The 85,544-nt window shown below is 48.4% G+C and carries 66 protein-coding genes and 6 pseudogenes (1 of these 72 cut by a window edge); 23 read left to right on the forward strand and 49 right to left on the reverse strand.

All coding sequences use genetic code 11. The annotated features are described in order from the left end of the window. From G5B47_RS17385 to G5B47_RS17395, 3 genes are all read right to left on the reverse strand, one after another. Nucleotides 1-994: the 5' portion of a sensor histidine kinase gene (locus G5B47_RS17385; RefSeq protein ID WP_165100562.1), read on the reverse strand. It extends 359 nt beyond the left edge of the window; only the first 994 of its 1,353 coding nucleotides appear in the window; it begins with the start codon at nt 992-994; the stop codon falls past the left edge of the window. After that, nucleotides 984-1,691: a response regulator transcription factor gene (locus G5B47_RS17390; RefSeq protein ID WP_165100564.1), complete on the reverse strand. Its 708-nt coding sequence runs from the start codon at nt 1,689-1,691 to the stop codon at nt 984-986. Before G5B47_RS17390 ends, G5B47_RS17385 begins: the two co-directional genes overlap by 11 nt. 71 nt (nt 1,692-1,762) lie before the next feature. Beyond that, on the reverse strand, nt 1,763-2,026 hold the full coding sequence (locus G5B47_RS17395) for an FAD/FMN-containing dehydrogenase (protein WP_165100567.1): 264 nt from the start codon (nt 2,024-2,026) through the stop codon (nt 1,763-1,765). A 431-nt stretch (nt 2,027-2,457) separates the two neighbouring features. Here G5B47_RS17395 and G5B47_RS17400 point away from each other — a divergent pair. Further along, nucleotides 2,458-2,706, forward strand: a pseudogene (locus G5B47_RS17400) (IS3 family transposase); the annotation flags it as partial. Nucleotides 2,707-3,247: 541 nt separating this feature from the next. After that, on the forward strand, nt 3,248-4,594 hold the full coding sequence (locus G5B47_RS17405; RefSeq protein WP_165100573.1) for an RNA-guided endonuclease TnpB family protein: 1,347 nt from the start codon (nt 3,248-3,250) through the stop codon (nt 4,592-4,594). A 200-nt stretch (nt 4,595-4,794) separates the two neighbouring features. Here the strand turns inward: G5B47_RS17405 and G5B47_RS17410 are convergent, their stop codons facing one another. The 3 genes from G5B47_RS17410 to G5B47_RS17420 all read right to left on the reverse strand — a co-directional run bounded on the left by G5B47_RS17410 (nt 4,795) and on the right by G5B47_RS17420 (nt 6,086). Next, on the reverse strand, nt 4,795-5,346 hold the full coding sequence (locus G5B47_RS17410; protein WP_165100576.1) for a hypothetical protein: 552 nt from the start codon (nt 5,344-5,346) through the stop codon (nt 4,795-4,797). Between the two features lie 200 nt (nt 5,347-5,546). Then, nucleotides 5,547-5,735 carry a hypothetical protein gene (locus G5B47_RS17415; RefSeq protein ID WP_165100579.1) on the reverse strand — a complete coding sequence of 63 codons (189 nt, stop codon included), beginning with the start codon at nt 5,733-5,735 and terminating at the stop codon, nt 5,547-5,549. A 78-nt stretch (nt 5,736-5,813) separates the two neighbouring features. Beyond that, nucleotides 5,814-6,086: a hypothetical protein gene (locus G5B47_RS17420; protein ID WP_165100582.1), complete on the reverse strand. Its 273-nt coding sequence runs from the start codon at nt 6,084-6,086 to the stop codon at nt 5,814-5,816. Between the two features lie 258 nt (nt 6,087-6,344). Between G5B47_RS17420 and G5B47_RS17425 the strand changes: the two genes are divergently transcribed. Continuing rightward, entirely contained in the window at nt 6,345-7,577 is a 1,233-nt protein-coding gene (locus G5B47_RS17425; protein ID WP_165100584.1) for an IS110 family RNA-guided transposase, read from the forward strand. Between the two features lie 125 nt (nt 7,578-7,702). Here G5B47_RS17425 and G5B47_RS17430 read toward each other — a convergent pair whose 3' ends face one another. From G5B47_RS17430 to G5B47_RS17440, 3 genes are all read right to left on the reverse strand, one after another. Then, the gene (locus G5B47_RS17430; RefSeq protein ID WP_407945228.1) at nt 7,703-7,918 is read right to left on the reverse strand and encodes a DUF302 domain-containing protein; all 216 of its coding nucleotides are present in this window, start codon (nt 7,916-7,918) and stop codon (nt 7,703-7,705) included. Nucleotides 7,919-8,086: 168 nt separating this feature from the next. Continuing rightward, a complete protein-coding gene (locus G5B47_RS17435; protein ID WP_407945230.1) occupies nt 8,087-8,557 on the reverse strand; it encodes a cupin domain-containing protein in 471 nt (156 codons plus the stop codon). Nucleotides 8,558-9,141: 584 nt separating this feature from the next. Next, a complete protein-coding gene (locus tag G5B47_RS17440; RefSeq protein WP_165100586.1) occupies nt 9,142-9,309 on the reverse strand; it encodes a hypothetical protein in 168 nt (55 codons plus the stop codon). Between the two features lie 513 nt (nt 9,310-9,822). Here G5B47_RS17440 and G5B47_RS17445 point away from each other — a divergent pair. Next, nucleotides 9,823-10,545, forward strand: a complete 723-nt coding sequence (locus G5B47_RS17445) for a YetF domain-containing protein (protein ID WP_165100589.1) — start codon at nt 9,823-9,825, stop codon at nt 10,543-10,545. A 14-nt stretch (nt 10,546-10,559) separates the two neighbouring features. Here G5B47_RS17445 and G5B47_RS26210 read toward each other — a convergent pair whose 3' ends face one another. Next, entirely contained in the window at nt 10,560-10,724 is a 165-nt protein-coding gene (locus G5B47_RS26210) for a YetF domain-containing protein (protein ID WP_407945229.1), read from the reverse strand. 118 nt (nt 10,725-10,842) lie between these two features. Between G5B47_RS26210 and G5B47_RS17450 the strand changes: the two genes are divergently transcribed. Genes G5B47_RS17450 through G5B47_RS17475 form a run of 6 tightly spaced genes read left to right on the forward strand, consistent with a single transcriptional unit; the run spans nt 10,843 to nt 12,683 of the window. Beyond that, nucleotides 10,843-11,553: a DUF421 domain-containing protein gene (locus G5B47_RS17450; RefSeq protein WP_165100592.1), complete on the forward strand. Its 711-nt coding sequence runs from the start codon at nt 10,843-10,845 to the stop codon at nt 11,551-11,553. 23 nt (nt 11,554-11,576) lie between these two features. Beyond that, complete coding sequence (locus tag G5B47_RS17455; RefSeq protein WP_165100594.1) at nt 11,577-11,783, forward strand: hypothetical protein; 207 nt, start codon at nt 11,577-11,579, stop codon at nt 11,781-11,783. A 17-nt stretch (nt 11,784-11,800) separates the two neighbouring features. Further along, complete coding sequence (locus G5B47_RS17460) at nt 11,801-12,001, forward strand: spore coat protein (protein WP_165100596.1); 201 nt, start codon at nt 11,801-11,803, stop codon at nt 11,999-12,001. Between the two features lie 53 nt (nt 12,002-12,054). Next, entirely contained in the window at nt 12,055-12,234 is a 180-nt protein-coding gene (locus G5B47_RS17465; RefSeq protein ID WP_165100599.1) for a hypothetical protein, read from the forward strand. A gap of 33 nt (nt 12,235-12,267) precedes the next feature. Continuing rightward, nucleotides 12,268-12,468 (forward strand): hypothetical protein, encoded by a 201-nt coding sequence (locus tag G5B47_RS17470; protein ID WP_165100603.1) that lies wholly within the window; start codon nt 12,268-12,270, stop codon nt 12,466-12,468. Between the two features lie 29 nt (nt 12,469-12,497). Then, a complete protein-coding gene (locus G5B47_RS17475) occupies nt 12,498-12,683 on the forward strand; it encodes a DUF1657 domain-containing protein (RefSeq protein WP_407945231.1) in 186 nt (61 codons plus the stop codon). Between the two features lie 67 nt (nt 12,684-12,750). Here the strand turns inward: G5B47_RS17475 and G5B47_RS17480 are convergent, their stop codons facing one another. After that, a complete protein-coding gene (locus tag G5B47_RS17480) occupies nt 12,751-12,900 on the reverse strand; it encodes a hypothetical protein (protein ID WP_165100609.1) in 150 nt (49 codons plus the stop codon). On the opposite strand from G5B47_RS17480, the pseudogene G5B47_RS26230 reads away from it, so the two are divergent. Continuing rightward, nucleotides 12,852-13,081, forward strand: a pseudogene (locus G5B47_RS26230) (IS1380 family transposase); the annotation flags it as partial. The gene G5B47_RS17480 and the pseudogene G5B47_RS26230 sit on opposite strands and share 49 nt — an antisense overlap. 127 nt (nt 13,082-13,208) lie before the next feature. Here G5B47_RS26230 and ppsA read toward each other — a convergent pair. From ppsA to G5B47_RS17545, 13 genes and pseudogenes are all read right to left on the reverse strand, one after another. Continuing rightward, a complete protein-coding gene (ppsA, locus tag G5B47_RS17485) occupies nt 13,209-15,803 on the reverse strand; it encodes a phosphoenolpyruvate synthase (protein WP_165100611.1) in 2,595 nt (864 codons plus the stop codon). 310 nt (nt 15,804-16,113) lie between these two features. Then, nucleotides 16,114-16,415 (reverse strand): annotated as a pseudogene (locus tag G5B47_RS17490) (excinuclease ABC subunit UvrA); the annotation flags it as partial. 242 nt (nt 16,416-16,657) lie between these two features. Next, nucleotides 16,658-17,353 (reverse strand): CTP synthase C-terminal region-related (seleno)protein, encoded by a 696-nt coding sequence (locus G5B47_RS17495; RefSeq protein WP_165100614.1) that lies wholly within the window; start codon nt 17,351-17,353, stop codon nt 16,658-16,660. Between the two features lie 145 nt (nt 17,354-17,498). After that, complete coding sequence (locus G5B47_RS17500) at nt 17,499-19,829, reverse strand: histidine kinase (RefSeq protein ID WP_165100617.1); 2,331 nt, start codon at nt 19,827-19,829, stop codon at nt 17,499-17,501. Between the two features lie 75 nt (nt 19,830-19,904). Further along, the gene (kdpC, locus tag G5B47_RS17505) at nt 19,905-20,474 is read right to left on the reverse strand and encodes a potassium-transporting ATPase subunit KdpC (protein WP_165100620.1); all 570 of its coding nucleotides are present in this window, start codon (nt 20,472-20,474) and stop codon (nt 19,905-19,907) included. Nucleotides 20,475-20,490: 16 nt separating this feature from the next. Beyond that, entirely contained in the window at nt 20,491-22,518 is a 2,028-nt protein-coding gene (kdpB, locus tag G5B47_RS17510; RefSeq protein WP_165100623.1) for a potassium-transporting ATPase subunit KdpB, read from the reverse strand. A gap of 25 nt (nt 22,519-22,543) precedes the next feature. Then, nucleotides 22,544-24,220, reverse strand: a complete 1,677-nt coding sequence (gene kdpA / locus G5B47_RS17515) for a potassium-transporting ATPase subunit KdpA (RefSeq protein ID WP_328804568.1) — start codon at nt 24,218-24,220, stop codon at nt 22,544-22,546. 24 nt (nt 24,221-24,244) lie between these two features. Beyond that, nucleotides 24,245-24,325, reverse strand: coding sequence for a K(+)-transporting ATPase subunit F (kdpF, locus tag G5B47_RS26215; protein ID WP_084266517.1), 81 nt, complete (start codon nt 24,323-24,325; stop codon nt 24,245-24,247). A gap of 136 nt (nt 24,326-24,461) precedes the next feature. Continuing rightward, nucleotides 24,462-24,794, reverse strand: a complete 333-nt coding sequence (locus G5B47_RS17525) for a hypothetical protein (protein WP_165100627.1) — start codon at nt 24,792-24,794, stop codon at nt 24,462-24,464. Between the two features lie 216 nt (nt 24,795-25,010). Then, on the reverse strand, nt 25,011-25,727 hold the full coding sequence (locus tag G5B47_RS17530; RefSeq protein WP_165100630.1) for a response regulator: 717 nt from the start codon (nt 25,725-25,727) through the stop codon (nt 25,011-25,013). After that, nucleotides 25,720-28,377: a sensor histidine kinase gene (locus G5B47_RS17535; protein ID WP_165100633.1), complete on the reverse strand. Its 2,658-nt coding sequence runs from the start codon at nt 28,375-28,377 to the stop codon at nt 25,720-25,722. The genes G5B47_RS17530 and G5B47_RS17535 overlap by 8 nt, the downstream gene beginning before the upstream one ends. Before the next feature lie 248 nt (nt 28,378-28,625). Further along, nucleotides 28,626-30,578: a pre-toxin TG domain-containing protein gene (locus tag G5B47_RS17540; protein WP_165100636.1), complete on the reverse strand. Its 1,953-nt coding sequence runs from the start codon at nt 30,576-30,578 to the stop codon at nt 28,626-28,628. After that, a complete protein-coding gene (locus G5B47_RS17545; protein WP_165100638.1) occupies nt 30,559-33,492 on the reverse strand; it encodes a hypothetical protein in 2,934 nt (977 codons plus the stop codon). The genes G5B47_RS17540 and G5B47_RS17545 overlap by 20 nt, the downstream gene beginning before the upstream one ends. A 233-nt stretch (nt 33,493-33,725) precedes the next feature. On the opposite strand from G5B47_RS17545, the gene G5B47_RS17550 reads away from it, so the two are divergent. From G5B47_RS17550 to G5B47_RS17560, 3 genes and pseudogenes are all read left to right on the forward strand, one after another. Continuing rightward, nucleotides 33,726-34,034 carry a TetR/AcrR family transcriptional regulator gene (locus G5B47_RS17550; protein WP_165100641.1) on the forward strand — a complete coding sequence of 103 codons (309 nt, stop codon included), beginning with the start codon at nt 33,726-33,728 and terminating at the stop codon, nt 34,032-34,034. Between the two features lie 54 nt (nt 34,035-34,088). Continuing rightward, complete coding sequence (locus tag G5B47_RS17555) at nt 34,089-34,235, forward strand: hypothetical protein (protein WP_165100644.1); 147 nt, start codon at nt 34,089-34,091, stop codon at nt 34,233-34,235. Between the two features lie 116 nt (nt 34,236-34,351). Next, nucleotides 34,352-35,443 (forward strand): annotated as a pseudogene (locus G5B47_RS17560) (MMPL family transporter). A 140-nt stretch (nt 35,444-35,583) separates the two neighbouring features. Here the strand turns inward: G5B47_RS17560 and G5B47_RS17565 are convergent. The 10 genes and pseudogenes from G5B47_RS17565 to G5B47_RS17610 form a co-directional block, all read right to left on the reverse strand. Then, entirely contained in the window at nt 35,584-36,501 is a 918-nt protein-coding gene (locus G5B47_RS17565) for a cation diffusion facilitator family transporter (RefSeq protein ID WP_165100647.1), read from the reverse strand. A gap of 279 nt (nt 36,502-36,780) precedes the next feature. Then, nucleotides 36,781-37,632 (reverse strand): oxidoreductase, encoded by an 852-nt coding sequence (locus G5B47_RS17570; protein ID WP_165100650.1) that lies wholly within the window; start codon nt 37,630-37,632, stop codon nt 36,781-36,783. 202 nt (nt 37,633-37,834) lie between these two features. Beyond that, entirely contained in the window at nt 37,835-38,680 is an 846-nt protein-coding gene (locus G5B47_RS17575; protein ID WP_165100652.1) for a GNAT family N-acetyltransferase, read from the reverse strand. A 139-nt stretch (nt 38,681-38,819) separates the two neighbouring features. Continuing rightward, complete coding sequence (locus tag G5B47_RS17580) at nt 38,820-39,884, reverse strand: bile acid:sodium symporter family protein (protein WP_165100655.1); 1,065 nt, start codon at nt 39,882-39,884, stop codon at nt 38,820-38,822. 143 nt (nt 39,885-40,027) lie between these two features. After that, entirely contained in the window at nt 40,028-40,531 is a 504-nt protein-coding gene (locus G5B47_RS17585) for a glutamine amidotransferase-related protein (RefSeq protein ID WP_165100658.1), read from the reverse strand. Continuing rightward, nucleotides 40,528-40,749, reverse strand: a complete 222-nt coding sequence (locus G5B47_RS17590; protein WP_328804569.1) for an epoxide hydrolase N-terminal domain-containing protein — start codon at nt 40,747-40,749, stop codon at nt 40,528-40,530. Before G5B47_RS17590 ends, G5B47_RS17585 begins: the two co-directional genes overlap by 4 nt. 15 nt (nt 40,750-40,764) lie before the next feature. Next, the gene (locus tag G5B47_RS17595) at nt 40,765-41,106 is read right to left on the reverse strand and encodes a hypothetical protein (RefSeq protein ID WP_165100660.1); all 342 of its coding nucleotides are present in this window, start codon (nt 41,104-41,106) and stop codon (nt 40,765-40,767) included. Between the two features lie 84 nt (nt 41,107-41,190). After that, complete coding sequence (locus G5B47_RS17600; protein WP_165100663.1) at nt 41,191-42,669, reverse strand: Lsa family ABC-F type ribosomal protection protein; 1,479 nt, start codon at nt 42,667-42,669, stop codon at nt 41,191-41,193. 377 nt (nt 42,670-43,046) lie between these two features. Beyond that, nucleotides 43,047-43,558 (reverse strand): annotated as a pseudogene (locus G5B47_RS17605) (N-acetyltransferase family protein). A 291-nt stretch (nt 43,559-43,849) separates the two neighbouring features. Beyond that, nucleotides 43,850-44,093, reverse strand: a pseudogene (locus G5B47_RS17610) (polyprenyl synthetase family protein); the annotation flags it as partial. Between the two features lie 377 nt (nt 44,094-44,470). Here G5B47_RS17610 and G5B47_RS17615 point away from each other — a divergent pair. Further along, nucleotides 44,471-44,911 (forward strand): hypothetical protein, encoded by a 441-nt coding sequence (locus G5B47_RS17615; RefSeq protein ID WP_165100667.1) that lies wholly within the window; start codon nt 44,471-44,473, stop codon nt 44,909-44,911. 550 nt (nt 44,912-45,461) lie between these two features. Here G5B47_RS17615 and G5B47_RS17620 read toward each other — a convergent pair. The 7 genes from G5B47_RS17620 to G5B47_RS17650 form a co-directional block, all read right to left on the reverse strand. After that, nucleotides 45,462-46,076 (reverse strand): hypothetical protein, encoded by a 615-nt coding sequence (locus tag G5B47_RS17620; RefSeq protein WP_165100670.1) that lies wholly within the window; start codon nt 46,074-46,076, stop codon nt 45,462-45,464. Between the two features lie 38 nt (nt 46,077-46,114). Next, nucleotides 46,115-46,684, reverse strand: a complete 570-nt coding sequence (locus tag G5B47_RS17625) for a hypothetical protein (protein ID WP_165100674.1) — start codon at nt 46,682-46,684, stop codon at nt 46,115-46,117. Nucleotides 46,685-47,499: 815 nt separating this feature from the next. Further along, complete coding sequence (locus G5B47_RS17630) at nt 47,500-49,899, reverse strand: polyprenyl synthetase family protein (RefSeq protein ID WP_407945232.1); 2,400 nt, start codon at nt 49,897-49,899, stop codon at nt 47,500-47,502. A gap of 220 nt (nt 49,900-50,119) precedes the next feature. Continuing rightward, nucleotides 50,120-52,189 (reverse strand): serine hydrolase domain-containing protein, encoded by a 2,070-nt coding sequence (locus tag G5B47_RS17635; RefSeq protein WP_165100677.1) that lies wholly within the window; start codon nt 52,187-52,189, stop codon nt 50,120-50,122. A gap of 169 nt (nt 52,190-52,358) precedes the next feature. Then, nucleotides 52,359-53,285, reverse strand: coding sequence for an aromatic acid exporter family protein (locus tag G5B47_RS17640; protein ID WP_165100679.1), 927 nt, complete (start codon nt 53,283-53,285; stop codon nt 52,359-52,361). 38 nt (nt 53,286-53,323) lie between these two features. Then, nucleotides 53,324-54,595 (reverse strand): Glu/Leu/Phe/Val family dehydrogenase, encoded by a 1,272-nt coding sequence (locus G5B47_RS17645; protein ID WP_165100682.1) that lies wholly within the window; start codon nt 54,593-54,595, stop codon nt 53,324-53,326. Nucleotides 54,596-54,621: 26 nt separating this feature from the next. Next, nucleotides 54,622-55,896 carry a cation:dicarboxylate symporter family transporter gene (locus G5B47_RS17650; RefSeq protein ID WP_165100685.1) on the reverse strand — a complete coding sequence of 425 codons (1,275 nt, stop codon included), beginning with the start codon at nt 55,894-55,896 and terminating at the stop codon, nt 54,622-54,624. Nucleotides 55,897-56,114: 218 nt separating this feature from the next. On the opposite strand from G5B47_RS17650, the gene G5B47_RS17655 reads away from it, so the two are divergent. Continuing rightward, nucleotides 56,115-57,395, forward strand: coding sequence for a sensor histidine kinase (locus G5B47_RS17655; RefSeq protein WP_235950024.1), 1,281 nt, complete (start codon nt 56,115-56,117; stop codon nt 57,393-57,395). A 4-nt stretch (nt 57,396-57,399) separates the two neighbouring features. After that, nucleotides 57,400-58,326 (forward strand): response regulator, encoded by a 927-nt coding sequence (locus tag G5B47_RS17660; RefSeq protein WP_165100687.1) that lies wholly within the window; start codon nt 57,400-57,402, stop codon nt 58,324-58,326. 114 nt (nt 58,327-58,440) lie between these two features. On the opposite strand, the gene G5B47_RS17665 is transcribed toward G5B47_RS17660, so the two are convergent. Both G5B47_RS17665 and G5B47_RS17670 read right to left on the reverse strand, forming a co-directional pair. After that, nucleotides 58,441-66,228 (reverse strand): SpvB/TcaC N-terminal domain-containing protein, encoded by a 7,788-nt coding sequence (locus G5B47_RS17665; protein WP_165100689.1) that lies wholly within the window; start codon nt 66,226-66,228, stop codon nt 58,441-58,443. 79 nt (nt 66,229-66,307) lie between these two features. After that, nucleotides 66,308-74,689, reverse strand: a complete 8,382-nt coding sequence (locus G5B47_RS17670; protein WP_165100692.1) for a Tc toxin subunit A-related protein — start codon at nt 74,687-74,689, stop codon at nt 66,308-66,310. A gap of 173 nt (nt 74,690-74,862) precedes the next feature. Here G5B47_RS17670 and G5B47_RS25390 point away from each other — a divergent pair, with 173 nt between their 5' ends. Then, complete coding sequence (locus G5B47_RS25390; RefSeq protein WP_206107418.1) at nt 74,863-76,911, forward strand: LuxR C-terminal-related transcriptional regulator; 2,049 nt, start codon at nt 74,863-74,865, stop codon at nt 76,909-76,911. A gap of 102 nt (nt 76,912-77,013) precedes the next feature. Here the strand turns inward: G5B47_RS25390 and G5B47_RS17680 are convergent, their stop codons facing one another. From G5B47_RS17680 to G5B47_RS17710, 6 genes are all read right to left on the reverse strand, one after another. Further along, nucleotides 77,014-77,400 carry a YmaF family protein gene (locus tag G5B47_RS17680; RefSeq protein ID WP_165100695.1) on the reverse strand — a complete coding sequence of 129 codons (387 nt, stop codon included), beginning with the start codon at nt 77,398-77,400 and terminating at the stop codon, nt 77,014-77,016. 313 nt (nt 77,401-77,713) lie between these two features. Further along, nucleotides 77,714-78,460 (reverse strand): ABC transporter permease, encoded by a 747-nt coding sequence (locus tag G5B47_RS17685; RefSeq protein WP_165100698.1) that lies wholly within the window; start codon nt 78,458-78,460, stop codon nt 77,714-77,716. A gap of 2 nt (nt 78,461-78,462) precedes the next feature. Then, nucleotides 78,463-79,206 carry an ABC transporter ATP-binding protein gene (locus G5B47_RS17690; RefSeq protein WP_206107419.1) on the reverse strand — a complete coding sequence of 248 codons (744 nt, stop codon included), beginning with the start codon at nt 79,204-79,206 and terminating at the stop codon, nt 78,463-78,465. 132 nt (nt 79,207-79,338) lie between these two features. Beyond that, on the reverse strand, nt 79,339-79,539 hold the full coding sequence (locus tag G5B47_RS17695) for a hypothetical protein (protein ID WP_165100704.1): 201 nt from the start codon (nt 79,537-79,539) through the stop codon (nt 79,339-79,341). Nucleotides 79,540-79,606: 67 nt separating this feature from the next. After that, on the reverse strand, nt 79,607-80,314 hold the full coding sequence (locus tag G5B47_RS17700; protein ID WP_165100707.1) for a response regulator transcription factor: 708 nt from the start codon (nt 80,312-80,314) through the stop codon (nt 79,607-79,609). Between the two features lie 519 nt (nt 80,315-80,833). Next, nucleotides 80,834-82,024, reverse strand: a complete 1,191-nt coding sequence (locus G5B47_RS17710) for a cell wall-binding repeat-containing protein (protein WP_165100713.1) — start codon at nt 82,022-82,024, stop codon at nt 80,834-80,836. A gap of 182 nt (nt 82,025-82,206) precedes the next feature. Here G5B47_RS17710 and G5B47_RS17715 point away from each other — a divergent pair, with 182 nt between their 5' ends. The 5 genes from G5B47_RS17715 (at nt 82,207) to G5B47_RS17735 (ending at nt 85,517) form a co-directional block, all read left to right on the forward strand. Continuing rightward, nucleotides 82,207-82,791, forward strand: a complete 585-nt coding sequence (locus G5B47_RS17715; RefSeq protein ID WP_165100716.1) for a hypothetical protein — start codon at nt 82,207-82,209, stop codon at nt 82,789-82,791. A 102-nt stretch (nt 82,792-82,893) separates the two neighbouring features. After that, on the forward strand, nt 82,894-83,175 hold the full coding sequence (locus tag G5B47_RS17720) for a hypothetical protein (RefSeq protein ID WP_165100718.1): 282 nt from the start codon (nt 82,894-82,896) through the stop codon (nt 83,173-83,175). A 27-nt stretch (nt 83,176-83,202) separates the two neighbouring features. Then, entirely contained in the window at nt 83,203-84,342 is a 1,140-nt protein-coding gene (locus tag G5B47_RS17725) for a ParM/StbA family protein (RefSeq protein WP_165100721.1), read from the forward strand. A gap of 11 nt (nt 84,343-84,353) precedes the next feature. Beyond that, nucleotides 84,354-84,878, forward strand: a complete 525-nt coding sequence (locus tag G5B47_RS17730; protein WP_165100724.1) for a hypothetical protein — start codon at nt 84,354-84,356, stop codon at nt 84,876-84,878. Nucleotides 84,879-84,893: 15 nt separating this feature from the next. After that, nucleotides 84,894-85,517 carry a class I SAM-dependent methyltransferase gene (locus G5B47_RS17735; RefSeq protein ID WP_165100727.1) on the forward strand — a complete coding sequence of 208 codons (624 nt, stop codon included), beginning with the start codon at nt 84,894-84,896 and terminating at the stop codon, nt 85,515-85,517. The last annotated feature ends 27 nt before the right edge of the window (nt 85,518-85,544 follow it).

The following is an 85,544-nucleotide window of genomic DNA, read 5'->3' on the forward strand; positions in this document are numbered from 1 at the left end:
TACTTATCAGGTCAGCAGAAAGTCCTTTCTGCCTATACTGACTGGATACTGTATTTAACGACTCATGTACAACTTCATTAAGAGATACGATCTCCGCCTTCAGCTGAACCATAGGATTCTCTACAGCAGCCAGATTTTCCAAATCACTTATGAGTTGGACCAGGCGCAGTACTTGGTCATGGCACACTTGAAGCTTATCCGGCGAAGGTTCCCAGATGCCATCCTGAAAGGCTTCCAAATGGCTTTGTATCGTCGTTAAGGGCGTGCGCAGCTCATGTGCCACATCAGCGGTCAGTGTTCTCCTTAACTGATCTTGTTTTTCCAGTCCTTCGGCCAAATGATTAAGAGCTCGCCCCACCTCATAGATCTCCGTATTTTGATTTGAACCTTCAACTCGGGAGGTGAGATCTCCCTCCTTCATTCTTAAAGCGATATCTTTGATCTCTAAAAGAGGCTGGCTAATACTTTTGGCGATATATCGGCTAAACAGATACGTCCCGACCATGACGAGAACCAATGCTGCCCATAACAGCGTATTAAACATGCGCAGAAACTGCTGATTCAAGCTTTTGGACGTTTCGTTCATGGGTTGAAATTCCAATGTTCCCACCTGCTGATTGCCTTTTACGATTGTTTTCTGGATTGTGTCTTGCAAGGGCTTGAAATACGCCTGTCCCTGCATCCCCATTTGGCTGGTGTCCCAAATCAAGCGGTGGTCATTGTCATAAACACGAACGATATAATCACTAATCATCGCCTGGTGAGAAATGAGCATCCAAACATTCGCATTCCATTGACGGGTTGATTCATTATAAGCAGCTTTAAGATCGTCAAGTAACCTTTGTATTTCCTCCTGCTGCTGGTTTTCCTGATACTGATTGAACGAAATGTTCATTACCAGATTGACAAGCAGGACAATAGACAGAAGCGCAGAAAGAGCTACACCGGCATGTGATACAAGAAGCTTCCTGCTCAATCCACCTCTATTTTGCATCCGGACTCACCAAAAATTTATACCCCACCCCAAAGACCGTACCGATAAATACAGGGTGCTTAGGGTCATCGCCAATTTTTTGCCTAATGTTCTTGATATGAACATCGATGGTTCGCTCAAATCCTTCATAGGTGTGACCCTGGCTAAGGTTAACCAGTTCAAGACGCGAGAACACTCTCTTCGGATGCTTTGCCAAAATTTCCAGCAGCTTAAACTCCATGGGTGTAAGGGAAACGGGCTCCTCTTGAATTTTCACTTCATAACGTTCCAAATCCATCGTTAAACGTCCTTGGGCGTATGACAGCAGTGACGTATTCCCCTGTTCCGGATGATTGGATCTTCTTAATAAACTAATCACCCGAGCGAGCATCTCTCTTGGACTGAAAGGTTTGGTAATATAATCGTCGGCTCCGATCATTAGGCCATTGACCATATCGTCTTCACTGCTTTTCGCAGTCAGCATGAGAATCGGGACGTTCGAGGTCTTCCGCACCATTCTGCAGACTTCCTCTCCGGTCATATCCGGAAGCATCAAATCCAGCACGATCAGATCGGGATGTAAGGTTTCAAAAAGATGAATCGCGCCTCTTCCTGTATCGGCCTCGTACACAATGTAATTGTTTTTTTCCAAATAAGCCTTGATGACCTGCAGGATATTCTCTTCATCATCCACCACTAAAATTTTCAAGAACTTCATCACCTACTCTGTGTGTTTAAAAAATGAGACAGACCTCATTTCGTATGAGGTCTTATCTTATCATGATCGGATTAGAAGTTCATCATACCTTTACTAAATTGAGAATTTTGCATCATTTCTGACATTCCAACCCCGTTTGAAGTACTGCAATTGTCGTACATTTCTTCTATTTGTTTCTCTGAAAGGTTGGGGTGCATTTGTTTGGCAAAGGGCAGCATTTTTTCGAAGAAGCCGCTGTTGTTGTTATCATTGTTTGCCGTTGCAGCGTAAGCGCCAGCTGTTCCAAGCCCCATAACCAGTACCAATGCCGATAATCCAATCCAAAGTTTCTTCATTTGTATCTCCTCCTTATAGTTACACTATAAAAGATAGTTATGAAGAACGAATTTGCAACTTATTAAGAAGTTATGAAGGGAACGAAAGATAATAAACACGAGAAAGGAGCCATTCACTCGGCATTACTCGGCGAAAGGCTCCTTTGATTAAAGGTGATATGACTAAACTTGGCGCACCTCATGCATGTTTGATATCGAGGATTCCTCAAATGCGATGTTCTTTTCGATTATAAGCTGCTGATTAAATGAAATCAGTCGCTCATCCCCGACTAGAAAGGCATGCATAAATGGAGGTTCTGGATGCATGCCTTTTGGCCGCAAATATTCAAGATATGAGGAATACTCTTGGGGTAAGGTTTCGGTTTTAAGTGGCAATAAGGGCGTATGTTTCCCTGTATGGGATAGGGGAGCCGACAGTAAGGCATGGGCTTTTAAAGACGTTTAACATTGGCCGCTCACTCAGCATGAAGGGCTGTCCATATGACAACGCCGTCGCCGAAGCCACCTATAAAATCATGAAAACAGAGTTCGTAAACCAGATGAACTTCCAGAGCCTTCGACAGTTAGAACTGGAATTATCCGACTACGTCAACTGGTTTAACAAACATCGCATTCATGGAACTTTAGGCTATATGACGCCTATTCAGTATCGCCATGCAGCCCTTAAAAAAGTTGTTTGATTTACTGTTGACAATCCAACTCTTTTGTTAAGGCGGGAACGGAATTTCGATTGACATACAAAATGGGGGTTCCCATATGAGCGGAGAATCCAAGCGAGGGAAGAAACTCTTCAGCACTATCCACCGAAACGACAAAGCATTAAATGGATAATGAATTAAAGAGGCGACAGGGATTACCGTTTGAAAAACGCTATCGGAAGCAAGAATAACCGAATTCACTCTCCATGGTTCCATCGCTGCTGGATATAAAAGATTACTCACCATAATCGAACACTCTTCCGGATTACTGCATCGGATACGTGTTGTATTGGCAGTCTGCAACGGATTCTTCCCCCTCTCCATTTCCTCATAAAAGTTATGAATGGAGAGTCTGTCTCATTCCTCTCTTTATCTTCATTAGAACTTCATTTGAACAGATTTAGTGTCGCAGTCCTCCACCTCTAAGCCAACAGCGAAGGTGGGGGTTAGACACGTCCGCTTTACCAAACATACGTTCTTGTGCTATGCTTGATCCATCAAACATGTGATGGAGGCGCGTCTCATGAAGGTGGTCAAAACACTCAAACATCCGATTACATCTCACCACCGCATGTTGGATGCAACTCTCCATGTGTATCAAGAGGCGCTGTCGTTCTTGATTACGGTCATTCAAGAGAAGTTTATGTCCTTGGCATCGTTATCCACCCAAGCGGTGGTGACGGCGGTAGAACGGCTGACTCACCGTACCAGGCACAATTCGAATCCACTCTACGCCGAATTTGATCAACGCTTTTATAAGTTTCCTTCGTACTTCCGCAGAAGTGCCATTGCCGAAGCGTTTGGCATTGTGAAAAGTCATCATTCCCGTTTTGAGCTTTGGCAAGCCGAGCGGCAACACGCCCAGCACGAAGGGAAACGCTTTTCGAAGAAACCGCCGACACTTAAGGCCCAGCATCAGGCGTTCCCTTGCTTGTACAAAGGCAATATGTTCATCCGAACCTCCGATCGGGCAGCCAACATCAAGATATTTCATCAAGGCGATTGGGTCTGGCTCCCCATTACCTTTAAGGAGCAAGACCTATTTAAACGTAACGTGTGGAGCATGAAAGAATGCAGCCCCACATTGGTTCGAACAGGAAAACGCTATGCTCTTCATATCGCCTATGAAGGGGATGTGAAGCTGACCCAGGCGGAATTTTCCAAGCAGCGGGTGTGTGCCGTTGATTTAGGATTAACGAATTCCGCAGTTTGTTCCATGATGGACGCAAGCGGCACTGTCTTGGCGAGGGCATTTATCAACCAAGCCAAAGAGAAAGATCGGATGCGCCAAATCACAGGCAAACTGAAACAAGCCCAGCGTCAATCCGGTATAGGTGCAAAACCGAATTTCTGGCGGCGGATGAACGGGTTACAGACGCATATCGTCCACGATACCGCGCATCAAATCCTCGCCTTTGCCCAAAAGCACCGCGCAGATGTCATTGTCATGGAGTATTTAGGCAAAATGCGTTTGCCTAAAGGAACGCGGGGAGCCAAGCGGCTTCGTGCCAAACTCCAGTTTTGGGCCAAACGGCGCATCCAAACGAAAGTGACCGAAATGGCGCATTTCTTGGGGATTCGGGTTTCCATGGTCAATCCTGCAAATACCAGTGCGCTTGCTTTTGACGGCAGTGGGTTTGTGCAACGCAACACAAAGCGTGATATTGCTGTATTCGCAACAGGCAAAACGTATCACGCGGACCTTAATGCCTCGTATAACATCGGCGCACGATACGTGCTACGTACTATACACAAAGCCACATCTGAAAAGATGTGGTTGTCCTTGGAGGCAAAAGACCCTTCATTGGCAAAACGAACGTATTGGACATTGGCTTCCCTCATTAGGGTGCAACAGGCACTGAGTCTTTAAGTTATGAAGCTCGCAGCGTGTGCAACCCTGTATCGATGCCAACAGAAGCCCCCACTTCATGCGTAAAGCTAAGTGGGGGAGAGTTCACCTCCATAATTCACCCCTATAGTAATGAAGGATAATAAATTTATAAGAATATGGAACTCTTGAAAAAAGAAAAAGCTTTACTCAAGTCAATCGGATCTGTCTTGTAGGTTAGATCAACCTTTGGCCGCAAAAGCAGTTGGAGCTGCCTCCGGGACCCTTGTAATTTTATAACCGCTCAAGCTTTCCGGAATATTGTTTAGTGCAGATCCCATAATAAATATATGAGTGCCTTTCCCGTTCCCTTTTGGATTTAAAAGTTTGATTTTATTTAAAGTTGAATCGGGCATCTGGCCTTTAGAGGTGAGAAGTATAGGGGCATCATCAGGATGATGAATCAGCTTTGCACTGACTACGGATGTTTGCCAATCGTATACATCAGCAAGGACAACCGCACCTGGGCAGTACTCTTTATGCGTCGCCGGCCAGATGGTTTGAGCTGTCAGGATCGCCGCTTGAATCGGATTAGAGGTTTCGATTCTTGTTGTATTTTTTGTATTCGTTTGTAATAGATTATTCTCCGCAGACGAGTTAGGCGAGGTTAAGGGCTCGCTCTCCATCTCAGTAATATGATTTCCTTCCATTGTCATAAACTCTGAATGATTCATTTCTGCTGTATCATTTGTTTCAGCTAAAACAGTTGTAGAGGTTCCCAAGGCAAGGGACACTGCGAGTAATCCTGTAACCATTTGCTTTTACACTAATGATACCTCCTCTGGGTATATTTTTTGTCACCCTCCATTAACCAAGAAATTTAATAAACAAAACAAAAGCTTGCCGTCCGGCAAGCTTTTGAAGAAGAATATATTATTTACCTTGAATAAAGGTCAATTATTTTCAACGTCATTTTTTTATTCTAAGTACATAATTACACGGTTAAGTCTTCAATCTCTTTTTTCAGACGTTCATTTTGGACCATTAATTCAAAGTAATCAGAATGAAGGTTCCAGTCGGATTCCGCGATCTTAGAATAGGAATTCGTTTTTTCGTTTCTTCGAAGCACCGTAGACCCCAAACTAAATGGAACTACCAACACACGCAGCCAAGACCAAGCCATATTTCTTCCTCCTTTTTAATATGCTTTCTTCTATTTGTCTTTATTATAGAAAGAGGTAATGTGGATAGAATGTTGAAATTATGCGCTTTTGATGAAGATAACTCTCGTTTCAACATCCAACGCCCAAAAATCAGCTGCTGCCGTATCCCGGAATACTATCGCTGAAGCGTTCGCTTCCAGTACCCGTTCCGTATCCCAATCGCGGTCCAGTTCCCGGATTCGCTCCTGGATTTCGGGTTTGCTGCGTACTTTCCAACAAGCGATATTCTGCTCCGTTTGTTGTTGTATTTCAGCATTAATAGGGCCATTGGTATGCTTCTCCACTCTTTCCGTCGTTGCAGGCAGTATCATGGGAAACCTCCTGTCCCAAACTAACATGGCCTGACGGCCACTACCATGAATGAAAATGTCTTGGCTTGTGACTCCGAAGCTTCCATAATGGAAGTGCAGGGCACAGGCCGAGACTTTTTTGGTAGGACACACTCTGAGTCCCAAACCGGCCGATTGTATCCCACGAGTACCGCCAATTGTGCTATGAGCACGAGTATAAAAATCCTTTTACTTGAGGGTACATGGCCTGCATCAAACTGAATCTCAGGAGTGATGTGGATGGAGGCGATTTTGGAAAGATGCGCAGGGCTAGACGTTCATCAAGAGAACGTGGTGGCTTGTCTCTTGTATGGTGAATTAGAACGTAAACCGAAGCAAGAAATCCGTACTTTTTCTACAACTACAAAAGGATTACTGGCACTCCATGATTGGCTCAGTGATTGGGGATGCACTCACGTTGCCATGGAAAGTACAGGGGTATACTGGAAGCCTGTTTGGAACATCTTAGAAGGGGCATTCACGCTGATTCTGGCGAATGCCAAACGCATTAAAAATGTGCCCGGACGTAAAACAGATATAGCTGATGCGACTTGGATTGCACAATTGCTTCGTTCCGGTCTCATTACCCCCAGCTTTGTCCCTCCAGCCGACATTCGAAATCTGCGGGATTTGACACGTTACCGACGCAAGCTGCTTCGGGACGCAACCGCAGAGAAGAATCGAATTCACAAGATTTTGCAGGATGCTAATTTAAAGCTAACCACATATATCAGCGATATTTTTGGGACATCGGGTCGTGCTTTAATAGAATCGGTCATTAACGGAGAAGTCCTGGTTGCTGAAGAAGTCAGGAATAAAGTAAAGACCTCCCTCAAACGCAAAGTTCCAGAGCTTCTTGAGGCATTGGACGGACGCCTGAGGAAACATCATCGCATGATGCTCGGACTGCATTTCGACCATTTAAGCTATGTGGAAAGTCAACTAGCGACGGTAGAGTCAGAAATTGATCGGTTACTAGAACCCCACTTAACATCGGTTGAGCTACTGGTAACCATTCCCGGAATCCAGAAAGATGCAGCGGCGGTCATCTTAGCGGAGATCGGGAATGATATGTCTTGTTTTGGAGGCGATCCACAAATAGCAGCTTGGGCTGGGCTAAGTCCAGGCAATAATGAGAGTGCAGGAAAAAAGAAAAGTTCGAGAATAGCGAAGGGAAATAAAAGTCTGAAGGCAGTACTTTGCCAAGCAGCCTGGGCAGCAAGTAAATCCAAGGGCACACGACTTGCTTCTTTCTTTTATCGCATACAGAAACGACGAGGACAGAAAAAGGCAACCATAGCGACAGCCCATCTGATACTTAGAATGATCTACAAAATGCTCAAAGACAAGGTACCTTACCAAGAAACAGGTTGGGACTATCTGACCTCTTCAACATCTTCCGTGGAGTATTGGATTAAAAAAATTGAGGCTCAGGGATTTAACGTGAAGTTAGAATCCACCGAAGCCTCTTAACATAAAATTTTTTGACTTTCATTTTAAATGGAGGAGAGTCTTTTTTCGCTTTTTCAGATGTTCATTTTCGTATAAAAAAGCTTTAATTTTCCAAGGAATCACAACTTAAACTCTCATCAACAAAGTTACCGGCTCTCATCCACACAAGCAATAAGCCGATTCTCAATGTCTGAGGCGATCGCCATCAATTCATCGTTATGGACCAAACCGATAAGCGCCGTAGGTTTAGGCATCTCGATCTTGGTCGTTCCATTTTCTGCGTAAACAGCGAGCTTACACGGAAGAAAATAACCGACCAGCGCTTTTTGGTTAATACCCGTTTCGCTTCCACCGGATTGCACACTTCGAGGATATGATACGTTATATCCAGCTCGACGCCTTTTTCATGAAGTGCTCTTGAAACCTTTATTGAAACGAAGAATGTTAGCTAATGAGTAAATCGCAAAGAAATAGAAAACCGGTCACCAATTAATGGTAACCGGTACTTATGCATACAATCCTGCGCTAAATTAAAAGCGTTGTCGATCATGAGATGCCATCGCGTCCGCTTTCGTAACGTGTACGGTACCGCGCGGATGCTCTGGAGGCGCATAAATGACGTAAACTTTTAATGGCTTATTTCCAGTGTTCGTTAAGTTATGCCATTTGCCCGCAGGGACCATAATTGCATAATCATCGTAGGCCGTTGTCTTAAAATCCAAGTTATCTCTCGAGTCCCCCATTTGAACGAGACCTTGACCCTCTTCAATTCGAATAAATTGGTCTGTAGTAGGATGTACTTCTAATCCTATGTCATCTCCGACCGGAATGCTCATCACCGTAACTTGGAAGTGCTCTCCCGTCCATAAAGCGGTACGATACGTGTTGTTCTGCTTCGTTACTTGATCGATGTTGACTACAAACGGTTCTTTCCCATAATCCTTAATTTCATTCTCATACCAGGAACTAAACCGCTCATTTCCATAATAAGGTGGATACATTACAGGGTTACCGGTTACGTGAAAAGGATATGTGTGAATTCGATAAGGCTGCCAAGGATAATAAGGATACACGGGGTTCATGAGACCTTGATGCTCAGGAAACATCTTTTTCACTCCCTCCAGACTAGAGTACTACATCATATGCCTAGTTTGAGGGAGCGTGCCTTGTCCTATCGAAGTTCCTCTGCGTATCTTTTTAAGAAGATTCAAACACGAAACGTGATGAGCTGTAGATCGACGTGCTGAACTCCGAAGTACCTTAACGTGTATAACAAAGCCAGTTGCATTTTATCGATTTCTAACGTAGAAACTCTCGCTATGCTCTTTTACATTGGCATTCTTCGCTTTACGCGCTGCCCGCAAGGGAGTGCTCTTCCTAAAATTATGGTAAGTGAACCGTGGAACTTTTGCTATTTGCATTACAAAGAACTTCGCCCTGCCTTTGGGTACAAGCGGATGCGTACGGCTTTGGTTGTAATTAATGAGTCTCTTTTATTAAACTTACGTTTTGCAGCAAAGTGTTCAAATTTTATATCATCTTGTAAGGAAAGACTTTTAGGAAGTCTTTCTCCAAGTTTGGGGTTCTAAATATACTGAATACTGAGATACGTCGTACTGTAGGTACTGTTGTTGTATTTCTTGCTCAATTGCCTGGCCACGAAATACACGGTATAACCGGTGATTGCAATCACGATAATGCCGATCAGCATAATCAAACACATCCCCTTCATATCCGTACGTCCATCATTCAATCCATATTCAAGCTCCCTCCTTTGCTTACGATAGTTTTTCCATAAGTTCTCCCATGTATGAATAGGGATGGCGAGATGGGTAAAAACTACAAAACGTATTTCAAAACAAGGTGGAAAAAGGAATGACTGTTGTTCACGATGAGAAAGTGAATCAAAACTGCATCAATGCTTGTAATCGTTATAATGCAAGCATGTGAAGAGTGCTTGACCGCTTGTTTAAAAAAGTCTGATGTGCAAGTTAGGGGTTCATTGCATCCAAATGCTGCATGATTGCGCCGACATTTGCGCCTTCGATTCGCAATACATGGCCAGAAACAGTATGTACGCTAAACAAATCTGCTCCATCTACGCCACGATTTGCGACACATGAGCATCCAAGTGCGACAAATTTAAGGAAGATCACTGCAAAATGTGAGCAGATGAATGCCTTTAAATGGCTTCGTAGCAAGGGGGGCTTTGTCACTTTTTTATGCATTAAAATTAATCGAAAATACTCATGAGAGTGTGAAAAAAATGGATCAATTCGTTGAATTATTCAAATCGGCAAAACATCTATCCAATACAGGATTTGCGGTTAGGTCAATCGTTTCCATGGTCCTTATTTATTTGATGAGCAAGTTTCTCATGAAACGGGCAGCAGGGCAATTCACCGCTTTCGACTTCGTTTTTTTATGGATGTTGGGCGCTTTGGCTGTCGCTCCTTTGCTTGACGGGAAAATATTGTTCACCACTACGATCATCGCAACGGCTACCTTATATTATTGGCACTTTTTCATTTCATGGTTAGCTGTAAGAAGCAGATTTTGGTCCAGATTCATGACGAGAAAACCGGTTATTTTGGTTGAAAAAGGGATCATACACGAGCAAAATATGCGCCGCTTCTTTTTCAACAATGACCTGCTCCTCTCCGAAATGAGGCTTGCGGATTCTTCTGACTTAGCAGAAGTCGAGCAGGTGATTTTGGAAACCAGTGGACATTTGAGTATCGTGAAAAAAAACGAACATTTGCCGCCCACTCCGACCGAGTTTCAAATTCCCGTTCCACCCGGTGGATTGCCCACCATTCTTATTAATCGCGGCAAAGTGCTGCGTGATAATTTATATTCCTTAAATCTTTCGGAAGAATGGTTGGAAAACCAATTATTCAAATATGGGGTTATGCATTTCAAGGATGTTTATTTGGCGACCATCAGCCCTCAAGGAGAACTGTATTATTCGGTGATGAGCAGTTCGTAATGCCGCCAAACCGCTTATAGTTTTTGATCGGTACCCAGACAGGCATAGGTTGCTTCAGAGATGTCGGATATACTTCGACTGACCAATTCGTTCATTAGCCAGTTCTGAGATAGATGTTTCTGTTTAAAATTTTGCCGAATCATTTGCCCATCCATGATTAATTCCACAGGCATGGTCATTCACGCTAATGGAACAAACGACCGGCATCCTGTCATAGTGTCATTTGGGGGGGATAGGCATTGCAATTGTCGTTTTAGGTGTGATTTTATCTCAACTACTTGAATAGAGGAATGTCAGATGAACTGGGATACTTTATGGAATGGCGGACCATCGTTAAATCCACTTATGATTTTCTTAAGAGTAACGATTCTTTACTTTAGTATTGTAGTCATGACCCGACTGATGGGCCCGCGACAGGTGGGAATTGTTTCGGCCTTCAATTTTATCACTCATGCCGGTATGGCTCATGTGGCGACATCCCGAATGGTAAATCCGGAATCTTCACTTGCCGCCGCCCTAGTTATAATAGCGGTTGCTTATTCCTTGAGTCTGCTGCTTTCATCAATCGACTACGGATTTCCCTCGTGGGTAGGCACAAACCCTGTACCCTTAGTAAAAAACGGGCAGATCCTACAAAAAAATTTAAAAAGGGCTCAAGTAACGATGGATGATTTATTAGCCCAGCTCCGCTTAAAAAAAGTACATAACTTATCCGATGTAGCTTCTGCTGTGCTGGAACCTATGGGGGAACTCAGTGTACTAAAAACACCGGAATCCTCCCCTGTAACGAGAAGTATGTTGAAACTTCCGGAAAAACCGGCTGGAATGGGGACCGTGCTAATCTACGATGGTAAAGTGGAACGGCAGCATCTGTATGCGCTGGGCTTAAAGGTAAACTGGCTGGAAATGGAGATCGCCAAAAAAGGATTCTCTATTTCTCAAGTGTTATTGGCAACACTTGAATCGACAGGCAATATCCATGTGAGCGTTCAAAACAAGTTAAATTAATCGGGAAAAGGGAGACGAAGAGGATGACCATGCTTTCAGAACAGGAAATCTTGAATAACGCATTTAAAGATATGCTATTTCATGAGCAAGTGCTGGCGGGCAAACTGGCCGAGCTGCATAAAGAAATAACCGAGCCGCAGATCCAAAAAATGTTTCAAGGCATGGAGATGGCGGCTCGCACCCGCCAAAACATGTTAACCCAGAAAATGAGCGGATTTGGCATTGTATAACCGGGAGGATCTAACACATGAATAAACTCGATAAAATGCACGATATCCTTGAGACGGAAATGGCGCATCAAATGCTGTACAACAAATACATGATGCAGATCACGAATGCGGAAACCAGACAACTCTTCACCCAGTTCCGGGACGAACATATGCAGCACGTTACCCAGATTCAGCAGCAAATTCAGCAATTGATTAAATACCCGATCAACTTACAATAAATTTTTCATACTTGGTTACATTAGACAGGGTAAAAAGAAAGGAGGTGACAATCTTGGCTACTAAACAAGAAATCCAGCAATGCATTACTGATTGCACGAACACGGCAAACATGCTGCGTACAGCCACAAACGCCGTGCCTAAAGCTGCCATAAGAGACATGACAACGCAAGGCGCCGTTCATATCGAAATGTGTATTCGTCAATGTGAACATGCTGCTGAGCATGCACAGTAACAACAATCAATTCTTTGAGAGAGGTGTATGAAAATGACAGCGAATCCTTCTACAGATATACAGCAATGTATTCAGAAGTGCCAGCAAACTGCCGGCCAGCTTCGCAGTTTGGCCAATCAAGAAACAAATCCGATGGTGAAGATGATGTTAAATGAAGGGGCGCATCATCTCGACCTTTGTCTCGTTGAATGCCAATATTCATTGCAAGAGCTGCAAGCTCCCGCGATGGCTTGAAGGTGATGTAGATGACAGTATCAACAAAAATGCAGCAGACGGTCGCAAGCGCTGAATCGGTTATGGCAAGTTTGAAGTCGTTCGCATTGGAAACACAGGATCAAAATGCAAAACAGATGTTCCAATCCATGGCACAATCGCAGAAAACGATCGTTGACTCCCTAAATGCGAGGCTTCAGTATATTCAAAGTCAGGAACCCCAGTACAAGCAATAATCAGCATAAACAGTGGCACCGGGTATCTTACGGTGTCACTTGTTTGTTTATGTACACTTGACTCCTTTTAGTCGACTTTAATATTTACGGAAGAAGAGGCGTTATAACCGTATCCCTTTCGGTTCCATCTTGCTGCAGTCGATTGAACGAATCCGTCGCCCTTGACATCTGCAGTACGATTCGCTGCTCCGGCTTTTTCTCGGTGGCCGTTGTCCACATCAATCCCTGCTGTACAAAGAATTGGCATGACTTGGCAAAAGCAATCCGAATTCCGGCTGGAGCTTAGTAACATTAATCACAACCTCATTCGGCCCTGCCTGCCCTCCGCCCTCATTCTCGACCTGGACTCCACGGAGGTGACGGTGTACGGGAATCAGGATCAGGCCTCCAAGAGCTCTAAATGAAATCACTAAAATAAGTTCTTAAAGTACAACCCCCAAATCAAAATCATTTGATGTGGGGGTTGCTTTGTTTCATAATTGCTTTCGACTATGATAAAGGCTCATACTTGACGTATTGCAGCCATTACAATATTTCGATAAACCCTTCTGTTCCATGTACGCGAATGCGTTGCCCATCACTGATTAGTTTGGTAGCATTTTCTACTCCGACAACTGCCGGCAAGCCATATTCACGCGCGATAACTGCTCCATGGGTCATCAGTCCGCCAACTTCGGTGACTAGACCTTTTATGGATACAAATAATGGTGTCCAGCCAGGGTCAGTAAAGGAGGTGACTAATATATCTCCATCTTCCAGATCGGCATTTTCCATGTTTAAAATGACACGCGCTCTTCCTTCTATCACTCCGGAAGAAACAGGTAGACCTACAATCGCATTAGCCGGCAAATTTTCTCGTTTGTACTCACCGGAGAGTGTTTCACCATCAGACGTGATGACACGCGGGGGAGTTAGTTTTTTGAAAAATTTGTAATCCTCTTTTCGTTTGCTGATGATCTGATCATCCAGTTTGTGGGTGCGTACGACTTCGTGAAGTTCTTCAAAAGTGAGATAGTACATATCTTCTTTGTCATGGATAACTCCAGCTTGAACGAGTTGTTCGGCTTCTTTCAGTAAAGCCTGCTTATAAACGAAGTAGCGACTTACTATGCCGTATTTTGGATATTCCCGGTAGCCGATGAAATTCCGGATGAGGTCGATCATTCGTTTTGTTTCTTTGGCTTTTTGTTCACCATCCGGTAATTGCTTCAATCGATCTATTAACTCTTGTTCTTTTTCCAAAGCAACGCTCCGCCCTTGCTCAAATTTTCGATTGCCGGCACCCGGCTCAAAGTTCTTGATGTTACCAAAAATCATGGGGACAAGTGTAATTGGTTTTTCACTCCAACGAGTTTTCGTAATATCGATTTCTCCGGTACATCGCATTCCGTATTTGCTGAGATAATCATAGATAGCGGCTTGGGTTTCCCTTCCTCCATCAAACTTAACCAGTTCATCCAGAAAGTTATCTTCTTTTGCATGCTGCAAATAATCAATCACTTCTGGATAAGGGCGAATCACATCTGCGACATGGAGTAGCGCCAGACCCATTTCCGAAGTAATATTGCCCGGTACAGATTGAGAAAGAGTATCTGCTGCGTTTTTTTCGCCTAACCACTCGTTCATGTTTTCATTGATCCATGATGTAGCATTTATAGCAGCCATAAACACAGCCGAACTATTTGGGTCAAATAAGATTTTCTTTAATTGCTGGATATCTTCCAGAATAAAATCAAACAAATCCGATCCCGATTTCACTTGGATGTCTTGTTTTAACTCTTCTATCGATGTTTGACTACGCTTAATCAAATCAGAAACGATTGTCGGATCGTTCTCGAATTGTGCCAGCATATCTGTATTACTTCTGCTCAGAATCGGTGCTGTTTGATCATTTGGTAACAATTTTATAAAATCTCGCTCTATTATGGTCATGAGTGCGCCTTTTATGAGCGGATCGGATCCCAGGGTATTTAATAAAGTTTCCCGGCCGACAGGTGTAGCCAGCCTAGGTGCAACATCAACAAACAACCTCCCACCGGCTTTACGCATAGGTGCAGGAGTAATTAACAGGTAAAAAGACAATCCCAATGGTTTTATGGGATCTGTCATCATTTGTTGATGACCAACAGATAGATAGACGTGATTTTCTTGATCATTCGCCTCAGGGATCGGGTATATCGTCGTGATCGGTCGACTCTGGACAATATAAAAGGTATCATCAACCAAACACCATTCGATATCTTGCGGGCAGCCAAAATAAGCTTCGATCTGTCTTCCGATGTGTGCCAGCTGTAAAATTTGTTGCTCAGTGAGTGTTTGAGACATCTGCTGTTCAGGATCGATCTGCTTTGTCTCTGTTCCGCCTTCTTTCCTTCCATAGATAGCCAATTTTTTGGTTGCGATCCTCTTCTCGACGATTTCCTCTTCCCGCACTTTATAACAATCGGCAGATACCAAGCCGGAGACCAGCGCTTCTCCAAGTCCAAAACTGGCATCGATGGATAGCAATTTTCGGTTAGAAGTAATGGGATCAGCGGTAAATAATATCCCTGAAGCCTGCGGGAAAACCATCTTTTGAACGATAACGGATAAATAAACTTGCCTGTGATCGAATCCATTCTGCATACGATAGATTACCGCGCGCTCCGTGAACAGGGAAGCCCAACATTTGCTGATATGCTGCAAGATCGCATCTTTGCCGATGATATTTAGATAGGTGTCTTGTTGACCGGCAAAAGAGGCATGCGGCAGATCTTCGGCAGTCGCACTGGAACGCACTGCATAAGCATGTTCCTCGCCAAACCGGGAGAAATAGTGAGCAACGGCTTCCATAACATCGGAAGGAATTTCAACTTCCCTAATGGTTTGTCGAATCTTCCTGCTGATTTCACCAATTTGGTCTCGATCCTCTACTTTTAGCATGGTTAGTCGATTGAGCAAAGCATGAAACGTTTCGTTTTGTTCGACGGCTTTTTGGTACCCCACTGTTGTAACACAAAATCCTTCCGGTACTTGTATCCCATGAATTTTTGACAATTTCCCTAAATTTAACCCTTTTCCGCCAACGAGCATAAGCTGCGTTTTTTCCATTTCCTGAAAATCGAGAACCAAAGAACTCATTCTGCATCTCTCCTAACCATTAAAATGAGAAAAAACATTTGACAAGAGTTTACCGGCGTGATAATATAAGAGTATAAGATGAGATGATTATGTACATGTGAGTTAAGTCGGGCGTAATCTATTATAACATCGTGACTGTTTATGTGCAATATAAAAGAACCTGGTAACTACCCAGGTTCTTTTTTGATTTTCCGATATCATTAGTTCATCAAAAAACATTCACTATATTCATCGTCACCGGGCTGGCCATCCGCCCTGAAACTTCTATTTAAAATGTGATTTGTGCTTAGTTTCAAACGCTTATTCCTTCATTATGGGAACCGCCACCCAGCCGCTTCTGATCCACAATAACAGCCATGCTCAGGTTCTCGATCGCATCCGCATCCGGCTGCGGATAGCGCGGCAGGAATTACGCACGAACATGCTGAAGTTCTCATTCAGCAAACGCGTGGATTCTGCGGCGATCGTATCGAAGACGATCGATGACTTGCCGGATCCGGATACCCCGGTGAAGATGGTGATCTTCCGCTTCGGAATGCGTAAGGATACGTTCTTGAGATTGTTTTCCCTCCCACCCGAGATTACGATATACTCCTGATTAGATTCGCTCATGCTTACCATCCTTCCGGGTAGTTTAAATTTCTACTTTTATTCACATTGTACCATTCATCGTGCATAGAAAGTCGGGCAGCCCGAACTTGCACCTGTTATTGTTCTAACCAGAGAGGTGCTCTCCATTTTGCAATCGATTAAATCAAATGGTGTCTTTCATCTGATTGTTCGTAACGCGTTTTTACGGTGACAAAAAATAAGTCCGCAATAAATGAAAAAGCCGCCAAGCGGCAGCCCTTTATTCATAAATATTGATTACTAACATGTTCGATAAAAGAATCTACCAGACAATGCGGATTCTCTTGAGTTGAACTCAATTGAGGAACAAATAACGTCCCGATAAAAAATGTATGACCAGTTAGCTCAACCATTCTTGGCCTTCCTTCAACATCTGTTCCTACAATTTTTAATCCTGCTTCATGAATCGGTGCTTCAAATTCAGGGTTTAACCCGTAACTGCATCTGAATTGTTCGACTATGGTTTGTTTTTGATAAATATCAGAAATCATTGAAGGACTCTTTATAAACACCTCACCTTTTTGACCGACTAGTGAACAAGTAAGTTTACTGATAACTAGTTTAGAAGCATCGGGGTTTAATTCTTCGTGATCAGCATCTTCAAGCATTAATTTATTTTTGGCATATTCAAGAATTATATTTTGAAATCCACCGCAAGTTCCTATTAATGGGACATTATGTTCGCGGGCATATCTAATAATTTGTAGTACTCCACCTACAGATTCAGGAATACCTGGTGCTATCCAGAACCCATTATAAGTCTTATTGATAGTATCTAGTTGTTCAGGAATTGACGCTGTTGGAATCCATTCATACTCAATCGGAACTCCGATTTTTTTAATGGAATGGTTTAATGCATCATTCGTGGCTTGCTGTGAAAGGTAAACCGGATTAAAATCACCAACAATACCGATTTTCAAATAGATCCCCCCTTTAACTAAATCACCAAATGATAATAGCTTGGGCTGGTATTTTTTTCAAAGTTAGGAATTTGAGTTCTATTAATTTGACGATTCCTTACTTCAGTAAACCTTCGGCCATACTTAACTATTAGCATCGCAAAGATTACCTTGCCGGTTCAGAAACATTCGGATCAAAATCGGCCACGATCAGCATATCCATATGACGCGCGTTCCGGAGCAAGTAGTGAATAAAGGTTTCTTTAAACAAGGTTCGCCATAAGGGTTTATGGGACTGTCCAATGATAAGCTGAGTCGTCCGCAGTTCATTCATTCTGTCTAGCAGATGCCGGTGAATGTCCGCGCTGCCTGTAGCCTCGGTCACCTCCATTTTTCCTCCAAGCCGTTCCGTTAATAAGCGAAGCGTATCGAGCCGTTTCAGCTCTTCAGGTGTCTGCTCCGCCCCGCAATGCACATAATGGACGTACCATTCCGCTTTAAGACGATGCGCGATGCGAAATCCGCGGCGAATCAGTCTTTCCGCCCTCGGTCCCGTATCCACACAAACAAAGATAACCTCCTGTCGGCTCCATGATCCCCGCAAGGCCGCATCCCGGTCCCAGGCTTCCAGCCTCTCATCCACATCATCGGCGATTTCACGAAGAGCGAGCTCCCGCAGTGCAATCAGATTGCCCATTTTAAAAAAGGATTCCAGCGCCTGGTTTACTTTTTCCGCCGCATAAATCTTCCCTTCCCGCATTCGCTCCTGCAGCATTTGCGGGGTTACATCGATAAGCTCCACTTCCTTCGCCATTTTCAGGATCGCATCCGGTACCGTCTCCCGAACCCGAACACCGGTTAATTGAGCCACCGCATCGTTCAGGCTTTCCAGATGCTGCACATTCACGGTAGTAATCACGGAAATGCCATTCGCAAGCAGTCGAATAACATCCTCATATCGCTTACGGCTTTGGCTGCCGGGCACATTGGTGTGTGCAAGCTCGTCAACGAGCACAACCTCCGGGTGGCGCGCAATAATCGCTTCGGTATCCATCTCTTCCAGGAAGGTCGATTGATATTGAATCTTAGCCCGCGGTATGGCGGTCAATTTGCCGATTTGCTCCCGGGTTTCCTTGCGTCCATGGGTTTCCAGCAAACCGATGACGACATCAATGCCTTTGCCGAGCAGAAGATTTCCCTCCTGCAGCATTTTGTAGGTCTTACCCACTCCCGGGGCAGCGCCGATGTATACCTTGAGGGTGCCATGACGGATCGTTTCAATTTTCTTCTGAATCTCTTGGCTGGTCAATCGATGGAAGGGTTCCTCCTGCCTCTTCGGTCGCTTAATGGGTAAGATCCGCTCTCCTTCCTGCTCGGCCCGATCCGCCATCAGGAACACATCGATGTTCCTCGTTTTGCGCAGTACACGGTTCGCAATGGAGCCCTGCCATTTTTCCTGCCAGCTGCTTTTCTTGGAGTGTCCCATGACGATCCGTGTCACATTGTTTTGAATGGCATAACGAACCAATTCGGAAGGAAGCTTACGCAGACGAACCAGCTGAAGCTCTCCAAACCGGGCATCCACCCGCTTCACCAGCTTGATGATGGATTGCTTAAACGTTTGCTGCTCCTTGGTCAACGGCTTATTGGACTTAACGAAAGTTACAACGATTAGATCGCCGTTAAGCCGTTTGGCGATTTGCTGGCCTCTTCTTACATAAAGGGATCCGTTCCAATGGTATTGCGCTGACACGAGAATCCGCTCCGTCGCACCGGAAGGGCCGACAAGTCCATGCTCTTCCCTGTGCTTCTCCAAAGACTCGTTAACTCCTTCCGCTACCAGCCGCAAGGATACTTCTCGAAGCACGGCAAGATTGCCGCGGCGAGACAGCGCCGGATGGGTCACGTCGCCCAGCACTCCTTCTTCAATCCGCTTCAGAATAGTTTCGGGAGAAACGTCAATCAGGCGAACTTCATCCGCCAGTTCCAATGTATCCATGGGTACCGTAGTCTCCGCACGAATACCCGTCATTTTGAAGATGGATTCACCCACTCCTTCCAGTTCGTAAACATTGACGGTCGTAATCACGCTAATGCCATTTTCCATCAGGAACCGGATATCCTCAAGCCGTGTGGCAAACTGCGCCCCTTTACGATTACGATGGGCCAGCCCATCGACCAGCAGCACCTCGGGGTTGCGTTTCAGCAGGGTTTCCAAAGGAAGGTCTTTCTGCTCTTTGCCCCCCTTCGACCAGTGGATGCTGGGTATACGATCCAGTTCCTCGAGCTGCTGAACCGTTTCGGTCCGCTGCATGGTGGACACGGCGCAGCACACCACATCTATGCCCCGTTCCTTAAGCAGCCTGCCTTCTTGCAGCATATGATACGTCTTGCCTGATCCGCTGACCGAACCGATGATAATCTTCAGCCTTCCCCGGTGCAGACGGTATATGGAGTATAGGATTTCTTCCGGTGTTTTACGTTTATATGGCGGCAATTGTGTTCCCCTCTCTCCGATCAAACCGCAAACGGCCCCATCCGTCAAAAGTCGCGGACAGGGCTATAAGCAGGGCTATTTCGCTAACAGCGCCGACAAAGCCATATTGAGCTTCAGCACATTGACATGTTCTTCGCCGAACAATCCAAGGTCGCGTCCTTGAGTATGCTCAGTCACCAATTTCTCCAGCGTATCCTGCGGTATTCCGGTCAAGCTGCTGATTCTGGGAATCTGAGCCCACGCCGAAGCGGGGGAAATATCCGGATCGAGGCCCGACCCGGAATTCGTAATGAGATCGACCGGCAGTTTATTGACCGGGACATCCGGATTATCCGCCTTCCATTCAGCAACTGAATCCTTAATGCGCTTCAGCAGATCCGGATTGGAAGGGGCATAATTCGGCGTGCCGGATGAAGCGGCATTGTATTCAATGCTGGAGACCCTGCCATGAAAATACCTGGGGGATATAAACGTCTGCCCAATCAATTCGGAGCCGATCAATTGGTTATTGCCGTCATGGACCAAGCTCCCGTTGGCTTTATGCGGCATGAAGACCTGGGCGATTCCCGTCACCGCCAATTGATAAATCATAACAATAATCATCAGAAGGATACTTGTTCTTATTGTAACCGTTATTGTCTTCACCGTTAACTCATCCTTCCTACACCATAAATTGAACAAGCAAATCGATCAGCTTAATGCCGATAAACGGTACGATGACGCCGCCGAGGCCGTAGACCAACAGGTTGCGGCTTAGCAATCTGGAAGAACTCATCGGTTTGTAGGCGACCCCCTTCATCGCCAGCGGAATCAGCAGCGGAATAATAACCGCGTTAAAAATGAGCGCTGACAGGATGGCAGACAGCGGAGAATGCAGCCCCATGATGTTGAGCACTTTCATTTCCGGAATCGCCACCATGAACATCGCGGGAATAATCGCAAAATATTTGGCGATATCATTCGCAATACTGAAGGTGGTTAGCGCTCCGCGCGTCATCAGCAACTGCTTCCCGATGGACACCACTTCAATAATTTTGGAGGGGTCCGAATCGAGATCGACCATATTGGCTGCCTCCTTGGCTGCAACCGTTCCGCTGTTCATGGCAATCCCCACATCCGCCTGCGCCAGTGCGGGAGCATCGTTCGTACCATCGCCGGTCATGGCAACCAGCTTGCCTTCCGCCTGTTCCCGCCGAATGACGGCGATTTTATCCTCCGGCTTACTTTCGGCGATAAAGGCATCCACCCCTGCTTCCGCAGCAATCGTTGCGGCTGTCAGCGGATTGTCGCCTGTGCACATAATCGTTTTGATGCCCATTTTCCGCATTTGGTCAAACCGTTCTCTCATCCCCGGTTTAACGGTATCTTTCAGATAGATGAGACCGAAGATCGTTTGATCGACGGCTACGGCCAGCGGCGTTCCGCCTGCAGAGGCAATGGCATCGCTGCTTTCCTGAAACCCTTTCGGAATGAAGCCGCCCTGTTCGGCAACCCACTGCTTCACGGCATCAACGGCTCCTTTGCGGACCTTCCGCCCATCCTGCAGATCGACGCCGCTCATTCGGGTTTCCGCTCTGAACTCGATAAACACCGCGCCCTCCGCCAATTTTTCAGGGAACGACAGCCCCTGCTTGTTCAACAGCTCGAGTACGGAGCGACCCTCCGGAGTCTCATCCTTGACCGAGCTGATCGCCGCCCACATCGCCACTTCCTGAGCGCTGTAATTCTCGGCCGGAACAAATTCGCTGGCCATCCGGTTGCCGTACGTAATCGTTCCCGTCTTATCCAGAATAATCGTGTTGATATCGCCGGACGCTTCAACGGCCTTCCCTGACATCGCCAGAACGTTGAACTGGGTGACACGGTCCATTCCAGCAATCCCGATAGCGGAGAGCAAGCCGCCGATCGTTGTGGGAATCAGGCAGACCAGCAGTGCGATCAGCACGGGGATTTCAAGCCGGATATTCAGATAATCCGCGAAGAAAGGCAGCGTGATGACAACAAGCAGAAAGATAATGGTCAGGCTGACCAGAACGGTATTCAGCGCAATTTCATTCGGCGTTTTTTGCCGTTTCGCTCCTTCAACCAGGGAAATCATCCGGTCCAGAAAGGATTCTCCGGGATCACTGGTGATGCGGACCTTAATCTGGTCGCTGATGACCCGGGTGCCTCCGGTCACCGAACTGAAGTCGCCGCCCGCCTCTTTAATAACCGGAGCGGATTCTCCGGTAATCGCCGATTCATCCACGGACGCCAATCCTTCAATGACTTCACCGTCGCCCGGAATCATCTCTCCCTGGGCAACAATGACTACGTCGCCCTTACGCAGCTCCGTGGAAGAGACGGTTTTGACGCCTTGTCCTGTCACTTTATTGGCCGAAATTTCTTTCTTGGTTTGCTTAAGCGAATCGGCCTGTGCTTTGCCGCGCCCTTCGGCCAGAGCCTCGGCGAAATTGGCGAACAGTACGGTGAACAGCAGGACCAAGGCCACGGAGGCGTTGAAGCCGGTCGATACCGTTCCGCCAAAAGCGTTCGGAACAAAGAGCAAAAACAAGGTGATCAGAAATCCGACTTCCACCACGAACATGACCGGATTTCGCATCATGATCCGCGGGTCCAGTTTGATAAAGGCCTGCTTGATGGCCTGACTGACAATTTCTCTCGATAATGTGCTTTTACGGGTGCTCATTTTTTCTCCTCCATCCGGTTCCGCTCTATGGCTTCAGCGTCAAATATTCAGCAATCGGTCCCAGCGCAACGGCCGGAAAGAACGTCAACGCTCCGACGATCAGTACGGCGCCGATAAATACGGTACCGAACAAAATATTGTCTGTCCGGAATGTTCCCGCTGTCTCGGGCACGCTCTTCTTGGCGGCAAGCGAGCCGGCTACAGCCAGCATGGTAATGACCGGGAAATAGCGTCCGAGAAACATGACAATGCCGGTGGAAATATTCCAGAACGGTGTCGCGTCGCCAAGTCCTTCAAAGCCGGAACCATTGTTGGCCGCCGAAGAAGTAAATTCATACAAGGCTTGGGACAGCCCGTGAAAGCCTGGATTGGAAATGGTATCCGGATGAGCATACAAAGCGAATGCCGTGGGCAGCAAAATCAGCAGAGGACTGATAATCAGCGTGACCGCAATCAGCTTCATCTCTTTGCCCTCAATCTTCTTCCCAAGGAACTCCGGCGTTCGGCCGACCATGAGACCGGACAGAAAGACCGCGATCATCGCATACATCAGCACGTTGATGAAACCCGCGCCAACCCCGCCAAAGACAGTGTTGAGCATCATATTGCCAAGTGCGACCAGACCGCCTATTGGAGTCAAGGTATCATGCATCGTGTTCACCGCTCCGGTTTCGGTAGCCGTAGTGACAACAGAATACAGGGTGGACTGGGCCGCGCCGAAGCGCACTTCTTTGCCCTCCATCGAACCCTGCGCATACTGGATGCCCAAAGCATTTATCACCGGGTTACCCGTATTCTCGCTTGCCAGGGAAATGCCGAGAAGAACCACAAACATCATCACCATCGAAGCAAACAATACGCGTCCCTGCTTCCTGTTGCCTACCATTTTCCCGTAAGTGAAGGGCAGCGATGCCGGAAGCAGCAGCATGAGTACGATTTGCAGAAAATTGCTGAATCCGCTCGGATTCTCAAACGGATGGGCCGAGTTCACCCCGAAGAAACCGCCGCCGTTATTGCCGAATTCCTTAATCGACAGAAACGACGCCACAGGACCGCGGGCAATTTTCTGGGTCGCTCCTTCAAGCGTATGGGCCACCGCTGCGGGTTCCAGCGTCTGCGGAACGCCCATCGCCACGAACACGAATGCCAGCATAAAGGAAACCGGAAGAAGGATGCGGGTAATGCACCGTATCATATCTACGAAAAAGTTCCCCAGCGGCTTGCCGGAAAGAGCCCGAATGAAGGCAATGGCGCCAGCCAGGGCTGAAGCGGGAGCGGTGAACATCATAAAGATAATGCCAATCATCTGCGATAGATAAGACAAGCCGCTTTCACCGCTGTAATGCTGCAGATTCGTATTGGTCATAAAGCTGATCGCCGTGTTAAACGCCAGAGTGGGTTCCATAGATGCGATCCGGGTTGGGTTCAGCGGCAGCACTCCCTGAAAGCGGAAGATGAGGTATACCAGCAGGATCATGACCGAATTGCTTAGGAGCAGAGCCAGGGCGTATTCCTTCCAGCTTTGGTTCTCCTTCCGTATTCCTCCGAGCGCGTAGACAGGCTTCTCCAGCCAGCCGAACCAGCGGTCAAGTCCGGTTCTCTCGTAGTTGAATACTTCCGCTATATACAGCCCTGCGGGGCGGGCAAGCAGCAAGGCTATCAATACCGTTACTGCGATTGCAAGTAAAGATGTTGTGGTCACGGGAATCCCTCCTGAAATCATTGGCTAAAACTTTTCCGGGTTAATAAGCGCGTAGGTCAGGTATACAAGCAGCGCAGCTATGATGACAGCGAGTCCCCAGATCATCCCCGGTCACTTCCTTCATCAATCGTCTTGGATGCCCATTTGCAAAGTCCAATCATGAGTACGACAAGCAGCAATAGGGTGACAATCATATAAAGATCCAGCACAGTAACTCTTCCTCCTCCAAAACATTAAGATATCAATGATATATCTCTTCTCCCAGCACCTGATTTACTGCTTCAATAAAAGCGCGGTAGCCTCCATCTCCATCCGTCCTGTGAGAAAGCGCCAAACGCAGTATCATCTCGATCCGCTGCTGATCAAACTCATAGCTGCCCAGCAGAATGTCCCGAATTTCGTCAAGAGACGCTCCTTGAGCAAACTTTTGGGCTGCTTGATAAACAGCGTAGTCTTCATAACCTCCGCTTTTAGTCGGCTTTACCAAATCTAGATATACCGATACTTTTTTTGCGATGTATAGTATTACCAGCGCCATGAAAATTACACCCGTTACTTTCAAAAGCCCATTCATGCTGTATCCATCCTTTCTATCTAGTTCCGACATCAGCGTAACATTCCGGCCATTAGTTTGGGATTAGAGTTTACTTGAAAGAATATAGATTGTATTAAGATTTCAACCGGCCTCAAACAGCATAAAAAAACCACGCCCCTAAAAGAGCATGGTCCTCAAATTACGATTCATTTTCACTTATTCCGGTTCATTTTTACTTAGTACGTTACATTTTCCTTACCTGTCGCTAATGTCATCGCCAACCTGAAGCATACGGTACCCGATGCCAATATGCGTTTGAATCAGCCTCAGCTGTGCGGATTTTTTTTCTATCTTTTTTCGCAGCGTCGCCATAAATACACGCAGGGCGGGCACATCATAGGGATGGCTGCCCCAGATCGAATGCAGAATATAATTATGCGTCAGCACTTTGCCGACATTCTTGGCCAGCAAACATAGAAGCTTATACTCGCTAGGCGTTAGGTGAATTTCTTCTTCATCCAGCCAAACGCAGCCCGCCTCATAATCGATTTTAAGCGGCCCATTAATGAACTGGGAAGCATCCTTCTGAAGCTTATCGCTGTCATAACGAATGCGGCGAAGACTAACCCGAAGCCGGGCCAGTAGTTCCTCCACGCTGAAGGGCTTGGTCAAGTAATCGTCCGCGCCTGCATCCAGCGCCTCGATTTTGTCCCTGTCTTCGCTCCGCGCGCTGACCACGATGATGGGAACGTTCGACCAATCCCGGACTTTTTTTATAATATCTACCCCATCCATATCAGGTAACCCCAAATCGAGAATGATCAGATCCGGTTGTCTGGAAATTGCTTCAATAATTGAGACTTCGCCTGTTTCTGCTGTGTGATATCTATACCCTTGTGTCTCCAGAGTAGTCGTAATCAATTTTCGGATCGGCTTGTCATCCTCCACGACCAGAATGAAAGGTTTATTCATACACACTCACCTCCGCAGCCTGAAGGGTAAAATAAAACACCGTCCCCCTCGGAAAATGATCTCTTACACCAATAGTGCCGCCGTGGGCATTTACGATCGATTTGCATAGAGCAAGCCCCAGGCCCAAGCCACGGCGCCCGTCCCCACGAATATTATCTCCGGTATAGAACATCTCAAATAACCTGGTCTTCGATTCATCCGAAATACCCGGGCCGTCATCGGACACTTCTATAAACACCATTTCCCCATCGCGTCTTGCTGAAAGCGTAATGCATGAACCCTCCTTAGTGTACTTGATGGCGTTATCTACAAGATTGATCAGCACCTGAACGATCAGTCTGGAATCGACCCGGGCCATTAGCAAATCGTCCTCTATGATCGTTTGGATCGTATGCTTCACACTGTTGCGGTTTACATGCTGCAGGGCCTCGGAAATGACCTCCTCGATCAATTCCGCTTGCAGGTTCAGATTGATCGAACCGTTCTCAATCCGGCTGATGGACAGCAAATTTTCCACCAGATTAATCAGCCACATGGAATCATCGTAAATATCGGTATACAAGCCTTTTTTCTGTTCCTCGCTGAGCACATCGGAGTTGCCAATCAGTATGCCCGCATTGCCGGAAATGCTGGTGAGAGGGGTACGCAAATCATGTGAAATCGCCCGAAGGAGATTAGCACGGAGCTGTTCCTGCCGGATTTGCATGAAAATTTCCTGCTGCTGCCCGTTAAGTCTCTCCTTCTCAAGAGCAAGCCCGCATTCTCCAAGCATCGCAAAGACCAGGCTTTTTTCAAAGACGTCCAGTGGTTCTTCCTGATCCATGACGATGGCCGCCACAGCAAAAACCGTATCACCGCCGCGCACGGCATGGTAGAGGCAATGAGCGCCAAAAAAAGTATCGGTCGTGGCTCCAGCGCGCTTGTTGTTCTTGTAGACCCAATCAGCAACCGCTTGTTCATTTTCATCCGTATAGACCGCCGGGATGCTCCCGGAATCTTTCTTCGGAAAAATAATCGGCGCGGACACCCCCTTCTGCTGAACGGAATAAAAAATAACCGTCCGGTTCAAAAGCTTTACCATCTGGCGGGCCGTTTCATCAATAATTGCCGGGAAATCCTGGGCTTGCTGCAGTTTGCGGCTCGTCTCGAGCAGCACTTCTGTGCGGTATGCCTTTTGCGCGGATTGGCTCGCTTGATCCCTAACCCGCATCGTTAAGGTACTTGTCAGAAAAGAGGCCGCTAGCATGACCAGAAAGGTAACCGGATAACCGGAATCATATACTCTTAGGGAAAAATACGGCTCCGTAAAAAAGAAATTGAATACAAGTACGCTTAAAACCGACGAAAAAACACTGTACAGTCTGCCTCTGGTTATCATGGCGTTCAGCAGGACGCCGAGAATATACACCGTGACGATGTTCGCTTCTTTTAATCCGAAGTATTGAAAGCATAATCCGATTATCGTGCAGCCCGCGATAATGGCCGTGGTCTTTGCAATATCAGACGCGGAAAGATGGAGCGGCTTGGCATTCAGGTGAAATTTCCTAGGGCTCGGTGGCTGTGAGTACGGAATGATGTAAGTTTCAATATTGGGAACCAGCGCGGTCAGCTTATCGACCACATTGGATTTTGCCAATCGTCTCTTTTTGTTCTCCGACCGTCCCAGCACAATTTTGAATACCCCGCTGGTTTTGACATATTCCGCGATCTGTCCCGGGATGTCTTCCCCGTACACCGTCGCAATCTGGGCACCTAATTGCTCGGCCAGCCTTAAATTGCCTCGCAATTCCTCTTTATCTTTGGAGGTCAGCGCGATAGTTTCCGGAGTTTCTACGAACAATGCGGTAAACCGGCCGTGAAAGGCTTCAGCCATTCTCGCCGCGGTGCGAATCACTTTTTTGTTGGAAGCTGCCGAGGAGAGACAGACCAGAATATGGTCTTTCGTGTTGTATTCATCTCTCTTGGCCTGCTCGCTGATCTGGATGGCGATACGGTTTAACTGGCTTGCCGTGCTGCGTAGCGCAATTTCACGAAGGGCGGTTAACTTTTCCCTGGAAAATAATTGGGCCTGAGCTTCTTCCGCTTCATCATTACGATAGATCTTCCCCTTATGGAGACGTTCGATGAGATCATCCGGTTCGATATCAACCAATTTCACCTGATCCGCACTGTCAAACACACTGTCAGGAATGCGTTCGTGAACAGAGATTCCGGTAATCGAGGCGACAATATCCGTCAGGCTTTCAATCTGCTGAATATTAATCGTCGTATAGACATGAATCCCCGACCGCAGCAATTCCTCTACATCCTGATATCTTTTTTTGTGGCGGCATCCTGCGGCATTGGAATGGCCCAAATCGTCCAATAAAAGAAGATCCGGCTTTCTTTGAAGCGCCAGGTCCAAATCGAATTCCTCTATCGCAGTTCCTGCGCCGGAAATTGTCAATGGCGGCAATAGCTCCAATCCTTCCAGAAGAGCCATCGTATCGGGTCTGTCCTGGGATTCAATGAATCCGGCGACAACGTCAATCCCGTCCTTTTGTTCCTCTTTTCCGGCACTGAGCATCGCATAGGTTTTGCCGACGCCCGGTGCGTAACCGATGAAAATATTCAGCTTTCCCCGTTTTTTGTCTGCCGGTATGCCTTCCATTCCAAGCCCACTTTCCGATAATCCTGATTCTATCTTCTTCTAGTTGTTAGTATAGCATGTGCAAAATCAGCATCGTATTACGACTTTGAGCGTAAGCATTAAGATTGCATTAAGACGAATGCATGGCAGTCTGTATGACCTTTCGCCTGTGCTTCCTTCTTTACAAATAATAAGGAGTCTGCCACGAATTAATTCGTGTGACAGACTCCCGATACTCTTGGTCGCTCAGATGGAATGAGGCTGTAAGCTCATTTGATCCCCCCGGATACCTGAAGCACTTTTTTGGTAAGTTCCTCTAAATCCTTCTGGGTGATATTTATTCCGATAACCTCGAAGTCTAGGCCTTCCCCTCCTTTAGTTAGCGGGCTTCTAAGTCGTTTTACTATTCCCTTGCTCGGCACATCTTTTGGCAGGACGCCAAATATTTTTGTTTTTGAAATGCTTCGTATACGTACAAGGTATTCATCGCCCCCTACGAAGATCCGGGGCAAGGAGCCGTCCTCCATACTATCAAGCCGTTCAATTGTAGATCTTGCCTGCCCCCCTATTTCGCCTAACTTATACTCTTTCGCAATCCCCTTCTCAATTTCTTCAAGAGTTGCCGTGAACGGTTTGCCTTCCTTAGCAGCCTTAAGCTTTCTGTTTTCAAACCGCTTCATGGCGACCTCCTTAAGCGCCGCCAGATCTTCTTCCGTAACGTTGTATTTGTATGACAATCCTTGCGAAGATGCCTTGCCGGCCTTAGCCTCATCGATAGCCCAGACCTCAAGTACGCCCTGGATTCGTTTTATCTCCTGATGCGTTCGCGCCCCATACCATACCTGCTGGATTTCACTACCGACAAGGCGTCTGGCAATAATACCGTCTGTGATCTTTCGGTTCCTACTGTCCGTAAGCATATGCCCAGGGAAGTATTCAAGCTTAAATTTGTCCGCATCAAGGCCTAGCGCCTTCGCACTGAATTGTTCGCGAAGCAGCTTTACCGTACGGCTCTCCTTTAATTCTTCCAGAAGCTGCCCCTTTGCCCTATCCATACTGATGCCTTTCTTGGTGAAGGCAGCCTCTGATACTCGTGCCAGAGCGTTCACATCGAGTTCTTTCAGAGAAGGTGTCGTATTCCCAAGTTTTTCGAGCGCCTCAAGGAGCATCTTTCGGGTTTGGTTTATCGAGAGAACAGGGGCAGCTGAAGCTCCTCCGACGCTCTTGCCCATAAGTTTGCCCAGTGACTCTTCAGCATCCTTAACCGCTTGAGGCGATAATCTTTTTCCCGCACGTACTGCGGAGCCCGCTTCTTGCACAGTGATTCTTGCTGCCGGTTGAATCGCCGCACGTTCCCCCATTTGGATCATGTACGACCATTTCGCCGCATCCCGCCCATACAATTGCGCAAGCCGGGTTGCGGAGTAGGCAGCCCGGCCAACTTTTATCAAACGTAAAAGCCCTGGCAGCAGCACGGAAAAAATCGCCAGTGCGCGCTCGGTTGGACTTAACTCCCTGCAGAAAAGATCTCGGCCCTCGTACGCCTCCAACAGCGCCATTGCATTTCCCACGATTGGCAAGCACCCTATTCCGAAAGCAAGAGCCTCTCCCAGAAAAGAGACGTCGCGATCGAACGCCGTTACTTTTCCTGCGCCCAAATCCTGTGCTGCCCGCAAAGAAAAAACGATGTCTTGCCGCTCTTGCAGCACGGCAGCTATTCCTTCGACTGCGGACATTTTATAGAAATTTGGTTCGTATTTATGAGCGTTCATCCACGTCCTTATGGCCTCGATTAATTCTTTCTTTACCTTTTCCACTTCCGGATTCTCTTCCATGAAATATTGCTTATCGCAGGCTCCAGTCGTGTGCGTTTTTACGTTAAGCAACCCTAGTTTTGTTTTTATCGCTTCAAAATACTCCGTATTTTTTCTAAGGTATTCCGCTTCACTCGGTTCGTAGGGGGTCATCATTTTTTTGGATCTTTCGATTGCGTCTCTTTGCCATAATAGTGGTCCCCGTGTTCCCGGCTCCTGCCTAGATCTGAATTCAAACTTGTTGACGATATCGGCCGGGCGCAGCCTAAGATCCTCCTCCATGAGATCTACCGCGAATCGGTAGCCTGCTATTTCGGGAGCATGGGCCGTTCCGCCCGCCAGCACGTCATGCAGCTTGCCACGCATTTCATCCAAGGCAAGACGGTAATCATCGATTGAATTCGCCATTGGAGTCTTCCAAGCTCACACAAAATGATGGCAGCGAAGAATCAGGCTGGATCCAGACTAGCGTCGTGGGTAATGAAAACTCCCATGGTGCGCCTTCCGGTTTGGCCCCTGCGATATCGTCCGTCTGGTTCCGCATCTCCTCTGTAATGGAGACATACAAATCACTGTCCAGCGTAGGCCGCTCTCCCCCGCGCCAAATTTTTTTCGACAAATCCGTTTCCTTTGATTGCAACAAGTATAGGACAGCGTCTACGTAAGCCATTGGAACCGGAACAACTACCCGTGCATGTCCAGCCGTAAGAAATTGCTGGAAGAGCGGATCGGGGTCCGAGATTTTGTTCAACGAAACCCATTTCTTTTTCCTCGTCCAAAAATAGGGATAGAAGAGGTAGGTCATCTGTTCCCACTCAAAGGCTTGTTCAAAAAACTGGACGATTGGCCCCTCATTAAGCGCTTCATAGACATTAATTTCAGGATGTTGCTCCGGCTGGTTTTCCGGATCGCTCATTGCGTCAAATTGTTGAAAATGCTGCCCGGTCATCATCGTGATGCAAAGCTTTTTAAGCTCCGTCTTTTCAGTCACCCGATTCATCGCTGGGTTTCTTCCCTGGATATCATTTTCTGTTGTCGCAGCTTCAGCTTCAGTGACTTTCTGATCATATGCAGCCTGAAGCGCTTGATATGCTGTATAAATCTTCTCGAAGGTCTGAATCCTCCACTTATCATAATGTTCTTTAGTACGCACGTAGGCTCCTTGAACGTTAATTCCAAACGACGTGACATCATAAGCTGCTACACTCACAGGTATGGAACCGGTGATAAGTTTTATTTCATTTGGATTACCTACAGTTGAATTGTATATATCTTGCCCTTTACCTGGGTCCTTATTGAGAATGGGGTAGTGATCGTGTCCAACCTGGAGGGTAAGCTTCGGGTGGTATTTCCATACGGCGGTCACTGTTCCGCTGTAAGAATGCAATTTGTATCCTTCTGGAACAATGAGTTCCTTCGATGTCATGGACATGGACTTTCCAACCTCAATGTCTTTGGCGAGTGTAACGCCTGTAAAGGTCCATTCTGGCGGCGGAGGTGTAACTCCTGCAGCGTTGTATCGGCTCATATATTTGAGATAATCCGTTTCATTGATATCAGAAACCGTGAGAAGACCGCCTGATAGATTCAAAAAAGGCTCCGGAGGTTTCGCGTTCACCTTTACTGTATGGCGGTGGCTTTGAGCAGCCCGGAAGAACGCCGCAGGTTCGGGTACAATAAATTCAAGTAATAATCGCACACCGTAATTGAAAATCTGTGCGCGATACCGCTTATCTACCCAACGGTAGATACCGATTACATGCCCTTTGCCTTGGACATTGTTTACCCCGTGCGTATTGATTTCCTCTACCTCGTTTAATGTCTTCGTCGTTCTTTCGATTCGCGTCTTAATTTGCACCCTGCTCACAGAACGGTCCACAACTTCGCGAGCAAAGTTACTGCTGTTCTTCTGCGATTCTTGCTTGGACGTTGAATATGCCAAATCGCCTGTTGCGGTCGTGATAACCGGACCGAAGCTGGAAGTGACCGTAAGTCCCGCTTTGAGGCTCAAGTCCTCCTTGATGGTCTGCTCCACCTCTCGTTTGAGCTCAAAGCGATCGGTGGACTGAGTGTCCCTCTCGTTCTCTTTTGTCTCCTCTTCGGAGGTGAACAATGTGGTTTCTGTTCGGTCAAGTTTACGGTGCTTTCTCTCCTTCGATTCCCCTTTCAGCACATTCTCGATATGGGCTACCTCGCCCGGTACATACTGAAGCAGAGTCTGCTTAACCACCTTCAAATCGCCTATCCCAAGCGGGACAATGCGCCCGCTTACGTCCACGTCGGGTACGGAATTGGAATCTGCCGTCTGCATATCGATGAGCAGATTCTGGTTACCATCGGTTGCCGGGTGCCTACGTTCCTTCACATAGCTTTGAAATTCCGGATCATTGGCTAGTTCCCGGCTTTGCTCCTTCAGCTTGGAGAGGTGATCTTCCAACAAATTCGAGGCGGCGAAAATAGGTGTCTCCTCAGTCACGTGGAGCTTATCCAATATCCCCAATTGGACGCTGGTTAACTGATCTGAAAGTACAGAACGAAGGGAGGGCACACTACTTAGCGTAAAATGGCTACGGGAGAATTCCCCCAAGTTCTCTGTTTTCGTTTCCTTTACCGCCGGTGAGGTATCAGTAGGTGCTGTCCTCACAGCATCGAGAAGTCTTTCGGTTTCATGGAGTTCCGTTGCGAGCTCACGTAAACGGTCGCCGCGCATGAATGGATCATGATTTGAGTGTTCAGTCATTTTGGTATTAGACTTTTGCGTTATGAATTCAGAGAAAGCGGTATGAAAAGCATTGGGAATTGCGGGTCTGGCATGAAGAGCTCCGAGTATCGTATTAAGCTGTGGTTCTTCGTCCTCGTCAAAAAGTTTCACAAAGTGAATGGTACGAAGTGCTGCCATAGGTGTCTCTAGTCTTAGACCCGCATCAGGCCCTGTCGATTCGGCTATCAAAAGTGCATCCCAGGCTTTTTCAAGAAGCTCCTCTTCACGGCCGTCAAGAATCTTGGTAATGCCATGCTTAAGTAAAAGCTTCTTTACATCCGGCAATTTATCGGAGGTGTCTAATTGTTCATAATGCCGCAAGATCCCGCGGTACCCTTCCTCTAACTGTTTAAGATCAGAAAGATCCAATTGGTTCCATTCGCTGAGAGCCCCTTCCTGGGAGGAAAGATGACGTGCAATCCGAGTTAAACGAATCTCATCATCCGAGTTAGATACACGAGGATCCCTAATCACGGAATAACGAGTCTCCTTCTCGGTAACGCGTTGCCCGGGACGAATCGCGATAAACTTAAATAAATCGGTCGTTGCAGATTCAGCCATGAAGATACCTCCATCAATCAAATAGTAGTGAGCACTTTCATCTGTTTAGTATTATTTGTTAACCATTGCCATCCTATTCGCCATAAACAATCAGAAAAAGAATTCAAATCACGCTTGGCTGTGTTTAAATCGGCCCTGTTATTCGGATCTGATGCACTATATGAACATCTTGACTTTTAATAAGGTTCCAAGAAATTTATTTATAAGTAAATAAATTTTGTAGAGGAGTCCATATGGTAGTCCACGACAATCGCAAGGAACAAATCATCACGAAAGCTCTCGAACTTTTTTCTGAAAGGGGGTATTACAAAACGACAAACGAAATGGTGGCCAAAGAAGTAAGAGTCACGCAGCCCTTTGTTTATCATTTTTTTAAAAGTAAAGAAGAGATGTTTATCGCGGTTCTCGATAAAGCGTTCCAGCGTCTTCTAGCGGCCTTCTCTTCGGTTGAGGTGCCGGCACACTTAATCGTCGACAAGATGGGTCTTGCTTTCAACGATATTCTAAACAACAATCGCAAAGAAATCTTAATGGTTATGTAGTCCCAATTTATCGCGGAACCCGGGATCAGGGACAAAGTCAAAGATCTCTTCCATGTGATGCACCAGACCTTAACCGGAATCTTTAAACGGGCAGGTCTTCCCGATGCGGAAATCATCGCTACGCAATTTATCGGTATGGGACTGATGATCACAACCGCCGAGGTTCTGGGCATGCCGCAGCTGCGCCATGCGCCAATATAAACGGCATACCGAGTAATTCCGTTTTAATCATGAATAGGCAGCCATTGTGCAGTCTTATTTTTTGAAATGAAATTTATTTACCTATAAATAAATTTGAAGAGAGGGATCTACTAAGAATGAGAAGAAATTATTTTGCGGAGCTCGGCCGTTTGGCAGTCAAACGCCGGGGATGGTTTGTAAGTGTAACCCTCATCTTTCTGCTTTTTGCCAGTTTTTGGGGAACAAAAGCATTCGGCTCCCTTTCCGGCGGTGCAGGGTTTGAGGACCCAACGAGCGAATCCGGCAAGGCGGACCAACTGTTATTAGGGCCGCTCGGCCGCTATGCTGCCGATGTGGTTGCCATCTATGAAAGTGACCGTCTTACCGTTGTTGACCTTGAGTTCGCCCAAGGTGTAAGGCGTTCCAAGATCAAGGCCAATGAGGTAACAAGGCTGGAATCGTATTGGTCAACCGGCTCAGCCGACTTCGTGTCGTCCGACCGCCATTCCACCTATGTGACCATTCAGCTTCCCAGCAAAGATGATACAAGCCGGGTAACCGAGTTCAAACAAATTCAAGATCGTCTGCTTGCGGACAATCTGACTGTCCGCTTGGACAGCATCAACTCCCGTATGCCATGGATGGCTCTTACCGTTGCCTTGATTTCGTCTATCGTACTGTTTTTCGCCTTCAGGTCGATTCTTCTTCCACTGAAATCGATCCTGATGAATTTATTGTCGTTGTCGGCGTCGTTCGGCGCGATCAAACTGATTTTTCAAGATGGCTATTTATCGAATTTGCTCCATTTCGTACCCGCCAACGCAATCGACATCAACATGCCGGTCTTGATCCTAGCGATTACATTCGGCTTGTCGATGGATTACGAGGTATTCCTGTTATCCAGGGTGCGGTAAGAATGGGATCGGACGCATGACCCGGTGGAGTCCATCGCTGTTGGTGTTCTGCAGACGGCAAGAATCATCACCAGCGCAGCCTTGCTGCTTGTGATCGTGGTAAGCGGCTTCCTGACTTCCGACATAACCTTTATGAAAATGATCGGCGTCGGGATGATCATTGCCATCGTCGTCGATGCTACGATTGTTCGCGGATTGCTGGTGCCTGCGACGATGAGATTGCTTGGCCGTTGGGCTTGGTGGGCCCCTGCGCCGCTTTCGAGATTTTGGGTTGCAAAAGGGTTCCCGGTCACGAAGTCGCCGAAAGTAGAATGACGAGGAGCTTATAAGATGTTACAAAAAAAGCCTTTGCATACCGCAAAGGCCTATAATTTGTTTTCAAATAATATAGGGTCTATCCAACGTTAATACACCTTTTATCTTTGTTTATCCATTTTCCAGGCTTCTATTTTCAGTTATTCTACCATCAATTGGACGTCTTCTTCCTCATACCACGGATTGATATGGATTAACACTTCTTGTACATCGTCATGCTGCTCCATGATTGTTTGTTTTATTTTGCGCGATATATCATGCCCCTCTTGTACACTTAGATGCGCGGGGATCCCGACACGTATATCGATAATTACGTAAGTTCCATGCTCTCTTGCCCGGATACGATCAATACGCCGAACTTCCGGCACCGAAAAAACAAGTTTTTCGTAGTCCAGAAGCTTTTCTGGTGCTACCATTTTGTCCATTAGGATATCCACTGCATCCTTGCCCATGTGGTACGCGAGCCTGATGACAAAGTATGCAACTAAAATACCGGCCAGCGCGTCGCCATAACTAAGTATACCAATGCCATATTTCTCGCCGAGCAGCGCGGCTCCGATACCTGTAACGGCTGCAATCGATGCATACACATCGGCTAAATGATCATAAGCAGTCGCCAGCAAGCTTTTGCTATTTTCTTTTTTTCCATAATGCATACAGTAGAGATACAGCCATTGCTTCCAAATCAATGAAATAGCAGCGGCAATTAGCGCGATATAGCTTGCTTCCGAAGCAGGGTGTAAAAAGGACTCTATAGAATGATAAGCAATGAACAAAGCTGCAAATAACATGATGATCGCTACCATTGCGGAACCGATGATCTCTGCACGGCCGTGCCCGTATGGATGATCCGAGTCTTTAGGTTTCTTGGCAACCTGCGCAGAACCCAGTGCAGCTATTGTTGCGATAACATCCCCTGCATTATGTACGCCATCGGCTATTAAAACCTGGCTGTTAAATAAAAAGCCCACAATGATTTTGATACCCGTTAAAAATAAATTACTAATTAAACTGATCCAGATTGCTACAATATTTGCTGATCGACTCAGAGTAGTCATAACGAAGCCCCCCACTGTTATTCACCAAAACATGCCTTACCCGTTTGCTTCCAGCACTAGATTGTCCATATGCACAAAAAATTCCCTGCACCATATTTGTTGCTCCAAGGAAACAAAAAGTCCTAAACCGCGTAGGGTTTAGGACTTTGGAATTTATATGAAATTGAGTTAATGGATTCATTCATTTTAAGCACCACATTTCAATCTTTTTGACCATTGAATTACTTTAACATGGCTTGATAGTCATTGCAATGCTTGAATTCACACTTTTTGTCATGATTACTGTACCACATCGTCGTGATCCGTTCCCGTAATGACGTCGTACCACGCTTCAATTTCTTCCTGAAACTTGGTGGTTTTTTCAATGTAACGGGACAGAGTGTCGTTGCCGAGCGGCAGATGAACCGGGGGCTGTTCGGCATTTGCTAAACGGATGAAAGCCTGTGCGAGCTTGGCTGGATCGCCGGGCTGTTTTTTGTTCACTTGGGTGGCGAAGCTTCTCATTGCTCCCACCGTGTCCGCATAATCGTCAATGACATTCGACGTTCTGGTTAAGGATGACGTATCCAGAAAATTCGTTCTGAAGAAGCCCGGCTCGACAACGGAGGCATGAATCCCGAGCGGCGCGAGCTCCTGAGCCATCGCTTCCGTCAGTCCTTCAACAGCAAACTTCGTGGAGCCGTAAACTCCCCAGCCATAAAAGCCGCTGAGTCCGCCTACAGACGAAATGTTGATCACATGTCCCGATTGTTGAGCGCGCATAACCGGCAGGATGGCCCGGGTAACATTCAGAGTACCGAACACGTTGGTCTCGAATACACGCTTCACTTCTTCGCCCGTTGCCTCTTCCACCGCACTGAGAAGGCCGAAGCCGGCATTGTTGACCAAGACATCAATGCGCCCGAAGCGGTTAACTGCTTGGTCAGCGGCCACCTTGGCCTGAGCTTCATTGGTAACGTCGAGCTTGGTCACAAACAGATTCGAATATTGTTCCAGCAGGTCGGCCAATTCACCCGCATTGCTGCGAACAGTCGCAACTACCTTATCGCCATCCTCAAGAACCGCTTTTACAATTTCCAGCCCGAACCCTCTGGATGCTCCTGTAATGAACCATACTTTTGTTGTTGTCATGTGATTTCTCTTCCCTTCTTAAATTGTAGTGATTAGCTATGAATCAAGGATAACAAAGCTGATGCCTGCTTACTTTCCTATTTAGCCCACTGGATTTATCCATTTGGCTCAAAAACATACTTCCTGTAAAAAAAGCTCCCAGCCCGCTAAATTTGCAGACCGGAAGCTTCTTAAGTTAGCTTAACTTCTGTTTGGTTCAGTATTATACAGGCAGACGATAATAAGGCAAAGTGACCGACGGCCGAAAACCCAGCTTTTGCGCCAGATTATAAGACCCTTTATTTTCCAGTCGACAGGCCCATACCGGCTCCAGATTACGCTCCAGACAATAGTCGATTAGCGCAGAGCATACGGAGGTGGCATAACCTTTTCCACGGTGGGTATCTGCCGTCTCGATTCCAATCTCCAGCTGACTGGCTGTCAGGAAGGCTGAGAATGAGGAAGAAGCGACTTCTCCCTCCGACAACAGGGAATAACCTACGCCCTTCTCGGCAAAATGCTCGGCATCCCGCCAGAAGAAACGAGGAACTACCGATCCGCTTTGGGCATAAAACAACTCTTTCGTCAAATTGACTACTGGCTCTTTGTGCCTCGGAAAGTTCCGCTTCGCATCCAGATAGGCGTTACGGTCAAAGCTGAAGTTGACTCTGGTGTTTCTTTGAATCTTTTTGTTCTCCAGATTCTCGGGCGACAACCCACGATTCTCAAGACTGTCGTTATGGGAAGTCAGCATGGAATCAATGACCCCGCTCCATTCTCCGGCCGGATCGGCCTGCAGCCATTCCATCTGCTGCCTTGCTGCCGATTGATTCGTTATGTAATCATATAGTCCGTGAGTAAATGAATCATCTCCCGAATCACCGAACAGCAGTGACATTCTATAGGGATGAGCTACATAAAATGCACAGGGATTCTCCCGGGAATCTACATATACATGGCCTGGAATATGTTGCCTCAGCACCACTCCGGCAAACATTGTATTAATTTTCACTTGGTCAAGCAGCGGCAGCGCTTTGTAATAATCCTCGCGTGCGAGTTCAATCATCATTTGTCCCCCTCTTAATACGGCTAAGCGAATTAAACCTCCAGCGGAAAATAAATAGAAAATGCTTCCGGGTTAAGTAAAATTATAGAATATTTTAACACTTGGAGTCTGATACGTCGACACGAATCTGTATGTCTGAAGCTTACTTTGCTTTTTTCAATGTGTATCTATCCGTTGCGATCAGCTTGATGTCCGTTAATTTACTTAGCACGCTGCTTACCATCGATGCCATCAATTGTTGAACAAGCATAGCGAGAACAACGGGCAGCGCCGCGGCAGCCGGCAGGAACGTAGTCGCAATTACCGCTCCAGCGCTTATGTTTCGCATACCAACCGTATAAGTCAGGGAAATCGTGACCCCTGCTTCCTTTCTCCATCCCCATCTGCCTGTCGAATAGCCAAATAGGTAGGCGATGAGCGTCAAAAGAATCACTGTGGCAAGAATCCCGACAAGCTTCCATTCAAAATGAATGAAGAACGGGGCAACGAATGCCCCGTTCAGTGCAACGACTCCTCCGAGCGCGATCTTGGAAAAGGGAGCGAGCCGGGGCTTCCATGTCCGCTCCGCCTCTCCCCGGGTCACATGGTTGATGAACATGCCAAGCAGCGACGGAAACACGATCATCAGCAGGAGCTTCCATACCATGCCCAGCGCATTAATATGTACCTCCGAAGCGAACAGGAGAGACAGCATCCCCGGAACGACGAACGGAGCAAGGAGCGTATCCAGCAGGATGACCGCAATAGTCAAGGTTACGTCTCCGCCTTTGAGCGCTACCCAGAACAAGGTCGTAACTCCTGTCGGAATGGCGGTTCCGAGCACCAGGCCGGTAATCGTCTCAACATCCCCGCTAAAGAGCGCCATCCCAAGCAGCCATGCAATAAGCGGCATGACAAAATGCAGAAGAATCAGAGCGCATAACATCGGCGCCGGCCGCCGGAATACACGGACGAAATCTCTGGAGCTCGTCCCCAAACTACCCGCCAGGGTCATAAAGGCAAACAACCAGGTGGATAAATAACCATAGGGCTTTAACCAAACGGTGAACAGCATACCGGCAATCAGACTTGCGGGGGTAATCCATGGCATGATTCGGTCAAACATCCGGTTCACGGTGGTCAGCATAAGTTCGTTCCTATATTCATCATTCGTTTTCTCCTTCACCTTCCGGAATGAAATAACCGAATGAATGAATCGATCAGACAATGCGGATTCTCTTCTGTGGAACTCAATTGGGGAACAAACAGCGTCCCGATAAAGAATGGATGTCCTTGTAGTTCGACAATTCTTGGCCTTCCTTCTGTATCCGTGCCTACTATGCTTAATCCCGCTTCATGAATCGTTGCTTCCTATTCCGGGTTTAGACCGTAACTGCATCTGAATTGTTCGATTACAGTTTGTTTTTGATAAATGTTAGAAACCATTGAAGGGCTCTTGATATGGACTTCCCCTTTTTGACCGACTAGAGAACAAGTAAGTTTACTGATTACCAGCCTAGAAGCATCCGGGTTTCGTTCTTCATGATCAGCATCATCAATCCTTAATTTGTTTTTTGCATACTCGAGAATTATATTTTGGAATCCGCCGCAAGTCCCTATTAATGGAATGTCATGTTCACGGGCATAATTAATAATTTGTAATACTCCACTCACAGATTCAGGAACACCCGGGGCGATCCAGAAACCTTTATATATCGTTTTGATCGACTCTAGCTGTTCAGGAATAGATGCTGTTGGAATCCAGTCATACTCCATTGGTGATTTATTTTTCTTAATGGAATGGGTTAATGCTTCATTTGTGGCCTGCTGTGAAGGATAGTCCGGATTAAAATCGCCAACAATACCAATCTTCATTTGGATACCTCACCTCCGTCCGCATTAACGCGATAGTGTTCGTATGCGTTGATCGAGTTCTCGGCTTTGCGCCAGTCAAACTCATTCATCCAGTAGTCGATGAGTCCCTCAAGATAGTTCCGGCCAACACCGTAATACCAGTCATCATTACCGGCGCCTACAGGCCATCTAGTAGACTTTAGTCGGTGCTGAAGATCCGCAAGCACCTCATCCGACACGTAGATCGGACTGGTTTAATAAACCAGCCAAATCCGGCCGCTCTCATAGATCTGAATATCCTGAGACGAATGAAGGAAGTCCGATCCGCTCGCATATCCGGTCTCTTTCATCTTCCGCCTGCCCTCTTCCCAAATGGAGCGGTCATGGACAATGGTATAACAATATACGATTTGATCGTCGTCTTCGTCTTCTTGCGATCCCAGGTATACCAAATCTTCGCCAAACAGCGATTTCAGATATTCCCTGGCCTCCGCATGCGAATGAAACCTCGGAAGAGCCTCTTCGAACTGCCGGGACAGCATCTTTCGATTGCCGGAAAGGGTATAATAGCGGTCTAACTCCTCTTTATTGATCACATCATTCGCCTCCATTACCAAGTATGGTTTTTAACAAAATATCACTTGGCGCTGCGGCGCGCAATCCATGAGCGTAGAATGACGTTACAGCTCAATCACTTTTGTGGCAATATTGTTGCAAAATTCCCGGTCATGCTCCACAAAAAGGAGCGTTGGTGAATGCTCAAGCAGCAGCTCTTCAATTTGCATGCGGGAGATCACATCGATAAAATTCAGCGGTTCGTCCCAAATATGCAAATGAGCGTGTTCACAAAGACTTTTGGCAATGAGCACCTTCTTTTTTTGGCCGCCGCTGTATGCCGATATATCCTTTTCAAACTGATTTCTCGAAAAATCAAGCTTCCTTAAAATCGATTTAAACAGGCTTTCATCAATCCCATGGGTTCTGGCGTAATCCGATAAATTGCCGTATAAATGTGAGGTGTCCTGGGAGACGTAGGATATTTTAAGCTGGCTACCTTTTCTGAACGCGCCCGTATAGCTTAGTTCCTCACCGCAAATCAGCTTGAGTATGCTGGATTTCCCGGAGCCGTTCTTACCTGAAAGCGCGATTCGCTCACCCTGCTCAATCGTAAAACTAATATCCTGGCAGACCCGCTTCACGCCGTAGTATATCGATACCTTGTCAAGCTCGGCAAGCCGGCTTTTATGATAGACAAGCTGTGACATCTTCAGGCTGTCTGAGCTTTCCACATTTTTAAGAAGCTTGGACTTCTCCTCCAGCGCCGATTGCTGTCTGTGCTCCATCGTTTTGGAGCGTTTCATCATTTTGGCAGCCTTGTGGCCGATGTACCCTTTATCCACCTTGGAACCGGAATTTCTTGTGCCGTTTTTCGTTTTTTCAACCTCGTCGGACCAGCCGCCCGTTCGTTTAGACGAATCCGATAAGCGTTTAATATCTTTTCGCAGCTTGTCGTTCTCTGCCAGCTCGAAACGATCCTGTCTTTGTTTATTTTCCCACCAGTCCGAGAAATTGCCCTTATGAATTTCAATGCTGGTCTTGTTGATGGCAAGAATGTGGTCCACGCTGTTATCCAGGAACGACCGGTCGTGAGACACCAGAATAAATCCGCTTTTGCTGCTCAGATAATCACTGACAACCCTTCTTGCATCCATGTCCAGGTGATTCGTAGGTTCATCAATTAACAGAAAGCTGTGCTCCTTCAAAAATAATGCTGCCAGCAGCACCTTGGTCTGCTCTCCATTCGACAATGAATCAAAGGGCCGGTACAGCACATCCTCCGAAACGTTCAGCAATGAAAGCTCACGCTGTAATTTCCAGTGAAGATAGTCCGGAACAATCTCCTCAATGACATCAAAGGTAAGATTCTCCTTGTTCTCAACTTGGAACGGAAAATATTCAAAACGGACATTCGCCGAAATGGTTCCGCTGTACTCATATTTACCGAGCAGCAGGTTAAGAAAAGTGGTCTTCCCTCTCCCGTTTCTTCCCGTAAAGCCCAGTTTCCAATCGGTATCGATTTGAAAGTTTACGTTCTCGAATAGGTTATCGTAGCTGCCATCATAGGCAAACGTCAGGTTCGTAACATTAATTAATGGCATGGTATCATCCCCCTGTATCCAAAAATAGAAAAAGCTGCAAGAAAGTACCTTTCTCGCAGCTCAAATAGATACAGCAAATCCGGCCCGTTACGGGGTCAGGAAAAGGGATATCGTCCGAGCTGAAAAGGTCTGGTAACTTTCTTGCATAAATAAAGAATAAAAACACGCGAAAAGAGTTCGCTTGATTGTTTTCCATTCTTAAGCAAGAAAGTTATTACATTATCCTTTTCAGCTCCATTCATTAAATTAGGTGTATATTACCATATCCATTTTTTAATTTCAACATGGTGAATTTTACGAATAGGTTGAGCGGCGTGGTCGTCGTGCCTCGTAACCCGTTTCAGCTGCTCCGCTGCCGGGTTTCCAACTGCGCCCGATTACCCTTCTATTGGCAGATCTGGCCCCTTAAAATTTAATTGATAAAAGCAAGATCCAGCCACTTACCAAACTTGTAACCAGCACTCTTTATTACTCCACAATATTGAAAACCGAACTTCTCATGAAGCTTTATACTGATCTCATTTGCTGCATCAATTCCAGCGACTAATGTTGCGTATTCTCGTTTACTAGCAATGTTTAGGATCTCTTCTAATAGCTTTGTTGCAATGCCCTCATTTCTAAAATCCTTACTAACATAAACGGAATGTTCTATTGTATATTTATAAGCCGGCCATGCTCTAAATGGACCGAAAGTTGCAAATCCAGCAACATATCCATCTTTTTCGTACACTAACAATGGATATCCACCTTGCTTCTTAATATTAAACCATTCTTTTCTTTCATCAAGTGTATGAGCTGTATAGTCATACACAGCTGTAGTGTTCAATATGGCCTCATTATAAATATCTAAAATACCTGGTAAGTCTTTCTCGGTTGCTTCTTTAATCATTATTTTCATTCCTTTCACAAGAACTTTGTTTTCTTAATATTAACAACCATCTATAAAGTCATAAAATTGAACTTATTATTCATTTGTTTGAATTAAGGAACGGTACGGATATGACTTTTCAACAATTCCTATATTTAGTGGAGGTCTCCAAGCACAATTCAATTAGTAAAGCAGTATCTGAAATGTCTGCCTTCTTATGCTCTTGAACATACTCGTCATTGCCTTCCGATACAGCATGCCCGGTTGTCTAAATGGGAGGCTTAGAATTACGTGAGTCCTCTTTTTATGATTTTAACGGTCCCGGTTCACCAAATAATCCAGCAAATGCTTCAAATACGCGGTATTGCGGGGTACCTCTCTCAAAGCCTCAACTGCCAGGCAGTAATGCTCCCACATCTCTTTTCTGGCGCCATCGGTTCCTAGGACGGATACAAAGGTCGAACTGCTGTTTTGGGTATCCTGACGTGTGGGTTTGCCAAGTAAGAGCAGCATCCCCTTCCACATCAAGCAAATCGTCCTTAATCTGAAAGGCGATTTCGGGTAGAAGAAGTTGATGGGTTTTAAATCAATGCTCGGTCCTCGGTGTTTACTCGGGATCATCGACAATGATTTTGGCATAGCTCCTCCGGTGTCCCTGCACTCTCCGGATATGTGCCAATTAAGATAATTCCACTACCTTGCGAGCAGTGCAATGGAATTATAGTCTGCTTTAGTTTTTCCAAAACTTAGTCCACGTTAATACCGTTGGTGGCATATAATTTTTGAGCTCGTTATTGCTGTTAATAGAAATGACTTAAAAATATACAATTCACCCTTTGTATTGAAACATTTCACAAGTTCAACGCGTCAGTAGGGTATATTAAATTAAGAAAGGGGATTAAGCCGATAATGTGGAAGAGAGGGATTATCTATTTGACTATCGTCTTGTTGTTAATTACTGCTTGTAGTTCTAATGCTGTTGAAAAAGCTGTTTTTTCTCAAAGTGAAAAGATACAGGACAAAGTAATTGTTTCCAAATTACAGAAGGATAAAACGATACAGCAATACGAGTCCCAAACAATAAAGGATATAGTTGCTACATTCAATAATTCCTCTGATACTGAGATCTTTATCAAAGCATTTAAGGAATCAGAAATGATACCAGGCGTAGTTAATGTAAGTTCTCCGACTTATGAAATTACACTTCAAAAAGATGGTTCTGAAAGCTCATATTATTTATGGATTACTAATAATAATACGACCAGCAATGCAATGTATATGTACAAAGGCGATACTGATACTGCCTACAAAATAACAGTCGAATCCACAAATTCAATAAATGAATTGCTCGATGAATTTAAAGGATCAAAATAAAAGTCGTGTCTTTATGATCATAGCCCCGCCAAGTTGACAGTAAGAAAGAAGGATTATAAGCCGCGATCTGTTGCCGGTACTCTACCGGTGACAGGTCGTCGAGTTTTTTCTGAAACGTCGGGCAAATAGAAATCATGGCGGTCAATACATAAGCAAAATCCAAGAGGCGCCTCGGCTGTAAAATTCCGTTTAGCAAATACCCACTCTCTCATTAGCGTGTAATGGACTGGTACCAAACTTCTGTATCGAGCTTCCCCTGTAATCTTCGAAGCTTTTACCATCTTGACATTTACGTACCTAAGTCAGGATCAGGGTCTCTCTCTTGATTCCGAATTTTCTCATGATCATAGGATAGCTCCAGTTCTCCTCTAGACTTAGTCGAATCCCCTCTATCTAAACGTCTCGCTATATCGGGTTTATGTTTGTCCTTTCTTTGGTTTAGAAATAATCCCCTCAGGTCTTCAGAGTTGAATTCCTCTTACCATGAACTCTTTTTTCACTGTCTACCATAAGGGATAATACCATTATAAATTATATAGACACGTCTCCACTATTTTAAATCATATCTTTCTAATATCGATTTCCGGAATTCAACTTTAGGGTCTTGGTTTTTTGCTAAAGTGCTCAAAGGTTGAGATAAAGTGTCAAGTGAGAACTTTCCGAGATCCATATTGATTATGCTATATTGCCCTTGTGTATTTTTCTTAAGGAAAATGATACTTTTTTGATTTTGCTTTAGTTCTGTATAATCCTCGTAAGTTATTTTTTTCTTGCCCTCTACATTCTCAATATAAGAAATAGGTTCTATGATAGTTAAAGAGTCATCCACAGCCAATGTTGCGGCTTCAGGTGCTTTAATCACCTTGTTAATTTTTATTTCAGTAAGAGTGTAAAAGTCTTGTATATTGCCATCATCAAAAGTTGTAACGATATGTTGACGATCATCAAAGTCCTTTAAGGGAGTGCCTATTACGATAAGTTCCGCATCTGAATCTAAGGCATCTACCGTTCCGTATTCTACATAAGTGGCTTCCAACGAGATTTTAGGAATAGTTAACTCTGATGATCTAAATGCATGAGTAGATGTTAAAAAAAGAGTGACAAAAGCAACTAATATCCCTGCTGCCAATACAGTAATACCTAACTTAATTTTCCCAAAAGTCATTATGTTACCCCTTCCTCACACATCAATTGTTTTGCTTCTTAATTTCCCCACTTGGAAATTAAAGATTCCTTATCCCAAGTCTGAACACCAATGGACTGAATACCTTGTTTCATAACAGAACTTTGAGACGTTACTGGGTGAGCTTGAGATAACGTATGACCGACTTCATGAGTTGCATTTGAGATTCTTTCTGGTCCACTCATATAATAATCGTTCATCTGATTATCATAAATGGCTACAGTAGCGTATGCCCATGTGTCACTCACTCCTACCACCCCGCCAGATGAGTTATAAGGAGTCGTTACACCCAAGAGACCGGTAGTAGCCGTAGTACCAACATAATATTTGTCTGGATTCCCACTAGTAGAAGTAGTTTTACCGATGTTTACCGATCCGGATGCGGCATTCCAATCAGCACGTGCAGAATCATATGCACCAGAATAGCCATAAATAGCAACGGATGAATCATAATACGCATTAAAGTTGGCTGAACTTCTTCCTCCGGCAAAGATAGTTGCAAAAGATGTTGAACTATAAGCAATCACTATGATAGAGATTATTCCAATCATAAAAAAAATTTTTTTCTTAGGAGTTAATAATTGTTTCAAGGACAGCACCACCTTAATTAGATTTTAGATGTTTTTAAATACTGAAGTAACAGTAACAGACTCAATCTTCAATTTAATATCACACTTTTCTTTAGCTTTTTTATAGCTAACATCATGAAATACCAACAGATTATTTACTCTGAGTTCTTTCAAGATGTGGACTATTTCTTTAAGCATGTAAAACTCTTTGATCTATTTATTTTTATTTTTTCAAATGACCAATAAGGTAACATATGGAATATTAGGGATAGTATCTCACAAATAAATAGGTTTTTCTACTATAAATGATATATTTTACTATTAAATTACATACAAATTACAATAGACTGATATGTCCCCCCCGTTCTACGAAAATGAAGCAGATTGGACTTCCTACCTGCTAAGTTTTAGTCTTTAATAATTTAAGGACGGAAAGTTCTCCTGAGCCAGATTGGAACAAAGGTACTCTTTCAGATTTGAGTAGCTTTGAACATAATTCAGAAATGTTTTGCCGCTTGAGATATTGTCTTGTCAAGTGCTGCAAAAATAATAACTAATGTCCTAAAACAAAAAAGCCACGACAGCGTCCCTCAAAGATTCATGTTCTTGTCTTTAAATTCTTCATTTTTGGAAATTGTCCAGTAGTACATATTTTCTTAACCATATCAAATCTATAGGTTATGAGTGAATTGAGTTTGCCCGTTTGCATTTTAGAAATTGAGCTCCATCATTTCCTTTGTAACAAAAATAAAAAAGTGCTGGCAATTAGGCCAACACTTCATTTTCAAGCATTAAAATGCTTTCCTCTTCATTGCATTTCAGGTATGGAAAACCTTTTAACGGTCCCGGTTCACCAAATAATCCAGCAAATGCTTCAAAAACGCGGTATTCCGGGGCACCTCTCTCAAAGCTTCAACCGCCAGGCAATAATGCTCCCACATCTCTTTTCTGGCGCCACCCAGTCCAAGGACGGATACAAAGGTCGAACTGTTGTTTTGGGTATCCTGACGGGTAGGTTTGCCAAGTACGAGCAGATCTCCTTCTACATCAAGCAAATCATCCTTAATCTGAAAGGCAATGCCCGCATGATAGGCGAATGTCTTCAAAGCCTCGATTTCATCATCTTCCACTTGAGCAAGTATAGCAGGCATCACCAGCGAGGCTTCAAAGGCAGCGCCGGTTTTGTAAAAGCACAGCATGTTCAACTCTGCAAGCGACAATGCTTTGCCTTTGGATTGCAGATCCATCGCCTGTCCCCTGCAGATTTCTTCCGCCTTCCCCGCCGAATAATGCATCAAAGTAAGCACAGCCTTTGCATCGAACCGGTCAAGCGACGCTTGTTCTTTGATCGCCCTCTGGATCAGAAACAGGCCGGTTAATTCCGCTGTTGCGCTGTCATACACCTCATGCAGGGTTGAACGTCCTCGGCGGGTAGACGCATTATCCTGGGACGGCAGATCGTCGAAGATCAGGGATGCGGTATGCATGTATTCGAGTGATCTCAGCAGTGGTGCGATGGCCGAAGCATTCAGTCCATATTCGTTAACGCCCATAACCCAGGTCAAAATCGGCCGCAGCCGCTTCCCGTCCCCTTCGAGACTGTAATTCGCGGCATCGGCGAGCGTATCTTTCACCGGCTGAGTCTCGTTATTCTGCCCTATGGGCAGCAGACTGTTGATTTGATCGCGGACTGTCCTAACCGCAGCCTGAAAATCTTCCTTTTCCTGCTGATCTTTTTTCAAAAAGGCATTCATCTGGTCCCGCAGCAGCTTATCGAAGAAATCCACGTCCTCTGCCTTTCGGACCATCTTACCCACGAGATGATGAAATTCGGGATCGCCGGAAGCAAAAATGTCCATGATTTCGTTATACTTGTCATCGCCCAAGCGTTCTTTGCAGCGTTTCAGGCCATTGATGGCACGATCCAGAATCACCTCACGAGTCTTGGCGTCGGAGCGGTAGACGTTTTGGATCAGATGGCAGATGACCGTCCAGTATAATTCGTAAGGGTTGATCAAATCCGGGCGCTGGTTACGGTACTTTAAATAATACGTATAGGGCGTTACCGCGCCGCCCTCCATATCGTCGAACATATCCGCAAAGTCGTCGGCCAGCTGGTTGTAGATGCCATAGTAAAACGTGCGATGATCAAAGCCTTCATCCACTTCAGCATGGATTACGGAACGGACGATCAGCCGGGAGGATGCGGATTTTAAGATGACGGGGATATACAGCTCTTCATTGGTGTAATTGGCGCAGGACAGATCCTTATCGCGGTCGATATCCTGAGATTGAAAGAACACATACGACTGCTCAAAAAAGGTGCTCACCGTCTCCGGTCGCTGAAGGCCCTTAATAAATTCAAAAGCATCACGGAGCTCGGAATGGACGTATCGAATGAATTCCACATTTTCTCCAGTCCACCCGCCAAGCTCCGGCACGATCCCGGTGAGAAGCGCGGTTCGGATCATACGGGAATACCGTTCTTTCTCCCCAGCGGTCAAGAGCTGGGAATCGAGCAGATCGTCAATAAAAGGATAGGTCAGTCCGTAGGAATACCCTAGCCGGATGGCTTCATCCAGTCTCCTTGAACGTTCCCCAGGCGGCGTCTCCTCCCCCATCTCTTCAATCACATGCAGAACAACCCCTACAATGATCTTGATCAGTTTGCGCTGGGCTTGCTCGGCATTCAGCTCTTTCGGAATATGGACGGAGACGCTCTTAAGTTTGTCGATTACCCAAATGGCGGCGGTTTCGACGCCTTCCTTCTGGGCCCACCTATAAAAACCGGCCAAGCTCATAAACTCAGGCTGGTCTCCCTGGTTCGTTCTGCCCGAATGAAGCAAATGGGTTTTGATGCCGGTAACCATCTGCCGAATCCGATCCTTCGTGCCTGGAGAATCCAAGGCTTTGCCGAGATCTCTCATGTAAATATACGAAACGCTGCGATCCAGATAATCGTCCAGTTTGCCCGTATAATTTAGCCATCCTAGATATCGGTGATAATCCCGGGTGTCCGGTTTTTGCTTTCCCCGCGAAAAGTAAGACCACCAGGAACGATGACGAACATGGTTTCGTTTCCATACTTCAATATCTTTGGTCAGGACGGGGACATACGTCTTCTCCTTCACCTGCCGGTGTAGAGATGAAAAATAATGAGCGGCCTTCTGCTCAGCGAGCCGATACCTTGTATCAGAATAATTTGTAAATTCCTCATCTATACGATTCATTGCCATACGATTCATTACCTCTGCTTCTTTTTTAGTTAATCATGTTGTTACTTTATACGGGAAAGAAGCTTTTTGGTTACCAAACGTTTAGAAGGGATATAGCCTGACCAATCACAGCAACAGAAAAACCGCCGTTACCCGAAACCAATCGCTGCATTTCGGGGACGGCGGCTTTCTAAGCCAAATTCATTCTATTTTCCAAAAGTATGTTCAGTCCGTAAGCAAACTACTTCTCTAATGTAATGCGGAATACAGTGCCGGCATCGCCTGCAAATACAATCGTTCCATTTTCAGGCAAAACCACTTTATTATTGCGGCTGATTACGGTGTAGCTCACGCATTTTCCCTGAGCGTCATACACCGCATAAGCGCCTTTCGCCGGTGTTGCGACAGTCATCTTCTTACCGGCGGCGGAAGAGGGAACTCTGTACCATCTGGCGTTGCCATCGGCTTGCACAGTAACCGCTGAATGTTTCCCCGCAAATAGCGGCTTTATGATATCCTCACTGACATACAAGCTTCCAGCGGCTTCAAGGTACTCGATCCCGTCTTTTGTATAAAAACGGTATTCAGCCGTATCCCGGCTTCCGATCGCAGGAATTTGATGCTGGCTCACTGCCGTATTCGGACCAGTAATTTTTTTATCCATTAAATAGCCCTGCAGATCGTCAGCCCGGGTGATCTTAAGCGTCGGCATAATCATGTAAATGACCGAACTGAACTTCTCGCTTACTGGGTAATAGGTTTTGCCTTCCCGCTTCGCCCATGCCTCTGCTGTCTCTGTGGATATTGGGTTGGATTCGAGCTTCTCAGCTAAATAATGAGATAAGGCCAGTTGTCCCAAACCCGGAATGGCCGTATATTCTCTGACCCAGAGGTAGGTGCGTCCATTTTTTTCCGTTACAAAACGAGCCTTGGCACTGCCTTCCTGGTTAACAAAAGCCCCCTCCGATGTATACACAAACTTCTGCTCCGGATATCCAGGCATGCTCGGCACCGATATGGACAGAACCCCGTCCTTAATATCGATTTTAGCCAGTTGGTTGAGGGTACCATAATAGCCCGCGTACTTCATGACGTCGTTTGGCATATCGGCTTTAACCGGCGTGCCGAATGATTTCTCGGATTTGATGTCTTTGATCGCGCCCTTTTCTTTCATTGCCTGAAGAAGCAGCTCATTCGCCAGCAACTCGTTGAGCGAGCTGCTGCCGCCCGACGACAGCACTGCCGCAGCCATGTTCTGCTCGGGAAGGACAACAAAAGAAGCATGATACAAAATCGTATCTCCGCCTTTGCTTAAACCCTTTATTCCATAATCGTTAAACGGAAACAACCTTACGCTGTCCCAGCCAAGCCCAAAGTCAATCGAGTTGTCGGCATCTTGGGGCCATAGCCCTTTTTTGTATTCCTCCTGCTCCATTGCACGGACCGCCTCGTCCGAGAGAATACCGTCCTTCTGTCCCGTGAATATTTCTGAGAATTGTACCAGATCTTCTGCGGTGGAATAAATTCCGCCCGCTCCAATGGCGTTGACCGTTTCATTCGGCAGCTGCTTCTCAAAAGGCGGATAATAAAGAGCGGCGAGCTTGCCTGGTTCCAGTACGTCCTGCGGTGTCTTCGTATGTTTCATTTCTAGCGGTCCAGTAAAATATTGATGGATGAATGCGGTAAAATCTATGCCGCTAACTCTCTCAACAAGAATCTCGGCCAGTGTGAATCCATCATTGCAATACACGGAGAAGGCGCCCGGGTCCGCTTTTAAGCTCTGGGTAGACAGTTGTTCCAGCAGCGTATCGTGAACATAGGTGTCTGGATCATTGAACAGAAAAGAATTTCTTAGGCTGCTGCCTTGCAGGCCAGAGGAATGATTCAGCAGCATACGCGGGGTAATTTGCTTATATCGTTCATCCTTCATCTTGAAATCACTTATGTACTGCACCAAAGGGGTGTCTAAGTTGATCTTCCCTTCGTCTACCAATTTCATGACAGCGGCAGCCGTAAACATTTTGCTCGTCGATCCAATGCCATACAGGGTATCCTTGCTAAGCGGGATTTTCCCTGCCTTATCGTTTACCCCCGTCTGTCCCGACACCTTAATCTCGCCGTGATCAATCAATGCATACTGGACGCTGACCGTACCGTAATTTTTGGTTAACAAAGCCGCCTTTTCAGAAGCGAACTTCTCCAGTGCCTGATTCGTATCGACCACTTTGCTGCTGGACGCTATCGCCTCCGTTGGGACAAGCGGAGTCAGTGCAATTACGGCCGTTAGTAGCCAAACCAACCTTTTCTTCATGGAAGTACCTCCTTTATATAGAACAACATGATATAGTACGAACCAAGAGAGTAAAAGGTTCAATTGATTTCAAAAAAAGTATATTCCTTCCTATCGAAATAGAGGTGGAAGAAAAAAAAAGCATGCCTATTCCCCGGATTCGGGACATAGACATGCCTCTAGTGATGTGTTATACGGCTTTTAGGAAGAGCTCCAATTCATTGGCCACGACGAACAAGCTTGCACGGTCTTCAAATTCCTTGCGTGACTCCGGCATGGGAAGAAGCTTGTGATACTGTCTTATTTTGCATAAATCTTCATGGAGATCAGGACTCCATCCGGACTGGCGAAGACGTGCGCTCAGGGTAAACAGGAATTCTCCGATTCTCTCCCGCTGCTCCATTTGAACGGTAATCCGGGATAAGTATGGTATCATCCGGGTAAGCGCGTCGTACTGCTGTTCTCTCTTCTCAAAATAAGGCGAATACACTTCATCCTTGCCAAGAATATGGTTCTCGTTATAGAGCAGTACCAGCGATTTGGCCCTTTTAAACACATCCGAAAGCCGCTGCATGGCCTTGACATCACATGGCCTGTTCCCATCCCTCAAATAAGCGGCGATTTCCTGCAATTGAGCCTGAAACAGCAGCTCGACCTCATCCTTACAGCGATTCAGCTGCCGCTCGATGTTCGGCATATAGGCGTTGATGATCAGCGCCGTGCCGAGGCCTACCAGAATTACGAGAAACTCGTTGGCAAAAAACGCAAGAGACGCCTCCTTATGCATATAGACATGCATCACGATGACCGAGCTGCTGGCGATCCCCTCCTGAATCCGAAGCCGGACACATAGCGGGATAAAGAGCAGCATTAGAATCAGAAACGAATACGGATAATATCCAAAGATGAAGAAGACACCGCTCGCGAAGAACATGCTGATGAGACAAGCGAAAAACCGGCTTACCGCCGCTTGTATGGATTTACGGCGCGATTTCTGAATGCACAGAAGCGTAAGGATACCGGACGAAGAAAAATACTGCAGCTGCAATAGCTGGGACACCATGACGGAGAGGCTGACGCCAACTGCCGTTTTGAGTGTCCGCAGTCCGATTTTCACCCTAGGCAGCCTCCATTTTAACCGATGAATTCTGCTGTTTATATCCATCCTCTCCATTTCGCCGCATCGACCATTTTCTTCAACCCGACGATATAAGCGGCCAATCTCATATCGACCTTCTCTTTCCGGGAAGTCTCGTAAATCGAATAGAAAGAGGAAATCAGAATGTTTTGCAGCTTGTGGATGATTTCATTCTCCTCCCAATAGTACCCCTGATTGTTCTGTACCCACTCAAAATAGGATACAACGACTCCTCCCGCACTCGCCAAAACGTCCGGAACGATCAAAATCCCTCTTTCGGTCAACACTTTCGTGGCATGCGCCGTTGTCGGCCCATTCGCTGCCTCGATGACGATTTTTGCCTGGATATGGTCCGCGTTGGCTTCGGTAATCTGGTTCTCAATCGCGGCAGGAATTAAAATATCACATGGCTGAACCAATAATTCTTCATTGGTGATCCGGCTTTGGAATAAATGCGTAACCGTTCCAAAGGAGTCCCGTCTGTCCAGCAAATCGTCAATATCCAGTCCATCCGGATCGTACAAGGCTCCATAAGCATCGGAAATTCCGACGATTCTCGCCCCGGCATCATACAGAAATTTGGCCAGAAAGCTGCCTGCGTTTCCGAATCCCTGGATAATTACCCTGGAGTCTTCAACCGCGATTCCAAGAACTTTGCAAGCTTCCTTCAGAACGATGGTTACACCAAGTGCCGTCGATGATTCTCTTCCCTGCGATCCGCCGAGCACCAGAGGCTTGCCGGTAATGAAGCCGGGAGAGTCGAATTCACGAATCCGGCTGTATTCATCCATCATCCAGGCCATCACTTGAGAATTGGTGTAGACGTCAGGAGCCGGGATGTCTTTGGTCGGACCGACAATCTGGCTGACGGCCCGCACATATCCGCGGCTTAACAGCTCAAGCTCCCGGGGGGACATGGACCGCGGATCGCACCTTACACCGCCTTTGCCGCCTCCGTACGGCAGATTGGTGATGCCGCATTTCATGCTCATCCACATGGAGAGCGCCTTGACTTCCTCTTCCGTAACGTCAGGATGAAACCGGACGCCGCCTTTGGTCGGACCGACCGCATCATTATGCTGAGCGCGATACCCGGTAAACACTTTAATTTGCCCGTTATCCATTTTGACAGGAATGCGAACCGTTAATATTCGAAGGGGCTCCTTCAATAGATCGTAACAGGATTCATCGCAGCCCATGATTTGAAGGGCTTCCTGTATGACTTGCTGTGTTCTTTGAAGAACGCCTTCCTGGGGTTCCTTCGTTTTCTCAAGGATTTGTGGACTCATCACGGTTCTCCTTTACCTCCTTCAATTTAGGCGGCGTCTTGGGCAGTTTCTTTGGACTTCAAATACTTCTTCGCCTGCTCGGCGTCAAACTTGCCTTCCCATTTTGAAATAACCACGGTGGCCAGGCTGTTGCCCAGCACATTAACGACCGTCCGCGCCATATCCATAATCCGGTCGATTCCGGCAATAAAGGCCAGTCCTTCCGGGGGAATTCCCACAGAACCGAGTGTTGCAAGCAGAACAACAAACGAGACGCCAGGAACGCCCGCGATCCCTTTGGAGGTAACCATTAGTACGAGCATCAACGTAATTTGGGCGGTCAGGGACATGTCGATTCCGTACATTTGCGCAATGAACAGCGCCGCTAGAGCCTGATACAACGTAGACCCGTCCAGATTAAACGAATAGCCGGTGGGAACGACGAAAGAGGTAATCGCTTTGGGACATCCGAACTTTTCCATTTTCTCGATGATTTTGGGCATGACGGTCTCTGAGCTAGCGGTGGAATAGGCAAGAATCAGCTCATCCTTAAGCAGCTTGACGATGGTAAAAATGCTTGTCCCGCACAGTTTGGCGATGATTCCGAGCACCACGATGATGAAGAACGCCATGGATAGGTAGACAGCAAATACAAGCTTACCCAGCGGGATTAGAGAAGCGATCCCGAATTTCGATACGGTTACGCCGATTAACGCAAAGACGCCAAACGGAGCGAATTTCATAATTTGATTGGTGAGCTGGAACATCGCCTCCATGACCCCATGAAAAAACTGGAGCACCGGCTTGCCTTTATCTCCAATGGCAGCAACGCCAAGACCAAACATAACGGAGAAAAAGATGATGGCCAGCATATCCCCTCTCGCCAGAGCATCGACAATATTGCTTGGAACGATGTTGACAAAGGTGTCGGCAAAGCTGTGGCTGCTGACTGCTTCTGCGGAATTCATGTATTTATGAACATCGGTTTTGGCCAGATGAGACATATCCACCCCCGATCCCGGATGCAGCAGATTGGCTGCGGCCAGTCCGACGATGATGGCAACAGTCGTCACAATTTCAAAATAGAGGATCGTTTTTCCGCCCAATTTGCCGAGCTGCTTAACGCTCCCGGTTCCCGCCACGCCGACAATAAGCGAAGACACGACGATGGGAATGACGATCATTTTGATCAGCCGGATAAAGATATCGCCAACAGGCATTAGAAACTTTTCAATGGATGGATTCCCGTAAAACAATGCTCCTGCCGTAATCCCTAATGCAAGTCCGATCAGTATTTGCCAGGCCAGTCCTATTCTTTTCATTGAATCACTCCTTAAATCGTCAAGATGTTATCATAAGTCACATTAATGTTTACATCGTAAACCTGCATCTACTGAAATCTACAAAAATGGACAACAAAAAAATTAAATCATGTAATTTAAACTGACATGTTCTAAAATTGCATAAAAGCGGCCCATTTGATGCTACAATATGAACCATCCTATAAATATCATTTTTTCAGATTTGGAAGTGTTTCGTATTGAAAACCAATATCGCTGCGTTTGTCCTTATGCTGATTGTGGTTCCCCTGGCCGGGGAGCTAAAATTCTTTCCTTTTCATGATGAATTTCGGGTAAGCCTGGGGATTCCCATATTTTTCTTTTTCCTGTTATGGATTCAAAGAATCCCTCCTGCCTTATCCGGATTCCTGGTCGGTATAGTCGTTGTCGCCTTCCGCGTCATTTTGGACTCTTTGATTCCGGGGGATGTTTCCTTCGAAACGCTGTATCTGAAGCATTTTCCGGCATTCTTTTATTACCTGGCGTATGCGGCATTATTCCAGCTCCTTCGGTTAAACCAGGTTCCTTACCGGCCGGTACGGGTCGGGGTTCTAAGCATCTTTACCGAAATCTTTGCCAATCTGGTTGAGTTCGCCGTTCGGCACACTAATGAAATGGGCCAGATCAATTTAGCGGTATTGGGCAAGCTGCTGGTCATCGCGGTCATTCGCAGTTTTTTTGTGCTCGGCTTCTTCAATCTCATTCAGTTGCGCCAGTCCGTCTTGGGCGAAGAGCAGCAGCGCAAAGAAAAGGAACGTATTCTACTGCTTGTGTCGAATTTATATGAAGAATCGGTTCAATTGAAAAAAACGCTGCAATTCGCGGAAGATATTACGAGAGATGGCTACGAATTGTACCGTCAACTGCAGCAAGTTCATTCTCTGGATGAGTTGGACCCTTTAGCGCGGAAAGCGCTCAGTATTTCAGGACAGGTCCATGAAATCAAAAAAGACAATCAGCGAATCTACGCCGGACTTTCCAAGCTGATCGCAGACGAAGGAACGGCGGACTATATGGATCTTGCGGATATCACGCGGCTCATTGTCCGGACGAATGATAAATACGCAGAATCTTTAGGCAAAACGATTCAATTCAGCATCCGGCTGAACAATACGTTTCCTCCCCTGCACGTGTACACCCTGTTATCTTTAATGAACAATCTGACGGCAAATGCGGTGGAGGCCATTCCCAAGGAAGGGGCCATTGCCATTTCGGCCCGCCGTACAGACGATAAGATTGAAATTCAGGTCCGCGATAACGGGCCGGGCATTCCAGATAAGAAAAAAAAGCGGGTCTTTACACCGGGATACACGTCAAAGTATGATATTTCGGGAAAACCCTCTACTGGAATAGGACTGTACTATATCCGGGAGGTCGTCACGGAGCTTCAGGGGGAGATTGAATTGCAGGATGACCCGGAAACCGGAGAAACGGTATTTACTCTGCTGTTTCCGATCGATCCGTTAACCCAGAAAGGATGACAGCATGCGTTTTTTTATCGTAGATGACGATGAGGGAGTTCGCTCCATGTTGGCTGATATCATTGAAGACTACGGCCTGGGAGAAGTTGTCGGCGAACTCGCAGACGGCTCGAATCTAAGTCATGATCTGCTTGAGCTGAAGAAAGTCGATGTTCTGATGATTGATTTATTGATGCCGATTCGGGACGGCATTCAGACGATTCGGGCAATAGGCCAGGACTTCAACGGCAAAATTATTATGATCTCGCAAATTGAATCGAAGGATATGATTGGCGAGGCTTACTCGCTGGGGGTGGAGTACTATATCACCAAACCGATTAACCGTCTTGAGATTCTGGAGGTCATTCGAAAAGTAATGGACCATCTGCGGCTGCAAAAGTCGATGAGCGACATTCAGAGAACAATTCAAGGCTTGCAGATCGTAAGCTCTGCGAAGAACCAGCAGCCAGCGGATGCCGAGAACAAGATCGTGACGTCCGGCCATTTTATGCTGTCTGAACTGGGAATGATCGGGGAAGCGGGAAGCAAAGACGTATTAGAGATGCTGGAGGTTCTGTATCAGCTGGATTTGGAAAGCGGCGAGTCTTCCTTTACGTTCCCTTCACTTAAAGATATTTTTAGAAGCATCGCCGCAAAAAGACTTGGCCACCGGACGTCCTCCGCTGAGCTGAACAAGGAAATCAAAGCCTCGGAGCAGCGGGTGCGCCGGGCCATTTTTCAGACGCTGACCCATGTGGCCTCCCTCGGCTTAACCGATTACTCACATCCAAAATTCGAGAATTATGCTTCAAAATTTTTCGATTTCACCGAAATCCGTAAACGGATGCTGGAACTGCAAAATGAAGTGGAACCTTCCCAATCCCAGGTGCGGATCAACACGAAAAAATTTATCCAGGTGCTCTATGTGGAAACGAAACGGTCGATGAGTTAATTAAACTTCCACCCTCCTCTATTAGGCCATGTACGACCGTGAAACTGAAAATTCTTATCTTTTTAAAAAAATCCGCGCTCAGCGCGGATTTTTTTGGTTTACGGCGTTACTCTTCTATTCAAATAATTCCGCCATTTTCCAGCCGATGGTCTGCGTGTGGGCTGGTTTGGACGGATCGGTCCACAGCTTAGAAGCCGTCTCGTCAATAGCGGACAATCCCTTGGAGAGATCCGCGCCAACCGCTTGCAGTCCGTCGTTGATCAAACCGCCTGCACCGTAGCCTGCGGAGAAGGCCATACCGACAGGTCCGGCAAATCCGGCCAGACCGGCCACGGTATCGGCGCTCTTATGGAATCGCTCGCTGCCCGTTTGGGCTGTAGTGGCTGCGTAGGCGTCGCCGGCAACAAATGCCGCAGCGACGACAGGCATCACTTTGCCTGCTTTTGAAGCGACTTTTGCCAGCGGTTCGAGCGCCTCGGCACCTTTTTTAAGCACGCTGCCCGTCTTGGCTGCAAGCCCCGCCACGGGCTTCAAAGCGTCGGCCCCTTTCTCAACCGCTGATCCCAATTTTGAGGCCAGACCTTTATTTTGCATCAATTTCTTATACATGTCGGCAAATTTGGCCTCCAGCTCATGCAAACGGAAATGACCGGTGCCTTTAACTCCCGCCTGGCCCGTCGTCATAATCAATCCGCTTGCATCCAGCGCATCATGAGGCATTTCCGCCAAGCCTCCTCCGAAATGGTGAACCTGCACGCCGTCCATCGCAATACCGGCTTCCTTCGCCAGCTTCCCGAAGACCGTTCGAACCTTTGAGTAGGTTTCCCGCGCGTAATTTATCGCTGTTCCCTGCTGCCGGTTAGAGCCCATGCCTTTCGTATTTTTCAAATGCTCCACTTTGTCGCGGAACAGCTTCATCAGTTCGTTCGGGGCCTTTCCCTGAAACTCCTTTCCTAATACCTCGTTGACAGCCTTGCTCCATAAATCCCCCATCTTCTGATTGATGGGATCGCCCAGAAACCCGATGTTCACATTTGGCGGCTTCAGCTCGTTGGTTCCGTTCGGATCGATCAGCTTGACCGGATTGGAGGATACGTATCGGTACAAATTGGACCCGTCAATCAACAGCTTCGGGTCGCAACTGATCCAGCGCGCCAGCCAGGCGGCATAATATCTTGAACCGTGGTATTGCAGCCCGCTTTCTTCGTCCCGTTCTTTTCCGGTATACCGATACCGCTTGGGCGCCTCGTTCTGATTTCGGACCGACTGAAAGGATGTGCTTCCGTAGGGCGTAAACTCTTCATAGGTGATGATCTGCCCCGTATGATCCAGCTCCAGATGGGCGGAGCCGAGATGATTCCCGATTTGATAACGGATAAGCCGGGCGGGTAGATCCTCCGCACCTTCCGTTCGCGTTTCGACCAAGGCCATTCGCTGTTTACCGTCCATGATATGCAGAGATTCCCGCTCAAACTCGATCGTGTCCCCATCCCCCGCGAATTCACGGTAAATTTCAAAAGGACCCAGGTAAATGCGCTCCTTCCACCGGGTTGGCTGCACTCCGGGAGCGGCATACCGTTCCGTTACCTTCCGCACCCGCTGACCGCCGGCATCGTACGTATACCACGTGATTTCCGGCGTGGCGCCGCTATCTGCAGATACCGCCTGCCTTGATGTCGCCCGAAGCTGATCCAGCTCGTTCCACTGCATGAAGGGCAAATGGGGCATAGAGGTCATATTTCCGCGCATTCCAGCTGAGCCTTCGTACTTGTAAAGCTCCGCCGATGCACTGGTAGCCGTGCTGCTCAGCCGATTGCTTACCTTGTCTTCCTGCAGGAGACTCTGCTCCTGATAGCCAAAGCTCCGGGTCCATCCCGGGTGCGCCGGATCACTGCCGCGATGCTGCATGCTGAGCAGATTGCCGACAGCATCGTACACATACCGTTCGATAAAGGTCCCCATCGCGTTTCCATCGGAAGGATGGGCAAGCCGGGAATGGAATTCGCTCAAGGCATCGGGAGCGGTCGGACCGGCAGACGATCCTCCAATCTGCCCGAGATGTTCTCTCCCCGCCGCTTCAACCAACCGGTTTAGAGCGTCATACGTGTAACGGGATGAAGGCTCCACCCTCCGGTTAAGGAAAAAGACGGCTTGCTGCGCATCGTCCCGTATGGACATGATATTGCCGGCAGGATCGTAGGTGTAATGCAGATGCTGCAATTCACAGCCTGGCCAATCCGGCCGGGGCGGCTGCGGACAGTCCCCGGGAAAAATGAGTTTATCCCGAATCGTACGCATCCCGATGAGACGAAACGTGAACGGATCATATTCGAGCAGAGACTGTACTCCGTTACCGTAGGAGATATGGGTGCGCTGACCTTTTGCATTGTAATCAATGTTGGCTACAAAGGGGGTCCAGGTGCTTTCCCCGTCCTGCTCCTCCCCGCGCAAATTCGCTTCAACAGCGTTTAACAGATTGGCTTCATTATATGACGGGCGGATGATGCTGGAATCGGGAGCCGTGATCTGGATCGCCCGGTTCAGTGCGTCGTAACGGGTGCGAGTCTCGTAACTTTCCGCCTCCAGCAAAACGTCTAAAGCCCAGTTCAGCGTCGTTTTATATTCGGCGGCAAGCTCCCGCCTGCTGCGGAGCAGATTCCCTTTAAAGTCGTATTCGTCGTTTCGGAGCAGCCCGGCTTGATCGTAAGACAGGATTTTTTTTCCGCGCTGGTTGAATCGTTCCGGTTCCGGCATGGACTCGCCGTACACGATGCGGCCTGTCATAACCGTAGGACTGTCGCCTACGCTATGATAAGTTTCGATCGCGCGGCCCAGCACGTCGTAAACCGTCCGGCTTTGTACGCTGCCGCTGCTCCATGTGCGGACCGGTCTTTTTCCTACGTCATATAGGGTCCACCGCTCTCCTGCCTCCATGCTCGATTCGGATATTGTGGTGCCGAGCATATCATAGGCGCTGTGCATGACGGTTCGCCCTGCGGCATCGATTACTTCCCGGATATTCCCTTCAATATCGTATACTGTGCGGCTTTCGAAAAACTCCTCGTCCGACGGCGCGTCTGGAGGTGAATCGCTTCGTTTGCACCGGTTGTGCTCCACAGTAAGGAATGTGCGCCCCAGGGAATCAAAATAACGCGCCCCCGGCGTATTCGCATGCACGCTTGCTTTGACAGCCGCTTCCTGTTCATCGGGTCCAAGCAGTCCCTCTGCCCGCTGGCCGTACCAGGTAGGCAGGTACTCCGTCTCCGGCAATCGCCTGAAGTAATCCCCGGCATCCGAATCATTCGCGGGGTCCAGCAGCAGCGTGTCGCTTCCATCCCACGAGGTCTGCTTCCACGGACTGTAGACTTCCTTCTTCCACGTCCTGTCCGGATACAGCACGGCTGCGACACGGCCTGCCGGGTCGTAGAAATTCACGGGACTTACTCCGATTCGGACATCGCGATCAAAGCTGGGGGTGTCCGTAAAGAAAGGCTCAAATTGCCGAACAGGCTTTCCTTTATTGTTGTACACCGTCCACCCAGAGCCCACCCAGCGGGGAAACACCTCTTCCGCACTCAGCACAGGCTGGCCGCCTGCCGTCAGGATGTGTCCCGACGCCGGATCTCTTAACGGGACCTGACCGGGCTCCGCCTGAATTTTCTTTTGAATCTCACGGCCAAAGCCGTCCGAATATAGAAAGCTGTAATGCAGGGCCGTTTGCTCACCCGCAGCCAAATCGGAATCATGGGTCACCCGCGACAGGGTATATACGACAGGCGGCTCCGGAACGGACTGATCCATGGTCCGCATATAAGCGAACCAATCATAGATGATGCGGCTTGTTGCTCTTTGGAGCACGGCATGGGGAGCTGCAAGCGGCGACTTCAACTGCCTGAGCGCCTCTGCTTGCGTTAACTCCGCCGCAAAGCCTTCGAGGGTATCCCCCTGACTTGGCAGATCTTCCGGCTTGCCCATTACGGCAGATCCTGTGACCATGCCGAGCGCATCATATACGACAGCCGAGCAGTTGCGGTTCGGGTCCATGACCAGCGCAGGCTTCAGCACGCGGTAATCGTGACCGGATGGAACCGGCTCCATGGCCGGGTCCGTAGGCCTTAGCCCAACGGTCATGCGGCTGCCGAGCGGATCGCAGGTTTCCGTGACCAGCAAATCGTAGCGGTCATAGCTTATGATGGTCTCTGCGCTCCGCCCCTCCCGGTGGAGGGGGTCTCTAAAGCGCTCAGGAAGGAAGAAATGCGCTGAAGCATAGGCCAGCTCCTCCTCCGGAGCATCGGACGACGAGGGCGAATAATAGACTTGCTCTGACGGAATCCAGAAGCCGGACTCTTCCTCGAGCCGGACATAGCGTCCCTCGTCCAAAAGCATAGCTTCCTCGGCCCACCTGCCGTAAACAGCTTCCAGCAATCCGGGGGTGAAAGCGAGCCGATAGCTGCCGTAAGGCAGCGCCAGGGCCTCAAGCTGCCCGGCAGGAAGAGGGCCCGTCAAGTCATCGCGGCGATACAGCGTCTTCACATGCTCGATCATGCGCAAGGTTAGCGTGTCTGGTGAAGACCCGCTGCCCACCTCATAGTCGATCGGGACGGCACCAGCCCATGCCAACTCCAGATCGGCAAGTTGAAACCGGAGCTGGCCGCTCCGCAGCTGCAATCCAGTCAGCTCGTAGCTGCGAATTTCACTTGGGAGCGGGGCACGATAATCATCTGCAGCGGTGACGGGAGTAGTGTACAGGTTATCTGTTAGCACCACTGTTATCCTGCTCTGCTCGATTTGATCCCGTGGCGCAAGCTCCGGGTCCGGCTGCCTGCGGCCGTAGCTTACGACAGCGAGCTTCGTTTCGTTCCCGTAGTCATCTGTTTCCATGACGATGGAATGAAGCGTTCGCGGATCTTGCGGATTCCGCTCATAGTTGAAGCTGATTTGTTCCCGGGAATGCGTAACAAATATCGCAGATTGCTCCCCCTGCCGGGCTTGCAGCAGCTTAACTGTATAATTATGCTCCGTCACGGTATAAGGATGGCTCTCCTTATCAGTGCCGTCCAAAGCATACACTTCCTGCCTCAGCAGCATGCCTTTAAGCGCCCGGCAGGCCTCCCGCTCCTCTTCCGGCGATAATCCTTCCGGCAAAACGAATTCTTCCAGAAGGAGCTGCCTCGCCCCGGCCTCCGTCATTTCCGGTTCGCGGTAATACTCGTGTTCGGCGAAGTAGGCGCTCAGGCGGTAACGGTCCAGATAGGCGCCGGTATGATACCAGGAACGGGTCAGGACCGGGGGAACATGGGAATCATATGACTCGTTCGTTCCTTCGGGAAAGAAATCCGCATTCCCTCCCGAGCTGCCGTAGGCTTCCGAGTCCCACTGCTCCACCATCCCGAAGCCACGGAATTCCCGCTCGTATCCGTCAAAGTAACCGTGGCGGTACGCATACCTTGTGGCAAAACGATTACCGCTGATCCGGTCGAATGTCTCGACTTTTTCGACGACATGAACAGGAAAAGGCAGCTTCGTCACCCACGGATTGCCTTCCTGCTGGGCAGCGAGATAAAACTTCGTAGATGAAGCGTAATGAATCCGGGTTTCAGCCCCGAGGTTGTTCGCTGTCCGAACGAGTAACTGCGGCTTCTGCCCGCCGGTCAAGTCAATATAACAGATCGGTCTGCCCATGGAATTCTCTAATGAGGATGACCAGACCAGGCAGGAGGTGCCATTCCCAAGCAGGTCGATAACGGAAACCGAAGCATGGCTGTGCACTGAAGGCAGCCCGGTAATGGCTCTTGGCCCGCTCCACCTGTTGCCGGACTGATTGTAATAGACGTGGATATCATTCTGGCCCAGGTACAGGATATCGGTTAATCCCGAACCGTCGATATCCGCGAGACGAAGACGGTCTGGACGGAAAGCGTCAGGGTGATCGAACCATGGGCAATCGGCCATCGTAATTTTCGCGCCAAAACGCCCGTAGCCCAAATTGGGCCAATAGCAGATCTCGCCGTTTCGGATGCGTACAAGATCGGCGAGTCCGTCTCCGCTCATATCCGCAAGGAAGACGGATTTCGCGCCGTCCGCAGTCACGAGACGAGGATCGCTGTCCTGAACCGAATCGGGATAGACCTGCTTGGCTGCGCCAAACCCTTTCTTGGCGAGGGAAGGAGACCAGGTGAATACGTCTTCGCCCATCACAAGAAGGTCGGCATGCCCGTCGCCGTCCAGATCGACGAAATGCAGGTTCGGGTCATCCCAGCGGATGTTAGGCAGCTGGAGAAAAGGCTGGAACCGGCTCCACTCCCCCGACTCCGCACGTTCGTGATAGCCGGGAGTCGGCCCGGAGAAAGCAACGGCCTCCAGACGGCCGTTGCCATCCAGATCCAGCAGTTGAAGCCTGCCCCCGGCAAGCTCTCCAAAGGCAGGCTTGGAGGCCACTTTCATCAGGGAGCCGAACTGTCCTTCCCCCTCATTCGGTTTGTAGAACCAGCCTCCCGCTTGCTCGGTTAAAATGCCCGAAACTCCCTCACCCTCCAAATCCACCCATTGATAGGCACCGCTTAAACCGGCTGGAAGGTTCTCCAGACTGCTCTCCGGAAGCTCCCGCAATTCGTCTTGAATGACTGCCCGGCTGTACTCCAATTCAATCGGAGGCAGAGATTTGCACAGATACGTATAACGTCCGAAGATTGTTTCCCGTTCTCCCACTCCCTCCTCGCGAATATACCCGGATTGGGTTACCGTGCACAGGATGGAGCCGAAGCGGGTGCTTCCCGGATGCGAAAGCTCTTCTTCCGGTGATAGGGGCGAGCCTGTTGCGGATGCAGATAGGTCATTGTATTCGAAGGTTGTGGAACGGACCAGGCTAGGCTCCGGTCCGAGCTCCTCGAAGCGGTGAAATATCAAGATCCGGCGGCATCTCCGGTACGTGCGGATCTCAAATCCCGCCCGGTAGGAGGAGGTCACATCCGGCCTGACGGACCATGCCCGCTCCGGCGTCACAGAAGCAACAACCATCCGTTCTTCCCCAAGCCCGGGAGACGCAGGTCCAATCTCTTCAACATGGCCTTCGTCATAGTCGAAGACAACCTCAAACAACCAATCCGTCTTGGACAAATCCGGTTCTATAAGCCGCGAAGTCCGGTTTCCATACTTCACACGCTTCAGGTACCTGGCTGTTCCCCGCTCCCGGTTCCGCTCGCTGACTAACGTCAAATCCACGTTCCGGCTGTCTTCTTCCGCATACTCGTAAACCATCGCATTACCCTTGGAATCATAGCTTTCGCAGATGAGCCAGGAGTAAATGCGGTCTTCCGTTCCGGGCTCGGTAATCCGGCTGGTTGGTGTCTGCCCGTAAATCGCTGTAATGTTCTCCCGGCTGATCGTCCGCCAATGCACCTGACCGTTGGACAAGCGGGTCCACCGTTCGATCCGGCTGAACAATCCCTCTGTACGCGGCCGATAATACCGGATGCGATAATCGCCGTCCGTGGCGGCCGCTCCTTCCGGCGGCTCCTTTAGCGGAACAAGATCCTCCGCGCCGGACAGCAGAAACACATCCGAGTCTTCCGCATCGTTATATTGGGGCAGGCCTTTATCGGTCTTACGTGTAATGGATGGCAAATTCAGCTGCCAACCCAGCCCAAAAATACCGTTTCCCGATCCGGAGCTGTAAGAAAGCTTCAGGTCCGGTTCAAAGCCGGCTCTTCCGGGGCTGGTGTAGACCGGGATACTGAAGGAGGCTGTACCAGTTGCTGGCTGCACAGAGAACTTTTCGCCGATTCCCCGCATGGCTCCTCCGCCTTTTGGCATGGATATGGCAGGCGGCTTCAGGTCTCCTCCGGGTGGCTTCGGGGCGGATGAAGCTGGCGCGCTTCCTGGCGTGGCTGACAATCCAGACATGCAATCTCTCCTCTCTTATGAAACATGCGAAGCGGTCCTTTAAGGGCCGCCTCGCATGTCTAATGGCTTCTGCAAGCAGTTATTTGGCGTTGTAATGAATGACAAGCCACAGATCTTCGATCATCTGGCTGTTGATCCGTTCATGGGTCACGCTGCCATCGGTAACTCTGACCCGGTAAGGCTCAGCCAGCCCGGCAATGTTCTCTTCCGCCGCGGCAATGGTCCACTCGCCTAGACCGGAAGCCGTTCCTTCCACTCTGCCGTGCGGAACACCGCCGAACGCCGGATCGCTTAACAGCTCGGCTGATAGCATATCCGTCCGGCCCGGCGCATACAGCCCAAGCCGCAGCGGACTGCCATCTCCGTATGAACGCGCATCATTCTTCCACTTCACGAACAGCTCCACATCCGAGATCTCAACCGTCTTCCCTCTTTGCCGGTATGGAAGCATTTGATCGGCAAGCCCGATCTCCAAGCGTTGGCCGTCCTGCGCTTCCGCCGGGTGCACAAAGCGGTGCCATTCCGCCGGGAACTGGGTCCGGCAGGAAAACAGCAGCACGCGGTTATCCTGCAAGACAGCCTCGACCACTTCATTCAATACGGCCGTCTTCAGCCCTTCCCCGCCTTCTCTTGCCGTGTATCTGAGATGAATGACCACATCGGCAACCGTGTCGGTGTCAAAGCTGTTGCATGCCTTCGGCAGCACCAGCTTCCAGCGGCTGACCGCTCCGGCGCCTTCAAACGGGAGATACCGCTCATCCCGGAGATTCGTTTCAAACATGCCGCTGTCATTCTGGGCGCTGCTCGTTGTAATGGCTTGATTGATCCCGTACTGATCCAGGAAACGTCCATCCTCGGCCGATTGCCGTTCATATTTCCCGCCTAGCAGTTGGGCGCTCTTGCGGATGGAGCTTTGCAGCAGGGTCAACGTACAGTTGACGCTGGTGTATGGACCGGTCACGCAAGGAATGGACAAGCCGACGGACTTGATTCTTCTCATGAAGTGACCGGGATAATCCATATCGAGAAGCCGTTCCGGCAGCTCGATCAGACATTCGCCGGTCTCTTTCAGCCGGGCCAAAGCGAGCGGATCAAGCAGGGCAACCGATACATGCTTCGTTATCTCATATTCGCGCTTGTTCAGCTCCAGGTAGGCCATGCTGAGACGCTTCAAATCGCCCATCAGCCGTTCGCCCGCCAGGAGGCCTTTTTTCATGCTGTCCCAGTGGCCGAACTTGATATAGGTTTTATCCGTGCCGAGCTCGAATTGGAACGCCCGTTCCGCGCGCTTCGCCGTATCGTAGGCAAACTGGTAGCTCTGGAAAAACAACGCGGAGGTCTGGGCAACCATCCAGTCATACAGCTCCGAATTGGTAAATTTACTCTGCATCGCCTTATGGACTTCCATCGTATTGCGCACTTGAAGCTCTTGATTCTTAAGCTCCTTCTCCGTAATGGACAACCGGATTTCCGCTGCGAGAATCTGCTTTTCCAGCTGCTTAAGCTCCATATTGGCCATCTGGGCCTGATGCTTCCATTCCATATTGCGGCGTTCGTACCCGGCTAGGGTTCCGCTGCGTCCCGCTTTATAGTTGTCCTGATTGGATAAATGATTCAGGTAACGGGCGTAAGCTTGCAGACCGGTTGAAATGTTGGTTCCTCCGAGCTGTGCCGTCAGGACAGGACTCGCGACGCCGGATGTTCCGATGGTGACGTTCGGGATCTGGGAAGCGAGCTGTGCGGCGATTTCATAATGCATGATTTGCTCGGACCGCTTGTTGGCCTCTTCGAGCTTCTGCAATTGCTCATCTTCCTCTTGGATGGTGTAGGGCTGCTCCTTATAATACAGCTCCCTCTCTATCACCATCTCCCGCTGGCGGTACAGCGCTTCAAGCGACTCCCGGCTCTCCGCCGCCTGCTTCCGTTTGATATCGATGACCGCTTGATGCAGGGAAACCTCATGGCTTGAACGGAGAATCGACAGCTTCTCCGAGTCCCGCTTCTCGAGAGCAGTCAGCAACGCCGAGCCAAAAGCCTTCACTTCCCCGCACAGCTCTTCCGCCTTATGCGCCATCGTCTGGTACCGGTACTCAGGAAGCTTGGCGTTCACTTCCTCAACCACACTGCCGACGTCCAGCCCGGCCGCCGCTGCCCGGGTCAACAGCCCGGGGTCCACAGGCGACTGGAACAGAGACAGCTGTCTGACTGTTCCGTCAATGCTCATGCTGTTGCGGATTTTATAGAGCCTGTCAGCAACGGTATCCCAATAACCTAGCAATTTATCGTTCGGCGGGATACTGAAATACAAGGCGCTTCCCAGCGACAGCAGTCCTGCGTCCAATCTCTCTCCGCCGTATGCATATGCCGCGCTCGGCATCCAATTCTCCAGCTGGACAAGCGCATTGGAGAACGAATCCAGCTCTGGTTGCAGGTCTGTAAAGGATTTGCTCCCCATCTTGGAACGGGCGCTTCCAATGCGCGGGCGTTCGCCAAGCAGTTCCTGCGCAAGCAGATATAGCTGCGTCGCCTCGTTAATCGCTTCAATCGTGTCCTGACGGAACAGCTGGTCAGCCCAGGCGATCAAGTTATCCAAGTACTTCATAACTACGAGCTTCTGGTAAGAAGAAATCCGGATGCGGGCAATCAGATGCGGGTTGAACGGATTGCTCTTCCAGGCGGCAATCAGCTTCTCGAACTCCAGCTTCCGGTTTAGCGTCTCCGGGTCCGTCCCCTCATAGTGGAGCAGCATCATATACTCCCGCAGCGTTGTCGAAGCGTCATTTTGCCGGAAAGGAAGAAGTTTCCAGTATCCTTTGGTCTCCGGTGAAGAATCCGTCGGGTCAAAGATATAGTGGAACCACCGCTGGGCCTCTTCAAACTGCTGATTTTTGCTGAGCCGGTCGGCCAGAAGCAATGGCGTATGGAAAAAGATTTCCCAGTTATATACGGAGTACGGTCCATACACGGAAAAATCCACATTTTCCTTCGGGAACGGACGGCTGACGCACCCGGTAAAACCGTAATCGTTCGGCTCGGTCAACGGCTGGTACTCCGCTTCAAAGAATTCCTTCTCCATGCTCTGCGTTTGCGGGCTCAAGAGGCCGTCAATCCCCACATTGTTGAGCTTCTCCACGAAGGAGGTCACGTAAGGATGAAATGCCGTATGGAACAAAAGATAGCTGCCCCCGTAAGGCGAATTCAGCGAGAGTCCGAACCCGCCAGCCATCAGCCTGTTATATTCGAGCAAGGACGTTTTATACGGCGTTGAAGTCACGAACAGCACGCGCTTTGCATCCTGATAGAAGAAGGGACGGCTGCCGTCAAACCATAGGTTGTTTTGAGGGAAGACGATTTTGAAAGTGTCGTTGTAATAAATCACATCCTCCCTGTTGTATCCGCCGTCATTGTTATCAATGGGGATAACGACACGTCCCGACCCTTCGTTGAAGGGGCTGATGGCATTGTTATATACATCCGTGGCATCCGGGAGCGGGTAACGTTTGCCCAGTATGCCGGAATATACCGGATACACATTCACTCGGCCATCCGGGTTGTTCAGCTTGAAATAAAACAGCCTCGAATACAGGGAATACCCGTTATAGTGAATGATGGCTTCGATAATTAAGCTGTTCTCCTCGTCAATATAGGAGTGAAACGCGATATTTTCCTTATTGTACCGCTGCGTCATATCGAGATTGGCGTTCGTCACCGTCTTGGGGGACCAGCTTCCAAAGCGGTATTCGCTCCACGCGAGCCCGACCTGCAGGAACTTTTGCGGCTTCTCCCCTGATGGACTCAGCACATCCGGCGTTTTGGCCACTTCCTTGAAGATCGGCCAGAAGAGATAGAGCCGGCTTTTGTACAGAACGGGAATCAGATGCTCTCCTTCAATATCCGTGTCGACCTTCTCCCATGCGGTCCATGTCAGGCCGTTCTCAAACCGGCGGTAGTAGTAAATATGCGGGCTGTTCTGCGTCCGTCCAAACACATGAAGGATATCGGTAAAAATTCCGTTTCCGTGATCCTCGTATTGATGGAACATGGCGGCGATATCGAGCCGTGACACCCGGTCCAGCTTCTCCATGTAATTCATAAAGGAGGCTTCCGCGCGCTCGAGCTTCGCTTCGTTTTCCATGAACTCTTTTTGCAGCTCGGTGAAAAAAGGAGACTTATTGTCGCGCAGCTCTGGCTCCAGCCAGTTCTCCGGATACAAGAATATCTTCCTGTTGGCTTCCCAAATCCGGTAATTCCGGATTTTCTTCCAGTCTTCCGCAGCCTCATGCGACAGGTGAACCTCCGGCTCCAGATTCATCAGGCAGCGCTGCACAAACAGCTGTACCGATGAGATCGCCTGCTTGATCCGGGAGGTTTCCTGCATGGGCCCCATTTCCACGTCGATAAGAAAGTAAGCGAATAAATCCTCGGTCCGTTTGGTGTAATAAAAATCATGCTTGAGATACGCGATCAGCGCCGAGCGCTGCTGCTCGCGCAGGCGGTTTTTCAGCGATTTAGCAACGGACAGCCATTGCTGCTCGTCGTACTTCGCTTTGAGTGCCCGCCTGATGCTCCGGGTCTCGTACTCGCTTATGCCGGAGACCGTCCATCTCTTCGCTTCGACAACAGGAACATTGAGCCGCTGCATCAGCGATAGCCCTTCCGCTAGTCTCAGGAGCCACCGCTCATCCCGGTAATCCTGCGGGTAGTTAAGGTGGAGCAGATGCAGCCCCGCCCATTGCTTGATGTCGTCCGTCTCCCAGCCCGTAAGCTCCGCCAAGCCTGTAAACAGCTCCTCCGGGACCTCCGGTTCCGATGAACGGCTGTCTACCAGCTTAAACAATTCCGTCCAGCGGCTGCTGCCGGAGGCGTAACGATCCCGCCAGTCAACCAGCAGCTTGATTCTGGCGATTGAACCGCCGTCTATGAACAGCAGTTCTGTAGGCTCTGTCGGAATGGCGTCCCAATCGGGCCAACCGGGGCTGCCCGACTTAGTAATGAAGAAATTCATCTCTTCATCCTGAAGCCCGAGCTTTGCGGCCAAGGAGGCGGCTTTCGCCAGCTTCAGGACCGACTGGAACAATCGGGGGAAGCCTTCCAGAGTTACCGGTCCCTCACTGCCTACGAATGCCGGGTCCAGAAAGGCTTCCAGCAGCGGGATTTCGGGAGCCGAGGGAACCGTAAGGCAAGCCGTCGTCAGCTTTATGATGAGCCCGGCATTCAGCTGCGTAAATTCGCTGAGACGTCTGGTCACAGCCGATTGACTTAAAGCTTCCACAGTCTCGGCGGAATCGGCCTCTCCCGCGATTTCGCTCAGTTCGCTGCGTAGAGCGGTCAGCAATTCCGCAATCTCCGGCTCGGAAGGCGCCCCCTCTTTTCCTTCGTGACGGAGGATGTACAGCAGTTCTCCGGCTGATAATCCGGCCTCTAACACAAGGTGGCACAGATTGACATACCTCGCCGTGTTTTGAACGCTGGAGGCGCCTCCGGTAAAAGGCGACGCCGGAATAAGCTTGATCCAGCCCGTGTAATCGGTGATGGAAAGTCCCATCGCCTTTGCAAGCCCGGTATGGGCGTACAGCAGCGACAGATTGCCGAGCGTCAGCCGGTCGTCAGGCAGGCAGGCGGCTATAAGTAAACGAAGCTCATCGCCGGATAAGTGAAAGGCGGCAAGCAGCGTCGATTGGTGCTCCTCCAGGTAGCCGGTCGTATCGGCCAATTCGTCGCGTTCCGGCTCACGCAGCAGGAAGGCCGAATCAACCTGCTGGGACACCGTCTTATTCAGGAATAAGCGCTCATACAGGCTGACGGATTGCCCATAAGCGGGAGTAGTCTCGATTTTACCCCACCAATAGACCAGCTCCTGCGCGGGAACCTGCAGTTCGTCCGCCAAGCGGAACACTTCAGACAGCCGGATGATAAAGCTCTCATCCAATATTTGTCCGCCAAGCGCGGACAGCAAATGGTCCAGCTGGCTGATCGACCAGTTCTTCAGCTTGCGGAGCAGCCGGACGAACCGGTGAATGCGGTCAAGCGCCCCTTCGGACAGGTTCAGCACGGCTGCCGATTGAACCGAACAAGTGGACGGGTCTGTATCGAGGCTCAGCTCTCCTGTGGGATTAATATAGGAAGCGCCAAGCAGCTCTTCCACCTCAGCAAAGGACAACCCCGTCCGTTCCAATAACAGCGGTGCTCTGCTCATCGCCTGAACCCAGGTTTCAAGCCCGACATTGCTCTCCGCAAAACCGTACATATAATGGAGCGGCTTGCCCTCTGGACGAAGCCCTGTGATAATGCTGCAATCCGCAGGATCGAGCTTCAGCGTTTCAACTGCAATAGCCAGCTCCGTGCCGGGGATTTCCGCGGATGCGTTCAAGGGCCGGAAGGCTTCCATTAGCTTCACGCGGGGCATATTCATTTGCTCCAAATAGGTACGGGCTTCTTCATGCCACAGGGAAAACGGCAGCAGGAACGGGTACACCTTCTGAGACAGCCGATTATAGGCGCCTGCATTCACATGCTCCGGCTGGGCGCCAAGCTCTTCGCTGGTACCGGTTGTCTGGGTCACTGGAACGGCCGTTTCCGGTGATACGGCATTCTCCAGCAGCTCATTGACCAAGTCGATATAAGGCAGCGTAATATTCGTATTCTCGCAGGACAGTTCCAGCCGCCCGATATCCGGACGGCGTCCAAACAGCGTTTGAAGAGCGGTCCCCCCTGCCGCAGATGGCGTCTTGGACAGCATTTGAAGAAGATCGACCAGATAGGCCGCCGGACTGTATACGGTACGGCAATGCTCGCAATCGCACCATTCCAGCTCTCCGAACATCTCGCTCCAATCCGGAAGCGATGCCGTTAAGGCCATGGCCTCCGCCGAATTGGCCGTAGTGGCGCTGAATTGCACCGACCGTGCCGCTTCCTGGATCTGCCCGAACACAGCCAAAGCCGTAGAGGTTACGGATACGGCTTTGTTGTAAATATCTCCGGCGGCTCCCACTCCGCCAACCTTATCCGCATAACCGGATACAAAAGACTCCCTGCTAAACCTGGCAATCCCGAGCGAAGAGTGAATCCCATCCTCCAAGAGCACCTTCATCGGAGCATAGGAGGGCGTCAGCCGAAAGATGCGCTGCATACTTTTCAAGCGGTTGGTCAAACGGCCGGCCGGCACTGGTCCGCTCTGTTCCATAACGCCCCGCTGCTGCTCTCCACTCTTCGACTGCTTCAAGAACGTATCCACGGACGAAGTCTTCAAATCAAAATCCGGGTGGTTCTGAAGGAATTCCAGCACTTCATCCCGCAGCTCAAAATTGCCGTCAGCCTTCAGATTTCGTATAACAGCCTGTGTGGGGAATACTTGATCCAATGTCTGAATGACTTCGGCAGCCACGTGTGCAACAGCCGGTTTAATTCGGACGGCACGCTCCGCATGCACCGCTTCGATTTCCTCCTGATCGAGCAGTTCTTGCCACTCTTCCTCGTTCCACAAGGCAAGCTCGTGCAGCTCTGCCGAATGGCCCGGATTCGCCTCATCCAGCTTGCTCAATATCGCATTCACCAAAGGCAAATCTCCCTGCGTCAGCTCCTTCAGCTGCAAGATCAGCCGGATTCGGGCTTCATGGCCGGATAACTCGGGATCTTCTTTGAGCAGGCGCCATAATGATACCGGGTCGCCTGTGTACCCTAGGACCAGCTCACGGAGTCTGTTTTGCGCTGAATTTCCTAATGCCGCAGCCTTCAGAAAATCACCGATTCCGCCCTCCTTAACTCCTGACCTTAGCAATTGGCCCGCTTCCGCGCCGGATAACAGAAGCTCCGGCAGCCTCTCAAGAAACAGCGGGATCGCTTCTTTAGAAAATGGCGGGATCAAGCCCTCATCCTCCGCCGATTCCAGTGCTGCGCGCAGCTTCTCTCCCGGGATGGATAAGAGTCTGTACAGCTCCAAAGGAACCTCTTTCCGGGATAAGCCGTAGAGCAGCGCCTCCGGCAGGTCAAGCTCCTTGGCAGCGGTCCATGCCCGAACATAATGACGGATCGGGTCCGGCTCTATTTTGCTTTCTTTTGACAAATACAGAAGGTCCTCTTCGCTCAGGCTGCCCGGCTGCTCATTGTGGAGAAGTTCCGTCAAGCTGCTCAAGAGCTGTTCATACTCCGACTGCCCCTCATCAAGCTTAAGTTCGACGGTTAAATTTACGACTTCCTCCGGCCCTGCCTGAATAAGAACCTGGGATTCGGCTCTGTGCCGGCCGTCAGCTCCAACCAAACGGATCAGGAGATTGACATTGCTGCCGGGAGACGATGGATAGAAGATCTCGTAATGCCCCTCATCATCCGTGAAGCCTTCTCCAAGCTTGCTTTCGCTTCTGAATTTCTTGTTATACGCGGCCACTTTGACATGCTTTGCGGGTTTTCCGTTCGTCAGTTGGATGATGCCTCTGATGGTACATGCATTCGTGAGAATCTCCATATGGGCTATAAATCCTCCTTCAATAACGTTAACGTTGCTTCATTTTTTGCCAGAGTAAAGATATCATAATTATTAAATAAGAAATATTATCCTTCCGGATAATATACTTTCGAAGGAATTGGCTTTTTCTGCTATACTGGATATAAAAGGAATTACAGGGTGGTGAGTGGGGATTGACCGTCGAACTAACCGGCATTGAGGAAAGAGAGCTTGAATTTGTTGTAGGCCGAAGCACGGAGACAGGAACCTTTACCCATATTCTGCAAGAGAGCTGTGACACGGCTTGCCGAATCCTGCATGTGTACGGCACCGGAGGGATTGGCAAGAGCACTTATCTGCGGCTGTGCCGTTCATGGTCCATGCAAATGGATGCCCTTTTCGTCCTAATCGACAGCAATGACTTTATACATACAGAACAAGGGCTTGTCGAAGCGATATTCAAGCATCTTTCACTGATTTCAAGCACCGTACATTCGGCACCCATTCTTCTGGACGGGCTGATGAAGCTCATTCAAGGCATCACCTCGGAGCGCTGGCTAGTCCTTGCCTTCGACACCTTTGAGGAAATGCCGGAGCTGGAATCATGGCTGCGGGATATCTTTTTCCCGGGGCTCCCGAATAGAACGCTGTTATTATTTGCTGGCCGGCATCCGCTAAAAGGAAGATGGATCGTATCTCCGGCATTGCGTGAACGCATTTGCCAACTGGAGCTTCATTATTTAAACCCGGTGGATTGCAGCGAATATTTGCAGAAATGCGGCATTCATCATCCGGTGCTTGTGGAGAAGCTTTCGGACCGTACCAAAGGTCATCCCCTGTCCCTTTCACTGGCCGCAGCCGCTTACTCTCCCTCCAGTCCGGCCTATGGAAGCGATTATTTTGACGATGTTATTGAGCTGTGGCTGCGTGAGGTTCCGGACCCGGAATTAAGAACCTTGCTGGATGCCGCTTCGCTGCTTCAACTTTTTCATCATGAGCTTCTGACTTTTATCATGGACGAAGAGGTATCCTCCAAAGCCTTTAACCGGCTGATCTCCCTCTCTTTTGTGCGCAAGTCCGAGCGGGGCTGGCAGCTTCACGATTTATTGCGCGAGTACATTCGCTTGCGGCTGCAAAACCGGGCTCCCGGCCTGTTTAAAAGGCTTAAGCAGCGCGCAGCCCAGTATTATGCCAATTCATTGTTAGCCGCGCCTTATGCGGAAAAGGATTGGGAAGTCAGCGAATTATTCCGGTATACCGGTATTGAGGTGGCCAGGGCGCTCATGTCCGGACAGGAGCAGCAGCGGACCTATTATTGGGAAACGGTTACACCATCTACCCTTGCGGACGCCGCAGCTTTTGCGAATTGGAGAGAAAATCATATTGAGCCCATCAGCGGGGTTGGTGTCGATCCCGAAACGGGGGCCACTTATGCCATTGAATACAGCGCCGAGGAAATTCGCAAGCATATCAAACCGGTGGATTTATCCGAGGTCTTTGCTCTCGACCCGTCTTCGATCAAGCTTCTGCGCGATGAGAATGGTAGAGCGGCTGCTCTGTTCGTTGTCATCCCGATGCACTCGGACACACTTCCGTGGCTGGAAAGTGACCCGTTGTGTTCACCGTACCTGGCCTCCCTAACCGGGGAAGAAAAGGACAAACTGAAAACGCTGCCCGAACGGCCGGCAGGATGGTTTATGCGCTGCACGTATTACTCCGATCTGCTCAACCCGGCGATCCGGACGGCCGGCATTTATCTAATTTATTCCTATATGTTCCGGGGCGGAATTCTTGTTAGTTCGCCCTTTGGGAGCGAAATCAGCAGGAAAGTGTATAGAGGCTTCGGCTTCCATACCGTTGAAGGAGCCACTCACGTTAATTATGACGGGGTCACTCCGACACCCACTTATGCTGTAGACACTAGGGGCGCGAAGCTTCAGGACTTCCTGGAGCGGTTATTTTACCGCGCGGGTCTTACGTGGCAGGGAAATGATCCTAAGAAGCCGGCGGCGCCAGCCGAACCGGCCCAAGCGGAAGCTGCGGAATCGGCCGTGGACGGTGAACAGCTGCTAACCAAGCGGGAAAAGGAAGTCGTAAGGCTCGTTCTCGCCGGATGCTCCAATTCGGAGGTGGCGAAGACCCTCTATATCTCGGAAATCACCGTAAAAAAACATCTCATCTCGATCTACGCCAAGCTGGGAATCACAAAACGAATTCAGCTTGCCAAGAAGTTCCCTTCCTGAGTTAAATTTACTTCTTTATGTACAAAGGGCCGCCGGTCGATTCGGAAGCTCTTTGGCGGTTAATTGAACTAACGTGCAGCGGCGGTGTTTCAGCGATTCGGATTAGCTGTCCTTACCTGTACCACCTTTGTAATGATGCGTATGCGGTCTCCTGCCATTTACCGTCGTAACTCCTTCGAAGTAATGGATATGCCCGCCACCCGGAATATCAATTGCCGGACCTGTTACCCCTTGGATGACATGAGTATGCCCCTGGTTTACCGACGTCATGGTAAAATAACGATGGACGTGAGGGACACCTGTTGGAGCAGGCTCGGTAACACCCGCATATTGATGTACATGTCCATCATCATAAGAGGTCACACCCGAAAAAGGGTGAACGTGATACACCGGGCGACCGTCCCAAGAAGTAATGTAAACATCATGGGAATGCTCGTTGCAAGACTCCCTTCGGTTAAGAAAGTATCCTTTAACAGGAATGTTGTTCAAAGTAGCAACTCCTTTTAAGTGGTCTTGTTGTAAATTATGTCAATCATCCTGTTAAGGTTATAGGCATTCGTTGAAACGTTAGGCTTATTGCTGCTGTTATGAATGGCAACGAAAAAGAAGCCTGCAAATCGCTTGAACTCGATTCACAGACTTCTATTCGACTTTGGAGCCGCGGCTTAAATCAACTGACAGCTAACGGGAGGATGCTTGGGCCCGATCGGTCACATTGGGAAATGAGAAAAATCAAGATCAGAAAAATCGTCTAATAAAACAACTCCCCACTTCCGATTTGGAAATGGGGAGATTTTTTGGATTACAGCTTCAAACGTAAATCCGCCGTGAAAAAGAGCCGGTAAATCAGCACACTCAGCAGCATGCTTGTAATCGCGGCAGATGCGGTGAAGGAAAAAACAATCAGAATCTGATACCTCACGGCAACGATCGGATTTGCTCCGGCGATAATCATCCCGGTCATCATCCCCGGAAGCTGCACAAGGCCCACGGTTTTCATTCCGTCAATTGTAGGAATCATGCTGAATTTAACAGCCCTTGCCCTGACCTCCTGCATCGCCTGCTGGGCCGTTGCGCCGAGCGACAGCAGTGTCTCGATCTCTCCCTTGCTGCGCCTGATTTCCTGCTTGATCTGATTGATGAACAGCCCGGAGACCACCATCGCGTTCCCAATCGTCATGCCGCTGATCGGAATAATATACTGCGGCGTAGCCTTGACGATATGCAGTCCGAGGAGAATACCCATCATCATAATCTCCGAAGCGGCAACGGCCAGCGCAATCCTCCACAGCAGCCCCGGCAGTCCCTTTCCTCTTTTGGCTGCGTTCCATGAGGCTACACATATCATAGTGACAATAATGATGAGAATATAGACAATATGTCCGGTATGAAAAATAAACTGCAGCACATAGCCGACCGCCAGAAGCTGAACCGCCGAGCGTACGGTGCCAATCGCGATGTCTTTTTCCAGGCCAAGCTTTTGCCAGATCGAGACCAGCATCGTTCCCATTACAAAAAGCAGCGTGAAACTGAGTGCGGTTAATGTCATATTTAGCGGTTTCCTTTCAAGGATTGTATGAACTTTTTCGCTAAAACGGCGGCAGGCTCAGCAAACAAGGTGTCGCTGCTGTGTTCCTGCAGTTCTCCCTTCCCCATCACCCATGCTCGGTTACTGATTCGGCGGGCTTGCTCCAGATCATGGGTCACCCATATCAACAAGGTCCCCTCTTTCAAATGCCAATCTGTCAGCAGCGATTCGACCTTCTGCGTGCTGTTAATATCGAGCGAAGCCGTAATTTCATCCAGCAAAAGAATACGCGGCCGGAGCAGCAATGACCGGATCAGAGAGATCCGCTGCTTCTCTCCTCCTGAACAATCTTCCGCCGTTTTACCAAGATCCAGATAGTCCAGTCCAAGCTTCTGCAAGAGCTGTTCCGCCAGCTTGGAGTCATAGGCGTTCCCGTGAAGCCTGCTGACCGTTCGCAGGTTATCCTCCACGCTTCCAGGCAGCATTACCGATTGCTGCGCGACATAGGATACGGTCATTCTCCACTGCCGCACATTCATATTCTTATATGAAGTCCCATTAACCAGCAAGTCGCCTTCATCCGGCGCGTCCAGCAGAGCCAGGATCCGCAGCAGCGTGCTTTTTCCTTGTCCCGAAGCGCCGATAAGGGCAATCCGCTCCGGCCCGGCGATTTCGGCCGATACACCGGAAAAGATGTACTTGGAAGCCCCTTCCCCGGTATCCCAATTCAATTTAGCCAAGTTATGTATTTCAAATAGAGCGCTCAAATTCCGATCCTCCTTTTTCCCAGAGAAAGATATCGATCTCATGATTATAGCACTTAAAGATATGAGAATATTAGGAAAAAAATAAAAACACCGCCTTTACGAGGCGATGCTGTGAAGTTTCCTAAACTATGTTCAAGGCTTTTTTCGAACACGAATCCATCGGACAAACATAAACAGGAAAGCGATCAACACAATGGCACAGATGAAGAATGTTTTTATATAGCCGCTTACCTGGAGTAAAGAATCTCTCTGGAAAGAAAGCGCCGAAATGCTCATACATGTTAAACCCATTCCTATAAAAAACACGGCAATCAGCCACTCTATTTTTTTCATGCGCTTCCCTCCCCAATTCTATTTCCACGGCAAAACGGATTTCAGAGCAACCCGGTGAGTCGTCTCCTCACTCTTGTTCTCCGGATACAAAAAATTTATAGCCAACTCCCCATACCGTTTGAATCGGGTTGTATGTCATCCCCGCCTTCTGGAGCTTTTCACGGATGTTCTTGATATGGGTATCCACCACCCGGACCTCACCCTCATAATCAAATCCCCACAGCCTTTCAACGAGCTCCTCCCTGCTGAACGCGCGCTGGCGGCACTGGGCCAATAGAACAAGGAGATCGAACTCCTTCGGTGTAAAATCCACAAGCTCCGCCTGAATTCGAATCTCCCGCGCATCAGGGAATATCGTCATTTGCGGAAATTCCAGTGCAAGCTGCTGAGGCTGCGAAGTCTGTGTAATCGTGGACCGGCGGATTAAAGAGTACATCCGGGCCAGGAGCTCTTCGGAATCAAAGGGTTTGGTTAAATAATCGTCTGCTCCGATCCCGAGGCCATGGATTTTATCCTTGGTTTCCGTTCGCGCCGTCAGCATTAAGATTGGGACCGTCTCGGTTTCTCTGATCACCTTGCATACCTGCCAGCCATCCATATCGGGCATCATGACATCCAGTAAAATGATATCGAAAGAATGCTTCTTGACCATGGACAACGCCTCAAGGCCCGTAGCCGCCTCCTTAATCTGGAAACCCTCCTTCATCAAATAAATCCGAAGCAGGTTCCTCATATTCCATTCATCATCAACAATCAACACTTGAAGTTTCGACATAACCCCCACCTTCTTTGTTCTCTATTGATCAATCTGTGGTGTTCCTCAATGCTTCCTATTCCGCATCATCAGAGGCATGAGTACGAGGTGGGACAGGGGACAGAGCAGAAGCAGGCCGTAAGTCAATAAATTGCCGGATGCTCCTTTCACAGTATTTGCAATCATCAGAACAGCCACTAGAACAATCGGGACGATACAGCATAATTTCATCAAAAGGCTATGTTTCTTGCTCTTTCCGTGTTCCTCATTATTGTTGCTGTTATGTTGGTTTCCATCGTTATGATTTCCGCAGCAGCTCATCGTGATTACCTCACTTTACTTTATCTGATTTCAATCTCTTCATTTCAGGGTCAAACGTTATACTTTTATTCTAAGAAAGGAGTATGGAGAAAATATGTTGAAAAGTTGAGGTAATGATGTACTTTGGTCAGGATCGCAATATTCCAAGTATAAAAAAACAAGCTGACGATCCGGCGTTAACTGGTGTCAGCTTGTTTTGTAAAGAGAGTTTGGGGTGGATTAATGCCCTGTGTGCGGATTGCCGCCCGAGGCCGGCGAAATTTCCAGCATATCATCGATTTCGCTTTGCGCAGTATTTGAAATGGCCGAGCTGTCGCCTGTGATCCAGGCGTGATTGTACGGGCCTTCCGCCGGAGAATCCTGGAATTTCGGTTGAAGAGTCATTGCATATTCCATAACCGAATCCGGCATGCCGTCCTTATTGGTGAAAATCAGCGGAGCATGCTTGCCAAGATGCGAGAACGGAGCCGCTGCAATGGCCAGCATAGGGTCTTCCTGAGTCAGAAACGAGAGGTTATGCCCAGGCGTGGTAATTCCCCAGCCAAACTTCGTGCCTTCGTCTTTAAACCGGGCAAAAGCAATCGAGTTGGCATACGGATCATTACCGGAAATACGGGTTACCGTTCCATAGGATTTCAGCTCATTCTCCACATCTACGGACACAGCCGATTCGGGTCCGATCAGATAAATAGCCGCATTGCCCCCGCGATTCTTCAACGCCTCTACGGTCGGGGCAGGAATTTCGTCCTTCTTGACGTACAGCAGCGGTTCAGGCATATGGGCGATCCAGTTTACCGCAGGCAGCGTGTATTCCGGACTGTCCATGGAGCCGACGACCACAGCCTGCGGCAGTTCACCCGCCACTTTGGCATAATACGTATCGATCGCCTGGGCGACAGCGGCCGGCTCATCTCCTTCGATTTTATCCGTCTTCATATCGAGCGCTTTTATCTGTTCTTCAACACCGGCCGAGACGGGACCCACAATGACAATTTGGATGTTATCGTTGGTTTCCGCGCCAATCGGCTTCAAACGCTTTATTTCCGCGAGCGTAGCTTCAGGTACCTTGTCCTTCTCGAAGAATAGAACCGGACCATTGCTCGGATGGTGAATCAAATCGGTGCTCACGGCCGCAATCTGCCAGTTGCTAACATCCGTCAACACGACGCTTGCCGGTCTGTTGCTGTCAGATACCGCTGTCCAAAGGGTCCGTGATACCAGTACGGCTGCCTCAACTGGATCGGATGTATTAATCCGCGTCGTGTTCTTTGTGCCCACCCAAGGGACGGCTACCGATGCTGTGCCGGTATCTTGAGCCGCCGGCTCCGGCGCTTTATTCCCGATTTGGCAGCCGGCCAGGACTGCGCTTAGTACTAAAGTAATGCTTACTACCGCTATACCTTTTTTCATCGTTTACCTCCGCTTTTAATTTTAAATTAATACCACTTTAACTTAAAAATATGTAGAAATGATGTGGAATCAATATATATTAATAATGATTATTAGATTGGAGTCAGCCTCGAAAAAGGCAGGCATGCGCTTTAACCCAAGCCACATACGATAAAATATAAACAAGCAGGGGGTTTTTGCTCATGTCAACAAAATGGATCATTGCCGCTGTCTTTTACGCTTTTATGGCTTGCTGGTCGCTTGGCTTTATCTACCGGTTCCGCTTTGCCATTACGGGCACTATTGCAATGATTACACCAATGGCTTGCGGGATGGTTATCGGCTTTGGCGGAGGGACAATTGTTGGCGCCGCATTTTCAGCAAATCTCTTCCTCTCCATGTTGACCAGTGTGCTGATCGGCATCCTTGCTGGAGGAATAATCGGCTCTCTAATCTCTGTCGGAGCATTTCTGAACGGAGCATTATCCGGCATGATGGCCGGCTTGATGGGAGCGATGCTAATGGTGATGCTGCCTTCGTCCGAGTGGAATCGGGTGATCTTTATTTTTATGGCCGTTTGCGGTTTCCTCCAATTTGTTCACACGCTTATGCTCCAAGGCCAAATCGAGGAACCCTTACTGAAACGCTCCAACTGGATATTTCGGACCCCTTCCCTTATGTTTCTTACTGTCGCCGCATTCCTCATCCTTTATACCGCGGGCATTACATCCGGCCCTTCTCTTCCAGATCCTAAGCATCCAAGCCACTCGATGATGAACATGAAATAATGCCGGGCTATCTACTAAAAATCTACATAAATTCAACATAATTAACTGGTAAATTAAGTATAGAAATATGTAAAAATCCGGTATCGAAGGAGATGAACCGTCTTGCTTTTCAACAAATGGTTTGCAGATTCCATTTCTTTTTTTCTTCTCCTCTTCATCCTTCTTACCTTGGTTACAGTTGCCATTGGAATTTTGAGATTTTTTGATTTGTATACCCATGCTGCTAACCGGAACCACCCGCCCGAGCTCCGCTCTGAGAACATCATCCCGCCTCAAGACTCTCAAGACCGCCATGCGGAGCAGCGCGAAAACAGCCTTGCACTCGACTATGTAAAGCGGAACTTTTTTGGTGAAACTGCCGTCTCTTTGGATAATAAGCAGTAGGACAAGCCATTAAGGGAGGATATTGACATGAGTATCAGGCAAGCCGCGGTAGATATCGGCAACGATGCGCTAAAAGCCTATGTTCAAGGGCTGGATCAGGAAATCTATATTCCGAATGTAATCGCCGAAATCGGTCCATCCCGGGACATTGTGGAATTTGAAAAGCGTCCCCTGGACGGTCTCCACGTTGAGATCATTTCGGGTGCACTTAAGCACGGGCGGGGAATTTATGCTGTCGGCAATCTGGCCGGAGGATACGCTCATAATGACGAACTCACGACGGTCAGTGAAAAATCGGAGGCCGATCAACCCGTCATTATGCTGCTGACCGCACTCGCCTATGACGCCGCTCAAGCCTTGCACGACAAGGATGGAATCATCGAAGCAATCTATTATCTTTCAACGGGGCTGCCGTTAAGTGAAGCGAAGCGGGGAAAGCGCAAAACGTTTAAAGCTAAGCTAATAGAAAATGCTCATGAAATACGGTTCAAAACGACTCCGGAAATCGGTGGAAAAGTGGTAAAATTAACATTCGAAGAAGTGCTGGTGAATATCGAAGGTCATGTTGCGTTAATCGATCTGACGACGAATGAGGACGGGTCGGTCCGCAACGAGGAATTGACGCGGATGACAGTACTCATTAATGATATTGGCGGGCTGTCTACCGATGCCGCGATTATTCATGAGGACGGAACCGTGGATAACATTTATTCGGATGGAATCAAGGAAGGGGTCTCCCCCTATCTGGATGAAATCATCGAACGGGTCCAGCACGAGATCGGATACCGGTTCTTGAACCGGCAGCAGCTGGTCGAAGTCATTACTTCGGTCAACAAAGAGGAACGCAATGTGGTCTGGTTCAGAGGCAAACGGTTCAGCATTCAGTCCATCGTGGATGAAGTATTGGTCAAAATCGCCCGTGAAGAATATAAACTGATCCGGAGCTCATGGAACAAGGTACCCGACATCCGTGTCTCCTACCAAATCGGCGGCGGTTCCCTGCTGCTTAAACCTTACCTTGAGAAGATTAACGAACAGGAAGAAGGCTACCCGCTTCGCTTTGTCGGAACGAAGGATTCGATCTGGATGATTGCAAGGGCATATTACAAATTACTGGCTGTCTACCTTCAATATAAAAATGAACAAGTGGCCGCTTCTGCAGAGTAGGTGGTCCAGGAATGGACTCATCGTTACCGCAATTCCATACGATAACCATTACTTTGCCGGAAAATACCCCGCAGGCGGTTCTTGATTATTTGGAACAACTAAAACAAACCGGTGATCGAACCTTCAGCAACAAAATATCGCAGCTCTTGATCGAATCGCTCAATCGGGCATCCCTAAAGGAAAAGCCGCATATCCTCATTCCTCTGCCGGAGCATCTTACCGAGGAACAGCTGGATTGGTTCAATCATCCGTTTACGAAGCATTTGCTCACGAACTGGATTTCGCAACTGGCCGGGGGCACGATGCCCCTGCCATTTTCAAATCATTGGGCGACGTCGCCAATGCCTTCGTCTATTGAACCATCGTCTCCCGAACCGTCGCAGCCGGAAATCCATTCCCAAATTACGGGGAATAAGGTTGACGTCCCGGGGCGCACTGAACCAGATCATGCGGCGTCTCCACCTGGCCAAGATTCCTTTCGGATCAGCACTTCCTACCATAACAAACTCGTAGGATTCTTTCTCGACGAAGATTAGGAGTGGTCATAAAGTATGAAGACAAACCGGACAGACATCATCAGAAAACGATATGACCGGATATCGGGGATCTTCGATGTAATGGAACGGATGATCAAAAAAGAATGGCGGGCCGATTTGCTCAGCAAGGCTGAAGGCGAGGTGCTGGAGGTTGGTGTTGGAACCGGAGCGAACTTGTCCTATTATCCGCCCCGTGCCGCAGGCGTTACCGGAATAGATTTCAGTCCGGGCATGCTTAGATATGCCAAACAAAAAGCGCTCCACACTCCTTTTCCGGTAACTCTCCTGGAGATGGATGCCCAGCATTTGGACTTTCCCGATAATTCATTCGATTATGTGGTTGCGACCTGTGTCTTCTGCTCGGTGCCGGACCCGATAGCCGGCTTAAAGGAAATCCGAAGAGTGTGCAAGCCGGACGGGAAAGTGCTTCTGCTCGAGCATATGCGCAGCGAGCAGCCGCTGCTTGGATTAGTCATGGATGTTCTTAATCCGGTCACTGTCCGCATTTCGGGCGCCAACATCAACCGCAGAACGCTGCAAAATATCGAAAAAGCGGGTTTGCGCATCGAGGAAAATGTACCGTTAATGGGTTCGATCGTCCGCAGTCTCGTGTTAAATCCCGATAAGCCGTCAAAATAAAATAGGAATACAAAAGGGAGCTGTCCC

The sequence above is a fragment of the Paenibacillus apii genome (genome assembly GCF_011043685.1).
GTDB classification, from domain to species: Bacteria; Bacillota; Bacilli; order Paenibacillales; family Paenibacillaceae; genus Paenibacillus_AQ; species Paenibacillus_AQ sabinae.

Excerpts from the sequence above, each read along its gene's own strand:
- G5B47_RS17390 (WP_165100564.1), bottom strand. The coding sequence starts at position 1,691 with ATGAAGTTCTTGAAAATTTTAGTGGTGGATGATGAAGAGAATATCCTG.
- G5B47_RS17395 (WP_165100567.1), bottom strand. The coding sequence starts at position 2,026 with ATGAAGAAACTTTGGATTGGATTATCGGCATTGGTACTGGTTATGGGG.
- G5B47_RS17405 (WP_165100573.1), top strand. The coding sequence starts at position 3,248 with ATGAAGGTGGTCAAAACACTCAAACATCCGATTACATCTCACCACCGC.
- G5B47_RS17415 (WP_165100579.1), bottom strand. The coding sequence starts at position 5,735 with ATGGCTTGGTCTTGGCTGCGTGTGTTGGTAGTTCCATTTAGTTTGGGG.
- G5B47_RS17420 (WP_165100582.1), bottom strand. The coding sequence starts at position 6,086 with ATGATACTGCCTGCAACGACGGAAAGAGTGGAGAAGCATACCAATGGC.
- G5B47_RS17425 (WP_165100584.1), top strand. The coding sequence starts at position 6,345 with ATGGAGGCGATTTTGGAAAGATGCGCAGGGCTAGACGTTCATCAAGAG.
- G5B47_RS17435 (WP_407945230.1), bottom strand. The coding sequence starts at position 8,557 with ATGTATCCACCTTATTATGGAAATGAGCGGTTTAGTTCCTGGTATGAG.
- G5B47_RS17445 (WP_165100589.1), top strand. The coding sequence starts at position 9,823 with ATGGATCAATTCGTTGAATTATTCAAATCGGCAAAACATCTATCCAAT.
- G5B47_RS26210 (WP_407945229.1), bottom strand. The coding sequence starts at position 10,724 with ATGACCATGCCTGTGGAATTAATCATGGATGGGCAAATGATTCGGCAA.
- G5B47_RS17450 (WP_165100592.1), top strand. The coding sequence starts at position 10,843 with ATGAACTGGGATACTTTATGGAATGGCGGACCATCGTTAAATCCACTT.
- G5B47_RS17455 (WP_165100594.1), top strand. The coding sequence starts at position 11,577 with ATGACCATGCTTTCAGAACAGGAAATCTTGAATAACGCATTTAAAGAT.
- G5B47_RS17460 (WP_165100596.1), top strand. The coding sequence starts at position 11,801 with ATGAATAAACTCGATAAAATGCACGATATCCTTGAGACGGAAATGGCG.
- G5B47_RS17470 (WP_165100603.1), top strand. The coding sequence starts at position 12,268 with ATGACAGCGAATCCTTCTACAGATATACAGCAATGTATTCAGAAGTGC.
- G5B47_RS17475 (WP_407945231.1), top strand. The coding sequence starts at position 12,498 with ATGCAGCAGACGGTCGCAAGCGCTGAATCGGTTATGGCAAGTTTGAAG.
- ppsA (WP_165100611.1), bottom strand. The coding sequence starts at position 15,803 with ATGAGTTCTTTGGTTCTCGATTTTCAGGAAATGGAAAAAACGCAGCTT.
- kdpB (WP_165100623.1), bottom strand. The coding sequence starts at position 22,518 with ATGAGCACCCGTAAAAGCACATTATCGAGAGAAATTGTCAGTCAGGCC.
- kdpF (WP_084266517.1), bottom strand. The coding sequence starts at position 24,325 with ATGATCTGGGGACTCGCTGTCATCATAGCTGCGCTGCTTGTATACCTG.
- G5B47_RS17525 (WP_165100627.1), bottom strand. The coding sequence starts at position 24,794 with ATGAATGGGCTTTTGAAAGTAACGGGTGTAATTTTCATGGCGCTGGTA.
- G5B47_RS17530 (WP_165100630.1), bottom strand. The coding sequence starts at position 25,727 with ATGAATAAACCTTTCATTCTGGTCGTGGAGGATGACAAGCCGATCCGA.
- G5B47_RS17535 (WP_165100633.1), bottom strand. The coding sequence starts at position 28,377 with ATGGAAGGCATACCGGCAGACAAAAAACGGGGAAAGCTGAATATTTTC.
- G5B47_RS17540 (WP_165100636.1), bottom strand. The coding sequence starts at position 30,578 with ATGGCGAATTCAATCGATGATTACCGTCTTGCCTTGGATGAAATGCGT.
- G5B47_RS17545 (WP_165100638.1), bottom strand. The coding sequence starts at position 33,492 with ATGGCTGAATCTGCAACGACCGATTTATTTAAGTTTATCGCGATTCGT.
- G5B47_RS17550 (WP_165100641.1), top strand. The coding sequence starts at position 33,726 with ATGGTAGTCCACGACAATCGCAAGGAACAAATCATCACGAAAGCTCTC.
- G5B47_RS17565 (WP_165100647.1), bottom strand. The coding sequence starts at position 36,501 with ATGACTACTCTGAGTCGATCAGCAAATATTGTAGCAATCTGGATCAGT.
- G5B47_RS17570 (WP_165100650.1), bottom strand. The coding sequence starts at position 37,632 with ATGACAACAACAAAAGTATGGTTCATTACAGGAGCATCCAGAGGGTTC.
- G5B47_RS17575 (WP_165100652.1), bottom strand. The coding sequence starts at position 38,680 with ATGATGATTGAACTCGCACGCGAGGATTATTACAAAGCGCTGCCGCTG.
- G5B47_RS17585 (WP_165100658.1), bottom strand. The coding sequence starts at position 40,531 with ATGAAGATTGGTATTGTTGGCGATTTTAATCCGGACTATCCTTCACAG.
- G5B47_RS17600 (WP_165100663.1), bottom strand. The coding sequence starts at position 42,669 with ATGCCATTAATTAATGTTACGAACCTGACGTTTGCCTATGATGGCAGC.
- G5B47_RS17620 (WP_165100670.1), bottom strand. The coding sequence starts at position 46,076 with ATGACTTTTGGGAAAATTAAGTTAGGTATTACTGTATTGGCAGCAGGG.
- G5B47_RS17630 (WP_407945232.1), bottom strand. The coding sequence starts at position 49,899 with ATGGCAATGAATCGTATAGATGAGGAATTTACAAATTATTCTGATACA.
- G5B47_RS17635 (WP_165100677.1), bottom strand. The coding sequence starts at position 52,189 with ATGAAGAAAAGGTTGGTTTGGCTACTAACGGCCGTAATTGCACTGACT.
- G5B47_RS17645 (WP_165100682.1), bottom strand. The coding sequence starts at position 54,595 with ATGAGTCCACAAATCCTTGAGAAAACGAAGGAACCCCAGGAAGGCGTT.
- G5B47_RS17650 (WP_165100685.1), bottom strand. The coding sequence starts at position 55,896 with ATGAAAAGAATAGGACTGGCCTGGCAAATACTGATCGGACTTGCATTA.
- G5B47_RS17660 (WP_165100687.1), top strand. The coding sequence starts at position 57,400 with ATGCGTTTTTTTATCGTAGATGACGATGAGGGAGTTCGCTCCATGTTG.
- G5B47_RS17665 (WP_165100689.1), bottom strand. The coding sequence starts at position 66,228 with ATGTCTGGATTGTCAGCCACGCCAGGAAGCGCGCCAGCTTCATCCGCC.
- G5B47_RS17670 (WP_165100692.1), bottom strand. The coding sequence starts at position 74,689 with ATGGAGATTCTCACGAATGCATGTACCATCAGAGGCATCATCCAACTG.
- G5B47_RS17685 (WP_165100698.1), bottom strand. The coding sequence starts at position 78,460 with ATGACATTAACCGCACTCAGTTTCACGCTGCTTTTTGTAATGGGAACG.
- G5B47_RS17695 (WP_165100704.1), bottom strand. The coding sequence starts at position 79,539 with ATGAAAAAAATAGAGTGGCTGATTGCCGTGTTTTTTATAGGAATGGGT.
- G5B47_RS17700 (WP_165100707.1), bottom strand. The coding sequence starts at position 80,314 with ATGTCGAAACTTCAAGTGTTGATTGTTGATGATGAATGGAATATGAGG.
- G5B47_RS17710 (WP_165100713.1), bottom strand. The coding sequence starts at position 82,024 with ATGAAAAAAGGTATAGCGGTAGTAAGCATTACTTTAGTACTAAGCGCA.
- G5B47_RS17715 (WP_165100716.1), top strand. The coding sequence starts at position 82,207 with ATGTCAACAAAATGGATCATTGCCGCTGTCTTTTACGCTTTTATGGCT.
- G5B47_RS17725 (WP_165100721.1), top strand. The coding sequence starts at position 83,203 with ATGAGTATCAGGCAAGCCGCGGTAGATATCGGCAACGATGCGCTAAAA.
- G5B47_RS17730 (WP_165100724.1), top strand. The coding sequence starts at position 84,354 with ATGGACTCATCGTTACCGCAATTCCATACGATAACCATTACTTTGCCG.
- G5B47_RS17735 (WP_165100727.1), top strand. The coding sequence starts at position 84,894 with ATGAAGACAAACCGGACAGACATCATCAGAAAACGATATGACCGGATA.